Source organism: Streptomyces sp. NPDC059355, assembly GCF_042752335.1.
GTDB lineage: Bacteria > Actinomycetota > Actinomycetes > Streptomycetales > Streptomycetaceae > Streptomyces.
Genome location: NZ_JBHYXN010000002.1, coordinates 177,404 through 286,840 on the forward strand (window position 1 = coordinate 177,404; position 109,437 = coordinate 286,840).

The 109,437-nt window shown below is 72.0% G+C and carries 107 protein-coding genes, 1 tRNA gene and 7 pseudogenes (1 of these 115 running past the window's edge); 64 read left to right on the top strand and 51 right to left on the bottom strand.

Annotation, left to right across the window (positions count from 1 at the left end; translation table 11 throughout):
* The 3 genes and pseudogenes from ACFXGI_RS02890 to ACFXGI_RS02900 form a co-directional block, all read right to left on the bottom strand.
* Nucleotides 1–694: pseudogene (locus ACFXGI_RS02890) on the bottom strand (hypothetical protein) (it extends 391 nt beyond the left edge of the window).
* A gap of 288 nt (nucleotides 695–982) precedes the next feature.
* On the bottom strand, nucleotides 983–1,360 hold the full coding sequence (locus ACFXGI_RS02895; RefSeq protein ID WP_384702302.1) for a hypothetical protein: 378 nt from the start codon (nucleotides 1,358–1,360) through the stop codon (nucleotides 983–985).
* A 37-nt stretch (nucleotides 1,361–1,397) separates the two neighbouring features.
* Entirely contained in the window at nucleotides 1,398–1,769 is a 372-nt protein-coding gene (locus ACFXGI_RS02900) for a phage holin family protein (protein WP_384702690.1), read from the bottom strand.
* 647 nt (nucleotides 1,770–2,416) lie between these two features.
* On the opposite strand from ACFXGI_RS02900, the gene ACFXGI_RS02905 reads away from it, so the two are divergent.
* The 6 genes from ACFXGI_RS02905 (at nucleotide 2,417) to ACFXGI_RS02930 (ending at nucleotide 10,038) form a co-directional block, all read left to right on the top strand.
* Nucleotides 2,417–2,872 (top strand): VOC family protein, encoded by a 456-nt coding sequence (locus ACFXGI_RS02905; protein WP_384702305.1) that lies wholly within the window; start codon nucleotides 2,417–2,419, stop codon nucleotides 2,870–2,872.
* An 806-nt stretch (nucleotides 2,873–3,678) separates the two neighbouring features.
* A complete protein-coding gene (locus ACFXGI_RS02910) occupies nucleotides 3,679–4,116 on the top strand; it encodes a hypothetical protein (RefSeq protein ID WP_384702308.1) in 438 nt (145 codons plus the stop codon).
* Nucleotides 4,113–6,032 carry a GMC oxidoreductase gene (locus ACFXGI_RS02915; RefSeq protein ID WP_384702311.1) on the top strand — a complete coding sequence of 640 codons (1,920 nt, stop codon included), beginning with the start codon at nucleotides 4,113–4,115 and terminating at the stop codon, nucleotides 6,030–6,032. The genes ACFXGI_RS02910 and ACFXGI_RS02915 overlap by 4 nt, the downstream gene beginning before the upstream one ends.
* 5 nt (nucleotides 6,033–6,037) lie before the next feature.
* The gene (locus ACFXGI_RS02920; RefSeq protein WP_384702693.1) at nucleotides 6,038–6,874 is read left to right on the top strand and encodes a hypothetical protein; all 837 of its coding nucleotides are present in this window, start codon (nucleotides 6,038–6,040) and stop codon (nucleotides 6,872–6,874) included.
* A gap of 224 nt (nucleotides 6,875–7,098) precedes the next feature.
* Nucleotides 7,099–9,294, top strand: coding sequence for a SpoIIE family protein phosphatase (locus ACFXGI_RS02925; RefSeq protein WP_384702314.1), 2,196 nt, complete (start codon nucleotides 7,099–7,101; stop codon nucleotides 9,292–9,294).
* A gap of 243 nt (nucleotides 9,295–9,537) precedes the next feature.
* Nucleotides 9,538–10,038 carry a GNAT family N-acetyltransferase gene (locus tag ACFXGI_RS02930; RefSeq protein ID WP_384702317.1) on the top strand — a complete coding sequence of 167 codons (501 nt, stop codon included), beginning with the start codon at nucleotides 9,538–9,540 and terminating at the stop codon, nucleotides 10,036–10,038.
* Between the two features lie 38 nt (nucleotides 10,039–10,076).
* Here the strand turns inward: ACFXGI_RS02930 and ACFXGI_RS02935 are convergent, their stop codons facing one another.
* The gene (locus ACFXGI_RS02935; RefSeq protein WP_384702320.1) at nucleotides 10,077–12,413 is read right to left on the bottom strand and encodes a helix-turn-helix domain-containing protein; all 2,337 of its coding nucleotides are present in this window, start codon (nucleotides 12,411–12,413) and stop codon (nucleotides 10,077–10,079) included.
* Between the two features lie 533 nt (nucleotides 12,414–12,946).
* On the opposite strand from ACFXGI_RS02935, the gene ACFXGI_RS02940 reads away from it, so the two are divergent.
* Nucleotides 12,947–14,416, top strand: coding sequence for a phosphatidylinositol-specific phospholipase C domain-containing protein (locus ACFXGI_RS02940; protein ID WP_384702323.1), 1,470 nt, complete (start codon nucleotides 12,947–12,949; stop codon nucleotides 14,414–14,416).
* Between the two features lie 108 nt (nucleotides 14,417–14,524).
* On the opposite strand, the gene ACFXGI_RS02945 is transcribed toward ACFXGI_RS02940, so the two are convergent.
* Nucleotides 14,525–15,352: an AraC family transcriptional regulator gene (locus tag ACFXGI_RS02945; RefSeq protein ID WP_384702326.1), complete on the bottom strand. Its 828-nt coding sequence runs from the start codon at nucleotides 15,350–15,352 to the stop codon at nucleotides 14,525–14,527.
* Between the two features lie 50 nt (nucleotides 15,353–15,402).
* Here ACFXGI_RS02945 and ACFXGI_RS02950 point away from each other — a divergent pair, with 50 nt between their 5' ends.
* The 4 genes from ACFXGI_RS02950 to ACFXGI_RS02965 all read left to right on the top strand — a co-directional run bounded on the left by ACFXGI_RS02950 (nucleotide 15,403) and on the right by ACFXGI_RS02965 (nucleotide 17,677).
* Entirely contained in the window at nucleotides 15,403–15,876 is a 474-nt protein-coding gene (locus tag ACFXGI_RS02950; protein ID WP_384702329.1) for a DUF2000 family protein, read from the top strand.
* Between the two features lie 249 nt (nucleotides 15,877–16,125).
* Nucleotides 16,126–16,497: an amphi-Trp domain-containing protein gene (locus ACFXGI_RS02955; RefSeq protein WP_384702332.1), complete on the top strand. Its 372-nt coding sequence runs from the start codon at nucleotides 16,126–16,128 to the stop codon at nucleotides 16,495–16,497.
* Nucleotides 16,498–16,778: 281 nt separating this feature from the next.
* Nucleotides 16,779–17,240 carry a MarR family winged helix-turn-helix transcriptional regulator gene (locus ACFXGI_RS02960; RefSeq protein ID WP_384702335.1) on the top strand — a complete coding sequence of 154 codons (462 nt, stop codon included), beginning with the start codon at nucleotides 16,779–16,781 and terminating at the stop codon, nucleotides 17,238–17,240.
* Between the two features lie 11 nt (nucleotides 17,241–17,251).
* On the top strand, nucleotides 17,252–17,677 hold the full coding sequence (locus ACFXGI_RS02965; RefSeq protein ID WP_384702337.1) for a hypothetical protein: 426 nt from the start codon (nucleotides 17,252–17,254) through the stop codon (nucleotides 17,675–17,677).
* A 44-nt stretch (nucleotides 17,678–17,721) separates the two neighbouring features.
* Here ACFXGI_RS02965 and ACFXGI_RS02970 read toward each other — a convergent pair whose 3' ends face one another.
* Nucleotides 17,722–18,336, bottom strand: coding sequence for a hypothetical protein (locus ACFXGI_RS02970; protein ID WP_384702340.1), 615 nt, complete (start codon nucleotides 18,334–18,336; stop codon nucleotides 17,722–17,724).
* Between the two features lie 426 nt (nucleotides 18,337–18,762).
* On the opposite strand from ACFXGI_RS02970, the gene ACFXGI_RS02975 reads away from it, so the two are divergent.
* From ACFXGI_RS02975 to ACFXGI_RS02985, 3 genes are all read left to right on the top strand, one after another.
* Nucleotides 18,763–18,837: transfer RNA gene (locus ACFXGI_RS02975), tRNA-Trp, on the top strand.
* A 78-nt stretch (nucleotides 18,838–18,915) separates the two neighbouring features.
* Nucleotides 18,916–19,371 carry an RpiB/LacA/LacB family sugar-phosphate isomerase gene (locus ACFXGI_RS02980; protein WP_384702342.1) on the top strand — a complete coding sequence of 152 codons (456 nt, stop codon included), beginning with the start codon at nucleotides 18,916–18,918 and terminating at the stop codon, nucleotides 19,369–19,371.
* Nucleotides 19,372–19,578: 207 nt separating this feature from the next.
* Nucleotides 19,579–20,079 carry a 2'-5' RNA ligase family protein gene (locus ACFXGI_RS02985; RefSeq protein ID WP_384702344.1) on the top strand — a complete coding sequence of 167 codons (501 nt, stop codon included), beginning with the start codon at nucleotides 19,579–19,581 and terminating at the stop codon, nucleotides 20,077–20,079.
* Nucleotides 20,080–20,134: 55 nt separating this feature from the next.
* Here the strand turns inward: ACFXGI_RS02985 and ACFXGI_RS02990 are convergent, their stop codons facing one another.
* On the bottom strand, nucleotides 20,135–21,868 hold the full coding sequence (locus tag ACFXGI_RS02990) for a WG repeat-containing protein (protein WP_384702347.1): 1,734 nt from the start codon (nucleotides 21,866–21,868) through the stop codon (nucleotides 20,135–20,137).
* Nucleotides 21,869–22,272: 404 nt separating this feature from the next.
* Here ACFXGI_RS02990 and ACFXGI_RS02995 point away from each other — a divergent pair, with 404 nt between their 5' ends.
* Both ACFXGI_RS02995 and ACFXGI_RS03000 read left to right on the top strand, forming a co-directional pair.
* A complete protein-coding gene (locus tag ACFXGI_RS02995) occupies nucleotides 22,273–22,674 on the top strand; it encodes a hypothetical protein (protein ID WP_384702350.1) in 402 nt (133 codons plus the stop codon).
* 264 nt (nucleotides 22,675–22,938) lie between these two features.
* Nucleotides 22,939–23,388 (top strand): SRPBCC family protein, encoded by a 450-nt coding sequence (locus tag ACFXGI_RS03000; RefSeq protein ID WP_384702353.1) that lies wholly within the window; start codon nucleotides 22,939–22,941, stop codon nucleotides 23,386–23,388.
* A gap of 79 nt (nucleotides 23,389–23,467) precedes the next feature.
* Here ACFXGI_RS03000 and ACFXGI_RS03005 read toward each other — a convergent pair whose 3' ends face one another.
* Together ACFXGI_RS03005 and ACFXGI_RS03010 are read right to left on the bottom strand one after the other, a co-directional pair.
* Nucleotides 23,468–23,698 carry a DUF5133 domain-containing protein gene (locus ACFXGI_RS03005; protein WP_384702356.1) on the bottom strand — a complete coding sequence of 77 codons (231 nt, stop codon included), beginning with the start codon at nucleotides 23,696–23,698 and terminating at the stop codon, nucleotides 23,468–23,470.
* A gap of 251 nt (nucleotides 23,699–23,949) precedes the next feature.
* A pseudogene (locus ACFXGI_RS03010) lies at nucleotides 23,950–24,612 on the bottom strand (PP2C family protein-serine/threonine phosphatase); the annotation flags it as partial.
* Between the two features lie 237 nt (nucleotides 24,613–24,849).
* Between ACFXGI_RS03010 and ACFXGI_RS03015 the strand changes: the two are divergent.
* Nucleotides 24,850–25,218 (top strand): PRC-barrel domain-containing protein, encoded by a 369-nt coding sequence (locus tag ACFXGI_RS03015; RefSeq protein ID WP_384702358.1) that lies wholly within the window; start codon nucleotides 24,850–24,852, stop codon nucleotides 25,216–25,218.
* 74 nt (nucleotides 25,219–25,292) lie between these two features.
* Here ACFXGI_RS03015 and ACFXGI_RS03020 read toward each other — a convergent pair whose 3' ends face one another.
* Nucleotides 25,293–27,347, bottom strand: a complete 2,055-nt coding sequence (locus ACFXGI_RS03020) for a S9 family peptidase (RefSeq protein WP_384702361.1) — start codon at nucleotides 27,345–27,347, stop codon at nucleotides 25,293–25,295.
* A 40-nt stretch (nucleotides 27,348–27,387) separates the two neighbouring features.
* Nucleotides 27,388–29,169, bottom strand: coding sequence for an N-acetylglutaminylglutamine amidotransferase (locus ACFXGI_RS03025; RefSeq protein WP_384702364.1), 1,782 nt, complete (start codon nucleotides 29,167–29,169; stop codon nucleotides 27,388–27,390).
* Nucleotides 29,170–29,664: 495 nt separating this feature from the next.
* On the opposite strand from ACFXGI_RS03025, the gene ACFXGI_RS03030 reads away from it, so the two are divergent.
* Nucleotides 29,665–30,015, top strand: a complete 351-nt coding sequence (locus ACFXGI_RS03030; protein WP_384702367.1) for a PRC-barrel domain-containing protein — start codon at nucleotides 29,665–29,667, stop codon at nucleotides 30,013–30,015.
* 96 nt (nucleotides 30,016–30,111) lie between these two features.
* Here ACFXGI_RS03030 and ACFXGI_RS03035 read toward each other — a convergent pair whose 3' ends face one another.
* Nucleotides 30,112–30,507: an ATP-binding protein gene (locus ACFXGI_RS03035; protein ID WP_384702370.1), complete on the bottom strand. Its 396-nt coding sequence runs from the start codon at nucleotides 30,505–30,507 to the stop codon at nucleotides 30,112–30,114.
* 207 nt (nucleotides 30,508–30,714) lie between these two features.
* Nucleotides 30,715–30,948 (bottom strand): hypothetical protein, encoded by a 234-nt coding sequence (locus ACFXGI_RS03040; RefSeq protein ID WP_384702372.1) that lies wholly within the window; start codon nucleotides 30,946–30,948, stop codon nucleotides 30,715–30,717.
* A gap of 443 nt (nucleotides 30,949–31,391) precedes the next feature.
* On the opposite strand from ACFXGI_RS03040, the gene ACFXGI_RS03045 reads away from it, so the two are divergent.
* From ACFXGI_RS03045 to ACFXGI_RS03065, 5 genes are all read left to right on the top strand, one after another.
* A complete protein-coding gene (locus ACFXGI_RS03045; RefSeq protein WP_384702375.1) occupies nucleotides 31,392–32,045 on the top strand; it encodes a TetR/AcrR family transcriptional regulator in 654 nt (217 codons plus the stop codon).
* 1,030 nt (nucleotides 32,046–33,075) lie between these two features.
* Nucleotides 33,076–33,306, top strand: coding sequence for a DUF6480 family protein (locus ACFXGI_RS03050; protein WP_384702378.1), 231 nt, complete (start codon nucleotides 33,076–33,078; stop codon nucleotides 33,304–33,306).
* A 205-nt stretch (nucleotides 33,307–33,511) separates the two neighbouring features.
* Entirely contained in the window at nucleotides 33,512–34,291 is a 780-nt protein-coding gene (locus tag ACFXGI_RS03055; RefSeq protein ID WP_384702381.1) for a SixA phosphatase family protein, read from the top strand.
* An 8-nt stretch (nucleotides 34,292–34,299) separates the two neighbouring features.
* Complete coding sequence (locus tag ACFXGI_RS03060) at nucleotides 34,300–34,524, top strand: hypothetical protein (RefSeq protein WP_384702384.1); 225 nt, start codon at nucleotides 34,300–34,302, stop codon at nucleotides 34,522–34,524.
* Nucleotides 34,525–34,721: 197 nt separating this feature from the next.
* On the top strand, nucleotides 34,722–35,399 hold the full coding sequence (locus ACFXGI_RS03065; RefSeq protein ID WP_384702387.1) for a DUF4232 domain-containing protein: 678 nt from the start codon (nucleotides 34,722–34,724) through the stop codon (nucleotides 35,397–35,399).
* A gap of 172 nt (nucleotides 35,400–35,571) precedes the next feature.
* On the opposite strand, the gene ACFXGI_RS03070 is transcribed toward ACFXGI_RS03065, so the two are convergent.
* Entirely contained in the window at nucleotides 35,572–35,988 is a 417-nt protein-coding gene (locus ACFXGI_RS03070; RefSeq protein ID WP_384702390.1) for a hypothetical protein, read from the bottom strand.
* A gap of 163 nt (nucleotides 35,989–36,151) precedes the next feature.
* Here ACFXGI_RS03070 and ACFXGI_RS03075 point away from each other — a divergent pair, with 163 nt between their 5' ends.
* On the top strand, nucleotides 36,152–36,430 hold the full coding sequence (locus ACFXGI_RS03075; protein WP_384702392.1) for a GlsB/YeaQ/YmgE family stress response membrane protein: 279 nt from the start codon (nucleotides 36,152–36,154) through the stop codon (nucleotides 36,428–36,430).
* A 469-nt stretch (nucleotides 36,431–36,899) separates the two neighbouring features.
* Nucleotides 36,900–37,073 (top strand): CsbD family protein, encoded by a 174-nt coding sequence (locus tag ACFXGI_RS03080; RefSeq protein ID WP_384702395.1) that lies wholly within the window; start codon nucleotides 36,900–36,902, stop codon nucleotides 37,071–37,073.
* A 148-nt stretch (nucleotides 37,074–37,221) separates the two neighbouring features.
* Here ACFXGI_RS03080 and ACFXGI_RS03085 read toward each other — a convergent pair whose 3' ends face one another.
* Together ACFXGI_RS03085 and ACFXGI_RS03090 are read right to left on the bottom strand one after the other, a co-directional pair.
* The gene (locus tag ACFXGI_RS03085) at nucleotides 37,222–37,635 is read right to left on the bottom strand and encodes an SsgA family sporulation/cell division regulator (protein ID WP_384702696.1); all 414 of its coding nucleotides are present in this window, start codon (nucleotides 37,633–37,635) and stop codon (nucleotides 37,222–37,224) included.
* A gap of 165 nt (nucleotides 37,636–37,800) precedes the next feature.
* A pseudogene (locus tag ACFXGI_RS03090) lies at nucleotides 37,801–39,111 on the bottom strand (phytoene desaturase family protein); the annotation flags it as partial.
* 13 nt (nucleotides 39,112–39,124) lie between these two features.
* Here ACFXGI_RS03090 and ACFXGI_RS03095 point away from each other — a divergent pair.
* From ACFXGI_RS03095 to ACFXGI_RS03105, 3 genes are all read left to right on the top strand, one after another.
* Nucleotides 39,125–39,340 (top strand): hypothetical protein, encoded by a 216-nt coding sequence (locus ACFXGI_RS03095; protein WP_384702398.1) that lies wholly within the window; start codon nucleotides 39,125–39,127, stop codon nucleotides 39,338–39,340.
* A 221-nt stretch (nucleotides 39,341–39,561) separates the two neighbouring features.
* Nucleotides 39,562–39,711 carry a DUF6381 family protein gene (locus tag ACFXGI_RS03100; protein WP_384702401.1) on the top strand — a complete coding sequence of 50 codons (150 nt, stop codon included), beginning with the start codon at nucleotides 39,562–39,564 and terminating at the stop codon, nucleotides 39,709–39,711.
* A 145-nt stretch (nucleotides 39,712–39,856) separates the two neighbouring features.
* Nucleotides 39,857–40,282, top strand: coding sequence for a hypothetical protein (locus ACFXGI_RS03105; RefSeq protein WP_384702403.1), 426 nt, complete (start codon nucleotides 39,857–39,859; stop codon nucleotides 40,280–40,282).
* A 47-nt stretch (nucleotides 40,283–40,329) separates the two neighbouring features.
* On the opposite strand, the gene ACFXGI_RS03110 is transcribed toward ACFXGI_RS03105, so the two are convergent.
* From ACFXGI_RS03110 to ACFXGI_RS03130, 5 genes are all read right to left on the bottom strand, one after another.
* The gene (locus ACFXGI_RS03110) at nucleotides 40,330–41,361 is read right to left on the bottom strand and encodes an iron-containing redox enzyme family protein (protein WP_384702406.1); all 1,032 of its coding nucleotides are present in this window, start codon (nucleotides 41,359–41,361) and stop codon (nucleotides 40,330–40,332) included.
* On the bottom strand, nucleotides 41,358–41,618 hold the full coding sequence (locus ACFXGI_RS03115) for a CDGSH iron-sulfur domain-containing protein (protein WP_384702409.1): 261 nt from the start codon (nucleotides 41,616–41,618) through the stop codon (nucleotides 41,358–41,360). Before ACFXGI_RS03115 ends, ACFXGI_RS03110 begins: the two co-directional genes overlap by 4 nt.
* A complete protein-coding gene (locus ACFXGI_RS03120; protein WP_384702412.1) occupies nucleotides 41,602–42,327 on the bottom strand; it encodes a HemK2/MTQ2 family protein methyltransferase in 726 nt (241 codons plus the stop codon). Before ACFXGI_RS03120 ends, ACFXGI_RS03115 begins: the two co-directional genes overlap by 17 nt.
* Nucleotides 42,324–42,554: a DUF6479 family protein gene (locus ACFXGI_RS03125; protein WP_384702415.1), complete on the bottom strand. Its 231-nt coding sequence runs from the start codon at nucleotides 42,552–42,554 to the stop codon at nucleotides 42,324–42,326. The genes ACFXGI_RS03120 and ACFXGI_RS03125 overlap by 4 nt, the downstream gene beginning before the upstream one ends.
* Before the next feature lie 93 nt (nucleotides 42,555–42,647).
* The gene (locus tag ACFXGI_RS03130) at nucleotides 42,648–42,923 is read right to left on the bottom strand and encodes a hypothetical protein (RefSeq protein WP_384702418.1); all 276 of its coding nucleotides are present in this window, start codon (nucleotides 42,921–42,923) and stop codon (nucleotides 42,648–42,650) included.
* Between ACFXGI_RS03130 and ACFXGI_RS03135 the strand changes: the two genes are divergently transcribed.
* Nucleotides 42,922–43,302, top strand: a complete 381-nt coding sequence (locus ACFXGI_RS03135; RefSeq protein ID WP_384702421.1) for a hypothetical protein — start codon at nucleotides 42,922–42,924, stop codon at nucleotides 43,300–43,302. The genes ACFXGI_RS03130 and ACFXGI_RS03135 overlap by 2 nt on opposite strands.
* A 21-nt stretch (nucleotides 43,303–43,323) precedes the next feature.
* Here the strand turns inward: ACFXGI_RS03135 and ACFXGI_RS03140 are convergent, their stop codons facing one another.
* On the bottom strand, nucleotides 43,324–44,316 hold the full coding sequence (locus ACFXGI_RS03140) for an AraC family transcriptional regulator (protein ID WP_384702424.1): 993 nt from the start codon (nucleotides 44,314–44,316) through the stop codon (nucleotides 43,324–43,326).
* A 177-nt stretch (nucleotides 44,317–44,493) separates the two neighbouring features.
* On the opposite strand from ACFXGI_RS03140, the gene ACFXGI_RS03145 reads away from it, so the two are divergent.
* The 3 genes from ACFXGI_RS03145 (at nucleotide 44,494) to ACFXGI_RS03155 (ending at nucleotide 48,604) form a co-directional block, all read left to right on the top strand.
* Complete coding sequence (locus ACFXGI_RS03145) at nucleotides 44,494–45,237, top strand: SDR family NAD(P)-dependent oxidoreductase (RefSeq protein WP_384702427.1); 744 nt, start codon at nucleotides 44,494–44,496, stop codon at nucleotides 45,235–45,237.
* A 74-nt stretch (nucleotides 45,238–45,311) separates the two neighbouring features.
* On the top strand, nucleotides 45,312–46,829 hold the full coding sequence (locus tag ACFXGI_RS03150) for an FMN-binding glutamate synthase family protein (RefSeq protein WP_384702430.1): 1,518 nt from the start codon (nucleotides 45,312–45,314) through the stop codon (nucleotides 46,827–46,829).
* Between the two features lie 47 nt (nucleotides 46,830–46,876).
* Nucleotides 46,877–48,604, top strand: coding sequence for a thiamine pyrophosphate-dependent enzyme (locus tag ACFXGI_RS03155; RefSeq protein ID WP_384702433.1), 1,728 nt, complete (start codon nucleotides 46,877–46,879; stop codon nucleotides 48,602–48,604).
* Between the two features lie 7 nt (nucleotides 48,605–48,611).
* Here the strand turns inward: ACFXGI_RS03155 and ACFXGI_RS03160 are convergent, their stop codons facing one another.
* From ACFXGI_RS03160 to ACFXGI_RS03175, 4 genes are all read right to left on the bottom strand, one after another.
* Nucleotides 48,612–49,289: an HAD family hydrolase gene (locus tag ACFXGI_RS03160; protein ID WP_384702436.1), complete on the bottom strand. Its 678-nt coding sequence runs from the start codon at nucleotides 49,287–49,289 to the stop codon at nucleotides 48,612–48,614.
* Between the two features lie 17 nt (nucleotides 49,290–49,306).
* A complete protein-coding gene (locus ACFXGI_RS03165) occupies nucleotides 49,307–49,534 on the bottom strand; it encodes a hypothetical protein (protein ID WP_384702439.1) in 228 nt (75 codons plus the stop codon).
* A gap of 81 nt (nucleotides 49,535–49,615) precedes the next feature.
* Nucleotides 49,616–50,104, bottom strand: coding sequence for a flavin reductase family protein (locus ACFXGI_RS03170; protein WP_384702441.1), 489 nt, complete (start codon nucleotides 50,102–50,104; stop codon nucleotides 49,616–49,618).
* A gap of 24 nt (nucleotides 50,105–50,128) precedes the next feature.
* Nucleotides 50,129–51,496, bottom strand: a complete 1,368-nt coding sequence (locus ACFXGI_RS03175; protein ID WP_384702444.1) for a mycothione reductase — start codon at nucleotides 51,494–51,496, stop codon at nucleotides 50,129–50,131.
* 285 nt (nucleotides 51,497–51,781) lie between these two features.
* Between ACFXGI_RS03175 and ACFXGI_RS03180 the strand changes: the two genes are divergently transcribed.
* Nucleotides 51,782–52,609 carry a ribonuclease BN gene (locus ACFXGI_RS03180; RefSeq protein WP_384702699.1) on the top strand — a complete coding sequence of 276 codons (828 nt, stop codon included), beginning with the start codon at nucleotides 51,782–51,784 and terminating at the stop codon, nucleotides 52,607–52,609.
* A 94-nt stretch (nucleotides 52,610–52,703) separates the two neighbouring features.
* On the opposite strand, the gene ACFXGI_RS03185 is transcribed toward ACFXGI_RS03180, so the two are convergent.
* Nucleotides 52,704–53,207 carry a hemerythrin domain-containing protein gene (locus ACFXGI_RS03185; protein ID WP_384702447.1) on the bottom strand — a complete coding sequence of 168 codons (504 nt, stop codon included), beginning with the start codon at nucleotides 53,205–53,207 and terminating at the stop codon, nucleotides 52,704–52,706.
* Nucleotides 53,208–53,376: 169 nt separating this feature from the next.
* Here ACFXGI_RS03185 and ACFXGI_RS03190 point away from each other — a divergent pair, with 169 nt between their 5' ends.
* The 5 genes from ACFXGI_RS03190 to ACFXGI_RS03210 all read left to right on the top strand — a co-directional run bounded on the left by ACFXGI_RS03190 (nucleotide 53,377) and on the right by ACFXGI_RS03210 (nucleotide 57,954).
* Nucleotides 53,377–53,919 (top strand): hypothetical protein, encoded by a 543-nt coding sequence (locus tag ACFXGI_RS03190; RefSeq protein WP_384702450.1) that lies wholly within the window; start codon nucleotides 53,377–53,379, stop codon nucleotides 53,917–53,919.
* Between the two features lies 1 nt (nucleotide 53,920).
* Entirely contained in the window at nucleotides 53,921–54,400 is a 480-nt protein-coding gene (locus ACFXGI_RS03195) for a hypothetical protein (protein WP_384702453.1), read from the top strand.
* Between the two features lie 145 nt (nucleotides 54,401–54,545).
* Nucleotides 54,546–56,969 (top strand): SpoIIE family protein phosphatase, encoded by a 2,424-nt coding sequence (locus ACFXGI_RS03200; RefSeq protein WP_384702456.1) that lies wholly within the window; start codon nucleotides 54,546–54,548, stop codon nucleotides 56,967–56,969.
* Nucleotides 56,970–57,146: 177 nt separating this feature from the next.
* Entirely contained in the window at nucleotides 57,147–57,509 is a 363-nt protein-coding gene (locus ACFXGI_RS03205; RefSeq protein ID WP_384702459.1) for an STAS domain-containing protein, read from the top strand.
* 13 nt (nucleotides 57,510–57,522) lie between these two features.
* Nucleotides 57,523–57,954 carry an ATP-binding protein gene (locus tag ACFXGI_RS03210; protein ID WP_384702462.1) on the top strand — a complete coding sequence of 144 codons (432 nt, stop codon included), beginning with the start codon at nucleotides 57,523–57,525 and terminating at the stop codon, nucleotides 57,952–57,954.
* A gap of 44 nt (nucleotides 57,955–57,998) precedes the next feature.
* Here ACFXGI_RS03210 and ACFXGI_RS03215 read toward each other — a convergent pair whose 3' ends face one another.
* Entirely contained in the window at nucleotides 57,999–58,493 is a 495-nt protein-coding gene (locus ACFXGI_RS03215) for a DUF6328 family protein (protein ID WP_384702465.1), read from the bottom strand.
* 52 nt (nucleotides 58,494–58,545) lie between these two features.
* Nucleotides 58,546–59,391, bottom strand: coding sequence for a class I SAM-dependent methyltransferase (locus ACFXGI_RS03220; protein WP_384702469.1), 846 nt, complete (start codon nucleotides 59,389–59,391; stop codon nucleotides 58,546–58,548).
* Between the two features lie 287 nt (nucleotides 59,392–59,678).
* Between ACFXGI_RS03220 and ACFXGI_RS03225 the strand changes: the two genes are divergently transcribed.
* From ACFXGI_RS03225 to ACFXGI_RS03245, 5 genes and pseudogenes are all read left to right on the top strand, one after another.
* Nucleotides 59,679–60,011 (top strand): hypothetical protein, encoded by a 333-nt coding sequence (locus ACFXGI_RS03225; RefSeq protein WP_384702472.1) that lies wholly within the window; start codon nucleotides 59,679–59,681, stop codon nucleotides 60,009–60,011.
* Between the two features lie 90 nt (nucleotides 60,012–60,101).
* On the top strand, nucleotides 60,102–60,845 hold the full coding sequence (locus ACFXGI_RS03230; RefSeq protein WP_384702475.1) for a TetR/AcrR family transcriptional regulator: 744 nt from the start codon (nucleotides 60,102–60,104) through the stop codon (nucleotides 60,843–60,845).
* A 153-nt stretch (nucleotides 60,846–60,998) separates the two neighbouring features.
* Nucleotides 60,999–61,313 carry a hypothetical protein gene (locus ACFXGI_RS03235; RefSeq protein WP_384702478.1) on the top strand — a complete coding sequence of 105 codons (315 nt, stop codon included), beginning with the start codon at nucleotides 60,999–61,001 and terminating at the stop codon, nucleotides 61,311–61,313.
* 10 nt (nucleotides 61,314–61,323) lie between these two features.
* Nucleotides 61,324–62,396: pseudogene (locus tag ACFXGI_RS03240) on the top strand (M14 family metallopeptidase).
* 79 nt (nucleotides 62,397–62,475) lie between these two features.
* Nucleotides 62,476–63,324, top strand: a complete 849-nt coding sequence (locus ACFXGI_RS03245; RefSeq protein ID WP_384702481.1) for an endonuclease/exonuclease/phosphatase family protein — start codon at nucleotides 62,476–62,478, stop codon at nucleotides 63,322–63,324.
* Nucleotides 63,325–63,331: 7 nt separating this feature from the next.
* Here the strand turns inward: ACFXGI_RS03245 and ACFXGI_RS03250 are convergent, their stop codons facing one another.
* From ACFXGI_RS03250 to ACFXGI_RS03260, 3 genes are read right to left on the bottom strand one after another with little or no spacing between them, the layout of a single operon-like run.
* Nucleotides 63,332–63,859: a hypothetical protein gene (locus ACFXGI_RS03250; protein ID WP_384702484.1), complete on the bottom strand. Its 528-nt coding sequence runs from the start codon at nucleotides 63,857–63,859 to the stop codon at nucleotides 63,332–63,334.
* Nucleotides 63,860–63,881: 22 nt separating this feature from the next.
* Nucleotides 63,882–64,733 (bottom strand): SGNH/GDSL hydrolase family protein, encoded by an 852-nt coding sequence (locus ACFXGI_RS03255; RefSeq protein ID WP_384702487.1) that lies wholly within the window; start codon nucleotides 64,731–64,733, stop codon nucleotides 63,882–63,884.
* A 5-nt stretch (nucleotides 64,734–64,738) separates the two neighbouring features.
* A complete protein-coding gene (locus ACFXGI_RS03260; protein WP_384702490.1) occupies nucleotides 64,739–65,461 on the bottom strand; it encodes a hypothetical protein in 723 nt (240 codons plus the stop codon).
* Nucleotides 65,462–65,530: 69 nt separating this feature from the next.
* On the opposite strand from ACFXGI_RS03260, the gene ACFXGI_RS03265 reads away from it, so the two are divergent.
* Nucleotides 65,531–66,031: a MarR family winged helix-turn-helix transcriptional regulator gene (locus tag ACFXGI_RS03265; RefSeq protein WP_384702493.1), complete on the top strand. Its 501-nt coding sequence runs from the start codon at nucleotides 65,531–65,533 to the stop codon at nucleotides 66,029–66,031.
* 113 nt (nucleotides 66,032–66,144) lie between these two features.
* Here ACFXGI_RS03265 and ACFXGI_RS03270 read toward each other — a convergent pair whose 3' ends face one another.
* Nucleotides 66,145–66,534 (bottom strand): hypothetical protein, encoded by a 390-nt coding sequence (locus tag ACFXGI_RS03270; RefSeq protein WP_384702496.1) that lies wholly within the window; start codon nucleotides 66,532–66,534, stop codon nucleotides 66,145–66,147.
* Nucleotides 66,535–66,639: 105 nt separating this feature from the next.
* The gene (locus ACFXGI_RS03275; RefSeq protein ID WP_384702499.1) at nucleotides 66,640–67,707 is read right to left on the bottom strand and encodes a helix-turn-helix transcriptional regulator; all 1,068 of its coding nucleotides are present in this window, start codon (nucleotides 67,705–67,707) and stop codon (nucleotides 66,640–66,642) included.
* Between the two features lie 81 nt (nucleotides 67,708–67,788).
* Here ACFXGI_RS03275 and ACFXGI_RS03280 point away from each other — a divergent pair, with 81 nt between their 5' ends.
* From ACFXGI_RS03280 to ACFXGI_RS03290, 3 genes and pseudogenes are all read left to right on the top strand, one after another.
* Nucleotides 67,789–68,250, top strand: coding sequence for an HIT family protein (locus ACFXGI_RS03280; RefSeq protein ID WP_384702502.1), 462 nt, complete (start codon nucleotides 67,789–67,791; stop codon nucleotides 68,248–68,250).
* Nucleotides 68,251–68,549: 299 nt separating this feature from the next.
* Nucleotides 68,550–69,167, top strand: coding sequence for a hypothetical protein (locus ACFXGI_RS03285; RefSeq protein WP_384702505.1), 618 nt, complete (start codon nucleotides 68,550–68,552; stop codon nucleotides 69,165–69,167).
* Between the two features lie 321 nt (nucleotides 69,168–69,488).
* A pseudogene (locus ACFXGI_RS03290) lies at nucleotides 69,489–70,757 on the top strand (MFS transporter); the annotation flags it as partial.
* Nucleotides 70,758–70,772: 15 nt separating this feature from the next.
* Here the strand turns inward: ACFXGI_RS03290 and ACFXGI_RS03295 are convergent.
* From ACFXGI_RS03295 to ACFXGI_RS03310, 4 genes and pseudogenes are all read right to left on the bottom strand, one after another.
* Nucleotides 70,773–71,114, bottom strand: a pseudogene (locus tag ACFXGI_RS03295) (alcohol dehydrogenase); the annotation flags it as partial.
* A gap of 774 nt (nucleotides 71,115–71,888) precedes the next feature.
* Nucleotides 71,889–72,839, bottom strand: coding sequence for a DUF1295 domain-containing protein (locus ACFXGI_RS03300; protein WP_384702508.1), 951 nt, complete (start codon nucleotides 72,837–72,839; stop codon nucleotides 71,889–71,891).
* A 37-nt stretch (nucleotides 72,840–72,876) separates the two neighbouring features.
* Nucleotides 72,877–74,238, bottom strand: a complete 1,362-nt coding sequence (locus ACFXGI_RS03305) for a class I SAM-dependent methyltransferase (protein ID WP_384702511.1) — start codon at nucleotides 74,236–74,238, stop codon at nucleotides 72,877–72,879.
* A complete protein-coding gene (locus tag ACFXGI_RS03310; protein ID WP_384702514.1) occupies nucleotides 74,235–74,753 on the bottom strand; it encodes a DUF1365 family protein in 519 nt (172 codons plus the stop codon). Before ACFXGI_RS03310 ends, ACFXGI_RS03305 begins: the two co-directional genes overlap by 4 nt.
* Before the next feature lie 167 nt (nucleotides 74,754–74,920).
* Here ACFXGI_RS03310 and ACFXGI_RS03315 point away from each other — a divergent pair, with 167 nt between their 5' ends.
* The 3 genes from ACFXGI_RS03315 (at nucleotide 74,921) to ACFXGI_RS03325 (ending at nucleotide 76,975) form a co-directional block, all read left to right on the top strand.
* Nucleotides 74,921–75,826 (top strand): oxygenase MpaB family protein, encoded by a 906-nt coding sequence (locus tag ACFXGI_RS03315; protein WP_384702517.1) that lies wholly within the window; start codon nucleotides 74,921–74,923, stop codon nucleotides 75,824–75,826.
* Between the two features lie 118 nt (nucleotides 75,827–75,944).
* Nucleotides 75,945–76,241 (top strand): UBP-type zinc finger domain-containing protein, encoded by a 297-nt coding sequence (locus tag ACFXGI_RS03320; protein WP_384702702.1) that lies wholly within the window; start codon nucleotides 75,945–75,947, stop codon nucleotides 76,239–76,241.
* Between the two features lie 308 nt (nucleotides 76,242–76,549).
* On the top strand, nucleotides 76,550–76,975 hold the full coding sequence (locus ACFXGI_RS03325; RefSeq protein WP_384702519.1) for a DUF427 domain-containing protein: 426 nt from the start codon (nucleotides 76,550–76,552) through the stop codon (nucleotides 76,973–76,975).
* Nucleotides 76,976–77,013: 38 nt separating this feature from the next.
* Here ACFXGI_RS03325 and ACFXGI_RS03330 read toward each other — a convergent pair whose 3' ends face one another.
* Both ACFXGI_RS03330 and ACFXGI_RS03335 read right to left on the bottom strand, forming a co-directional pair.
* A complete protein-coding gene (locus tag ACFXGI_RS03330; RefSeq protein WP_384702522.1) occupies nucleotides 77,014–79,107 on the bottom strand; it encodes an MMPL family transporter in 2,094 nt (697 codons plus the stop codon).
* A 115-nt stretch (nucleotides 79,108–79,222) separates the two neighbouring features.
* On the bottom strand, nucleotides 79,223–80,194 hold the full coding sequence (locus tag ACFXGI_RS03335; RefSeq protein ID WP_384702525.1) for an L-threonylcarbamoyladenylate synthase: 972 nt from the start codon (nucleotides 80,192–80,194) through the stop codon (nucleotides 79,223–79,225).
* A gap of 458 nt (nucleotides 80,195–80,652) precedes the next feature.
* Between ACFXGI_RS03335 and ACFXGI_RS03340 the strand changes: the two genes are divergently transcribed.
* The 4 genes from ACFXGI_RS03340 to ACFXGI_RS03355 all read left to right on the top strand — a co-directional run bounded on the left by ACFXGI_RS03340 (nucleotide 80,653) and on the right by ACFXGI_RS03355 (nucleotide 86,892).
* Nucleotides 80,653–82,182 (top strand): xanthine dehydrogenase small subunit, encoded by a 1,530-nt coding sequence (locus ACFXGI_RS03340; protein ID WP_384702528.1) that lies wholly within the window; start codon nucleotides 80,653–80,655, stop codon nucleotides 82,180–82,182.
* Nucleotides 82,179–84,578 (top strand): xanthine dehydrogenase molybdopterin binding subunit, encoded by a 2,400-nt coding sequence (gene xdhB, locus ACFXGI_RS03345; RefSeq protein WP_384702531.1) that lies wholly within the window; start codon nucleotides 82,179–82,181, stop codon nucleotides 84,576–84,578. The genes ACFXGI_RS03340 and xdhB overlap by 4 nt, the downstream gene beginning before the upstream one ends.
* A gap of 1 nt (nucleotide 84,579) precedes the next feature.
* Complete coding sequence (xdhC, locus tag ACFXGI_RS03350) at nucleotides 84,580–85,389, top strand: xanthine dehydrogenase accessory protein XdhC (protein ID WP_384702705.1); 810 nt, start codon at nucleotides 84,580–84,582, stop codon at nucleotides 85,387–85,389.
* 87 nt (nucleotides 85,390–85,476) lie between these two features.
* On the top strand, nucleotides 85,477–86,892 hold the full coding sequence (locus ACFXGI_RS03355) for an amidase (RefSeq protein ID WP_384702534.1): 1,416 nt from the start codon (nucleotides 85,477–85,479) through the stop codon (nucleotides 86,890–86,892).
* 40 nt (nucleotides 86,893–86,932) lie between these two features.
* On the opposite strand, the gene ACFXGI_RS03360 is transcribed toward ACFXGI_RS03355, so the two are convergent.
* Both ACFXGI_RS03360 and ACFXGI_RS03365 read right to left on the bottom strand, forming a co-directional pair.
* The gene (locus ACFXGI_RS03360) at nucleotides 86,933–87,985 is read right to left on the bottom strand and encodes an aldo/keto reductase (RefSeq protein ID WP_384702708.1); all 1,053 of its coding nucleotides are present in this window, start codon (nucleotides 87,983–87,985) and stop codon (nucleotides 86,933–86,935) included.
* A 211-nt stretch (nucleotides 87,986–88,196) separates the two neighbouring features.
* Nucleotides 88,197–88,937: an alpha/beta hydrolase gene (locus tag ACFXGI_RS03365; RefSeq protein WP_384702537.1), complete on the bottom strand. Its 741-nt coding sequence runs from the start codon at nucleotides 88,935–88,937 to the stop codon at nucleotides 88,197–88,199.
* A gap of 243 nt (nucleotides 88,938–89,180) precedes the next feature.
* Between ACFXGI_RS03365 and ACFXGI_RS03370 the strand changes: the two genes are divergently transcribed.
* On the top strand, nucleotides 89,181–90,065 hold the full coding sequence (locus tag ACFXGI_RS03370; protein ID WP_384702540.1) for an MBL fold metallo-hydrolase: 885 nt from the start codon (nucleotides 89,181–89,183) through the stop codon (nucleotides 90,063–90,065).
* 28 nt (nucleotides 90,066–90,093) lie between these two features.
* On the opposite strand, the gene ACFXGI_RS03375 is transcribed toward ACFXGI_RS03370, so the two are convergent.
* Entirely contained in the window at nucleotides 90,094–93,264 is a 3,171-nt protein-coding gene (locus tag ACFXGI_RS03375) for an amidohydrolase family protein (protein ID WP_384702543.1), read from the bottom strand.
* 197 nt (nucleotides 93,265–93,461) lie between these two features.
* Nucleotides 93,462–95,294, bottom strand: a complete 1,833-nt coding sequence (locus ACFXGI_RS03380; RefSeq protein ID WP_384702546.1) for an IPT/TIG domain-containing protein — start codon at nucleotides 95,292–95,294, stop codon at nucleotides 93,462–93,464.
* Between the two features lie 334 nt (nucleotides 95,295–95,628).
* On the opposite strand from ACFXGI_RS03380, the gene ACFXGI_RS03385 reads away from it, so the two are divergent.
* From ACFXGI_RS03385 to ACFXGI_RS03395, 3 genes are all read left to right on the top strand, one after another.
* A complete protein-coding gene (locus tag ACFXGI_RS03385; RefSeq protein WP_384702548.1) occupies nucleotides 95,629–96,438 on the top strand; it encodes a hypothetical protein in 810 nt (269 codons plus the stop codon).
* A 269-nt stretch (nucleotides 96,439–96,707) separates the two neighbouring features.
* Nucleotides 96,708–97,358: a dihydrofolate reductase family protein gene (locus ACFXGI_RS03390; protein ID WP_384702551.1), complete on the top strand. Its 651-nt coding sequence runs from the start codon at nucleotides 96,708–96,710 to the stop codon at nucleotides 97,356–97,358.
* A 123-nt stretch (nucleotides 97,359–97,481) separates the two neighbouring features.
* The gene (locus ACFXGI_RS03395) at nucleotides 97,482–98,348 is read left to right on the top strand and encodes a GNAT family N-acetyltransferase (protein ID WP_384702554.1); all 867 of its coding nucleotides are present in this window, start codon (nucleotides 97,482–97,484) and stop codon (nucleotides 98,346–98,348) included.
* On the opposite strand, the gene ACFXGI_RS03400 is transcribed toward ACFXGI_RS03395, so the two are convergent.
* The 3 genes from ACFXGI_RS03400 to ACFXGI_RS03410 are packed head-to-tail and all read right to left on the bottom strand — an operon-like array spanning nucleotide 98,264 to nucleotide 100,304.
* Nucleotides 98,264–99,019 (bottom strand): phosphatase PAP2 family protein, encoded by a 756-nt coding sequence (locus ACFXGI_RS03400; RefSeq protein ID WP_384702557.1) that lies wholly within the window; start codon nucleotides 99,017–99,019, stop codon nucleotides 98,264–98,266. The two genes, ACFXGI_RS03395 and ACFXGI_RS03400, sit on opposite strands and share 85 nt — an antisense overlap.
* On the bottom strand, nucleotides 99,016–99,624 hold the full coding sequence (locus ACFXGI_RS03405) for a phosphatase PAP2 family protein (protein ID WP_384702560.1): 609 nt from the start codon (nucleotides 99,622–99,624) through the stop codon (nucleotides 99,016–99,018). Before ACFXGI_RS03405 ends, ACFXGI_RS03400 begins: the two co-directional genes overlap by 4 nt.
* A complete protein-coding gene (locus tag ACFXGI_RS03410; RefSeq protein WP_384702563.1) occupies nucleotides 99,621–100,304 on the bottom strand; it encodes a DedA family protein in 684 nt (227 codons plus the stop codon). The genes ACFXGI_RS03405 and ACFXGI_RS03410 overlap by 4 nt, the downstream gene beginning before the upstream one ends.
* 135 nt (nucleotides 100,305–100,439) lie before the next feature.
* On the opposite strand from ACFXGI_RS03410, the gene ACFXGI_RS03415 reads away from it, so the two are divergent.
* From ACFXGI_RS03415 to ACFXGI_RS03435, 5 genes are all read left to right on the top strand, one after another.
* The gene (locus tag ACFXGI_RS03415) at nucleotides 100,440–100,817 is read left to right on the top strand and encodes a BlaI/MecI/CopY family transcriptional regulator (RefSeq protein ID WP_384702566.1); all 378 of its coding nucleotides are present in this window, start codon (nucleotides 100,440–100,442) and stop codon (nucleotides 100,815–100,817) included.
* The gene (locus tag ACFXGI_RS03420; protein ID WP_384702569.1) at nucleotides 100,814–101,758 is read left to right on the top strand and encodes a M56 family metallopeptidase; all 945 of its coding nucleotides are present in this window, start codon (nucleotides 100,814–100,816) and stop codon (nucleotides 101,756–101,758) included. The genes ACFXGI_RS03415 and ACFXGI_RS03420 overlap by 4 nt, the downstream gene beginning before the upstream one ends.
* Before the next feature lie 298 nt (nucleotides 101,759–102,056).
* A complete protein-coding gene (locus tag ACFXGI_RS03425) occupies nucleotides 102,057–102,437 on the top strand; it encodes a BlaI/MecI/CopY family transcriptional regulator (protein ID WP_384702572.1) in 381 nt (126 codons plus the stop codon).
* Nucleotides 102,434–103,381 carry a M56 family metallopeptidase gene (locus tag ACFXGI_RS03430; protein ID WP_384702575.1) on the top strand — a complete coding sequence of 316 codons (948 nt, stop codon included), beginning with the start codon at nucleotides 102,434–102,436 and terminating at the stop codon, nucleotides 103,379–103,381. Before ACFXGI_RS03425 ends, ACFXGI_RS03430 begins: the two co-directional genes overlap by 4 nt.
* 259 nt (nucleotides 103,382–103,640) lie before the next feature.
* Nucleotides 103,641–104,066, top strand: a complete 426-nt coding sequence (locus tag ACFXGI_RS03435) for a hypothetical protein (RefSeq protein ID WP_384702578.1) — start codon at nucleotides 103,641–103,643, stop codon at nucleotides 104,064–104,066.
* A 14-nt stretch (nucleotides 104,067–104,080) separates the two neighbouring features.
* Here the strand turns inward: ACFXGI_RS03435 and ACFXGI_RS03440 are convergent, their stop codons facing one another.
* The 4 genes and pseudogenes from ACFXGI_RS03440 to ACFXGI_RS03455 form a co-directional block, all read right to left on the bottom strand.
* Nucleotides 104,081–105,490 (bottom strand): ABC transporter ATP-binding protein, encoded by a 1,410-nt coding sequence (locus ACFXGI_RS03440; RefSeq protein ID WP_384702581.1) that lies wholly within the window; start codon nucleotides 105,488–105,490, stop codon nucleotides 104,081–104,083.
* A gap of 109 nt (nucleotides 105,491–105,599) precedes the next feature.
* Nucleotides 105,600–106,445 (bottom strand): ABC transporter permease, encoded by an 846-nt coding sequence (locus ACFXGI_RS03445; RefSeq protein WP_384702584.1) that lies wholly within the window; start codon nucleotides 106,443–106,445, stop codon nucleotides 105,600–105,602.
* Complete coding sequence (locus ACFXGI_RS03450; protein ID WP_384702711.1) at nucleotides 106,442–107,332, bottom strand: ABC transporter permease; 891 nt, start codon at nucleotides 107,330–107,332, stop codon at nucleotides 106,442–106,444. Before ACFXGI_RS03450 ends, ACFXGI_RS03445 begins: the two co-directional genes overlap by 4 nt.
* Before the next feature lie 116 nt (nucleotides 107,333–107,448).
* Nucleotides 107,449–108,444: pseudogene (locus tag ACFXGI_RS03455) on the bottom strand (ABC transporter substrate-binding protein); the annotation flags it as partial.
* On the opposite strand from ACFXGI_RS03455, the gene ACFXGI_RS03460 reads away from it, so the two are divergent.
* The gene (locus ACFXGI_RS03460) at nucleotides 108,437–109,435 is read left to right on the top strand and encodes a TauD/TfdA family dioxygenase (RefSeq protein WP_384702587.1); all 999 of its coding nucleotides are present in this window, start codon (nucleotides 108,437–108,439) and stop codon (nucleotides 109,433–109,435) included. The pseudogene ACFXGI_RS03455 and the gene ACFXGI_RS03460 overlap by 8 nt on opposite strands.
* Nucleotides 109,436–109,437: the final 2 nt, after the last annotated feature.

The following is a 109,437-nucleotide window of genomic DNA, read 5'->3' on the forward strand; positions in this document are numbered from 1 at the left end:
GTCGATGCGGGAGATGCGGGAGATGCGGGCACGGACCTGGTCCGCCAGGGCGAGCGCGCCGTCGTAGAGGACCCTTCCCTCTTCGACCATCTGCCGGCGCCGGCCGTCCAGGGCCGCGTAGATGAGGACCGAGGGGCTGGTGGCACCGAGCAGGTCCTCCCGGCTCTTGAGCACCTCGGGTTTGACCAGGTCGCCCTGGAGGTGAAGGACCGAGCTCTGTTCCAGGCCGGGCCCCGTTTTGTGCACGGAGGTGACACACGCGTCCGTGCCGGCGTCCATGGCCCCGGTCGGCAGGTCGGCAGGTTGGGGTGGAAGGGCAGGTGGGCGCCCCATGCCTCGACGACGATCAGGGGACGGCCCGCTCGTGGCAGATCGCTGCGATGGCTGCGAGGTCGGAGCAGGTGTCGTACGGGGTGGGCGTGGTCACCAGCGCTCCGCGAGCGTCGGGATGCTCGGCGAAGGCCGCCTCGGCCATCAGTGCCTGTGCCGCCTTCACCAGGGCGTGGGAGGACCTCCGGTCGTCCAGCCCTCTGGGCGCCGGCACGTCGGAGCGGAACACCGCTTCACCGAGCACGGCGCGTACGCAGGGGTCAGGACCGCGGCCCTGCTTTGGGCCCGGAGGTGTGAACGGTGTCTGCCCACCGGCGTGGTAGGCGGCCAGTGCCTCGAGTACCGGTGCCTTCGACTGGTTCATGGTCCTCGCCTGGCCGGCGGCAGTCAGCGGAAACAGGCCGCCGGAACGCACGACGGGCTCGTGTGGGTCAGGGCCGCACCGGGCGTGTGGTGGGCCTCGCACTGAAAGCCGAGGCCCGAAAAGGGAGGCGCCGAGCACCGTCGTCGTCCCACGGCAGGTCTGGACGCCGCTGATCCCGGCGACCATGCCTGCCGTGGCGGGGTTCGGCGAGCAGTCATCCCCGGGCCGAGCGGCCCAGTCGGCAGGGACGGCTCCTGTCTGCGTCCTCGCAGGCAGCCTTGAAGGTCTTCATCGGCGACGTCCGCGGCCGCGGCGCACCAGCGCGAGCGCGATGATCACAGCGCCGGTGATCAGGAGCGGAGTGCGGTTCCCGCGTGCGACCGTCGCGGCCTTGCCGGCCTTCTCCAGCAGCGGGTCGGGAGCCTTGCCCGCCGCGTACCGGCCGACGCGGGTCGCGCTGTCCCACACCTGCGCCGCGGCGTGGGCGGTCTTGTCCAGGACGGGGTCGGGGGTCTTGTCCCGCACCAGTTGGGCGGCCTGTCCCGCCTTCTCGCGGATCTGGTCGGCGATCAGGAACGCCTTTTCGGTGGTTTGCTGCTTCATGACGGCGGTCTTCTCCTTGGTTCGGGCCTTGATGTCGGCCTCGGCGGCCAGGGGTTCGTTCACCGGTGCACTGTCTCCTTGACCTCGGCCAGGTCTGCCTTCACCCTGTCCAGGGTCCGTCGGGAATGGGGACGCCGGCCTTTGTGATCCGCTGCTTCCCGGCAAACGCGGTCACCGCGGCCATTGCCGCGATCACGCCGGTGATGGCGAGTGCTGCCGTCCATACCGGCAGGACCAGGGCGAGGGCGGCAACGCACGTGGCCATCAGGGCCTCGGCGGCGAAGAGACCGAGGACGCCCGCCGCGGCGAAGAGAGCGAAGGGACCGTCGCCCGTCCCGTGGCGCGTGCCCTTCTCCGTCGTCTCCGCGTGGGCCGACTGCACCTCCGCACGGACCGGCTTCGCGATCCGCTGAGAAGTACCCGCGACCAAGGCGCTCGCCGAGCCCACCCCCACCTGGCTCTGCCGCTCCATGGTGATCACGGCCGAGGGTCCTGGCCGGGCTGGTACGGGACTGCGTAGCGAGCCGCCATCGCGGATCCTCCTCGTTGAGCTGTGCATGCCGTGGTCACGGCGCGCTTACCCCGCCATCGCCGCAGCACCCGCCCCCACGGACATGAGCTGTGCACGGACCGGCACGGGCCAGACCGACAACGGCATCTCGACGCCGTCAAGCGCGACCGGACGACGTCAGCGGCGAGACGCTCCGAGGGTCTGGTCGACCGGGACGTGATCAACGAGAACTGCTGACCGACGCCCAGCGGACACGCAACCGGCCTCCCGGGTCGGCGGTGGCGCGCTCACCGGCAGGTGATCGACGCGATCGCCTGCGAGTACCCCGCCAGGCACTCCGTGGCTGGTCCGGTCCGAGCACGTCGGGTCGTCGGGGGCGGCCCACAACCGGCTGCGGATTCCGGCGGCCGACGGCATCTGGGAGAGGAGGAGTCCCCCTCCCCGTACACGCCACCCGAGCCCGCCCCCGGGCAACGGACCCGGCGGCGGCAGCCCGGCACGCACCCTCGTCGCCCAGCCACGCGATAGGGCAACCGCCGCAGCGCACGGCCGCGAGGGCCTGTTGCAAGAGCGGATCGTCTGTCAGACCTGCCTGGGATGCTCCGAGCATGGAGATGACAGTGCAGCTGACGATCGACTGCTCCGATCCGCAGAGAATGGTGACTTTCTGGGCCGAAGCCCTGGGCTACGTGCCTGAGCCTCCGCCGGCCGGGCACCCCACGTGGCGTGCTTACTGGGCGGCGGTGGGAGTGCCCGAGGCGGAGTTGCCGACCGGTGCCGGGGATGTTCCGGAGTCGATCATCGATCCCTCGGGACGTGGACCGAGGGTGTGGTTCCAGCAGGTCCCGGAGCCGAAGGCCGCCAAGAACCGGTGGCACTTCGACCTGAAGGTCGGTGGGGGCCGTGACGTCCCGCTGGATGTCCGCACACAGCGGGTCAAGGTTACGGTCGAACGGCTGCTCAGAGCTGGTGCCACCGTGCTGCGGATCAAGGATGAGCCGGACACGGGGTTCTACGCCGCCGCCATGCAGGACCCCGAGGGCAACGAATTCGACATCGTCTGAGGGCCGTTGCGTCACCGCTGGTCACAGCCACTCGTTCACGGCTGCGCCCAGGAGAGTACGCCTCGTCGTACCCCCTCACGCGATCGGGCCGCACGCATGGTCGGCCCGGCCCGATCCGGGGCACGCGAACCTTCTCCTCCGGCTCGAAGCGCGGGGCGGGGACCACGTGAACTGCGGCGCGTACGAAAGGGCCCCGACCTGTCCCGGGGGGGGGTGGGAACAGGTCGGGGCGGCCCCGGCAGGCCGGGGGGGAGGCCGGCCGGGGCGATCAGGGGTGGGGTGCGGGAAGGGTGGTCGCCTCACGGCGGTGGGCACTGCGAGGCTTCAGCCGAACGATCTTCCCCACAGGCAGTTGGTCGGGCCCGGGGACTTCAGCCCTTCCCGCACCCACACACAGTTGAACGGGCAACGATTCACATTTGTTCCCACGCTCACTTATCGGTTCTCGGAGTACCGACCCGAGAGCGGAGGATCCGGCCGGGTGAGGGGCGGACAGCCTTCGGCGCCCGACCCCCGTTGTCGACCTCAGCGCCGTGCCCACCATAGGTGCCCCGCCATCGTGCGGGGGTTCGCCGCGCCGTGGGCGTGGGTCCTGAACGACCCGGCCCGCGGGTGGGCCGCCTCCGTGCACGCCGCAGGGCGGGTCCTCTCATACGGATGGCCGGATCACGCCGACCGTCCCGGCCTGCGCCGACGCCAGGGCATGGGGGGACCTGCGGTGGGGAACGGATCGTGATCGTCCGTTGCGGCGTGGCCGTACTCGTCGGCAACCGACGCTCAGAACCGCGCGCGCAGGGGGGAACGTCATGGTGTCGCACGTCATGGAGAGCATGGACGGGGGCGATGAATTCATCGCGAGGTCCGCGGCTCTGACCGGCTTCAGTGAGGAGGAGCTGCGAGCCACGGGAATGTCGGAGGAATACCGGGCCGTCGTACGGGAACAGGTCGGGGCCGATCGCTACAAGCTCTTCCTCGAAGAGGAACTCCCCGATCAGGCCGATGGGAGTCGTGGGCCGGAAGAGGGCCGAGGAGAGCTCGCCGAAGCCGTCATTCTCCTCTGGTACACGGGGAGTTGGCCAGGATTCGTCGGCACGACACCCTTCACCGTGTCCGCCCGCGCCTACGCAGCGGGGCTCGTCTGGCGCGCCTTCGGCGGGAAGCCGCCGGGCGCGGGGCCCAGCGGCTTCGGCAGCTGGGCCGAGGCTCCCGCTGACGTCGCCGCAGGGGCAGGAGTCGCGCAGTGAGCCCGGGTCGCCCGCAGGATCGCGAGTACGACGTGATCGTCGTCGGCGGCGGCTTCGCAGGGACACTGATGGCGCACCGGCTCGGTGAGCGCGGTCGGCGCGTGCTGGTACTGGAGGCGGGGGTACGGGCGGTCAACGCCGAGCACGGCCATAGGCGCGCGGTGGACACCTACCTCGCCGCCTCGGCCAAAGTACCGGGGTCCCCCTACCCCGCTCATCCGGCCGCGCCCCGGCCCGAGGTCACCGACCTGACCGGCGTGGCCGGCGGGGGGTACCGGTCCGACGGCTATCTGATCCAGCGGGGCGAACTCCCCTACGCCAGCGGGTACGTGCGCGCGAACGGCGGGACCGGCAACGTGTGGACCGGGCTGACCCCGCGGATGCACCCGGAGGACTTCCGTACCGACCTCTTCGGCTACGGCCGCGCCTGGCCGATCGGTTACGCCGATCTGGAGCCGTACTACCGGGCCGCCGAGCGGGAGATCGGCGTCGCGGCCGACGCCGACGAACAGCGCGCCCACGTCGGGCTGCCCCTACCTCACGGCTACGCCTTCCCCATGCGCGCGCTGCCGCCCAGCCACTTGGACCGCCTGATGGCCGGACGGCTGGACGGCCGGCGCGTGAACGACCCGGGCGCCGAGGACCCGGTGGAGCTGCGGGTCGTAGGAACTCCGCATGCCCGCAACGGGGTTCCGAACCCGTCGTACGACGGCGGTGCCGGGTACGTCCCCGTGGGAGCCGAAGGGCGGTCCGACCCGCACAACCGCTGTGTCGGCCATGCCAGTTGCATCCCGGTCTGCCCCTCCCAGGCCAAGTACACACCGCTGAAGACGCAGGCGCGCTGGAGTCCCGCGGTGACGCTCGTGGCCCGGGCGGTCGTGAGCCGGGTGCTCGTGGACGGCACCGGCCGCGCCTCGGGGGTCGAGTACCTCTCGTACCGGGACGGGGACGGGTGCGGGGACGGGGTCACTCGGCACCGCGTTGCCGCGGACGTCGTCGTCCTGGCCGCCCACGCCGTGGAGAACGCCAAGCTGCTGCTGCTCTCGGGGCTCGCGAACCGCAGCGGACAGGTCGGCCGCAACCTGATGGACCACCCCGTGCTGCTCGCCTGGGGACTCATGCCGGAGCAGGTGGGACCGTACCGGGGCCCCGGGTCCACCTCGGGCCTCGAAGGCTTCCGCTTCGGCCGGGCCCGCCGCCGACGGGCGCCGTTCCGCGTCGAGATCGGCAACTGGGGCTGGGTCTGGGCCACCGGAGGCCCGGACGCGGACCTCGCGGCACTTCTGCGGCCTGCCGGCCGGCAAGGGCACGGCCCGCGCGGCGCCGCGCTGCGAGCATCCGTACGGGAACGGATCGGCAGGCAGTTCGCCCTGCAGTTCGAGATGGAGCAGGGTGCGGATCCGGCCAACCGCATCACCCTCGATCCCCGCAACCGCGACGCGCTGGGCCTGCCGCGCCCCGTCGCCACTTACAACCTCTCCGCGCACGTCAGGGACGGCATCGCCGCGGCGAAAGAGGTGTCCGACCAGATCTTCGCGCTGCTGGGCGCGGAGGACCACAGCGACTACGCACCCGGCCCCGGTCAGCCCGGCCATTTCGTCCACCACGGCCGCTCCTACGCCTTCCGCGGGGCGGGGCACGGCGCCGGAACGCACATCATGGGCGACTCACCCACGACCTCGGTCGTCGACGAGTGGCAGCGCTGCTGGGACCACCCGGGTCTCTACGCGATCGGCTGCGGCAGCCTGCCCTCGGTCGCCACTTCCAACCCCACGCTGACGATGGCCGCTCTCGTCCTGCGCAGCGCCGAACGCGTCGAGGGTGAGCTGGCCGCGCGAGACCGTCCCGTTGCCCTGCACCACACCGCACCCGCACCCGCACCCGCCACGACCACGACCACCGGAGACGCCGCGTGAGCCCGATGCCCCTGCCGCCCGTACCGGCCCCGTACCGACTCCCCTTCCACTACGGCGCTCTCCACAACCTCGGCGTGGACTTCCTGGTCGATCCCGCAGCGACCCGGGACGTGCTCGCCAAACACCATCCGGCCCTGAGCGTCGCGGAGTTCGGCGGACGGGCCCTGGTGTCGGTGAACTTCCAGCTGTACTTCGCCCAATACCAGTTCGGCGCGGGGACAACCCAAGAGGTCGAGGTGAACATCGTCGCGTTCCCCGCGGACGCCGCCGACCGCCTGCCCGACCTGTCGTACGAGCAGTACGCCCAGGGCTACGACCAGACCAAACTCCTCGGCATCGCCCGCATCCACGTGCTGTGCGACAACCCGCTCGCCATCGACGCCGGCCGCAAGCTCTACGCCGAGCCCAAGCACCCCGGATGGTTCGAGGCAGCCATGCCGTCCCTCAACGGACCGGCCGGCAACAGCTGGCACGTGACCTGCAAGGCCGCCGGCATCACACCCGAGGGCGACATCGAGCGCCACCCCACCAGCCTCTTCACCCTCACCGCCGACCTCACAGGCCTCACGGGTACCCCCGTGAACAACACCCCCATCACGGGATACGGCACCGACGACACCGGCCGCCCCCTGGCCGGCCCGATGAACGTGTACCAGCCCTACCTCTGGTACGCCCCCTGCGACATCACGGCGGACCGGGCCGGCCTCGCCGTCCTCGATCCCACCGCCGACGTCGGCCGGGACCTGACCCTGCTACTCAACGGCACGGCCCCGACGGGAGCCTGGACCTACCAGTCACCCCCCGTCGCCGCCCACAACCGCCCCTACTACCTGCGGCACTGATCCGGGCATCGAGGGGGACGCAAGCCCTGCTGTGCGGGATGCGTACGGTCGCCGAGGACTGTTTCAGTGATGCCCTGAACGCCTCGAAGCCCCTTGCCCTCCCCACCCCCATGCGTGACATCTGGTGACCGCACGGTCACACACGGCCGGAGGAGGGCGGTCGCGGGCTCGCCGGGGTGGGCCCGAACCGACGCGCGGGCGGCATGTGGGGGGACCATGGACGGGTGCGAAACCTTCCAGGGCGTGACCAGGGGGCCGGGCCGCCCGGGCCCGCCGAGGGCGTCGAGGGGGCCGATCAGCGGGCGCTCGGCGAGGCCCTGGTCCGGGCTTGCGCGGACGCCGGGGCGTCCATCGGCATGCTGTACCTGCCCGACCCCGCCCGGCCCGTCCTGCACCTGGCGATGACCCTCGGCCTGGCCCGTGAGTTCGCGCTGCCCTGGTCCCGGGTCGTCGTGGACGATTCCATCCCGGTGGCCGACGCGGTCCGCGACGGGCGGTTCGTCTGGCTGGGCGGCCAGGAGGAGACCGCCCGGCGCTACCCGCGACTCGGCCTCGTCCTGCCGTACGACTTCGTCCTCGCCGCCGCCCCGCTCGTCCCCGACCCGATGTCCGAGGCGGCGGAGCCCACCGGGGCCGGTCTCGTCCTCCTGTGGCCCGGCTCCCACGCGCCCCACCTGACCGACCGGGAACGCGACGCGGTGGACTCGGTCTGCGGCCGTCTCGCGAACCACCTGCGCAGGGCCGCCGACGCCGGACACCCCGTACATCCGCCGGCGCACCCGGTCATGCTGCGCCCGCTTCCTCCTCCCACACCCGGACCGGTCGAGGCGGCCGCCTCCATGGCCTTCATCCGCCGGCTGCCCGGGGGCAACTGCGCCCTCGATCTGAACGGCACGATCACCTTCATCACCGCCGAGGCGGCCGAGCTGCTGGGCGCACCCGTCTCCCGCCTCCGCGGCGCCCTGCCCTGGGAAGCGCTGCCCTGGATGGACACCCCCGTCATCGAGGACCACTACCGGGCCGCGGCGATCAGCCGGCTGCCGCGCAGCTTCACCGCCGCGCCCCCGAAAGGCCGCCACCTGCGCTTCGACCTCTACCCGGACGACACCGGGATCAGCGTCCGCATCACCCCGGTCGCCGCCGGCGAGCCCGCCGCGCCGTCGGCCCCGCCGACAGCCGTCCCCGCGGAACCCTCACCCAGCCGGGCCACCGCCCTCTATCAGCTCATGCACCTGGCGGCCGCCCTCACGGAGGCCGTCCACGCACGTGACGTCGTCGACCACGCTGCCGACCTGCTCGTCCCCGCGCTCGGCGCCCAGGCCCTGGCCCTTCTGGTGGCCGAGGAGCAGCGCCTGCGCATCGTCGGCTTCCGCGGCTACACGGCCGAGCTCATGGCCCGCTACGACGGCATCCCGCTCGGCATCCACACGGCCAGCACCCATGGCCTGCGCACGGGCGAGCCGCTGTTCTTCGCGGACGCGGGCGCACTCGCGGACGCCTTCCCGGCCGTCGTGATCGGGGACGACATGGCGGCGTGGGCCTTCCTGCCCCTCATCGCGTCAGGCCGGCCCATCGGCACCCTCATCCTGGCCTACGCGCGTCCCCATACGTTCGTCCCCGGTGAACGGGCGATCCTGACCTCCCTCGCCGGACTCATCGCCCAGGCCCTGGACCGCGCCCGCCTCTACGACGCCACCCACCAGCTCGCCCACAGCCTGCAGACCGGCCTGCTGCCGCGCGCCCTGCCGGACGTCCCGCACCTCGAAGTGGCCGCCCGATACCTGCCGGCGGCGCACGGGTTCGACATCGGCGGCGACTTCTACGACCTCATCCGGATCGACGACACCACCGTCGCGGCCGCCGTCGGCGACGTCCAGGGCCACAACGTGAACGCCGCCGCCCTCATGGGCCAGGTCCGCACAGCCGTCCACGCCTCCGCCGGCGAGCGCCCGTCGGAGGTCCTCGCCCGCACCAACCGGCTCCTGACCGACCTCGAACCCGGACTCTTCACCAGCTGCGTGTACGCCCACATCAACCTCTCGACCCGCACCGCCCAGCTGGCCACGGCCGGCCACCCGCCCCCGCTGCTGCGCCACGCCGGCGGCCCGGCAAAGGTGCTCCACCTGCCGCCCGGGCTGCTCCTCGGCATCGACCCGGACGCCTCGTACACGGCCGTCGAGATCCCGTTCGAGCCGGGCAGCCTGCTCACCTTGTACACCGACGGGCTGGTCGAGGTTGCCGGCGAGGACCTGGAGGACGGCATCGCGGCCGTCGCCGCACGCATCACCGCAACCCACGAACGGCACCCGGTGGGCACGCTGGCGGACGACCTCATAGGCCAAGCCCGCGGCGGAGCCCCCCGTACCGACGACATCGCCCTGCTCCTGCTGCGCTTCACCGAGGAGGGGCGTCACGCATGACGGGGCTGCCGTGGAACCGGGTTCACCGTGGCCGGGCGCGCTCCGTCTCGGATCCGGCCGGCCGGGCCGCCTGCGCCGGTCGAGGAGGAGCAGCGCCGGGCGGCGGTTCCCGGCCGGTGGAACCCGACACCGTGTCGGACGCCTTGGCCAGCCGGCCTCCCGAGCTGGACGTGCTGGGGCGTGCACCGGAAGGGGTCCAAGGGACTCGTGCAGCGCCTCTGCGGGTCGTGTGATGCTGGCCTCATGACTGATCAACGCGCGGTCGCCATAGTCCGCTGGCCGGACCAGAGCCCTTCCGCTGAGGGCGGGCTGGCAGGTTTGTTGACGGATTACCACCTGCGGACGGAGGCAGAGAAGGGCGGGGCCGTTGCCGACGTGCACGGGTTGCCTGACCGCTACCGGGCAGAAATCCTGGCCCCGCGGACCGCGTTCGTCGACGATGCCGTGCTGTTGGCCCTGAGCGGGGACACGGTCGTGGGATGCCTGGTGGTGACAGCCCCCGCCGGCGGGCGGTCGGAGGTCAAGAGACTCTGGACCGACCCGGCGTTCCGGAGCCGGGGCATCGCGTCCGGCCTGCTTGGCGCCGCGCTCGCGCATGCCGCGGAAGGCGGCGTGAGTGGTGTGCGGCTGTCGGTGTGGAAATGGCGGACCGGGGCCATCGCCCTGTACGAACGGCTCGGCTTCGTCATCACCGAGTCGTGGGACGAGCGGGATCAGCTGGTCTGCATGGAGCGCGCGGTGTGAGTGGTCGCCCGGAGCATGATGAGCGGCCTTCCCCCCCCTCAGTCGGTTGAGTGACCTGCGGCGTCGAGTGTCCGGTCGAGTTGGTGGAGATGGTCGGCCGCTTCGGATGCGCGGGGGTTGTTCAGCCGGACGAGCGAGTCGTGTGCGGCGGTCAGGGCCGCGTGGGCCTCGTGGTGGCGCGTGAGATGGCGCAGGGCGATGCCGAGGTCGAGGCGGGCCGGTTCGCTCCAGGCGGGCATCTGCGCTGCCTCGAAGTGGGTGAGTGCGTACCTCAGGGGGTGTTCTGCTTCGTCCCATCGGTGGAGGGCGGCGAGGTCGTTTCCCATGTGCTGGCGGGTTACGGCGAGGTAGAGGCCGATCAGCTCCTGGGGCTTTCCGGGGACTCCGGCTTGGCAGATGGCCTCGCTGCGTCGGTGGATGGTCAGTGCTTCCTCGGCGCGGCCGGTCTGGCGCAGGTGCTGGCCGAGGGTGTTGAGGACGGTGAGTTCGGCGAGGCGGCTCTGGGGGCCGGTCTGCCTGCCGAGGTGGTCGGCGGCTTCTTGGAGCCAGGTGATGGATTCGCCGGTTCGTCCGAGCCGGTGGAGCGCGCCGGCGGCGTAGCCCAGGGCCCAGCCGACCTGGAGCTGGTCGCCGCATTCACGCGCCGCGGCCAAGGCGGCCTGTGCGGTGGCCAGGGCGGCGGTGTGGTCGTAGAGACACATGTTGTAGGCCCAGGCGAGGTAGTTGAGGTGGACGGCCTCGTCGTGCTTGCTGCCCAGGGCGCGGGCGGAGTCGACGGCCCACCGGAAGACCTGTCCCCAGGCTTCCCAGTGCGGAGTCCGGTCGGAGAACCAGTGCATCGCCTCGGCGGTATCGATGACCTGTTGGTGCAGGCCGCGGGCTTGGGCGCGGCCCAGGGCGGCGAGCCACTGGGCCCTCTCGGCCTCCAGCCAGACCTGTGCCTGTTCGTGGTCGGCGGGTGCGGTGGCGGGATCGGGGTCGGGGGCGGGGCTGGTGTCGGGGTGGGGTGCGGTGTCGAAGAGCTGCGCTGCGGCGGTCGCGCGGTGCAGTGTCCAGAGGTCGGCCCGGTTCTGGGCGGCGGCCGTGTGCGCAGGCTCGTCCTCTTCGGCGAGTTGTTCGGCGGCGAAGAGGTGGAGGAGGTCGTGGAAGCGGTAGCGGTCGGCGGCGGGGTGGGGCTGGAGCAGTCCGGCGTCGGTGAGGTCCTGTGCGCATTGGGCGGCTTGGCGCAGTGGCAGTCCTGCCAGGAGGGCGGCGCTCTGAGGGCTGAAGTCGGGGCCGGCGGCGAGCGAGGCGCGGCGGAAGACGGTGCGGGTGGGCGGGGGCAGTTGCCGATAGGACAGGGCGAAGGCGGCGCGGACCTGCAGTGAGCCGGCTTGCAGGGTGTCCAGGCGTGTGGTGTTTCGGGCGAGCTGGGTTGCGAGTTTGGTGAGGTGTTCGCCGGGGCGGGCGGCGAGGCGTTGCGCGGCGATGCGGACGGCGAGGGGCAGGTGGCCGCACAGGTCGGCGAGGTCGCGGGCGGCCTGGCTCTCGCGGCTTACCCGTTCGGGGCCGATGACGCGGGCGAGGAGTTCGACGGCTTCCTCGCGGCGCAGCAGCGTGAGTTCGGGGCGGTGGACTGCTTCGAGGCCGGCCAGGGCGTTGCGGCTGGTGACGAGGGTGAGGGTGGGGCTGTGGCCGGGTAGCAGGGGGCGGACTTGGTTCTCGTCGGCGGCGTTGTCCAGGAGGAGGAGGATCCGGCGGTCGCGCAGCAGGGAGCGCAGGAGGCCGCTGCGGTCCTCGGTGGTGGTGGGGATGGCGCTGTCGGCGCTGCCGAGGGCGCGCAGGAGCCGGGCGAGCGCGTCGCGCGGCGGGGTGGGGCGGGGGTCCATGCCGCGCAGGTCGATGGCGTACTGGCCGTGCGGGAAGTGGGGGGCGAGGGTGTGGGCGGCGTGGACGGCGAAGGCGGTCTTGCCCAGGCCGGGCTGTCCGCTGACCACGGCAACGGGCGGGTGAGCGGGGTCGAGGTGTTCGGCCAGAGCCCGGAGCCGGTCCAGGGCAGAGCCGCGCGCAGTGAAGTCGATCAGGTCGCGCGGCAGTTGGAGGGCGTGGTGCGGGACGGACCGCGCCTCTGGCTGGGTGGCGGGCCCGGCTCCGGGGCGGGGTCGGGGGCGGCCGAGGCTGGCGGTGTGTTCCAGTTCGGCGGCGGCCGCATCGTCCAGGTCCAAGGCGGCGGCCAGGGCTTGGACGGTACGGCGCTGCGGCCCCCGGGAGCGTCCGCGCTCCAGGTCCGAAAGGGCCCGCACGCTCAACCCCGCGGCCTGCGCCAGTTCTTCCTGGCTCAGCCCCGCACCCGTTCGCAGAGCATGCAGGCGCGCGGCGAACCCCTCGTTGCTCATGACTCGAATCCCCTGGTCGGCGTGGTCCCCCCGAGCCGGCGGGCTCTACCGGCAGAAGTATGCCAAGACGTTACATCCACTTCTGCTGGTGGAACTTCGTGGTCCGTACCCTGCCCGGGCGGGTTGGCCGGGCACCGGCGGACGGGCCGGAGCCGTTCAAACGCTCCGGCTCCGCGCTCCCCCAACTCGCCGAACTCTCACGTGCGGGAGGGCAGGGACAACCGCGCCGGGGTCTGACTCCCGCAGGTCGTCGCGAGCACCACTGGGGCCACCGGGCGGCCTGCCTCTCGTACGGGTGCCGGGCATGGAACCGGACCATGCAGTTCCACCGGCAGAAGTGGGCCGGGACCCACTTCTGCCGGTGGAACCACATGGTCCGTCCCCGTGTCCGCCGTGTTGGCTCGACGTGACACGGACGGCGGCGGCCGGTCCGCCGGGCATCACGCTGCCCCGGGCCGCCCACACCGCCGTCCGGCAACCGGTGCCCCACGCCCGCTCCGCTTCCGACGACCGTCCTGACCCTGGGGAACGACATGTTTGCAAGAGGCTTCCGCGCGCTGCGAAGGCTGTCCCTACCCGTCCTTACGCTGCTCTTCCTGGCCGCGATGCTGCCCGCCCCGACGACCGCCGTGGCGGCGTCCGGGAGCAAGTACGGGGACGCCCGCCTCGACCAGTGGTCGTCGCTGACCACCCACAACTCCTACGCGATCTCAGGGGCGGTACCCCCGCGGAACCAGTCGCGCAACATCGCCCGGCAGCTCGACGACGGCGTCCGCGGGCTGATGCTCGACACCTACGACATCGCCCACGACCCGGAGGGCAATGTCGACCTGATGCTGTGCCACTCCCAGTTCGCCTGCTTCGAGACGTTCCGCAGCGGGCTCAGCACGGTGGTGGACTTCCTCAAGGCCCACCCGGAGGAAGTAGTCACGATCTTCCTGGAGAACTACGCCAGCCGCGCGTCGCTCACCGAGGCGGTCAGCGACGTGCTGGAGGCCAAGAACGCGAAGAACCTGCTGTTCTCGCCCAACCAGTACGACATCGACAACCGGAACTGGCCGCGGCTGCGCGACATGGTCTCCGACAACCGCCGCCTGGTGGTGTTCCAGGACCGGTGGGGTGACGACGTCCCGGTCAAGTCCGGCGACGGGAGCAAGGAGTACGGGCGCCTCATGTACACCTGGAAGCGCACGGTGGAGACGCTCTACGACTACGACGACAACTGGCCGCACGGGTGCGCGTCGCGCAACAGCAACCCGGTGGGGCAGAACCCCATGCCGGGCACGGCCCTGACGCCGCTGTTCACCATGAACCAGTTCGACTCGAGCGTGGCGAACCCCGAGTTCAAGGCGCCGGGCGACAACGGCTCGGCCCTGAAGAAGCGCATCGACAAGGACTGCCGTCCCGCCGCGGGCCGCAATCCGAACTACGTCGCCGTGAACTTCTACGAGCAGAGCAACAGCGGCAGCGTCACCCCGATGTCCGTGGTCAACGAACTCAACCGCAACGCCCACGTCTTCCCGCCGCACCCGGCGCTGTGGACCGTCACCCCGAACAAGCAGTTCATCGGACAGACCTACGAGACCACCGCGCCGAACCGCTGCATGGTGCGGGGCGACGACTTCCCCGACGGCTCGGGCGGCGTGGTGACGCAGCGGGCCTGTGCGAGCCCGGCGCCCAGCAGCCAGCAGTGGACGGGCACCCTGCCGCCCTACGACAGTCAGAACTACTACTGGATCAAGGCGGGCAACGGCTACTGCCTCACCGTCCCGTGGAACCTCGGCGTGCCCCCCGGCAACGGCATGCAGCTGTTCTGGTGGCCGTGCGAGAGCCGGTGGGCCTCGGACAACCAGCTCTGGGAGGTCATGCCGGCGGAGCAGTACGGTGGGCGGCGCGCCACCTACTTCATCAACCGGTGGACCGGCAAGTGCCTGACCCTGGACCCGGCGACGAACGGCGGCAAGGCCGGCAAGGTCACCCAGGACGTCTGCCCGACCCGCTGACGGAACCCCACACGAGCCCGGCCGATCAGTCGGCCGGGCTCTCGTCGTGACCAGCGGGTCCCGGCCGAGCGGATCCGCGCAGGCGCTGGTCCGTTTCGCCCGGAGCCATCAGCGGCAGGACACCGGAGTGCACGCGTAGCGCCCGGGGGTGGTGCCCACGACGCGCTTGAAGTGCCGGGTGAAGTGGGACTGGTCGTGGAATCCCGCCTCGGCGGCCACCTCGGCCGCCGGGCGGCCATCCAGGAGCAGCCGACGGGCCAGGGCGACTCTGCGCGAGATGAGGTACTGGTGCGGTGCGATACCGAAGGCGGCACTGAACGAGCGAACAAGGTGAGCGGGGTGGGCCTGGACCAGAGTGGCCGCTTCCTGTAGGGAGATGCCCGCGACCACCCGCTCGTCGAGGAGTTCGCGCAGGCTGCCCGCGATGGCGTGGCGGGTGCCTGCGCCGGGCAATGCGGTGTGGGCGACGGGAAGTTCGAGACGCGGCTGGAGCAGGGCGCGCAGCCGTTCGCCGATCAGGGCCAGCCGGCTCTCCGCCTCGAGTTCGTCACCGGGAGAGGTCAGGACCCGGTGAAGCTGCCCGACGCGCCGGCGCAGCACCGAGTCGGCGAGGTCCGGACCGTCCACGGCGGCGCCGATGAAGCGCTCGTCCAGCACCGTCGTGTCGAGGTAGACCACGCGCTTGCGGAACCCGTGTGAGGTGGCGGCGGAGCCGTTGTGCGCGACCTGGGGCGGGAGCAGGCTCACGGTGCCGCCCGGGGTGCCGCGCCGGTGGCGGTCCAGGTCGTAGCGGACGGCACCGTCATCGACGATCAGCAGCGTCCACTCGTCGTGGACGTGCATGGGGTACGCGTGCGCGGTGAAGCGGGCGTGGAAGACCTCGACGACACCCGCGACCCGCGGGCGCCAGGCCGAGACTTCCTGCTGGAGCTGCACGCAAAGAACGTACAAGACCGCGCGAGGCCGCGCCCGGCAGTCTCAGGGCTATGGACGACGAGACGAACAACGAGAACAACGAGCAGGTCGAAGCGGGCGGCGCGGAGGTGCCCGTGCGCTTCGACACCAAGATCGCGGTGCTGCTGCGCGACGATCTGGAGACGTGGCAGCGGCTGAACGTCACCGCGTTCCTCGTCAGCGGGCTCGGAACGGCCCTCCCCGAGGTGGTCGGCGAGCCGTACGAGGACGCCGATGGCACCCCCTACCTGCCGATGTTCCGCCAGCCCGTTCTGGTCTTCGAGGGCGGGAAGGAAGCGGTGACGGCCGCGCACGAACGCGCAGTGCGGCGCGGACTGCCGACCGCGGTGTTCACCTCGGACCTCTTCAGCACGGGCCACGACCGCGCGAACCGGGCAGCAGTGGCGGCCGTGGGCAAGGACCAGCTCGACCTGGTCGGGATCGCAGTCCACGGACCACGCAACTCCGTGGACAAGGTCCTCAAAGGCGCCCGTATGCACAGGTGAGTGGCGCGCTACGGATCACGGCAGTGGCGAGTGACGACGGCGGGTCCCGACAGCGGAGCCGGATCCCGCCGCAGGCTCGGCGTACGGCGTCCTGGCATGAAGCCCAGCCCCACACGCGGGAGCCCTGGGCAAGCCGCCCTGCGGGACGGCCCTGGGGCCCACCGCGCCGCAGGAGCGCGAGGATGTCCGATCCCGCACGTGGCCTCAAAATGGACGTGATGCGCCATCCAATGCGGATTGGAAATGAGCATGACGGACCTCAAGCTTGAACAGAAGCGCTCGCTGTCGCGTTTTGAAGCGGCTGACCTGCTCACGGCACTCGCAGCCATGATGAGAGAGGGCGGGGATGCCGAACTGGAACTCGTCTCCGGCACGCTGAACCTGCGGATCCCCGACGACCTTCGCAGCGAGATCGAGATCGAGGTAGGCGACGGGCAGATCGAGCTGGAGATCGAGTTCAAGTGGCCGACCGCACCGCGGCGGACAACTCCACCTCACGCGGTCGCAAGCACGGAGAAGACCCCGAGGCGCAAGAGCGTGGCCGGCGCCAAACCCGACCGGAACAGCACGGGCACCAGCAGGAGCAAGACCACCAAGCGATCCGCCACGAAAACGCCGTGACCCCGGGCCCATGAGCAACAGTGCTTTGCCGGGCGGGAGCAGGAACGCCGCCACCGGAGAAGCCGCCGAGCATTGACCCGGCCGTCCTGGCCACAGTCCTGGCCCGCGAGCCCGGCGACCGTCCGACGCCCACGGCTCACCCCTGCTCGCCGTGGCCACCCCCGCCGTCCCCCGAGACAGCCACCGCCCAGCCGCCATCACCCTCACGGCCTATCCCCTCACTCGCAGTGAGCATTCACTGTTGTCTTGACAACAATTGTCGCGGCATTCAATCTGGGAGGGTGACAGCTTCCAGCAGCGGCCTGCGTGATCATCTCGGCTACTGGCTCCGTCGCCTCTCCGACGAAGTCCACGGCCGGTTCGAACGAGAGCTCGCCGAGCACGGGGTGACCGTCTCCCAGTGGGCGGTCCTGATCACCGTTCACCGCGGCGACGCGACCACCACCCGGGAAGCGGCCCGGTATCTGGACATCGATGCCGGTGCGGTCTCCCGCCTGGTCGACCGGCTGGCCGCCAAGGGCCTGATGACCCGGGAACCGGACCCCACGTCCCGCCGCACCCTGCGGCTGGCACTCACCGACACCGGCCGCGACCTCGCCCCACGACTGGCCGAGATCGCCGACCGCAACGACGCCCACTTCTTCGCCGGCCTCGACCCGGACCAGCGCCACCAGCTGGAGGAGTGGATCCGCCGCCTGCCGGGTGAAGCCGACCCACAGCCCGTCCCACCGCCAACCTCCTGAAGGGCACCGCCGTGAGCACCGCCCCCTCCCCCGCCACCGCCCGAACGGTCACCAAGACCGTCACCATCGAGCGTCCCGTCGCCGAAGTCTTTGCCTTCCTCGCCGACGCGGCCAACTGGCCCACCTGGGCGATCGTCAACGTCAAGGCGATCGAGCCCACCGACGAGCCGGACTGGTGGTTGATGACCACCCCGCACGGCCCCGCCAAACTCCGCATCCGCAGCAACGCCGAACTCGGCATCCTCGACCACGACTACGTCGAGGAGCAGGCATCCTGGCAGGTTCCCGCCCGCGTCGTGGCCAACGGCACCGGATCCGAGTTCATGATCACCTTCTTCCAGCCGCCGGCCTTCACGGACGCCTTCTTCGACGAGCAGGTCGCTCTGGTCGACACCGAGCTCGCCACCCTCAAGCGCAGCCTGGAAACCGGCGCGTGAGCCTGCCCACGCCCTGCGGCCGGGGCGCCCGCCGCCGGGCCGTCTCAGGCCAGGACGTTCACGGCCCTGGCGACGACGAGTCCCAGGATCATGAGGGAGAGGATGGACTGGAGGGTCATGACGCTCTTGGCCCAGGGGGCGAGTGGCATGACGTCGGTGGGGCTCAGCGCGGTGGAATTGGTGAACCCGAGGTAGAGGTAGTCGATGTAGTGGGGGCGCCAGTGCGCGGCGTTCAGTTCGGGGCTGAGGTGTTGGGGAAACGCGAGCGCCGGAGTGGGGGGCATGTGGTGGGCCCGTGCGGCCGGGCCGCCGCTGTCGAGTTCGAAGTACAGGAGGGAGAAGGCCAGAACCGTCGAGGCCCAGACGCTGCCGCCGGCCAGTAGAAGGGCATTGGCGGAGCTGGTCTCGTGCCCGCCGTGGATGAGATCGTCGATCAGCTGGACGGTCGACCAGATGGCGCTGCCCGCGAGCACGACGACCAGGACGATCGCCACCGAGCGCAAGGCAGTGGAGCGGCGGCTGATCCGACCGGGGTCTCCCGAGATCAGCACCACCAGCAGCAGGGCTTCGGCGAGGGGAACCGCCCATCGGGGTCCAAGACGCAGGTCGTCGGGCAGCAGCAGGGTGAGCACCGCAGAAGCGATGACCGCTGCGGCCATCGGCCAGCGGCTCTCCGTGCGGACAGCAGATCTCGGCCCGGGCTCGCGCGGGCTCGTACGGTCCGTGTCGGACGGGTTCCCTCCGGTCACGGCCGACCACTTCCCGGGCCTGGTGCCGGCTCAGATCGCATGTGCCGTCAAGGTCGTACGGCGTGGGGCGTTGCGGATGGTGCCGGTCGCCCTTGTTGTCGGGTTCATGTGCCGCTCCTCGCAGGTGAAGGCGTACGGGAGGCTGCCCCGACGACCTCGACGACCACGCCTGGGATCCTCGCCCGGAATGACGGGGGCGCCGGACCTCGGATCCACCGTAGACCGAGGTGAATATGGCCCGCCGCCGACACGCTCCGCGTTCACACGCCCGCCGAAGCGGCAGGCCGACAGGCGCGGTGAGAGGGGTCGGGGGCCGCCTAGGATGCCGGGGTGGGCGGAGCCGTAGCGCAGAGGTCGACGCGCGCGGTCTCCAAAATCGCGAGGACACCGGTTCAAATCCGGTCGGCTCCGTCCGCAACCGTCCGAAACGGCCAGGCCGATCCGCGGCTCCCGGCGACCGTCCGTACCACCGCCGGTTAGTCTCGGGGCATGCGGATCTCCGTTTCCTCGGACATGGACGAACCCGTGGCTCGCGCACTCCTGGGGCAACTGCGTGACCGCGGACACGACGTGGTGACGTACGGGGCGCTGAGCCCCGGCGACGATCCGCAGTGGGCAGCCTGCTCGGAGGCGGCGGCCCGCGAGGTCGCCGCCGGGAGCGCCGACCAGGCCGTCGTGTGCTGCTGGACCGGTACGGGCGCCTCGATCGCCGCGAACAAGGTTCCCGGCGTACGCGCGGCCCTGTGCACGGACGCCTACACGGCCGACGGTGCGCGCCGATGGAATGACGCCAACGTGCTCGCGCTCAGCCTGCGGCTGACCTCGGAACCGCTGCTCAAGGAGATCCTCGACGCCTGGTTCGCCGCCGAGGCGAGTGCGGACCCCGAGGACCGGGAGAACGTGGCGCGCGTCGAACGGCTCGACCACACCGGAAGCACATCCTGAATGAAGGCAGTGATGCCGACGGGGCGGGATGGCATCCGCCGACACCGCGGTCCGGTCGTTCACGTCAGCGGGAGTGCCCGAACCCGTGAGCTGCTGACTTCACGGCCCGCGACCCGCCTCGGAGTGCAATGGGCTCGGTGGCGCAGCGAACTGGCCTGCGATGATGACGGCATGCCAGAGCCAGGGACCACTGCCGTCGTCATTGTCTTGCCCGATGCCGCCCCGCTCCTCGATGCGGCGTGGCGTATCGACCCGGCTCTGGTGCGTCGTGGGGTGCCGGCGCACGTCTCGCTCCTCTACCCGTTCGTTCCGGAATCGGCGCTGACGGAGCGGGACGAGACGGCCGTGCATTCCCTGGCGGCGAGTTTCCCGGCAGCTGATCTTGTCTTGGAGGAGGTCGTGACGGCACCCGGGTTCGTCGCCGTCACCGTTCCGGGACTCCAGCCGGTCGTGGATGTGTTCCGTACCCAGTGGCCCGAGTTGCGCCCGTACGGCGGACGCTTCGGGGCACAGCCCGCTGCCCACGTCACGGTCGCCATGGGGGCGGACGACCCGGCAACCGCCGCCCATGTCCGCACTGCGATCGACGGCCTGCTGCCACTGCGCATCCGCGCGGCGGAGGTCCAACTGGTGGTCCTGACGAAGGAAGGCTGGCAGTCGCGGTTCACGGCGCCACTCGGCGTCACAGACGGGCCGGCCGTACCGTGAGCTCGGCTTCGACCCGCGCACCGGCGCCGGCGCGTGATCCCGTCGGTGATGCCGATCAGGTGTCGAGTGCGGCCAGCCAGGTCTGGAGTTCCACGTCCCCGTCGCCCACCAGGCCGAATTCCTGGAGGACCAGGAGCCGGTCTCCGAGCCGCCAGGTGACGGAGCGTTCGCCGTCGCCGTAGCGGAGGAACACTGCCTCGTCCGCCGGCAGTGGAGGGCCGAAGCGGACGGTGAGCCGGGCCCGGAGAATGCCGAAGATCTCCTCGAACCGGTCGGTCGTCCACTCATGGAGGAAGGGGTACTCGGTCAGTGACTCCGCGGTGAGGAAGATGCTCGCGACGACGTGCATCGCACCGTGGCACAGATCCTCCTCGTCCTCGACCGCCTCCTCTCCCTCCTCTCCCTCCTCTCCCTCCATGTCCAGGTGCGACAGGTCGTACGGGTCCACAGCGTCGTCAAAGATCAATGAGTGCGGACGGAACGGTCGTGACGGGCGGCTCAGCAGGCCCTCCGCCACGGCGCCCGTGTCGCCCTTCCAGGTGTCGGTGTGGTCGACGTAGAAGTCGGCTTCGCGGGTGAGGAAGGGCCGTTCGCGGGGGAACGTACCGGGCGCCGCCGCCGTGAGCCAGACGGTCCGGCCCTCCGCGTTCCGCAAGGTCACGGTCGCGCCGTCGGCGGCGGCCTCGACCCGGCACACTTCGCGGCCGTCGCGGTCGACCCGGGCGACCGCGCCGTCGCCCGTGAGGAACGGCGCCAGGCCGGTGGTGTCGTCGAAGCCGAGGATCCAGCCGTCGTCGTCCGTCAGCGGTTCGCGGTACGGCGACGGGCGGAACGAGCCGTCCGTGCGGAGCACGCCCCACCGATCCGGCTCGGAGTCCCGGGCCACGGCCGCGCCGCAAGGCGCGAAGGTATCGGCCCACGACCAGCGCTGCTCGATCGCCGACCGGCCCGCCGAGTCCACGTACCCGCGCAGGTACCCGTCGCCGATCTTCAGCAGGCCGCAACGCAGCACCTTGTCCATCTCGTTGCTGCAGGTGAGGACCAGTTCGCCGCGGGAGTCGACGAAGCCCGCGAACGAGGCGCCGATCCGGCCGCCGATGACGTACGCCAGTCCGTTCTCGTCGAACGGCTCCAGCATGCGGAACGACGGCTCGACGATCCACTCCCCGGCGGTGTCCACCAGACCCCACCGCTCACCGATCCGCACCGGCGCGGCCCCGCCCGCGCCGAACGGCCTGGCCCCGTCGAACCGGGCCGGGACGGCCGGCCGCCCCTCGCGGTCCACGTACCCGCAGCGCCCGGTGTCCGCCAGCCGTACGCCCGCCAGCCCGAACGGCCCGAACGGCCCGGCCGCCTGGTAGCCGCCGATCACGATCCGGCCCGTGGGGTCGGCGTACCCCGCGCCCTCCTCCGTACGGATGGCGGCCAGCCCATGGTGGAAGGGTTGCGCATCGGTGAACCGGGGCGCCACGACGGGCGTTCCGGTGGTGTCGGCGTAGCCCCACAGGCCCTCCGACCGGAACCGGGAGAGCCCGGACCGGTCGAAGGCGCCCGCCCACTCCCACGCGGGCCGGGCGAGCCAGTGCCCCCGTTCGTCCAGGTGTCCCCAGCGGCCCGACGCATCCGCCGCGGGCGCGATCATGCCGCCCTCGCCGCCGGCGCGGGCGTGGAACGGGCCCACGGCAGTGAGGTCCGGCGGGCGGACCAGGTCACCGGTGGCGGTGACGAGCGCCCACCTCGTCCCGAACGGGGCGCGACCCACCACGGGGACGACGTACGGCGGGGTCACGGGCTTCTCCTCGGAGGCCGGTCGTACGGGGTGACGGAGGCAGCGGCTCCGTCCGGCCCCATCATCTGATCAACTCCCGGTCCCGCGCCAACCTGCGCCGTGGCGGCAGCGAAGCTGCCGTACGCCGCCCTGCTGCACCCGTCCCGCACCGGATGCCAGTGGGACCGTCTCCCCCATGACCTGCCACCCGATGGCGCGGTCACATACTGCTCTTCCCCAAGTGGCACGGCTACGGCACCGCCCATACCGTCCACGACCTTTGCGCCGGCAGGCGCGGGAGAAGAGGGGCCGATCAGCCCGACCCCAGCCTGACGGTGCTCGGCACCCTGACTCCGGCTCTCGCCCGATTGCCACCGCTCGCGACCAGCGCGATAGGTCCGGCTTGTCAGCGTATGGGGGGCCTGATGTGCGAGCTGCGGTACCCGGCCATGACGAGCCGGGCGTCCCCGCCGGCGACCGGCAGCCAGAGACCGGCCGCCCGTCCCACCCAGTCCGCCGACTCCCCGACCACCCGCACCGGCCACACCGGTCGCCTCTACCAGCTCCTGCACCTGGAGTACGCCCTGACCGAAACCGTGGCCGGCAGCGAAGTCGTCGAGCCGGTCGCCGGCCTGGACCCCGACGACGCGCGGCTCGACGAGCCGCTGCTCATCCGGTGGATGCCGGCGGCTGTCGGCAGGCAGGAAGCCTCGTATGCGGCCAGCTGCACCGCCCTGAAAGAGTTCCTCACCGGCGTCCGCGTCCACCTCACCGCCAGGCGGGCGGAGCAGCTGGCCTACCCGCGCCTCGTCGCCCTCGCCGGCTGACCCGGGCGGCCCCACCCGGCACGATCGCCGGCAAGGCGCAGCCTCTCGGGCCGACCCTGTACCTGACAACCCGTTCAGCGATTGGCCGCGGCCGCGACCGCTGGGGGCTGCCTGGTCCGGGAAGTGGGCTCGTTCGGGCCATCACCACCCGGCAACCGGGGCAGGGCCGTGGTGAGGGGGCACGGATGCGGTGCCCTTGCGCATGCCGGATGGACACGAACACCGCCCGGTCCCGCATCCCCAGCCGATCGAAGGAGCCAGCTCGTGTCGCACGTCAAAGGGTCCATCGAGGTCAACGTCCCGATCCGCATGGCGTACGACCAGTGGACACAGTTCGAGACCTTCCCGGAGTTCATGGACGGAGTCGAGAGGATCGAGCAGCGCACGAACACGCTCACGCACTGGGTGACGAAGATCGACGGCGTCGAGCGGGAGTTCGACGCCGAGATCACCGAGCAGATCCCGGACATCAAGGTCGCCTGGGTGAGTGTCGGAGGCGAAACCGAGCAGTCGGGCCTGGTCACTTTCCAGCCCATCGACCCCTCCCGCACCCAGGTCACCCTCATGATGGACTTCGACCCCGAGGCGATGGCGGAGAACATCGGCGACAAGTTCGGCTTCGTCGACCGCCAGGTCAAGGGCGACCTGCAGCGCTTCAAGCACTTGATCGAAGAGCGGGGATCGGCCACCGGAGGCCGGCGAGGACAGGTCTGACCCGGATCTCCTGACCCGGCGCCCGCCGCCGCGCGGTCGGGTAGCGGTGCCGAGCACGGGTTCTGGTCCTTCACACCGATCAGCTGCGGGCGAGCACGGAGTCGTCGAGGGCGCCCGTGCCGGGAAGGTGGTGGCGGGCGGCCATCAGGGCGGCGTGCACGTCCGTCGTGCCGGTGGCCACGCACAGGGCCCGCTCGACGGCCTCGATTTCCCTGCGCACCGGCGAGTGGCCTTCCGCGGCGTCGAGTACGGACAGCGCCCAGTAGCGGTCGACGAGGCCGGGCAGGACCGCCGGGTGAGCCATCAGCATGGTGGTTGCCTTTCGCCGGAGAATCGATCAGGTGGACGTCGCCTACCCGGCCGATCGCCGGCCAATCCCGTCGGAGACCGATGTCCGGCCTTGTACCACTCCCCTGCTCGGGTAAGGCCGGTAAGACGGCCTCGCGCGCGCGGGACACCCGCGGCCGATGCGGCCGACCGGCGACCGGCGACCGGCGACCGGCGACCGGCGACGCGAACGGCGGTGGCTGACAAGGCGTCAGCCGGCTGCCCTCAGCCGGCTCATCCCGGCTTCTCGGTTGAGGGGTTGGCGGCGGGCACGCCGAGTGCGAGGAGTGCGGCGTCGTCGTCGAGGCCGTCGCCCAAGTCGTCCAGCAAGCCGGCCAGGGCTTGGATGACGGCGCGCGGGGGTTCGCCGGCGTGGCCGGCGGCGAAATCGCGCAGGGCCTCGTCCCCGTACAGGAGGGTGCGGTCCTGACCGATACGGGCTTCGGTGAGGCCGTCGGTCAGGAAGTCGGCTGTGCCGCCGGCCCGCAGGACCAGGGCCGGCGGGTGGCCGCCCGCGGCGAGGCGGACGGCCACCCGACCGGTGGCGGGGTCGGGCTCAAGGAAGCCGAAAACGGCCGTGCAGCAGCGCGGATCGCCTCCGGTGTACCGCTCGTGGAGTACCCGGTTGAGGGTGGTGAGCGCGGAAACGGGATCGGGGTCGTGCAGCGCGGCGGCACGCAGGGTGTAGCGGGTGAGTGAGGTGACGGCAGCCGCTTGGGGGCCCTTGCCGCACACATCGCCGAGGAAGAAGCCGAAGCGCCGGGCATCGATGGGGAAGAGGTCGTAGAAGTCGCCGCCGAGCCGGTCGGGGGATGCGGTGCGGTAGTGGGCGGCCGCCTCCATTCCGGGCACCGGCGGCAGGGTGGCGGGCAACAGCGACGCCTGGAGTACGTCCAGATGCAGGAGCCGGGTGCGGCCGACGCACGGCTGAGACGGCAGGTGCACAGGCTGGACACCACCGAGACGCAGCAGAGCCGAAGCGTTTGTTTCCAGGTGCGTGAAGCCGTCAAGGCGGGGCAGGCGAAGCCCAGGCGGAACGCAGGACACCCGCCGAGCACGACGTACGGAACAAGGAGGCTCGGCGGAGGAGCATTTCCCCCGCCGTCCGCCGTTGACCGGAGGAGTTGTTTTCGCGTGACCGAGAATGTGTGGAGTTACCAGCCGACCGCGGGCCACCTGGCCGGTACGGACCTGACCGGCTACAAGGTAGAGGCGGCCGACGGAAGCATCGGCAAGGTCGACAAGCACTCCGACGAGGTCGGTGACGCCTACCTGGTCGTCGACACCGGCGTATGGATCTTCGGCAAGGAGGTCCTGCTGCCGGCGAGGACGGTCACCACGATCGACCCGGAGGAGCGGAAGATCTTCGTCGACCGCACCAAGGAACAGATCAAGAACGCCCCCGAGTTCCACCGCGACAAGCACCTCGGCGACACCGGATACCGGGAAGAGCTGGGCACGTACTACGGCACCGGCGCCCCCTTCGGCGGCCGCCCCTTCTGATCCGCTCCGCGCACGATGACCCGGTCCCGGCACCCCGTGAGGGTGCCGGGACCGGGTCATCGGGGTGGACCTGGTCACGGGGCCGGTCTGAGATGCCGTTCCAGCCAGTCCGCGGCAGCCCGCCGGTAGAGGCGCCGGTTGTCCGCGCGCAGGAATTCGTGGCCCTCGTTGCGCAACGTCAACTGCCGCGCCGGCACACCCCGGTCGCGTGCCGCGCGGACGAACTGCTCCGACTCCGTCGGCGGCACGTTCGTGTCGTGCTCCCCGTGGACGGCCAGCACCGGGGCGCGCAGCTGATCGATGCGGCTCATCGGGGACAGGGCTCGGAGCAGTTCCCGATCGCGTTCGGGATGCCCGTACTTGGCGGCCGCCGACTGCGCGATCCACGGCTCCGTACCGGCGAAGAAGGTGGCGAAGTCCGACATCCCGCAGACCGCGACCCCGGCCCGGAAGACGTCGGGGTGCCACACGAGGGAGGCCATGGTGAGGTAGCCGCCGTACGAGCGGCCCATCACCCCGAGCCTCAAGGGGTCGGCGTACCCGAGCGAAACCACGTGTGCGGCGCAGTCGGCGACGTCGTCGATCGCCGCGAACCGGCCGGAGCCGAGGTCTGCGTCCACGAAGGACCGGCCCCAGCCGGACGAGCCGCGGACGTCGGGGGCGAACACGTCCAGTCCCCTGCCGAGGAGTTCGTGGTAGAGCGGATTGAACACCGGCCGCTCCTGTTCCTCCGGTCCGCCGTGGAGATGGATCACACAGGGGGCCGGCCGACCCGGGTCCTGCCCGGGCGCACGGTAGTACCAGCCCCCGAGTACGAGCCCGTCCCGGGCCTCGCAGCGCAGGGGTACCGGTCGTACGGGGGGCCGCCCGGGCGGGACCGCGTCCTCGTCCCGCGCGGACCAGCCGGTGCGCGCCGGGACGAGGGCCTCGTCCAGTTCCCAGATACCGGGCCTGCGACGGGATCCCGACAGGGCCGCGAACAGTCCTCCGCGCTCCACGGGCGCGATGCGGGTCACCACCTCGTGGGGCAGGACCGGATGGTGTCGCGGCCCGATGTCGCCGTCCGTACGGCCCGGGGCGAGCCCCACGCTTTCCAACTCGGTCGCGCCGTGGGCGTTCCAGGCGAGGGCGGCCCACCGGCCGTGGTCGGGCACGCTCAGCAGGTCGAGGGCGGACTCCTCCCGTTGCGCGGCGACGGACAGGCCACCGGACCTGCCGTCCTCGTCCAGCCACACCCTCAGCAGGGCGGCGAACTCCCGTTCCGCGTCGCTGCGCAGCCACAGCGTCCGCGCGTCGGCGGAGAACCGGCCGATCCAGGGGTCCCCGTCGGCGACGTGCAGCGCGAAGGTGGCACGGCCCGAGGCGGTGTCGAGTACGAGGGCCTCCCGTCGGCCGCGCGGACCGCGGCGGACGAGCGCGAAACGGCCGTCCGCACTCATGTCGCACACGCGCAAGGACGCGGCTCCCTCCTCGCTGAACAGCAGCAGGGGCCCGGCGGCTCCGTCCGGGTCGACCAGATAGGCCGCCAGCCCTCCGCTCCGGGCCGGTCCGAGGTCCGCGACCGGCGCACCGCTCGCCGGGGGGCGTGCGACCGTGACGGCAAGGGCGGTGCCGTCGCGCGTCCAGCACCCGAGGTGGGCCGCACTTCCCGGCTCCGCGCCCGCGAGCACCTGACGTCCGGTTCCGTCCGGGCGCACCACCAGAACCCGGGTGTGCTCGCCGCCCCCCGGCGCCGAGGTGTAGGCGATCCAACGCCCGTCCGGCGACCAGGAAACCTCGGTCACCGGGTCGGGATCGCCGTCCAGCACGTGCACCTCCACCCCGCGGGCGGGCCCGCTCCACAGCTGGGGGACCCCGGCCCGGTCGCAGATGAACGCCACGTGCTCGCCCGTCGGATCGGCCGACGGGTACCAGCATCCGTGGGCGGCCAGGAGGGTCGGCGGGTCGACGCCGCGATGGCCGGGCATCCGGACCGGGAGCGGCGCGGGGGTCGGTGCCGGGGTCGGTGCCGATGCCGGTGCCCGGTCCGGTGCCGGGTCCGCCGAAGGCCCTCCGGCGACGGGGGGACCGGCTGCCCCGCGGGGCGTTTCGTGCGCGGGCGTCAGGGGTTTCGTGTGCTCCAGGGGCATGGGCCGCCTCTCCCGGGCTTCCGCTTCAAGCGTCGACCGCTCATGTGATTCCGTGCGTCTGCAGCCAGATCTCCAACGACGCGACCTGCCACAGGGTGTTGGCCCCGCGTTTGGTGCGATGGCTGTTGGGTGCCTCGAGCAGCTCGTGTACCAGGCTCCGGTCGAAGATGCCGCGTCGGCGTGCTTCCGGGGCCGTGAGGGCGCTGCGTACGCGCGCGAGCACGGGTTCGGCCATGTGCCGGACCGCCGGGACGGGGAAGTAGCCCTTCGGGCGGTCGACCACTTCAGGGGGCAGGATCTTGCGTCCGATGTCCTTGAGCACGGCCTTGCCACCCTGCGCGAGCTTGAACTGCGGAGGGCAGGCCGCGGCCAGCTCGACGAGCTCGTGGTCCAGGAAGGGCACCCTCGCCTCCAGTCCCCAGGCCATCGTCATGTTGTCGACCCGCTTGACCGGGTCGTCCGGCATGAGCGCGTGGACGTCCATGCGCAGGGTCGCGTCGAGCGCGGTCAGGGCCCCCGGCACGGCCATGTGCGTGCGGACGAACTCCGTCGAGACGTCGTGGCCGGCGGTGAAGTCGGGGTGCAGCATGGCGGTGAGATCGGCGTGCGTCCGGTCGAAGTACGCGTCCGCGTACGCCCCGTCGGCATCCGGCCGGGCCGCCGAGGCGATCTGCGGGTACCAGTGGTAGCCGGCGAACACCTCGTCCGCGCCCTGGCCGCAGAGCACGACCTTGACCTCCTTGGAGACCTGTTCCGCCAACATGTGGAACGCCACGGCGTCATGGCTGACCATCGGCTCGCTCATGGCGCCGATCGCGGCTTCCAGGGCCGACGGCAACCGGTCGGACGGAATCATGAACTGGTGGTGGTCCGTCGAGAAACCTCGCGCGATCAGGTCCGAGTACCGGAACTCGTCGCCGTCCTCCCCGTTCTCCGCCTCGAACCCCATCGCGAAGGTCGCGAGGCCCTCCTGCCCCTCCTCGGCGAGCAACGCCACGATCAGGCTGGAGTCCAGCCCGCCCGACAGGAGCACGCCCACGGGGACGTCCGCGACCGTGCGCCGCCGCACCGCCGTGCGCAGCGCGTCGTGCACCGCTTCCTGCCAGATCGCCGGGTCCTCGCCGAGCTCGGAGTGCCGGGTGTACGACGGCTGCCAGTAGCGGTGGTCACGGTACGCACCGTCCGGCTCCACGACGCGGACGGTGGCGGGCGGAAGCTTCCGTACGCCGGCCAGTACGGTGCGGGGCGCCGGGACCGTACCGTGCCAGCTCAGGTAGTGGTGCAGCGCCGCCGGGTCGAGGGACGTGTCGACGCCTCCGCCCGCCAGCAGGGCGGGCAGGGAGGAAGCGAAGCGCAGCCGGTCGCTGTCCTGCGTGACGTAGAGCGGCTTGATCCCCAACCGGTCGCGGCCCAGCACGACACGGCCGGTGTGGTGCTCGACCACGGCGAAAGCGAACATGCCGATGAGGGACTCGACGCACTCCCGGCCCCACTCGGCGTACGCCTTGAGGACCACCTCGGTGTCGGAACGGGAGAAGAAGCGGTGACCGAGCCCTTGCAGGCGGTCACGCAGCTCGCGGTAGTTGTAGATGCAACCGTTGAAGACCGCGGTGAGTCCGAGCTGTGCGTCGGTCATGGGCTGGGCGCCGCGCTCGGAAAGATCGATGATCTTCAAGCGCCGATGCCCCAGCGCAACCGCGCCCTGCGACCACGCCCCTCTGCCGTCCGGCCCCCGCGGCTCCAATGTGTCGGTCATGCGTTCGATCGCGGCGAGGTCCGGACGTCTGCCGTCGAAACGCACCTCCCCGCTCAAGCCGCACACGGGGCACCCCCCGCTTGCACGGCACCTCGGGGGCGCCACCCCCTTGGGGCCTCACTCACCGGGGAGCACCTGGTCACGTACGCCATCGCTGCACTCCTGTGCCCCTTCGGCCGACGATGGGCAGGCCGGCGCGAACGGGCGATCGACATATCAGGCCCCTTCCCACCCGAGGGCCTCTTAAGCGGTCACTCTTCCGCACCGCCCCAGGGACCGCACCGTGGGGCGCGACTCCGGAAGTCCGGCATCCGCCCCGGAGGGTAGCCGTGTGCCTACCGTCCGCCCCTCGCTGCGGGCGTGGGCCGCGTCCGGCGACCGACACACGGCGAGCCCCATGGTCCCTGCCCCCGGTCGGCCCGGGCGCGGCATCCGCAGGGCCCGTTGGGGTGACAGCCCCGTGGCGCCCGAGGTAGCACCTGTCACACGGCTGCCCTAGCGGGCAGGGATGACGTGCTCATTTCCCGTCCGGTCCGTCCCAGCAGAGAAGTGGAGCATCCTGTGAGTGCAGCCATGTGGAGCTACAACCCCGAGTCGAACTACACGCCGGGCACCCGCCTCATCGGATTCAAGGTCGAAGCCAGCGACGGCCATATCGGCAAGGTCGACGAGCACACCGAGGACGTCGACGCCTCGTACGTCGTCGTGGACACCGGACCGTGGATCTTCGGCAAGCACGTCCTGATCCCCGCCGGCACCATCGTCCGCGTCGACGTGAACGACGAGAAGATCCACGTCAACCTCACCAAGGACCAGATCAAGGACTCCCCCGCATACGACAGGGACGAGCACCGCGGCGATGCCGATTACCGCGGCCGGCTCGGCCAGTACTACGGCAGCGACCACAGCTGACCCCGGCCGCCGACGGCTCGCGGCCACCCGGGCGAGCTCCGCCCGGCCCACGGCCTGCCGTAATCCGTACGAGCCGGCCGCGCTGCGCCGCCAGTCCTACCAAGGGGCTCGGGCGCATATGGCCTTGCCGCCCTCGGGGGTGGGGTCGATGTGCACGTCGGTGGTGAGGTGATTGATCAGCTGCCATCCCCAGCCGCCGGTGCCGTCCAGGTGGGGCCGGCGCGGCTTGGGTCGGTCCGGGCTGGTGTCGGTGACGCAGATGTCGATGTGATCACCGTTGAGTTCCAGGTGGAGGGAGGCGGCCCCCCGGGTGTGGCGGATGGCGTTGGCCACGAGCTCGTCGACGACCAGGAGCACGGCATCGCGGTTCCCGGGCTCCGTGGGTGGCCGTATGCGCGCGGCGTGGTGGAGGAAGGCACGGGTGGCATCGCGCGCTGACGCCGTGGGCTGCCCGCTGCGGGGCAGGGACCCATCAAGTACGGGTGCGTCCATGCATCCTCCCTCCGCCAGGCTCGTACAGCGCGCCTGCCCGATTCGGAGAGGAGAAACCCGACGAACGCCCTGTGTCTGCGCCGCTGCCGCCTGAGCGGGCCTCCCGCCCCGCCACCTCCGCAGCCGCCGACGCTGCCCCCGACAGGGCGAGCGGGGTACCGCTGTGCGCGACCACGAACAGCAGCTCTTCTTCCACGCCCACGCTCCTCAATGCGTCCGGCGGGTGAGGCGTGCGCGGCGGGCGACGGCGAGGTCGAGCACATCGTCGATGGCGGTCCGGGACGGGCTGTCGAGGTCGTCGGCCAGACGGCGCAGGATGGCGGCGGCGGTGGCGCGCGGGAGGTTCGAGCGGACGTCGGCGGGGCCTTGGTTCGGAAGAGTGACGATCAGGCGGTGAGTGTCGAGGGAAGCGAAGGTGATGACGTCGGGTGTGCGGGTCACGGGTCGGGTCTCCTGTCCGGGATCGAGGAACTGCTCTTGTGCGCGGGGGCATGCGGCGACGTCGGACAGCCGCGTACGAACGCCGGTAGGTCCTCGGACGGCTCCCACGGTCGGCGGACTGTGGTCGTGTCACGAATGGTGGCGCGCTCCCGTTTGCGCAGGACGGGCTCGTCGCGAAGCAGCAGCGGCCCGCCGGGCACGACATGTGCAACGGCCGGTGGCTCCGGACGGTCACGGCGTACGGACCTGTGCGAGCGGCCGGTTCAGGATGTGTGCCCCCGTTGGGACTGCGGCGGGCCGGCACGGGTGGCCTGCCTTCTCCTGGGTTGGGGGCGTCCGGCGCGCAGCCGGACAAGAATCCCCATCAACGCAACTCCAAGTTGCGATACGCTGGAGCCTCACACCTGGCACACGATCGCCCACTAACGCAACTGGGGGTTGCAATGGAGTTGGGTTCCTCCGGACCCGGCCGCCCGGTCGGGCGCGGCCGCAAGGCACAGGCGGCGGTGCGCGCCGCCACCCTCGCCGAGTTGGTGGACCGGGGGTTCGCCGAGCTGACCATCGAGGGCGTGGCTCAGCGGGCAGGGGTGCACAAGACGACGGTCTACCGGCGCTGGAAGGACCGCGAGAGCCTGGTCGTCGACGCGCTCTCCGAGCACCTCGCCACCGACATCCCCATTCCGGACACCGGCGCCATCGAGACCGACCTCCAAGCGCTCGCGCGAGCGCTCGTGGAGAGCATGACGGGCCCGGTGGGCCGGGCGGTGCAGACCGCGCTGTTCTCCGATGCCGGCCGGCTGCCGGAGGTAGCCGAGGGGCGGCGGCGGGTCCTCGCCGACCGGTTCCGGCGAGCCGAGCCCGTGGTCGTCCGTGCCATCGAGCGGGGTGAACTCCCGGCAGGGACGGATCACGTCGCGCTGTTCGAAACCATGGCCGCTCCGATCTACTTCCGGTTGCTGGTCGGCGCCGGTCCGGTCGGGGTGGAGACCGCTGACCAAGCCGTGCGGATCACGCTCGCGGCTGCCCGCGCGGGTGCGCTGGCACAGGGCTCCGCCGTAGGCATCAAGGCGACCGAAGCGGACTCCGGTAGGGAATGAAGGGGCCCGCAGGACGGTGAAGCAGGCGTTCGCCGCCCTGGTGAGGGTCGTTGCCCACCGGCTTCCCGGGCACGGATTCCATACGTCCCGTGTGGTTTCGGCCGGAAGACCGGCCCGGATCGGCCCGGGCGGATGTCCGTGACCGGCAGGCCGTGCTCGGCGCGCAGACGTTCGGCGACCAACGAGCGGTGGCATGAATCCGGATCGCGCTCGACGCAGAAGAGGGCGGTCTCCGAGCCGCCCGGAAGCTCGGGCGCCGACGCGACGCGAGTTCGCCCGAGAGCGGTCGGGATCCCGAACGCCGCGGCGCCGGCGGAGGGCGAGCAGCAGCCCCAGGCCGCCGCGGGCGAGCTCCTCGACGAAGGCTCCGGCCGTGAAGCCGTAGACGCCGATCGTCGCGATGCGCCTCATCACAGCCCCCCTCCGCCCGCTGTGTGGGAGCGAAGGCGGGTTCGCCGCCGGTGACACGAGGCGTGGGCGGTCTGTGGGCGGGCCGCGGCCGGGCCTCCTCGACGCTCCCTCATCGGCCCCGCCGGTCCTGTTGCACGGATGACATCGACCCCCACCGACGACTTCCCGCGCTCTTCCACGCACGGCAGGCGTGGCGCCGGCTGATGGCGGCCTCATGCATGCCGGCGGCTGCCCCTGGGAGCCCGCAGTTCCGGTTCCGCGGCCGGTGCGTGTGTCGGCGATGCTCTCGCCGCCGCCCGTCCCTTCGGCCTGGTCGGTGGCTGTAGCCGGTTCCCCGGCGACGCAACGCGTCCTGTCTTCAGCGGGTGCCCGGTGAGCCGGTTGCCACACTGGGAGGCGGGACGAGCGCGATGCGGAGCACCGCGGGCCCAGGGGGTTTGGATCCGGCGGCAGTCGTGGTGGGGCGACGCGCGAGCAAGCGGCTGTGACCTGCGCACTGTCACCCGTGCGCCCAGGCGCCGGCCACACCGCGGGCTACGTGGCGTGACGCCGCGGCCCGCTTCCGGTGACCCGCTCGCCCGGCGGGCATGGGGGACCCGATCCCGGGGAGACGCCCTGCATGGACACCAACACGCCTGACCCCCGTTCCCGCGCCGCCCCCGGCCTCCAGGGCCGATTGCCGGTGCCGCCGGGTGAGACACCGGCCGCTGAATCCGGCACCGGCCCCGCCACCGGGCCGTACCGCCCGATCGTGCGCGGCTGGGGCAAGGGACCCCTCACGCTCATCATCGCGCTCGCGGTGATCGTCGCCATGTTCTTCCTGGCGTACGGCATTGTGGTTGCCCTCTGAGAGCAATCAGTGCTCGCACGATGGGGCGCGGACTTCGCCATGCCCTCCGCGCTCGCAGATCCGCCGCCGGGATGCCGTTGACCAGGCCGCGGCGGACCGGATCCGCGTCGGCGGCCGGGCCTGCGGGGTCAGCGTTCAACCCCACGCGACGACGTAGCCGTATCCGAGCGAGCCGAGCCGGAGCAAGGACGATTTCGACCGGGAGTTGACCGACCGGGGGCGCCATGACGCCGCGCAGGCCGGCCGCCGACTCGCGCAATCCGGCGTCGGGAGTGGCCTGGCCTTGTGTTCTCCGGCGCTGCGTACCCGTCGGACGTGGCAGTTGATGCTGCCGGAGCTGTCGGCGCCCCCGACGACCGTCTACGAGGACAAGCTCTACCGTGCCGATAGCGAAGGCCTGCTCTCTGTCGCGGCGGGGACCTCCTCCGGGCTGACCGGTCTCGTCGTGGTGGGGCACAAGCCGGGTGTTCGAGAGCTGGTGATGTGCGGCAACGGTCCGGAGCAGCCTGTGCAGCGGCTGATCGGGGAGCTGCGCGCCTGGACGCCTTCTGGCGCCCGGCGACGACTGAGTACCGCTTCTCTGCACGGACGGCATGGTCGAGCGCCGGGACGAGAACATCGCAGACGGCATCGATGCCCTGTGCAAGGTCCTGATGGGACGACACCTGCCTGGTCGCGCCGGGCGTCGGCTGACACCCGGGGCGCACGACGAACCGGCGTCGCGGCGGGTGGGCGAGGCGCCGCACGCTTCGTGGTCGCGGCTGTCGCCGCGGCGCGCTGCGCCAGTAGGCCCGACGGGAACCGTCGAAGGAGGCGGCGCGGTCCTGCTGCATCGAGGCTCGCTCGTTCGCATGGCCTGCCAGCGGGTCGGAACGACTCCAGCGGACCGATTCGTCATGGTGGGACACGGACGGGGCGCCCAATCCCTCATGACACGTTGACGAGTGAACCGGCACGGGCATTCGAACACATCACTGCGCGGTAAGGATGGAAATGGACAAGAAGAAGCCGGAAGATCCGAACGACCCGGACATGCCATCCGACGAGGAGATGATGAAACTGATCAATGAAATCCTCGACAGCGTCCCACCCGAGCAAGCCGAGGACTGCCTTCTCGCCATCGCCGATGGAAGACCGGCTCCCCACAGCGTTCCGGTTGAACTGACCCCCGCCCAGGCGAGCAACCTTCTTCTCTTTCTCCACCGAGGCGGCGGCTGACTCCCCCCGATCGACGGGGCACACATCACCTGCGAAGCCGTATCCGACCGCTTGCCCGCCGAGCGGGCCGGTACGTCATGGTTGCGTCACCGGATCGCCACAGCGCTGTGCCCACGGGAACTCCTGCGGGGCGCTTCGCCGTGTCTGTCGGCGAGCGGGCCGACGCGGCACCGGTCGCAATCCTCGGGAGGTTCCCCATGCAGTACACAGAAGGTGTCCGACGGACCGCGTCCGCGCTGGTAGTCGTAGCCGCAGCTGCCGCCCTGATGACGGGCTGCACGCCGTCCGGCGAGGCCGGCGCGTCCGGCGAGCCTTCGCAGTCCGTCCAGTCGCCGGCCCCCGGGGCCGTCGCGGGCGGCAGCAGTTCCGGCGGCACGGGGCAGGCGAAGCCCGCCGTCTCGGTCTCCCCCACCGCGTCCGGTGGTAAGGCAAAGCCCTGCACGATCGACGACGTTAAGGTCATGGAGGCCCGACAGGCTGCCGTCCGACCGCCTGGCACGGGAACCGGCGCTGCGATCGTCGCCGTCGCCAACGCCTCGAAGAGCACCTGCACGTTGCAGGGATTCCCCACCGTCGCGGGTGCGGGCAACGGATCCCCGGACAAGAACGTACCGCTCGCCACGACCCACAGCGGCTCGGCGGCCGCGGTGTCCCTGGCGCCGGGTGCCCGCGCCTGGACCAAGCTCACCTTCGTCAACGTGCAGGGCGAGGCCGACGGATACTGCGAGTCCGGCGCGAAGCCCGCCTCGTTCCCCACGCTCGTCGTCGGGGTCCCGGGCGCGGGCGCGCACCAGACCGCCCTGGACGACGGAATCCTCGCCCTGTGCGACAACAAGGCCACGGTCACGGCCTATTCGGCGACGAAGCCCTCGTGATGTGAATGTTCTTCCGGGCGATGTGGACGTGGCGGTCCGCCGTGCGGCCCGACCGCCCATCCGCCGAGGGTTCGCCCTCGGCTCGGGATGAGGGGCTTCGGCGGCGATCGGCCGCTTGCAGCAGGAACCGAAGGAGCTTTGGGTCGGCGAGGGCTTCTCGCGCGGTGGCGGCTCAGATCTCCTTGGTGGCGTTCAAGCGGGCGACGTCCGCTGCGTACGCGGCGGTGCGGAGCATCGAGGTTCCCGACACGTACAGGCCGGTGCCAAGGACGGCGAAGGGGAGGGAGAGCAGGAGGCCTGCGGTTATGGGTCCCCAGTCACGCTCGGCATCGCAGCGCTCCCCCGTGTCCGCGGCGTAGGACACGGCGGATCTCCCGTTCTGGTGGAGGGCGCGGGACTCGCACTCGACGGACTTGAGGTGCGCGCCCTCGTCCACGCTGAAGGGGAAGACGAGCAGGTAGCCCAGCCAGAGCCAGATGAGCGCGGCTACGGCCATCAACCCCCGGCCCCAGCCCTGTTGCCGCAGGCCTCGCACCCGGAACTCTCTGTCGTACACCTGCGCCAATGAGTTCATGGGAGTGACGTTCATGGGAGTGAACCTAGCGCAGGCCGGCCATGCGGCATCACCAGCCCGTTGGAGGGCGCCTGGCCATGCTGTGCGAGGTCCGCGAGCAGCTCGCCGGTTTGAAATCGCAAGCAGCGCGCAGAAGCGATCCGACACTGACCTCGCAGGACAAGGCAGGAGACGCGACATGGGCATCATCGCTTGGATTCTCATCGGACTGCTGGCCGGCCTCATAGCCAAGACGCTCATGCCGGGCAAGGACCCGGGCGGAATCATCATCACCACGCTCATCGGCATCGCCGGAGGCCTGCTCGGCGGCTGGCTCGGCAAGGTCGTCTTCGGCGTCGACTCCATCGACGGCTTCTTCGACCTCTCCACCTGGATCGCCGCCGTCATCGGCTCCGTCATCCTCCTGGCCCTCTACCGCCTCGTCACCGGAAACCGGCGTTCCCACCGGCACGCCTGACCTCAGCAGCAGGCAGCAGGCAGCAGGCAGCAGGCAGCAGGCAGCACAGGTCTTCCGTGAACGGCGCCCCCTCACAGCGAGGAGGCGCCGTTCGAGTGCACGGCGCTCTTTCGTCGCATGCGGCGGCTCCAGGGTGCCTCGGCACATCGTCGGGCCGCTCGAGCAGGGCTTCGTAGTCCTCTTGATCACCCATCGCGAAGGGGCTCATGCAAGGGGGCCCGGCCGCGTGGTGGCGGGGGGTTGCCACCACGCGGCTCGGGCCCGCTGGGGTCCCGCGCCGCTCACCGCCGCGGGTCCCAAGACCACGCTTGTGGCCACCCTCCCCCGTCCTAAACGGAGGACGCCCACTTTTCTCGGAGCGGGGGCGGCAGTCCGCGCGGCATGGTCGAGCCGGGCGCGTTTGCCCTCAGCGATCCGGGACAGACGCGCTGAGCAAGCAGTTCCCCGCACCCCCAGGGAGTGATCAGCTGTGTCGAAGGACGAGAAGGGCCGGGCCAAGACCGAGCAGGCCAAGGGCAAGCTCAAGGAAACGGCCGGCCGCCTGGTGGGCAACGAGCGGCTGGCTGCCGAGGGCCGCGGCGAAGCGGCGAAGGGCGATGCCCGTCAGGCCAAGGAAAAGATGAAGGACATGTTCAAGCGGTGAGACCCGACCGCACCACAGAGCAGTGCCTCGGTCCCGAACCCGTCCGGGGTTCGGGACCGAGGCATGTTCGGAGCCCGTGCATCCGCCATCCGGCAGCGCGCCCGCCTGGTGAGCGCGCACCGGGCGGGCGCCGTCATCGCCCTGCGCGTCAGCGTGCCAGCAACTCCGCGAGGAGCTTGTCGACGTCGAGGAACTCCTCCCCCGCGCCGGTGACGGCGTACGTCCGGTGGAGGAAGTCCGTGAGCGCGCGAGCCTCCACGAAGAGGACGGCGTCTCCTTGCCTCTCTCCGGCGAGGCCCCTCAAAGCCACGCGGAGCTCCTCGACTCCGGCCGCCGCCCTGTGGGGACAGAAGGTGACGTCTCCTTCGCCCACCGTGCGGTGGAATCCATCGGCGAGCATCTGCCGGTCGAAGTGCCAACGGGCCAGGACCGTGGGCCCGTTGAGGAACTCAGCCTGGACGGCGTACGGGTCCGCTGCGTCGTACGAGAACCGGGCAAGGAGCGGCAGGCGGCCCCACTCCGCGTCCAGATGGACAGTGATCAGAGCGGATGTGAAAGACATCGACGGGCCTCCAGAATGGGCTGCAGCACGGTTGCACTCGTCTGCCCCGCCTCGCCCTTGGCACACGCCCCGTCGATCACTCCGCAGGCGCCGGGGCGGCGGAGACGCGGGAGACCGCCCGCCCGGACCAGCAGCGGGCCGATTGAGGTGGCAGGTGACTCGGATGCGTTGGGCGCGGTGGAGCAGGGGTGGAGTCCGTGGCGTCGTCGGAGGACTCCAGGAAGACGATGCGCCGGGTGCTCCGTGTACGCCGCCGCCGGGGTGGGCGGCCGCGGAGGCGAGGTAGAGGCCCTAGACGGGAGTGTCGGGCCGGCCGGTGTCGGGGGTGGGGCGGAAGACCGCCTGCTGGTGGAGGGCGGTGGTGCCGTTGTTGATGGCGCCGTTGTGGAGGTTCTCGTCCATGGCCTGGAGCGTGGTGGGGGCCAGGATGCGGCGGGCGAGGATCCGGGTGCGGAAGCCCGGTGCGAACCGTTCCGCCTGGGCTTCGATCCGGTCGGCCATGGCTTCCTGTTCGCGCGCGTGCCAGCGGCCGGTGATGCCGTCGGGGCCGGCGTCGGAAGTGACGTGCTGCGGGATGTGGGTGTAGGCCCACGCCGATTCGGTACCGGCGGGTGAGCGGCTCGGGTCCGCCGTGGTCATCTGGCCGAAGAGGGCGAACGGCTCGTCGGGCACCTGATTCATGGCGATCTGCGAGGCGAACCGGGTCAGGCCGTCGACGCCGTCGGCGACGTGGACGGTGCCGACGCCTGCGGCCCGGAGCCGGCCACGGCGCCGGGCCGGCCACGGCCCAGTCGACCTTGAAGGTCGCGAAGTCCCGCTGGGGGCGTTCCAGGCCCCGTAGGAGGCGGGAGGGGAGGTGTTCCTCGCCGACGAGGTCCCGGTACAGGGTCGGGGCGGAGGTATCGGCGAGTACGGCCCGACGTGCGGCGATCGTCTCCCCGACCGCCGTGCCGCCGCGTACGACGACGGAGGCGACGCGTTCCCCGCAGCGCAAGACGCCTCCTCGCCTGCGGAAACGGCTCACCAGTGCCGCGGTCAGGGCGCCGGACCCTCCGACGGGAACCGGAAAGCCGTGGCTCTGGCCGAGCATCGACATCAGCCAGCCGAAGCCGCCGCTTCCTGCGGCTTCCGGGGACAGGTCCGCGTGCAGGGCATTGCCGGCACGAGGTCGGGCCCGACCCGGCTCCACACCTCGTACATGTCCCGCCAGGTATCACCGTCGGACGGGGCGTGGCTCCACCGCAGGCCCTCGGCGGCGAGGTCGAGGCGGGCGAGCACCGGGGAGGCGGCGGCCAGCGGGTAGAAGGCGCTGAAGAGGTCCGAGACGTAGTCGGGGTGGACGCCTCTGTCGCTGCGTACCGCGCCTCCGGGCTCGGGCTGCGCCTCCAGGACCTCCACGCTCCAGCCGGCGTCCGCCAGCACGTTCGCGGCCACCAGCCCGTTCGGGCCCGCGCCGATCACCACCGCGTCAGGCATGGCGGGCCCCTGCGTGACGCTGCTCCACGAGCCCGGCCAAGCGGGCCGGCATCCCTCGGTGGCGCAGCTGCAGTACGGCTTCCACAGCGGGGTTGTGCAGGGTTCCGCCCAGGCCGCGCAGGGGGTGCTCGTCACAGACGACCAGGGTGTCCTCGCCCCACGGCCGGGTTCCCGGTGGCGTACGGTCGTCACCCCTTCGGTCGACCAGGGGCCCGGCCGGACGGTGTAGCGCAGCCGGGATCCGACCTCGGGCCACAGCTGATCGAGCGGCGTCGACTCGCAGGGTCCCACCACCCATACCCCGTACAGGGTCGGATCGGCGAGCACCGCCCACACTTCGTGCGGGGGCCGATGGACGAGCTGGTTTCGGACGGCCGTGGAAGAAGTCCTTCCGCCGGGACGGACCATCGTCCCACCGTTCACGCAGGTGGTCGCGCCGACCGCGGAGGGATGAGCACCCCGGCCGACGGGCTGCGGTGGCGCGCCACCGATCCGGCAGGGCGGCAGCGGCTGAAGGACAAGGCCATGCGCATCCGGGAGAAGACGGAACAGGAGAACGGCAGGGGCGGCAGTGGCAGCGGAACCATGGACCCCATGTAGACGGCCCGGAAAGCGCCCGGCGGCGGGCTGTGCCTGTTCGGTCCGGACGGCCCCGGGCTGCTGTCTTGGCTTGACGGGTCACGGCCGGGGTAGGCGCCAGCCGTGTTCGGAGGATTGTCCGGGCGCGGAGCCAAGGAGCAATTCCATGATTCTCATCCTCGGACTCATCATTCTGATCGCCGCCATCGTCGTCGGCTTGGCCGGAGTATTCGGGAATACCGGTTCGGGGCACGATCTCGGCGTCGGCGGCGATTTCTCGATATTCGGCTACCACGCAACCGGTTCGACGGGATCCCTCTTTCTGACCGGGATCATCGTGGGAGCCGTGGCCCTCTTGGGTCTGGCTCTCGTCATGGTGGGCGCCCGCCGTTCGGCCCGTCGCTCGGCGCAGGCACGACGGGAACCGGCCACATCACGCCGTGAAGCCACCGCCGCGGAACGCGAGCGCGACGAGCCTGCCACGCAACCTGACGACTCCCGTGACGACGTCCGTGCCGGGACCGCCGCTCCAGTCGCGGACGCCCCGCGCGGTCGAGGCCGCTGGTTCGGCCACCGAGCCGCGCCTCGCTGACAGCTGACAGCTGACAGCGGCCGGTCCCGTGAGAAGCGCCCTGGGCCCTACGGCCGCGGCAAGGGCGACAGCAATGCGCTGCGGCCCTGGTCCCAGGCCTGGCCGATGTGGGTCGCGAGGCGGTCCTCCAGCAGGAGGGTGGCCGCGCACCCGAAGGCGACGTCCGACTCGAGGTCCGGCTCGTCGGCCAGCAGGCCCGCGATGACCTCGTGGCGTACGACCTGCTCGTGGACGGCGTCGGCCTCCACGTGCTCGGCGTAGAAGTGCTCGGCGGCGGGTCCCGCCCCGCAGCGCCGCACGGCCTTGGCCATGCGCCTGGACCCGGGCGACGAGGTGACCTCGACGCACGCGAAGTGCCCGACGAGAGCGCCGCGCAGGGCTCGGTGGAGCCCGAAGAGGGACATCAGGTTCACGGTCGCGAGCAGGGGCGCCGGAGCGCGGTCCAGGTAGCGGCCGTATCCCGGATCGAGATCCAGGTCGGCCATGAGGTCCGCGAAGAGCCTCGCGTGGATGCGGTCGGCACGGCCGGCACCGAACTCGTCGTACTCGATGGCCGCCATCGCGGCCTTCGCCCGTCCGGTGAGCCGGGGGACCACCCAGAGGTGCGGGTCGGCCTCCTTGAGGTGGTAGAGCGAGCGCAGGGCCGCGTACTCCCGCAACTGCCACAACTCGCCCTCGGTTTCCAGGCGGTGGCTCAGGCTGCCCGAGAGGTCGACGGGCTCGACGAGCAACGGGGCGAAGGCCTCCTCGACCGATCGGGGGGCATGGGACAGCTCGGTGCGCAGGGCGTGGAGGAAGCGGGTCTCCAGGGCCTGGCGCAGCCGCAGCAGATCCGGGTCCCACTCTCGCTCGTCGTCCACGCCGTCGAAGCCGCGGTAGTGCAGTTCGTACAGGAGGTACAGCGCGAGTTGGAGGTCCTCGCCCCACGGGTCCGCCTTCAGCACGGACCCGGTGGCGTGCACCGGCGGGGCCCCCGACCGCAGGGCTTCCGCCACGGCACAGGACAGCTCGCCCTGCCCCGCGACGAGGCGGGGGCGGCTGTCGGTGGGCGCCGTCGTGTCCGGGCTGGGAGGTGTCATCTCGGGATCCTGTCCTCGGGCGGCGGGTCCGGTCGCTCGCGGCGGCGGTGGCTGGTGTCACACCAGGGAGGGGTACGGCTGCGACGGCAGGTGCACACCGCGACCGTGAAGCGGTCCGAGCGGGCGACCGTCCCGTCGTCCAGGACGATCTCGACCGGACCCTCGACCAGGACCGGGCCCTCCCGATCCACGGAAACCCGGCGGGCAGGCGCCGCTGCTGAGACCCCGCAGGGGTCGTTGTCATCGGGACTCGGCACGGATGATCACCAACTCTTCCCATTCCTCGGCTTCCGTCGTCAGACCCTGCTGCTCCAGCCAGGCGCGTCGCGAACGCAGTACGGGGCCCCAGGGCACGGAAGCCTTCGCCGTGACCCTGGCGGCCAGCCCCGACCCGGTCAGGCGGTCGAGCGTCTCCTCGGCCCCGCACATCCCCGAATGCACCATGAGCAGGACACCGCCGGGACGCAGCAGGGCCGGCGCGCCGGCGCAGATCCGGTCGATGACCCCGCGCCCGTCCGGACCTGCGTCCCAGGCCCGCGTCGGCCCGTACGACGGGAGCCGGTCCCCGGGGGCGGGGACGTACGGCGGATTCGTGATGACCAGGTCGAAGCGGCACCCCGCGGTGCGTTCCGCGAAGTCGCCGTGCAGGACGCGCAAGGGCAGTCGTCGGCGCAGCGAGTTCAGCCGCGTCGTGACCACCGCGGGCCAGGACACGTCGACCGCCGTGACGCGGGCTCCCCTGCCGGCAGCGTGCAGAGCCAGCGCACCGGTGCCCGTACCGATCTCCAGCGCGTCCGTCCGCGGCCCCATCTCCTCCTGGGCGAGCGCTTCGGCGAGGAGAAGGGTGTCCGCCTGCGGCCGGTACACACCCGGGAGGGTCACCAGGCCGACGGGCAGCGGGGGCAAGGACGCAGCCGCGCTCCGCGGCGCGTCTCGTACCTCCCGCAACGCGGCGGGCCGGCTCATGTGCGGGGCTCCTGGCCACCGGGGCTGGCGTCCGGCGTCTGCCACGAATCCTCGCGCCCCCGCGCCACGGGATTCTGCTCGGCCGGCCGGGCAGGCAGCCGGCGCCGCGCGCTGCGCCGGCTGCCGTACCAGAACGCGCCGATCAAAAGGACGACCACCACCACGCCCGCGAATACGAGAAAAAACGCTCCCTGGCCTTCGGCCGCAAGAATCTCGGTAGGAATCATGGGTGGCGCCTACCCGCAATCGGCGGGCTTACGGGGCATTCCCCTCCCGGCATTCCGACGGCGAACGGACGGCCGTGGTCGGAACCTGTCAGGTCACCGCTCCATGCGGCGGCGGTCCTGGTCGCTCCACGCGCGGGTCTCACGGGGCTGGACATACGGCTGGGCGGGTACGTGGCCTCCGACGAGGTCGGTGACGCCTGCCTGATCGTCGACACCGGTGTACGGATCTTCGGCACGGAAGTTCTCCTGCCGGCCGGGCCCCGTGAGGGTGCCGAGACCGGCGTCACCTTCGTATTCCGGCTCTTGGCGGGCAAGGGTCTTCGCCATGCGGCTTTCGCGGGCACCGAGCTTGATCGACAGTTGGGGCATGTCCTCCCCAACGGTCGCCGGGTCCACCGAGGACGGGCCCGGCGACGACTGCGCACGTGTACGGCGCCTGCTCGCCCGTGCCGGTTTCGAGACGGTGCCGCAGGACGGCAACGGCCTGCGCGTCTGGGCGGCGCCGGAGGGGGTCATGATCGGATGGGCCGCCCGCGCGGTGTTGCGGCCGACCATCCAGGTCCACGGCCACGAAGAGGACCTCTCCCGGTTCACGGCCCTGCCGGGCCTGCACACCGCCCTGCGGACGGCTCTCGCGGTGACCCTGCGGGACGGAGGCCTCGACGTGGTGGTCCGCGGCGACCATCTCCTCGCGGTACGCCCCCAGGACGCCACGGACGCCGGGCCGGCCCCGGACCGCACCGCGTAGACCCCGGCGCACCCGGCCCGGCTATCGGGCGCGGCCGCTCTCCCCCAGAGTGCGCTTCGGCGAGTGCCCGTACGCCGCGCGGTACGCGGCGGCGAAGCGGCCCAGGTGGTGGAATCCCCACCGATGGGCGATCGCCGCCACGCCGGCCCCGCTCGCCGCGTCCCCCGCCACCAGGTCGGCGTGCGCGAGGTCCAGCCGTACACGGCGCAGGTAGGCGGTCGGCGTCGTACCGAAATGCCGGCGAAAGGCGTACTGGAGCGCTCTCGGGGTGACGCCGGCGGCCGCGGCCATCTCCACCGGGCCGATCTCCGCATCCGGCGCGGACTCGATGAAGGCCACGGCTCGCCGGACGGTCTCCGGAGTCGCGTCGCGGGTGTCGGCGAGCACGGGTGCGGGATGCGCGGTGTTCGGGAAGGTGGTCAGCACATGGGCGGCGATCATCCGGGCGGCGGCGTCGACCACGAGCGGTTCGCAGGCCGCGGGGCCGGCCAGGACCCCCGATTCCAGGTAGTCCACGGCCTTCTTCCACTGCTCCGCCAGAGCCGGGGAGACGGGGGTGAACCGGATGAACCGCATCGGCGGCGCGGGCCGGCCGGGCAGGCGGCCCGCGGCGTCTTCGACGAGTCGGCGGGGCAGCGACAGCGCGCGCAGCTCGGCCCCGTCGACGCGGCCGGTGTACGGCAGGTCGGGCTGTGAGATCGCGAGGACGTCGCCCGGTCCCGCCGCGAAGGCGTCGTCGGCACATTCCCGGTGCATCCGGCCCCTGACCACGTGGGTGATGGCCACGGCGCCGAGGGGATCGCTGGCGTAGGCGTACTCGGTGGCCAGTGCGAGGGTGCTCAGCGTGACCGGACCCGCGAGGGTACGGGAGTAGCTGAAAGTGCCGTTGGGCGCAGGCGACTTCATCCGCAGGCTCGTGCCGTAGGCAGACCTCATCCAGTCGCGGGCGGCCTCCAGGTCCGTGGTCCGGAAGCTCGTACGGCCCGGCGAATCCGCCGGGGAATCCTGTGGCATCGCGACACCCTCCCCCTCCGGAAGACGGCGCGGCGAGGGGCGCTGCCAGGCCCGGCCTTCCACAATACGGTGCCGTGGGCATGTGGCTCCGCGCGGTCCGGCCCGTGCCGGGATGCGGACCGGACCTCAGCACCACGTCGCACGTCGTGACACCTTCCACCTCTACGAGGAGACCTCGTGCACCGGACGAACAGCCGGATTTTCGTGACGGGTTCCGCCGACGGCCTGGGACGGGACGCAGCGCACTCCCTGCTGTCCGCGGGACACGAGGTGGTGGTGCACGCCCGGAACCCGGAGCGCGCGGCCGACCTCGCCCCGCTGCTGGAACGCGGAGCGGGCATCGTGGTGGGCGACTTCACGGACCGCGACGCCGTTCGGCGGATCGCCGAGGAGCTGAACGACGCCAAGCCGCTCGACGCGGTCATCCACAACGCGGGCGTGTGGAGCGGCCCGGAGGTCATGCCGGTCAACATCATCGCGCCGTACCTGCTGACGGCCCTGCTGCGCGCACCCCGCCGCCTGGTGTACCTGAGCAGCGGCTCCCATTTCGACGGACACCCCCACCCCTCGCTCTCCGGCATCGACTGGCGGGGCGAGCAGCCCGGCTCGTACGCGGACAGCAAGCTGTTCGTCACGGCGCTCGCGGCCGCCGTGGCCCGCCTGCGCCCGGGCGTGCTGAGCAACGCCGTCGATCCGGGCTGGGTACCGACGAGGATGGGAGGGCCCCACGCGCCGGACGATCTCGAACTGGGCCACCGGACGCAGGAGTGGCTGGCGACGAGCGGCGAGCCCCCGGCCCTGACGAGCGGCGGGTACTGGTACCACCGCCGGCTGCAGCCGCCGCACCGAGCCGTCCACGACAGAGCGTTCCAGGACCGCCTGCTGCAGGCACTGGCCCGGGAAACGGGCGCCGCGATCTGACCTCGGCCGGCCCCGGTCCGCGCTGCGGCCAGCCGCGGGCGGTTGGCGGGGAGACTTCGGGACACAAGCGCGACGTGCTGAAGATACTTCTCGCGGCCCTGGCCGTCCCCGTGGTCCTGCTCGCACTCGTGGCCGTACGCGACCTCGTGCAGCGCCGGCACTCGATCCTGCGGAACTACCCGCTGCTCGGGCACCTCCGTTTCGCCCTGGAGTCCCTGCGGCCGGAGATCCAGCAGTACTTCATCGAGCGGAACTTCGACGGGCGCCCCTTCGACCGAGACACCCGGAGCATCGTGTACGAGCGGGCCAAGGGGACCGACGCCGAGGAGCCGTTCGGCACCGAGCTCGACCTGTACCGGCCGGGCAGCGAGTACCTCACCCCGTCGATGGCGCCGCGGGCGGTGCGGACGGATCCGCCCCGGGTACGGATCGGCGGACCCGACTGCACCCGCCCGTACGACATGGCGCTGCTCAACGTGTCGGCGATGAGCTTCGGCTCGCTGTCGGCCAATGCCGTGCTCGCCCTCAACGCCGGCGCCCGGTCGGGCGGCTTCGCCCACGACACCGGCGAGGGCGGGCTGTCGGAGTACCACCTGCGCCCGGGCGGGGACCTCGTCTGGGAGATCGGCACCGGCTACTTCGGCTGCCGGACCGAGGAAGGGGGCTTCGACGAGCGGCAGTTCGCCGAGAAAGCCGCGCACGAACAGGTCAAGTGCGTGTCGCTGAAGATCAGTCAGGGCGCCAAGCCGGGTATCGGCGGTGTCCTGCCGGGAGCCAAGGTCAACGCCGAGATCGCGAAGGTCCGCGGTGTCCCTCAGGGCAGGACGGTCGTGTCGCCGCCCTTCCACCGCGTCTACTCCACGCCGCGCGAGCTGGTGCGCTTCCTGGCCCGGATGCGCGGACTCGCCGACGGCAAACCCGTCGGCTTCAAGCTCTGCGTCGGCTCGCGCCGGGAGTTCCTCGCCGTGTGCAAGGCCATGCTGGAGGAGGACACCGCGCCGGACTTCATCATCGTCGACGGCGCGGAGGGCGGAACGGGCGCCGCGCCGCTCGAATTCGCCGACCACGTCGGCCTGCCGCTCGGCGAGGGGCTGATGACCGTGCACAACGCCCTCGTGGGAGCCGGTCTGCGCGAGCGGATCCGGATCGGGGCCAGCGGCAAGGTCGCCACCGGAAGCGACCTCGTCAAACGCCTCCTCCAGGGAGCCGACTACACCAATGCCGCCCGCGCCATGATGTTCGCGGTCGGCTGCATCCAGGCCCAGCGCTGCCACACCAACACCTGCCCCGTGGGCGTCGCCACCCAGGACGAGCGGCGCGCCCGTGCCCTCGACGTCGGCGACAAGGCGCAACGCGTGCGGCGCTTCCAGGAGGCCACGGTCAAGAGCGCCCTGCAGATCATGGCGGCGATGGGGGTCGACGAGCCGTCCGGGCTGCGCCCGCACCAGCTGGTCCAGCGGGTGGATCCGCATACCGTCCGCTCCTACGCCGAACTCCACGAGTGGCTCACACCGGGACAGCTGCTCGCATCAGCGCCCGAGGGCTGGGCATCCGACTGGCGGGCGGCCCACCCGGACCGCTTCACCCACTGACCCGCCGGCCCCCGCCGCGGGGCCGCACCGGACGGAAGGGCACTCCCATGGCGCGTACCGTCGCCCGCGTGATCGTCGACGCACTCGAGGAACTGGGCGTCCGGCACGTCTTCGGCGTCGTCGGGGACGCCCTGAACCCTCTGACCGACGCCATCCGCACCACCGACGGCCTGGACTGGATCGGCTGCCGGCACGAGGAGGCCGCGGCCTTCGCGGCCTCGGCGCAGTCGCAGCTCTCCGACACCCTCGGGGTGTGCATGGGCACGGTCGGGCCGGGGTCCGTGCACCTCCTCAACGGGCTCTACGACGCGGCCAAGAGCCGTACGCCGGTCCTGGCGATCTGCGGACAGGTCCCTCTCGCCGAGGTCGGCAGCGACTACTTCCAGGAAGTCGACAACGACCTGCTCTTCCGCGACGTGGCCGTCTACCGCGCCACGGTCTCCTCCCCCGACCAGATGCCGCGGATGCTCGAATCGGCCGTGCGCGCCGCCCTCACCCAGGGCGGCGTGGCCGTCCTGACCGTCCCCGGCGACCTGGGCGACCGGGAGCTGAGCGAGGACCGCCCCACGCGTTTCGCCCTCGCCGCGCCCCGCACGCGCCCCGACGACCCGGCCCTCGCCGAGGCCGCCGAGCTGCTGAACTCCGCCTCCCGCGTCACGCTGCTCGTCGGCCGCGGGGCGCGGGGGGCCCGTGCCGAGGTGCTCCGGGCCGCGGAACTGCTCGCCGCGCCCATGGTGATCACGCTCAAGGCGAAGGAGGGATTCGAGGGCGACAACCCCTTCCAGGTGGGGCAGACCGGCCTGATCGGGAATCCCGCCGCGGCGCACGCGCTCGACAGCGGCGACGCGCTCCTCATGCTGGGCACCGACTTCCCCTACCGCGACTGGTACCCGACGGGCTGCAAGGTGGTGCAGGTGGACACCCGTGCGGAACACCTGGGCCGCCGGGTCCCGGTGGACGTGGGTCTCGCGGGCGATGTCGGGGCCACCCTGCGCGCCCTGCTGCCGCTGCTGGAGGAGGCTCCCGACCGTACGCACCTGGACGGCGCCCGGGACCGGTTCGTACGCTGGGAGGAGGGGCAGCAGCGGCTGGCCGACCCGGGCCACGAGCACCGCTGTACCGGCAAACTGCGGGCCGCCCTGGACAACCGGGACCACGAGATCCGCCCGGAGGCCCTGGCCGCCGCGGTGGACCGCTATGCCGACGAGGACGCCGTCTTCACCTCCGACACCGGCATGGCCACCGTCTGGCTGTCCCGCTTCGTCAGCATGCGGGGAAGCAGGCGGCTCGTCGGCTCGTACAATCTCGGCTCGATGGCGAACGCCATGCCTCAGGCGCTCGGGGCCCAGCTCTGGGCGCCCGGCCGGCAGGTCGTCGCCTTCTGCGGGGACGGCGGGCTGAGCATGCTGCTCGGCGACCTGATGACGATCAGGACGTACGGGCTCCCGGTGAAGCTCGTCGTCTTCGACAACCGACGGCTGGGCATGGTCAAACTGGAGCAGGAGCAGGCAGGACTGCCCGAGTTCGGTACGCAGCTCGACAACCCGGATTTCGCCGCGGTCGCCACGGCCCTCGGCCTGACGGGCATCCGCGTCACCGATCCGGCCGATCTCCACGACGGTGTGCGCCGGGCTTTCGAGACCCCGGGGCCTGTCCTGCTGGACGTACTGACCAACCCCGAGGAAGTGGCCGTGCCGGGCAAGCCGACCGTGGCCCAGGGGTGGGGTTTCGCCATCGCCAAGGTCAAGGAGATCCTGCCGAGCCGCGAGGACTGACTGCTCCTCAGGGGACGGGGCCCGCCGTGTCGGCGAAGGGGCTGTCGGCGAGGTGGGCGAGGAGGTCTGCGGGATGCCGGTACACGGCCCGTGCCCCGGCCCCTTCGAGGTCGGCACGTGGGATACCGCCGCACAGGAGCCCCACGCAGGTGACGCCGGCGCGACTGCCCGCCCGCATGTCCCAGACCGTGTCGCCGACGAAGACGGAGTCGCGCGCGGCTGCGCCGACGAGGTCGAGGGCGTGGTCGACCGGGTCGGGTGCGGGCTTGCCCCGCTCCACGTCGTCGGCGCTGGCCGTCGCGGTGATGGCGTCGTCGGCGCCGACGGCCCGCCGCAGGGCGTCGAGTTCGGCCTGCTGGGCGGAGGTGACGAGCACCACGCGCCAGCCGCGCCGGTCCAGCTCGCGCAGCAGGTCGGCCGCCGCGTCCAGCGGCGGCAGCCGGTCGAAGTACGTGCCGTAGAGGGTGTCGTGCGCGCTGGTCAGCGTGTCGTCCTGGTCCGTGTCGCGGTCCTCGCCCAGCAGGTGCGCGAGGAGGTCCTCGCCGGGCAGGCCGATCGCGCGGTGGATGTCGTGCATGGCGACGTCGTGTCCGCCTTGCCGCAGCGCCTCCCACCAGCATGTGACGTGCAGGTGGTTGGTGTCGGCGAGGGTTCCGTCGACGTCGAACAGCGCGGCCCGGTTCATGAGCGCCTCCCGACGGTTCAGTGGCCGAGCTCGCGCTCGAGCTCGGCCTTGTCCATGGAGCAGCGGCCGTGCAGGTTGCGGTGCCGGGTCGAGCCGCCGGGCGCCCGGCGGAACTGGTCGTGCGCCCGGGCCACCGCCGTGTCCCGGTCGGCGTCCCAGGACACCGGGAGTCCGCCCACGCACGGCTTGCCGGAGCCTCCGTACGCGCCGAACGCGGTCCTCATCGTGTACCCGATGTGCACCATGCCCGGCGCCTTACCGCTTCAGCCCCGCCGAAACGTGCGTGCGGGCGAAACGTGCGTGCCCGTCCGGGCGACGCGGTGGCCTCAGGCCGGGTGACCGGGCTCCATATGCCGCAGCTCCCGGTACCGGAGCAGCGGGGGCGGCGGGCCCTCGTTCCGCGGGCACACTGCCACGGGTACCAGGAGGAAGCCCACGTGGTCGCCGCCCTCGATACGCCCTTCGATCCGGCCGGTGAACCACGTGGAGAGCTGCTCCAGGACCGGGCTGTCCGCTTCTCCCGGACGCCATGCGACCCGCGCGAACTTGTCCACCCGGTCGCCCGTCTCCCCTCCGAAGAGCTCCGCCAGTACCCGGTCATCCCGGTGGAGCAGGTGGACGGTGAGGTACTCGGCCTCGCGCGCGACGCGATAGGTGTGGTTGGCGATCGACAGCCAGACGACGAACCTCGGCGGGTCGATGGAACACTGCGAGGCGAATCCCACGAGGCAGCCCGCCCGCTCGCCGCCGGATGCGGAAGTGACCACGTACATCGGGCCGTCAAGCACGTCGGTGAAGGGGTCGAGCTCCGTCACGGCGCCTCCTGGGCGGGGGTGCGCTCACAGGTCGAGGTCGAGGAGGGCGTTCTCCACGACCTCGGTGAGTGCGGGATGGATCCAGTACGGGGAGTTGGCGAGGGTGTTCGCGTCGATGCCGAGCGTCATCGCCAGGACGAGGGGCTGGATGAGGGTGGGGGCCTGCGCACCCATCAGGTGGGCGCCGAGGAGGCGTCCGGTGCCGGGCTCGGCGAGCACCTTGCAGAAGCCGGTGGTGTCCTCCATCGCCCAGCCGTAGGCGATGTCGCCGTAGTCGGCCATGCCCACGCGGTAGTCCAGCCCTTTGTCACGGCAGTCCTGCTCGGTGGCGCCGACCGAGGCGATCTCGGGCCGGGTGAAGACCGCCGCCGGCACGAGTTCGTGGTCGCACGCGATCAGGTCCTCCGGGTGGCGGAGGTTGTGCGCGACGACCTCCGCCTCGCGATTGGCCACGTGCTTGAGGGGCACCGGCGAGCAGACGTCCCCGAGGGCGAAGACGCCTTCCGCGCTGGTCCGCTGATGGCGGTCGACGCGTACGCGGCCGTCGTCGTGGGTGGTGATGCCGGCCGCATCCAGGTTCAGCCGGTCGCCGTTCGGGACCCGGCCCACCGCGACGAGCAGCATGTCCGCGTCGACCGTCGTTCCGTCGTCCAGGGTCAGCAGCAGCGCGCCCGGCCGTCCGCCGAGCGCCGTGACCTCCCGGCCGAGCCGGAGGTCGTAGCGGGAGCGGACCAGTTCCGTGAACCGTTCCGCGACCGTCTCGTCCTGCGGGCCGAGCAGGCGCTGTTCCTTCTCCACGATCGTGACGGAGCTCCCCGCCTCGGCGAACACCTCGGCCAGCTCTGCCGCGATGTAGCCCCCGCCGAGGACCGCCAGGCGCCGCGGCGGGGCATCGATCCGCATGACGGTGTCGGACGTCTCGTACGGCAGGCCCGCCTCCGCGACGGGCGCAGGGACCAGGGGCCGACCGCCCACCGCGACGACGATCCGCCCGGCGCTGATGTCGACGGGCCCGTCCGGCCGGTCGATCCGGAGGGTCCTGGGCCCGGTGAACCGGGCGCTGCCCTCGTACACGGTGATCGCGTCCTCTTGCTCGCGGTCCCTTCGACCGCTGTCGCGTTCGGCGTCGAGCCGGCCGAAGACCCGGTCGCGCGCCGCGCGCCAGCGCACCGTTCTCAGCTCGGCGTCCACGTCGTGGGCTCCGGCGTCCCGGACCGTTCGGGCGACGTGCGCGGTGTAGGCGAGCATCTTGCTCGGGATGCATCCGGCGTTCAGGCAGGTTCCGCCGAACCAGCGCTCCTCGACGATGGCCACGTCCAGACCGGCGAACGAGTCGTCGACGACGGCGTTCCCGGATCCCGCACCGATGACGACAAGATCGTGATGGCGCATCCGGCCACCCTACGAGGACCTGCGCCGACCCGGCGCCCCGGCGCGCTGGCCCCCGCACACGCGGCGTCGAGGGCCGTACGCACCAGGTCGCCGACCACGTCTCCCGGCATGCCGATCCGTGAGCGGCTCGGGCGCGCAGCCGCAGGGGCCGCCCCGCGCGCATGCCGCCCGGGCGGGGCGCAGGGCCCGGGTACCGTGGGAACCAGCAGCAGCTGGAGCGGCCATGCCCGTGACATCGACCTCGCGTTCCCCGTCCCGGTCGCCGCACCCGCCGACGGGACCGCCATGACCGGCTCCCGCGGGCCGGCCCGGTGGCCGGCATTCGGACGGGTGCTCAGCACGATCCGCCGTACGCGGGCCGGCAGACGCTGGGGGCGTGTCCGGGACGTGGAACTGTGGCAGCGCTCGCTGGGGTTCGCCGCGCTCGGGTTCCTGACACTGGTACCGCTGCTGATCGTCGTGTCCGCGGCGAACACCGCCGGAGGACAGGGGTTCGCGCAGTGGCTGGGGGACGGGCTCGGAGTGTCGCCGGCCGCCAGGGCGGAGATCGACCGTCTCTTCGCCCTCCCCGGCGAGGCATGGCGTACCACCACGGCGTTCGGCCTGGCCCTGCTCGCCGTGTTCGGTCTGTCGTTCGGCACGGTGCTGCAGAGCGGCTACGAAAGGGTCTGGGACCTGCCTCCGTCGCGCTGGTGGGCCCGCTGGCGGCACGTACTGTGGCTCGGGGTGCTCGTCGCCGTCCTCTACCTGTCGGCGATCTCGTCACCGTGGCGCGAGTCCCCCGCCCGGGGGTTCGTCACGGTGGCGATCGGCACCCTGTTCTTCTGGTGGTCCCAGCGGCTGCTGCTCGGCGGCCGGGTCGGGTGGCTCGCCCTCCTGCCCGGGGCGGTGGCCACCATGGTCGGACTGCTCGGGCTGCGGGTCTTCTCCCGGCTCGTCTTCTCACCGCTGATCGCGTCCAGCGCCGTCACGTACGGCCCGTTCGGGACCGTCCTCGTCATCCAGACCTGGCTCGTCGGCGTCGGCGTCGTCGTCTTCGGCGGTGCACTCGTCGGCCGCCTCTTCCACGACGAACTGGCGCGCCGCGCTCAACCGCCGGCCCCCGGCCACTGACGCGACCGGGTTGCCCCGGTGCCGCCACTGCGCCGTCGCCGTCCGAGGCGTCATCGCCGGGCTGCCCCGCCCGGGCCCGTCGCCGCCGCCTTCGTCACCCCCGTACGACTGCTCGCACGTTTCCGATGCTGCCGCAGTCGGCCGCGAGCTGCCGCTCCCGCTCCCGCAGGAACGCGGTCCCGAGCTCGGCCCTCCGCTCGTCGGGCACGTTCTCCCTGGCGTCGTTGAGGATCGTCCGCTCCTCCTCGTCGAGGTGGTGGGAGACCGCCTTGGCCAGGGCCTCCAGGCGCTCGTCCCACTCGTCGGAACCCACCTCGGACACCTCGAGCAGCGCCAAAAGGGCCTCATTGCCCTCGGCGTGCTCCTCGGAGCCGTGTTCGACCTCCTCGTTGTCCACGTCCTTGAACCTCTTGAGCGCGCCGTACACCTCGGCCTCCTCGGCCTCGCCGTGCGCGATGAGGAGCGCGGAGAACTTCGAGAGGGCACCGGCCCGGTCCGCCTCCACGCTGCGCATCCGGCGGAAGAGGTCCTCCATCGTGCGGTGGTCCTTGAGGATCACGGCGACGACGTCCTGATTCTGCTGCTTCTCCGCGGCCATGCCACGTACCTCCTGCTCCCGATCTTCCTTCGCTTCAGGTGGCGCCTGCTCGATGGCGGTGAGTTCAAACCCGCTGCCGGGGTCGGCACCACCCGTACGGGTTTCCGCAGCGCCCACCGGGGCAGCCGCGTGACGAGGAACGAAGAGCCCCCGGAACGGAGGCCTGAAGATGTCAACCAATTCACTGATAGCCGTCATCGTCGTGGCAGTGGTCGTCGTACTCGCGCTCGCGGCGCTGCTGCGGATGCTGGCCCGCCGGCGCCACCTGCATGAACAGTTCGGCCCGGAGTACGACCGGACCGTCGCGGAGCAGGGCGACAAGCGCTCCGCCGAGCGCGATCTGCGTGCCCGGGAGGAGCGGCACGACCAGCTCGACATCAAGCAGTTGTCGCCCGAGCGCCAGCGTCAGTACGCAGACGAGTGGACGCGCGTGCAACAGCAGTTCGTGGACCGGCCGGAAGGCTCCGTGGCAGGCGCCGACGATCTCCTGACCCGGCTGATGGGTGAGCGCGGCTATCCCACCGACGGGTACGACGGCCAGCTGCGGGACCTGTCGGTGGAGCACGGACGCACGCTCGAGGAATACCGGGCCGCCCACGCCGTCAAGGTGCGCAGCGGCGCGGGAGAGGCCACGACAGAGGAGCTGCGCGGGGCGATGGTGCACTACCGCGCCCTGTTCGAAGAGCTGCTCGCCGACCAGAGGAGCCGATGACATGCCTGATCACGAGGAGCAGACGGGGCGGGCGTCCGAGCCCGTCCTGACGACGGAAGACCTCGCACGTCCGGCGCCGTCCCGCGACCGGGACGCGGCCGTCTATCCCGGCGAGGCCACCGGCGGCCGGAACGACGACGCGACGCGGGCGGTTGCGGACGGGCCTGCCGGGGACCGGGAGCAGGAGCCGGGCCGCGGATCCGGGAGCGAAGAGGAGCCGCTGCTGGGCGCCGCCGAGGCGGAGCGGTACCGCACCACGTGGAGCGAGATCCAGGGCCGGTTCGTCGACGACCCCCAGGAGGCGGTCCGCTCGGCGGACGCCCTGGTGGCGGAGGTCATGCAGAGCTTCGCGGGCACCCTCTCCGAGCACCGGAGCCGGCTGGAGAAGCAGTGGGACAGCGGGGAGCAGGTGCCCACCGAGGACCTGCGTCAGGCACTGCGGGCCTACCGTTCGCTGGTCAACCGGCTGCTGGACACCTGAGCCGCGGATCCGCGAGCGTTCGTGCCCCGCCGGGCCGCTGCCCGGCGGGGCAGCTTCGTACGTGCGTCTCATGCCCTGCCCGGCCAGCCCGTCCGCACCGCGCCGGTGGGCGCCGTGTCGGGGACGGCCGTGCCATGCTCAAGGGGTGAAGGGCGATGCCGTGGGCGAGGGCGCCGCACCCGAGGTGCTGGCGCTCGCCAAGGTGGTGGCCAGGCTGCGTTCCGAAATCGTGGCCCTGGAAGGCGTCGCCGCGACCACGGCCGTCGTCGAGCGGGCGAAGGGCGTCCTGATGGCCCAGGCCGACGTATCCGCCGACACGGCCTACGAGATGCTCCTCGGCCGTGCCGGTGAGCGGGGCCGCACCCTGCTGGAGGAATGCTGGATCCTCCTGGGGCGGATGCAGTCGCGCCCGCTGCCCGGCCGTGTGCCCGCCGGCCCGCCCCCCGCCGGCACCGTCTCGGACAAGGAGCCTGACACCCCGGTCCCCGGCGCCGGACGGCATCTCGCGGGCGGCGCCGCGCTGCGCCCGTTCCTGGCCCGGCTCGCCGACGGCCTGACGACGGCTCGCGGCGGGGACGACGTCGCGGAGCTGCTGCGGACCGTACTCGGCGGGGACGCCGGTGTGGATGCCGTGATGATCTACTCGCTGACCTCCGCCGGGAGCCTGGAGCTGACCGGCTGCGCCGGCATCGGCGAGGAGCTGGCCGAGCAGTGGCGCCACGTACCTCCGCTCAGCGGCGTCGCCGCCCACGAGGCCATCGCCGGGGGCCGCGCCCTGTGGCTGGAGGACCCGGCCGAGGACGCCCGCCGGTACCTGCTCATCGCGGAGCCGCCGGACCGGTGGCCCTCGCGCGCCTGGCTCCCCGTACCCTCCGACGGTCCCCCGACGGCTGCCATCGGCTTCCTGCGGACGCAGCCGGGGCCTTTCGCGGCCGGCACCCGGGCGTTGCTGCGGCGGGCGGCCCGATTGTGCGCGGGCCCGCTGGGGCTGGCGGAGCGCCCCCGCGACGCCGGTGCCGAGGGGTCTTCGGACGGCGTCGACGTGACGTCCGTCCAGCGGATGCTGGACGCGCTGGCCGGGCCCGCGATCCTCCTCACCCCGCTGCGCTCGAAGGCCGGCGAGGTGGAGGACTACCGCATCGACGCGGCGGCGCCCGAGTCGGTGGACGTGGCCGGGCGGCGCGGCAAAGAGCTCGTGGGCCGCCGGATCCTGGAGACGTACCCGACCGTGGTGGGCACCGCCCTGTGGGAGGGCTATCTGGAGGCCCTCACCACGGGGGCCGGGTTCGAGGGGGAACCGTTCACCTATGAAGAGGTGGTCGCCGGCATCCCGCGCCAGTCCGTCTACTCGGTCCGGGCATCCAGGCTGGGAGACCGCCTGGTCGTGTCGTGGATCCGCCACGACACCGGCGAGCGCGAGGCGCGCCGGCTCGCCGACATGCAGCGGCTGGGCACCCTCGGCTGGGCCGACTGGAACCTGGCGACAGGAATCATCAGCTGGTCCGATCAGATGTACACCATCTTCGGCCGCGATCCCGGGGAGGGGCCGATGACGCTGGAGGAGCTCCCGCGGCACCTCCTGCCCGACGATCTTCCGGTGGTGGCCGCAGCGGTGGAACGGCTGCTGGTCGACGGGGAGGCCGTCGACCAGCCGTTCCGGATCGCCACCGGGCACAGCGTGCGACACCTGCGGTTCGTGGCCGAGGCCCAGACGGACGCCGATGGTGCCCCGGTCGAGGTGCACGGCTTCTTCCAGGACCTCAGCGCGCAGCGCGGGGCCGAACTCGCGCTGCTCGAGAGCGAACGCGCCGTCCTCCTCCAGCGCGGCATGCTCCAGGCCGAACGGGCACTCGGCGCACGCCTCCAGGAGACCCTGCTGCCGGTTCCCGAGCAGTCCATGGAGCTGGCCGGTCTGTGCATCGACGTCGCCTACGTTCCGGCGGACCGGGGGATCAACGTCAGCGGTGACTGGTACAGCGCCATCGAACTGCCGGATGCCAGCGCCCTCTTCGTCGTCGGGGACGTGGCCGGCCACGGTCTGCCCGCCGTCGGCACCATGGCCCAGCTGCGATTCACCGCGAAGGGCATGACGATCACCGGCTCCCCTCTGCCCGACGTCCTGCGCCGGCTCAACTCCCTCCTGCTCCATACCGCGTCGGACCCGTCCGGCAGCACCACCGCGACCATGGTCATGGCCCGGTACCGGCCCTGGGACCGGCGTCTGACCTGGGTCCGGGCAGGCCACCTGCCCCCGCTGCTGGTCCGCGGCGACCGGGCGGACTTCCTCGAACAGCCGTCGGGCACCCTCCTCGGCGCCACCTTCGACGCCACCTACGGGCAGGCCGTCATCGACCTGTTGCCGGGCGACCGCCTGCTGCTCTACACCGACGGACTCGTGGAGGAACCGGGCGAGGGCCTGGACATCGGGCTCGACCGGCTCGCCGCCTCCACCCTGCGGCTCCTCAAGGAGGGGTACGGGGAAACCCTCGCCCGTACGCTCGCCGCGATGCGCCCGGGCAACCGCGACGACATCTGCGTCCTGGACATCCACGTGCCGGACGACCCGTGATCCGCCGTACCGGGCGGGGTCCGCGCCACGCCCTCGCCCGCATGTCCGCTCCCCCGGGCACTCGCTTGGGCGGCGAGCGACCGGGTAGACGCAGTACGCCCCGAGGACTCGGACGGGAGAAGCCATGACAACCTCAGCGGTTCATCTGACCGGGCACGGCGAGGGAGTGTGTGCGTGATGCGCACGACGAGCGGAAAGCGTTTCACCGTCGAGGCGAAGTCCCTCCCGGAGGCCACGGTTCTGGTCGCGGCGGGGGAACTCGACCACGACACCGCCGAGCCTCTGAGGCAGGCGCTGGACGCCGCCCAGCGGGACGGGGGCAGACTGCTGGTCGATCTGAGCCGCCTGGATTTCTGCGACTCCACGGGGTTGAACCTCTTGTTGACCTGCCGGCTCGCGGTCCAGGAGACGGGCGGCAGCCTCGAACTGATCGGCCTGCACCCTCCGGTCGCACGCATGTTCCACATCACGGGCGCGGAACGGCTCTTCCCGGTCCACACCGACCTGGAAGCCGCACTGGCACATCCCCGGCGCGCGTAGAGGAGGAGCGCACATGGACACGGGCCGGTCACCGGAGATGACCCGACGCCTCGCGCTCGACAGCGCTGCGAACGCGGTCACCCGCGCCCGCGACTTCACGCGTCAGGCCCTCGCCGAGTGGCGCTGGCCACCGGGCCCTGTGGGCGGTACGTCCAGGTCGGAGCTGACCGAAGACGCCCTCCTCCTGGTCTCCGAAGTCATTGCCAACGCCTGCCTGCACGCCGGCGGGCCGACGTCCCTCGTACTGCGCTGCACCGCCGTCCGGCTGCGGATCGAGGTGACGGACCGGAGCCCCGCCCCACCACGGACCAGGCGCCGTGCCGACCCGTCCCGACCCGGAGGGCACGGACTGCTCATCGTGGAGCGGCTGGGCCGTGACTGGGGATGGATTCCCGCGGTCGCGGGCCCGGGCAAGTGCGTGTGGGTGGAGATCGCCCCCCGCTGAGCCCCGCGCCCGGCTGTCAGTCCTCGGCTGTCGGTTCTCGGCTGTCAGTTCTCGGCCGTATAGCGGATCCGCGCCCACAGCGGCAGCGCGAACCAGCACAGCAGGTACCAGGCCAGTACGCCACCCACGAGCCACGGCACGCGGGCGTTGTGCGTCGCGACCCGCAGCACGAGCAACAGGGCCGCGGTACAGGTGGCCAGCAGCAGGATCAGGCCCGTGAAGGTCAGGCGCGCGGCCCATGTGACCGCCTCGGGCTTGATCCGGCGACCCGAGACGATGCGGTGGAAGGCGACCGGCCCGATGAGCGCGCCCGTCGCGAGCGCGCCCAGCACCACGGTCACGATGTAGATCGTCTTGTCGGTCTGCGACAGGCCGTGGAACACGGGGGTGAAAGCGACGGTGAGCAGGAATCCGAAGAGGATCTGGACCCCGGTCTGCGCGACCCGGATCTCCTGGATGAGCTCTTGCCACTGCCGGTCCGCACGCTCCTCCGCGGTCTCGTCCCGTCCGGCCCCGCCGGCCCCGCTGACACCCGGCATGACGCCTCCCTGGAACGCGCCGCCCCTTGACGCCTACCCCTGAGCCGCCCCCTCATGTGTCCGGAACGCGAGGGGCCTCATCGGGCGCGGCGCCGCTCCGGCGCGCGGTGAACAGGAGGTACTCCCACTCCATCGCCCCGTCCTGGAGCGCGCCGCCCGCCAGCTCGTCGAGGGCCCGGTCCAGGGCGGCGGTCTTCTCGGGAGCGTCGGCGATGTTCCGGTAGACCGCGATCGTCGGGCCGTAGGCGGCCTTGAAGAATGCGCGGAAGTGCGCGGGCTTCGCGAAGCGGTCCACGCGGACCGTCCGCCGTCGCGCCTGCGCCCCGTGGATACGGTCACCGAGGAGAGCGCGGACGTGCTCTTCCTGCCCCCACAGGGGCGGCGGAGGCGCGTACGCCTTCATGGCGGTGAACATCTGCCCGATGAACCCCTCCGGGGTCCAGCTGATCAGCCCTACGGTGCCGCCCGGCCGGCAGACCCGCAGCAGTTCGTCGGCGGTGTCCTGGTGGTGCGGGGCGAACATGACCCCGACACAGGACATGACCGTGTCGAATTCTCCGTCGGCGAAGGGCAACGCCTCGGCGTCGGCCACCTGCCAGCGCAGCTCGGCGCCGCGCGCCGCCGCGTCCCGTCGCCCCACGTCGAGCAGCTCGGGCGTGAGGTCGGAGGCGATCACGTCGCCGCCGGCCAGCGCGGCCGGGATGGCGGCGTTCCCCGACCCCGCGGCGATGTCGAGCACCCGGTCGCCGTGCTTCACCCCGCAAGCCTCGACCAGGACGGGCCCGAGGGCCCCGACGACCTCCTTGGCGACCGCCGGGTAGTCGCCGAGCGCCCACATCGTCCGGTGCTTCGCTTTGAGCGCGCGGTCAGCGTCGCGCGCGTCTGCCGTATCGGTCATGCCGTCCGCCTCCTTCGCCTGGTGCCGAACCCCGTGCCGAACCTCGCACCGAACCCCGTGCCCGATCCTCACCTGCTTCGAGCATAGGAACCCGCGCGGACCGCGGCCCGGCGACAGCTCCCGGTCGCCCCGAGGGATGGGCGGAGTGACGATGGGAGGGCGGACCTCGCTCGCGGTCGCAGCCCCGATCTCCGGCGAGGGGACGGCTTGCGCTCGCGGAGCGCGGCCAGGGGCGCTCCCCGTCGGGCGTGCGGACGCGGACCTGTTCCCACGCGTAAGGAAAGCCCATGAACCGGCGCATACGCCTGCTCGTCATCGGTCCACTCGCGGCGGCCTCTCTCGTCGCTGCCCCTGCCGCCCTCGCGGCGGTCCCCCGGTCCTCTCCCTCCGCGGTCCCGGCCGCGACGTGTTCCGTCTCCGGCGTGCTCGACAACGGCAAGGTGCATCTCTCCGGCGGCGGCTTCACCCCGGGCCCGGCGTACGTGTACGGGTCGGCCGGCTTCGGCGGAACCGTGGAGATCGCGCAGAACGGCGGCTTCCAGATCATGAACGTGCCGCCGGCCCAGTACAGCGTCCGACAGGGCGGCGAACTCACCCAGTGCAGCGGCTTCACCAGCTGACTTATCTAAAATATGGCCTTTTGGTGCAATAGTGGATTAAATTTACTAAGTATCCTTACATCCGTGGGGACCGCATCCTTAGGTCGGGACATGGACGAGCCGGACACCCCCGAGCGGCGCGCGCGGCTGAGTCGGCCGCGGGTGCTGGCCGCGGCCGTCGCGCTCGTGGACCGGGAGGGACTCGCGGCGCTGACCATGCGGCGGCTCGCCACCGACCTGGGTGTCGAGCCCATGGCCATCTACCGGTATACGCCCGGCAAGGAGGCCCTGCTGGACGGCCTGGTCGAGGCCTTCTTCGCCGAGGTCAACGACCGGCTGCGCACCACGGCCGACGCCTGCGCGGGACCTTCGTGCGAACCCGTCGGCATTCTCCCCTGGCGCGCCGAACTGCGCCGGATCGCCTGCGCCTTCGCCGCCGCCGTACACGCCCACCGCGAGATCCTGCCCGTCGTGGCCACCCGCCCCCTCGCCGTGCCGGTGGCCCGGCGACCGACGCCGGCCCTCCAGCTGACCGAGCACATCCTCGCCGTTCTCGTGCGGGCGGGCTTCGACGACGCCACCGCGCTCACGATCTACCGTGCCTTCGTGGCCTGGAACCTCGGCTGGCTGCTCGTGGACAAGCGCCCAGTGGTCGACGATCCGGACGAGCCGGACCTCTTGCTGCGACTGGGCCTGCACCGGCTTCCCGCCGCCGAGTACCCCCGCCTGCGCGCGCTGGTCCCGCAGTTCGCCGATTACAACGAGGAGCAAGAGCTGATCGCCGGTCTCGACAGTCTCCTGAACCGGATGCCCGAGCCGCCTCTTGACTCGTTCTACGGCGGAAGCGCACGCTGAGGATACGACGTACATATCGGGCGTAAGCATACGCAGTACAGCTGTACGCGTACGCGCTGTCCGCCCACTCGTCCCCATTGCCGTGAGCGCGCCGCCCCAGGCCGGGTCGGCCCCGCCGATCCGATGCCCGACGGCGCCCGAGAGGGGCCCGTCATGCCCACCGGATACACCATCCTCCGCGTCCGCGTCACAGCCAAGGACGCCGACACCCTGCGCGCCCTACTGCGCGATTCACGTCCCGACGTCGGCGGCCGCATCGGCCAGAACCCGGACGGCAGCCTCAGCTTCGACGCCTACGTCTCCCCCGAGCAGGCCGAAGACCTGGCCCGCGAGGGCGTCTCGGTCGAGACGGTCGAGGACGCCACCGCCACCGGGCGCGCCCGCCAGGCCGAGGTGGGCGAAGGAGACCGGTTCGCCTCGGAGGACGCGGTTCCGCAAGGTCTCGCCCTCAAGGTGCAGGACATCTAGGAGGGGCGCCATGCCTTACCTGAACATCAACGAAGTCGAATCCGGCGTGACCAGCCTGGCCGCCGCGTTCCCGAAGGCCGAACTCATCCGACTGCCCGAGCCGACCTTCGAGGGCCGCACCTGCCACGCCCTGCGCATCGGCACCCGCCGATTGGAACCGAAGCCCGCCGTCGTCCTGATCGGAGGCGCGCACGCCCGCGAGTGGGGCAGCAGCGAGATCCTGGTCAACCTCGCGGCCGACCTGTTGCACGCACACGCCGGCGGTACGGGCCTGGCGTACGGCGGTACGAGCTTCGCCTCCGCCCAGGTACGCACGATCATGGAGGAGCTCGACGTCGTCGTCTTCCCGCTCGTCAACCCGGACGGACGGCACTACAGCCAGACCGTCGACCCCATGTGGCGGCGCAACCGCAATCCGGCCCGGTCCGGCGGCAATCCGGCGGCCATCGGCGTCGACCCAACCGCAACTACGACCACCTCTTCGACTACCGGACGGCCTTCCACCCGCTCGCCGCCGTGCGGGTCTCGGACGACCCGGCCGACCCCGACCAGGTCTACCAGGGCCCTGAGCCCTTCTCGGAGGTGGAGACCCGCAACGTGCGGTGGCTGCTGGACCGGTTCATCCGGACCCGCTGGTTCGTGGACGTCCACAGCTACACCCAGAAGATGCTCTACGTATGGGGCGACGACCAGAACCAGTCCGTCGACCCGGCCAAGAACTTCCGCAACCCCCTCTTCGACGGCAAGCGCGGACTGAAGGACGGACTGCTCTACGCCGAGTTCGTCGACGAGGGCGACGCCGATGACTCCGCGGTGCTCGCCGAGCGGTTCTGCGAGGCCCTGAAGGGCGTACGCGGCACGGAGTACACCCCTGAGCCCGCCTTCGACCTGTACCCGACGTGCGGAACCAGCGACGACTACACCTACGCCCGCCACATCCTCTCGGGCCAGGAGGAGGAGAAGATCCTCGCCTTCACGATCGAGTGGGGAACCGCCTTCCACCCGCCGTGGACGGAGATGAAGAAGATCGTCCTCGATGTCGACGCCGGCCTCGTGCAGTTCTGCCTGACCGCTGCCGCCTAGGACGCCCGAGTCAAGCCTTGAGAATTTCGACGAGACCCCACCGGACGAACTCCCGCAACTGGAGGACCGCATCGAGCTGATGAAGCCGCAGATCAGGCGGTTGCGTGCCGACATCGCCTGTTTCCAGGAAGTCCACGGGCAAGAGCGCCCTGGCCAGCCGCGTGCGCTGCTGGCCCTCAAGGAACTCCTCGTGGGGACCAACCTCGACGGGGCCGAGCTGGTGAGCACGAAACCCGCGAACGACGCGGTCTACGACCTCCGCAACCTGGTCATCGCCACCCATCTGCCGGCTCACCGCGATGCCCCCGACCCGCAGCCGATCCCGATCGGGATCGAACGTCCCATCCTGCACGCCCAGGTCGACACCGATCACGCGGCACCCGGGCGCCTGCTGCACGTCATCACCATGCACCTGAAGTCCAAGATCCCAAGCGATATCCCCGGTCAGGTGCTCGACCCCAAGAAGGGCATCTGGCGCAGCGCCGACGCCTGGGCCGAAGGCAGCTTCCCGTCCTCCATGAAGCGCATGAGCCAGGCCGTGGAAGTGCGGCGCCTGGTCGACCTCATCCTCCACGACGACCCCGACGCGCAGATCATCGTCACCGGCGACTTCAACGCCGAACCGGACGAAGTCCCGGTCCTGGCGATCTGCGGCAACGTCGAGGACACCAGCAACGGTGAGCTCGCCCCGAAGGTGCTGGTCCCCATCGAACGCACCATCCCGAGCGATGCCCGCTACACCCTCTTCCACCACGGCCGAGGCCAGATGCTCGACCACATGCTCGTCACACGCAACCTCCTCGCCCACTACCGCGGCTCGGAGATCCACAACGAACTGCTCCACGACGACTCGCCGGCCTTCGCCACCGACGAGAAGTTCCCCGAATCCGACCATGCCCCGGTCGTCGCCACCTTCGAGTTCGACTGAGACATGGTCAGTGCCCGGCGGCCTTGACCAGGGCCACCGCCGTCCCGATGGCCGCGTCGATCACCCCGCCCAGCAGGGACACGATCAGCCCGCCGCCCATCCGTACCCCGCCGAACCAGCCCCAGGTGAACAGCGAGGCCACGTTCACCCAGGCCGCGGTGAGCAGCGCGGTGTGCAGCGACATGGCCCCGAGCCCCGCGAGCAGGATCAGGAACAGCGGCCCGGCGGCCGAGAGCAGGAGCGGGCTGGCGACGTACAGCATCTCCAGCAGCTCCCGTCCGCCGATGCCCCGCCGGTGCACCACGCGGTGGGCCTGGCCGTCGGCGACGAGGGAGGCCAGCCACAGGCCGAGCGCCGTCACGGCGACCGACAGGGCGACGTCTCCCGGCTGCGCGTGCGCCGAGTACGCCCACCCCACCACGACCGCGATCATGGTGATGGTGGCGTACAGGCGTTCCTTCAGCCGTGCCGCGGACAGCCGGACGTGGTCCGGGTCCTCCCCGTCGAGGGCGGGCACGGCGGCCGTGGGATCCATGCGGCCACGGTAGGGCGCCCGGTCACGGCCGTGGCCCTGCCGGGCCGGGGAGGTCCTCCGGCCGGACCAGCCCCGGGCCCAGCGCGTCGAGCACGGCCGCCGCGACGCGCTGTTGACCGGCAGGGGTGAGGTGGACGCCGTCCTCCTCCACGTGGCCGTGTGCGGCGGTTCGGGTGTCGATGGTGACCTCGGGCTCCGCGAGCAGGAGTTCCGCGAGGGCGTCGAGGTCCGCCCCGGCCCATCCGAGTCCGGCCCGCCTGAAGTGCACGTACTGCTCGACCCGCCGGGGATCGACACCGGTCGGGGTGAGCCAGATCCACCGGGCTCCGGCCCGACGCACCGTCAGGTCGCGCAGGGCCCGCAGGGCGCGGCGGGTCTCGGCGGCGGCGACCAGCGGGACCCCGTCCAGCCGTTGGACGTCGTTCGCCCCCAGCATGCACAGCACCCAGTCGGGCCGCTGGAACGCGAGCAGCGGGACGTTCGCCAGGGCCTGGGTCGTCGTACTGCCGGACACGGCCAGGTTGGTGCAGCGGACGCCTTCCGGGAGCAGGTGCCGCAGGATCTCGAACCAGGAGAGCCGGTCGGCGGTGGTGCTCTCCCCGACGGCCACGACGTGCTCGCCCGGCCGGAACGGCAGCCCGGCCAGGCGGGCGGCGGCCCCCGGCTCGGCCGCGAGCGCGGCGGCGGCCGCCCGGTTGCGCTCCTCGAACCGGTCCAGGCGCGTCCGGTAGCCGGCCCGGTCGAGCCCGAACAGGGCGGCGAGCGCGGCATCGTCGGGGGCGGGGCCGAGGTGTCGCAGGACCCTCTCGGGCTGGTGGAAGCGGAGCATGCGCTCCGCCGGGTCCTGGGCGGGGGTGGTGGTGGGGCTCGTCATGGCGGTCAGACCTCCGTACGGACACGGCGGCGCGGCAGCAGGAACCCGGCCGCGATCAGCCACAGCAGGCCGGCGAACCGGGCGACCGGCAACAGCAGGGCGGCGCCGTCGGCCAGCAGGACCAGCGTGGACAGTTCGGCGACCGCGGCGATGGCCAGGCCCGCCACGGCGAGGGCGCGGGGAAGCAGGCCGGCGAGCAGCCCCGGTACGGCGATCCCGGCGACCAACAGCCCCAGCAGGACGACGTGGGCGGGCCCGCCGAGCCCGAAGGCCAGGTACTGCAGCGCCCGTACGGATTCGGGGTGATCGGCCACCTCGGGCCGGGACAGCACCCAGGTGACCAGTCCGGAGCAGGCGAGGAAGGCCGAGGCGAGGACGCCCCCGGCGAGGGCGATGGTGGCACCGGGGGCTCGTACGCCGAGCTTGTGCAGCCGTGCCGAGACGGTCGCGGCGTAGATCGCGAGCGGCACCGAGGCCGCGAACTGCAGGGCCCCGGAGACGCGGACCGCACCGGTGTGGTCGCGGAAGTAGGAGGTCACCGTGTCGGTGGAGCCGAAGGGCGAGGGGAAGGGGTCCCCGCCCGCGAGCAGGGTGCCGAGCACGAGCCCCGCGAGGAAGAGGGCGGTGAAGACCACGGCCAGGATGCCGGGCGGCGGCCCGGCCTGCGGGTCGCGGCGGCTGCGTGCCTCCGGGTCGGTGGCGGTGGCGTGGGCGGCGTTGGCAGTCACGGCAGAATCCGTTCTCTCAAGTCAATCGTTCACCGAGGAGAATCATTTCGCGTGGCTTACGATAGGCCTGTGAACAGCTCTCGGCAACCGCATACGACCGACCCCGCCCCGGCCACCGGGCCGCGCGGAGCCGCGTTCCTCCTTGCCCAGATCGGCGCGCACGCCGCCGGGTTGTTCGCCGAACGCATCGGCCACCTGGGACTGACCCCTGCGGACGTCGGGCTGCTGCGCATGGTCGCCGGGCAGCCGGGGCGCAGCCAGCGGGCCCTCGCCGAGGACCTGGGCGTCGTACCGAGCCGTGTCGTCGCGCTCATCGACGCCCTGGAGGGCAAGGACCTCGTCGAACGTCGGCGCAGCGCCGAGGACCGCCGCAACTACGAACTCCACCTCACGGCGGAGGGGAAGCGCGCCCTCGGCGCGGTCTCCCGAGCGGCCGCAGCCCACGAGGACGCCCTGCTCGCAGCCCTCGACCCGGAGCAGCGCACTCAACTCCGCGGACTCCTGGAGCGCGTCGCCGCCGAACAGGAACTGACTCCCGGAGTCCACCCCGGCTACCGGAACCGCGGCTGAAGTCCGGCCGTGCGGGGAGGTCGGCGGCGGGTGGCCGTCGTCACCGCGCGGGCGAACAGGTCGCGCTCGCCCGCGCGGTGACGGCTCCTTCGGTTCGCCCGGGAGGGCCGGGATCAGGCGAAGTACTGGAGGCTGACCCTGAGAACGATGTCCTGCGGCCAGCCCGAGTCCACGCGGATCCGTACCAGCTCCCCGTCGAGCGGCACCACGTTGTGCACCGTCATGACCGCTCCTCCCATGAACGGCTTGTCGGTGGGCGGGTACACCTCTGCGACGCTCGCGCACACGTTGGTGTAGGCCGCCACGCCGGGCGCCTCCAGCAACCGTTCGAAGACACCGTGGCCGCGAAGGGTGTAGGAGTAGCCGATCTGCTGGAAATCCGCCCGCGCCTCGCCCTGACCGCCGCCCCCACTGGGCGGGATGGCCCTGTCGGACGCGGTGTTCCCGTTGCCGCCGCCGGCCGTGCTCCCGGTCGCGGGCTCACGGAGATTGGTGTGCGTCATGTCCGTCTCCCTTCGATGGACCCCCCTTCTCCCTTCCCATGGTGGACCGGCCCGGTGCCGCCGCGACCCCCTGAAATGGGGGATGGACAGGATCGGGTCGGCCGGTCAGCGGGTCAGCGCGGCGATGAGTTCGTCGCGGCCGTCGGCGCCCGTCTTGCGGAACAGGGCCTTGAGATGGTCGTTGACCGTGTACGGAGACAGGTCGAGGCGCCGGGCGATCTGTTTGACGGCTGCGCCGGCGCGCAGTTCGCACAGGGTGGCGCGCTCGCGAGGGGTGATCCCGTACCAGGCGCAGAACGACGGCATCACGAGGTCTCCGGCCGCCCCCTGGAGAACCAGGGCGACATCACCGGTGGCGTCCGTGTCGAGCGGCTGCCCTTGAAGGGTCATCCACCGCCCGCAGACGACGGGAGGGGCGCACACCAGTGGCGCCCAGGCACCCGCATCGTGTGCGCGGGAGCGTGCGGCGAGGGAGAGCGCGACGAGGAACGCGCCGGGGACCCACTCCGGGAAGACGTGCCCGCCCGGCGAGGACAGGCGGTCCAGCCAGTCCCGCGCCTGGGGGCTGACCGCCCTGATCGAGTGGTCGGGTCCCACCGTCACCACCCCGGCGGGAAGCGCGGGGGCCACGGGAAGGAGGGGGCCCTCGGTCACGTAACGGCGCAGGGCGGCCACGAGCGCCGGTCCGAGCCTGGCCGCCCGCTGGAGGTCGTCCGGGCCGAACGGGCAGGCTCCGGCACAGCGCAGCAGCCCGAGCGCACCCCACACCCCGTGCCGGTCCCGGAGGAGGAGCCGCAGCTCGGAGCCCGCCCCGTTCGCCGTGAGGATCTCGCGCACCCGCGAGTCCGAGGGACCGTCGCCCGGCGGCCCCACGACGGTGGCCGGGGTGGCCAGACCGGCCAGGGCGGCGGGGCGGTAGGGGTCGCCGCCCCGGTAGCGGTGCATGACGAGGTCGGTGACGAGTGAGGGGGCGTATTCGTGCCAGAAACTGAAGCTCCCGAGGCCGAGCCCCGTCGCCGGATCGGTGGCCACCAGGCTGAGCCCGTCGTGGGGCAGCAGCGGGGCGAGCACCCGGGAGATCCCGTCCCCCCGCCCGCCGAGGCCCGCGTCCTGGCCGGCGGCGGCGTACAGGTCACGCGCCAGCCGCCCCGCGTCGAAGAACGTGAGCGCCACAAGCTCCCATTATCCCGGCGGAGCCGGCTCCGCGCACGGGTGTGCGGAGCCGGCTCCGCCGACAGTTCTACGATCTGGTTCATGCCGACTCCCGAGTGCTACGCATGCAGCAAGGAAGCAGCGATCGACGAACTTCCACCCCGCGAGTGCGTGGCACATGACCGGCACTGGCGGGTGGCCCACGCCTTCAACACCGCGCTGCCCGGCTGGCTGGTGCTGCTGCCCCGGCGCCACGTTGCCGCCGTTCACGACCTCACCGATGCCGAGGCAGCCGCCCTGGGGATGTGGCAGGTCAGGCTTTCCCGGGCTCTCCGGAGCACGACTGGTTGCGCCAAGACGTACGTCGTCCAATTCGCCGAAGCCGAAGGCTTCGCGCACGTGCACTTCCACATCGTTCCGCGCATGGCAGATCTGCAACCGGAGCATCGAGGGCCGGGCGTCTTCGGGCTGCTTCGGCGGCCCGAGCAGGAGCACGTGTCGGCTGACCAGGCAGACCAAGTGGCCCAGTCCGTCCGAGCGCAGCTCCAGGGGCCCCGCATGTGAACCGTGCCGCCGACACCGTCATCCCCCTGCTCCCGGGCACAAAGGCCTTGCCCCTGCCCCCGACTCGGCTTTCCCTGTCAGCCGACGCCTGACGAAATCGAACGGCAGGTTCGCGCTGCCCGGAGGGCGCTGGTCCCCTTTGGTTGTGTTTGCCATTTTTTCAGTCAGTGGCGGCGGATTTCGGTCGTTGTGATCGAAGAACCGGCCGCGCGAGGCAGGGGCACCCCACCCTGGAACGGAGTCCCGTCCCGACCAGGGCGGGACATCGCGATCGAGACGCACAGGGGGAAGGGGAAGTCATGGGGGTACGTACACGGCTGCGCGCGGGCGGCGTCGTGGTGGGGGCCGCGGTGCTGGCGGTCGGGGTGGCATCGGGTCCGGCGTCAGCTGCCGACGAGTGGCGGCCGCGGCCGGGAAGCCTGTACATCTCCGACCTGCCGAAGACCGAGTCGTGGCGCGCCAACCCGGTGGCACGGGGTTGGGGCCACGAGTACGTCTGCCCGGCGGGCTGGCCGGCGGAGCCGGCTGCGGTGAACGTCTGGAACCGGGACTTCACCACTGCGGAGACCGCGTTCGCCCAGCAGAAGGTGGCGGTGTTCGCCACGGAGGCCGAAGCCATCGCGTTCGCGGCCAAGGCCCGGCAGGACTACCTCGACTGCGCGAACGCCCCGCAGCCGCCGGGTGTCACCGCGACCTACCACGACCACGGCGTGGTCGCCGTCGAGGAAGGCGCCACCCTCCAGGGGATGTACACCTTCAACTCCAACAGCCCCGAGCGCCCCGACTTCAACTACCTGTGGGGTGTGGGCCGCGACGGCGACACGGTCACGCTGGTCCTGTGGCAGAGCTACTGGGGCGAGCCGCCCGTGGCCGCGTGGAAGAGCACCTTGCGGACCGCGGTGAACAAGCTGTACTGAGCGCGATCAGGGCGGCGAGGCCGGCGTCGGCTCTCGTACCGGGGCTGCGGGCCTCCCGCGGGCCGGCTCGCCGCCCCACGCCGTTGCCCTCAGCCGATGCCGCACTGCGACGGAGTTCCACCCCGGACGGGGCACAACCTGACCGATGTCGAGATCATCGGCATCGACGGCGATGCGTGGGACGTACGTTCAACTGGTTCACGCCCACTACCGCCATCAGATGGTCGACAGGTGCTTCGGCCTCGAGTCCCCGCCCAGCTCCCCGTGTCCACCGGGCCGGCGGAAGCAACCCGTCCGCTCACACAACTGGGGGCTCCCCGAATGAACACCTCACCGCACAGACAGATCAGCCGACAGCACCGCACGACGCTGCGCTGGATCGTCGCCATCACCACCGTCGCGCTCGTCTTCGACGGCTATGACCTGGTCGTCTACGGGACCATGGTGCCCAACTTCCTGCGCGACCCGAGCCAGATCGGCCACCTCTCCGTCGCACAGGCCGGCGCGCTCGGCTCCTATGCGCTCATGGGCGTCATGGTCGGCGCGCTGACCGCCGGAGCGATCGGCGACCACATAGGACGGCGCCGCATCATGATCGCGGGGATCATCTGGTTCTCCGTCGCCATGGGGCTGAGCGCATTCGCCACGAGCATCACCGCGTTCGGCGTCCTGCGCTTCTTCACCGGCGTCGGGGTGGGCGCCCTGGTGGCCACCGCCGCCGCGATCGTCGCAGAGTTCGCACCGCCCCACCGCCGCAACGTCTACAACGCGATCGTCTACAGCGGCGTCCCCGCCGGCGGTGTCCTCGCCGCGGTCATGGCCCTCCTCACCTCCGGTGCGGACAGCTGGCGCACGCTGTTCCTCTTCGGTGCGGCCCCCCTCGTGGTCCTCCTGCCGGCCACGCTGCTGCGCCTGCCCGAGTCTCCCAAGTGGCTGCTGGCGCGCGGGCACACCGAGCGGGCCCACCTGCTCTCCGAGCGCACCGGAGTCACCCTGGGCGAATCGCCCCGGGCAGCCGACGACAAGAAGGTCGGCTTCGCAGCTTTGGCGAGCCGCCGATACGCCCTGCCCACGGTGCTGCTCGGCCTGATGAGCTGCTCCGGTCTTCTGCTCACCTACGCCCTGAACACGTGGCTGCCCGAGATCATGGGGCAGAGCGGTTTCGGCAAGTCCTACGCGCTGGTCTTCCTGCTCGCCCTGAACGGCGGGGCGATCATCGGTGGGGTACTCGCCTCCCGTGCCGCCGACCGGACGGGCCCGCAGCGCGTGATCACGTCGACGTTCGCGCTGGCCGCCGTCTCCTTGATGCTTCTCACCCTGGGACTGCCGCTCGGTGTTCTGCTGGCTCTGGTCGCGGTGGCCGGAATCGGCACGATCGGCACCCAGGTCCTGGTGTACGGCTTCGTCGCGAACTACTACGACACACGGGCCCGCGCTGCCGGAGTGGCCTGGTGTGCCGGTTTCGGCAGGCTCGGCGGCATCGGTGGGCCGCTCGTCGGCGGAGCCCTCATGAGCGCCGGGATCTCGCCGCACCACGCGTTCTACGCCTTCGCCGGCGTCGCCGTCCTCGGCGCGCTGGTGAACCTCTTCGTACCGCGACAGGGGTCAGAGGGTGGAGATGTCGATGACAAAGCGGTAGCGGATGTCGCCGGCGAGGACCCGCTCGTAGGCGTCGTTGATCTCGTCCGCCCGGATCAGCTCGATCTGGGCCGCCACTCCGTGCCGGGCGCAGAAGTCCGGCATCTCCTGGGTCTCGGCGATCCCGCCGATGCCGGAGCTGCTCATGCCGCGGCGCAGGCCGGTCAAGGACTGCAGCTCGATCCCCACCGACTCCTCCGGCAGGCCGAGATCGACCATGCTCCCGTCCGTACGCAGCAGTGAGAAGTAGGCACCGAAGTCGAGCGGTGCGGAGACGGTGTCGATGACTACGTCGTGCTCACCGGCGAGACGGCGTTCGACGGTCGTGCGCTCCAGCGGTGCCTTCGCGGCGGGTGCGGCGTAGGCGGCGACAGCGGTCACGGGAGTACGTCCCCTTCTCCGGGTTCGGCGCGTTCGGCGTATTGCGGGAGGGCCGCGAGGGGGAGGGCGGAGAGGGACCGGACCGGTCCGTGGTCCGCACGCCCTTCCCAGGGTCACCGCGCCCGTGGCTTCCTGCCCGTCGGGAACGGGCACAGCCCGTACAGGCTCCACGGCCACCCCGCTCGGGCCACTCAGGCGGGTTTGTTGCTGTTCAGGTGCATTGGGGCGGAGCGGCGTCGGGGAAGAATCCCCCGACGCGTCCCGTCTGGAAAGGGCGGGTAACCAGCCGGAAGGGCGGAACCCACCAGCCATGCTCATCAGCCGCACGTACGCCACACTCGTCGTCGTCGTCGCCACCGCGGCGGCCATCGCCTGCGCCGGCAGCGCACAGGCAGCAGCGGCGGGCGGTGCCGCCCCGTCGGCCTGCCGCCCTGCCAACCACCTCGCGAAGATCCGCCCGGACCAGTCCGGTTCGGGGCACCTCCACTTCCGTGTCACGCTGACCGCACCGAAGGGGTACGCGTCGTGCCGTCTGGCGGGTTCCCCGATCGACGTGGGTTTCACCCGCCTCGGCGTGCCGCTCGGCGTCAAGGCCGGCCGGTACGGTGACCAGACCACATCGGTGACGTTCGGACCGGGACACCCCGTCCACTTCGACATCCAAGCCCCGACCGAGGCCACCGCATTCCGGCCGACCAGGCGTCATTCACACTCAGGGCCCCCGGCGGCGAGATCCCGGGCACCTCCGTTGCCCAGGGCGCCCTCCGGATCGCGGCCGGCACGGTCATCGGCCCCGTCCGGTCCGGAGCCTGACCTTGGCGGGTTCACTGGCTGACTCCCGTGCCGCAGGACGGCGTGGCGGGGCGGGAGGGGGAGGAAGCCGCTGGTGCGTGCGGTGTATACGGCGTATCCGGGGCGGTCTGCCATGTGCTTCTCCAGGAGGCGCTTGCCGCTGCCGACGGTGAGCAGCAGGGTCATGAGGACCGGGGAGACGAGGACGGCGAGGGCCGGTTGCCAGGCGGTGCAGGCGAGCAGGTACACGCCCCACCAGACGAGGCTGTCGCCGAAGTAGTTGGGGTGGCGGGTCCAGGCCCACAGGCCCCGGTCCATGATCCGGCCCCGGTTGGCCGGATCCGCCTTGAAGCGTGCCAGCTGGTGGTCGCCCACGGCCTCGAACCCGAGCCCGAGCGCCCACACGGCGATCCCGCAGAAGGCGAGGAGGCCGAGGGGTTCGAAGCTGTAGGAGGCGGCCTGGACCGGCAGGGAGATCAGCCAGACGAGGGCGGCCTGGCCGAGGTAGACGGTGCGCAGCGCGTACCGGGTCCGGTTGCCGGGGGCTTTGTCGAGGAGAGCCGTGTAGCGCGGGTCCTCGCCGTGGCCGCGGGAGCGTCGTGCGATGTGTGCCGAGAGCCGCAGCCCCCACACGACGGTCGCCGCGGCGACGAGCAGGCGCCGGCCGTCGTCGCCGTGTCCGGCGGAGAGCAGCCAGGTGACGGCGGCGACGGCGCTGAAGGCGATGCCCCAGGCGATGTCGACGATGCGGTGCAGACCACGGCGTAGCGCGACGGCGAAGGTGGCGAGCAGCACCGCCCCCGCCGCGGCCGCGGTGACGGCGAGGTTCACGGCGAGGGCACCCCAGTCGGTGGCGTTCACTCCGCGCTCACCAGGGCGTACCGGTCGGCGGGAGGCTTCATCGGCGGGTCTTTTCGGTGAGGAGGAGCTGGCGTACGTCGAGGTAGCGGGAGCGGAATCCGGCTTCCGAGTAGGCGAGGTAGAACTCCCACATGCGCTGGAAAACGGTGTCGAACCCGAGGGTGGTGACGAGGCGGCGGTTGGCGGTGAACCGCTCGCGCCACAGGCGGAGGGTCTCCGCGTAGTGCTCGCCGTATCCGTGGTCGGCGACGGAACCCAGACCGGTGGCGGCGGCGTGCTCGGCGATGGCGCGGCGGGAGGGGATCAGACCGCCGGGGAAGACGTACTTGCCGATCCAGGTGTGGGTGGCGGCCGTGTGGAGCATCCGGCGGTGGCCCATGGTGATCGTCTGGAGGGCGATCCTGCCGCCGGGGGCGAGCGAGCGCCGCAGCGCCGCGAAGTAGGAGGGCCAGAATTCGGCGCCGACCGCCTCGATCATCTCGACGCTGATCACGGCGTCGTGGCGGCCTTCGGCGTCGCGGTAGTCGCGCAGCTGGATCTCCACCCGGTCGGCGAGACCGGCCGCGGCGATGCGTTCGCCGGCGAGGGCGGCCTGTTCGGCGGAAAGGGTCAGGGTCGTGACCCGGGAACCGCGGGCGGCGGCCCGCAGGGCGAGCTCGCCCCAGCCGGTGCCGATCTCCAGCAGTCGTGTGCCGTCGCCGACCCCGGCGAGGTCCAGGAGCCGGTCGATCTTGCGGTGCTGGGCCTCCGCCAGGGACTCGGACCGGACGGGGAAGCCGGCGAAGACCGCGGAGGAGTAGGTCAGGGTGGGGTCGAGGAACGCGGAGAACAGCTCGTTGGACAGGTCGTAGTGGCGCTGGATGTTGACGCGGGCTCCGGCACGGGTGTTGCGGTCGGCGACGGGGCGGGCGGACACCCACAGGCCGCGGAGCCGGCGCAGCGGGGCGGGCACCAGCTCGTCCACGTGCCCGGCGAGAACGGTCAGTACACCGGCCAGGTCCTCGCCGTCCCATTCACCGGCCATGTACGACTCCCCGAAGCCGATCAGGCCGTCGCGGCCGATACGCCGGTGGAAGGCGTCCGGGTCGTGGAGGGTCAGCTGCGGGCCGGCGGTGGCCGTCGGGGAGGATCCCGTGGTGGGCGCGGTCAGCGACAGCCGGTCCAGGGCCCGGCCCACCAGGTGTCCGGCCACGGCGGTCCGGGCGGGCCCGGTGGACGGCAGTCGGGCCACGTCCGGCCATCGCGCCGCGTCGACGTCGGTACGGCGGATGGCGGGCGCGGCGGAACCGCTGGGGTCGGCCGGCGGTGGCTGCCTCGACGCCTGTGGCTGTGGGGGGACCGCGCCGCGGCGGCCGGACTGCCGGGCGCGGGCGTGGGACGTGGTGGCGGGCTGGGTCACGAGGGCATGCCTTCCTGCGGGGCGGACGGGGGGCGGGGGTGTACGGCCAGGCCGCGCAGGAGCAGGCGGACGCCGTGGCGGCGGATGCCGGCCCGGACGGCGACGGTCGGCCACGGCCTGCGGGCGGCGGCGGGCACGGTGGCGGGCCGGACCTCCGCGACGACGTACACCGGGGCACCGCAAGCGTTGTGGCACCCGTACACGCTGAGCGGGTTGAAGACGAACCCGAACACCCGGGCGTGCGCCGGCATCACCACGCGTCCGCCGCCCAGGTCGACGCCGCGGGCGGCGAGGAAGGCGTCGAGTGCGGCGCGTATGGAGCCCGCGCCGCCGGTGAAGTGGTCGGGGGCGTCGAACCGGGCGAGCGGACGCACCGGCCGGGGCAGCACCGGCATCCGGTCGAGGTCCACGCACCACAGGTGGGTGCGGCGCCGGAAGGAGTGGAGCAGCGGTGCGACGCGGGCGTGCCCGATCACGCACTCGTACAGTGCCCCGGTTCCTTCGGTACGTCTCACCACGACGCTCCCGCCCTCCGACGCGCCGCGGGTGCGGCGCTGTCCACCTGTACTTCGGAGCGGAACGTCGATCGGATGCGTCAGGGAGCGACGGAAATCCGGGCGGGCGTGCAGGTGCCCGTTGCGGTCCGGCCCCCGAAATGCACCGCAGGCGGGATGATGGGCCCATGCTCTGGTTGCCTCCTCCGCTCACCGAGCTCCGGACCCGGGCAGGAGAGGAGCTCTTGCGCCGCGTCGCAGGCCCTTCGGCGCAGCACAAGCGCGCTCGTATCCATGGCGCTCCCGGACCGCGCTGGTTCGGGACGCACAGTCCGATCCGGCTCGTGCATGCGGACGCGTCGATGTACGTCGGCGGGCTCGCCGCGCTGCTGCTGCAGTCGCTGCACCCCGAGGCCATGGCGGCCGTGTGGGCACACTCCGGGTTCAGGGGAGATCCCTGGGGCCGGCTCCAGCGCACCAGCACCTTCCTGGCCGTCACCACGTTCGGGACGGACCAGGACGCCGTTCAGGCAGTGCTCCGGGTGCGCAGCGTCCACGAGCGGATCAGCGGAGTCACCTTGGAGGGAGTGCCCTACCGCGCTTCCGATCCACACCTGCTGGCCTGGGTCCACGCCGCCGAGGCGGAGTGCTTCCTGAGGGCCTACCAGCGCTACGGACGTCAGCCCCTGGACCGGGCCGGACAGGACGCCTACGTACGCGACATGGCGCTGGTCGCCGGTCGGCTGGGTGCCGAGAAACCGCCCGAGACCCGCGCGGAGCTGTCCGCCCGGCTGGCCCGGTACCGCGGAGAGCTCAGGTCCACCGCGGAGTCACGCGAGACGACCCGGTACCTGCTGTCGCGTCCTCCGCTGCCGTGGGCCGTACGGATTCCGTACGCCTTCCTGGCCGCCGCGGCCGTGGATCTGCTGCCCCGATGGGCGCGAGCACAGCTGTCCCTTCCCCTCACCCCGCGGTTCCTGCTGCCTCTGGCCGTACCCGGAGGCCGTACGGTGATCGCCGGGATCCGGTGGGCCACGCCGCCCCTGCCCCCGTCCGCGCCGCCGTCCCCGCCCCCGTCCGCGGACCGCGCCTGAAAGGCCCTGCCATGACCGTCGCCCGACCCCGACCCCGACCCCGACCCGAAGGAGCCCCGTGATGGCACGTGCCGGCCGCGATGTCGAGGGCTTGCCGGGGCAGGTCCCCGCCTGGGCGGTGTCGCCTGACGGAGGGCGCCCCGACGGGCGTGCCTGTTCCCACCTGGCGGCGCTGCCCGACTCACCGCAGACCCCGGACGAGGTGTGCGGGTCGTGCCGTGCCGGCGGATCGTCCTGGGTCCGGCTCCGGTGGTGCACCACGTGCGGGCACGTCGGATGCTGCGACAGCTCCCGGGGGCGACACGCCTACGCCCACCACGTTCGGACCGGGCACCCCGTGGTCCTGTCTCTGGCCCCTGACGAGTCGTGGGCCTGGTGCTTCGTCGACGAGGTCTTCCTCGTCCGGGTGCCCTAGGTCGTGTCGTCAAAGTCCCGTCTGGCCGGCGGGGCCTGGCACGCACGCTCGCCGCGTTGTCGTCGGTCACCGACGCTCCGCGTCGATTCCCTCCTCCGCCTTGCGATCGCACGCACCAAGCCCCGCCGGCCCCGCCCTCTCGGGCGGCCGACGCCACTTTGACGACACTCCCTAGGGGGTGTCCCCCCGCATCCGACACCGCCACAATCACGGAAGGACGGATGGAGGTGCCTGCGATGAGTGATGCCTCGCGCCCGCACGGACCGGTACCGGCGGAATCCGTCTGGGACTATCCTCGACCGCCCCGCGTGGAACCCGATGCCCGGCGCGTGGTGGTCCGGCACCGGGGAGTGACGCTCGCCGACTCCCGGGCGTGCCGACGCGTCCTGGAGACGAGCCATCCTCCCGTCTTCTACGTGCCGCGCGAGGACGTGCGCTGCGACCTGTTGTCACCCTCGCAGGGGGCGACCTTCTGCGAGTGGAAGGGCACGGCCTCGTACTGGACGCTGGTCGTGGACGGGCACACCGTGCGCGACGTGGCCTGGAGCTACGAGGATCCCGCGCGGGAATACCGGAGCATTGCCCACCACTTCGCCTTCTACCCGGGTCTGGTCGACCTCTGCCTGGTTGACGGGGAGCCCGTCCGGGCTCAGCCCGGTGATTTCTACGGTGGCTGGATCACCGGCGAAATCCTGGGGCCGTTCAAAGGCGGTCGGGGCTCCTCCGGCTGGTGAGGTGGGGTGCCGAGCGGCCGGTCGCGGGCAGATGCCGATCAGGTCGTGTCGGTGCGGGCCAGTGTGCCGGGCCACCAGGCGCGGGGGCCGATGTCGATGACCAGGGCCGGCACGAGCAGGGACCGTACGACGAGGGTGTCCAGCAGGACGCCGAAGGCGACGATGAAGGCGATCTGGACGAGGAAGGCCAGGGGGATCACCATCAGCGCGGCGAAGGTCGCCGCGAGCACCACGCCGGCGGAGGTGATCACGCCTCCCGTGGTGACCAGTCCGCGCAGCACGCCCTCCCGGGTGCCGTGGGTGAGGGATTCCTCGCGTACGCGTGACATGAGGAAGATGTTGTAGTCGACTCCGAGGGCGACCAGGAACACGAACCCGTACAGGGGTACGGAGGCGTCCGTGCCGCTGAAGCCCAGCAGGTGCTCGAAGACCAGCGCGGACACCCCCAGAGTCGCCAGGAAGTTGAGGGCGACCGTCACCACCAGGAGGACCGGCACGACCACGGAACGCAGCAGCGCCACCAGGATCAGCAGGATGATGCCGAGGATGATCGGCACGATCACGGTGCGGTCGCGGGCCGCGGTCTGCTGGGTGTCGAACTGCTGGGCCGTGTACCCGCCGACGAGCGCTTCGGCGCCCGGGACCGCGTGCACCCGCTCCCGCAGCCGCTGGACCGTATCCTTCGCCGCATCGCTGTCGGCCGCCGCATCGAGCGTGGCGTCCAGGCGTGTCCTTCCGTCGACGACGAGCGGCTCGCCGACACCCGGCCGGGCACCCGACGTGGTGGCGGTGACCGAGGCCACCCCGTCCGTTCCCTCGGCCGCCGCCCGTACCTCCGCCGCCCGGCCGGCATCGGTGATGATGACGGCCGGGTTGCCGGAGCCGCCGGGGAAGTGCCGGGCCAGGGTCTGCTGTGCGCCGACCGAAGGAGCGTCGTTGACGAAGATCTCGTCGAGCGGGACGCCCTTGGACGACAGGCCGGGCGAGAATGCGGCCAGGACCAGGAGCAGCAGGGCCGAGGAGGCCCAGACGCGCCGCGGTGACCGGTCGATCAGACCGGCGATACGGCGCCAGACCGCGTGGGCGTCGGCGGCGGCGTCGGGGGCGTCGGCGGGTTTGAGGGTGGCGGGCCAGTAGGCGGCCCCGCCGAGCAGGACCAGCGCGGCCGGCAGGAAGGTCAGGGCGCTCAGTGCCGCGCAGGCGATGCCGATCGCGCCGACCGGCCCGAGGGCCCGGTTGTTGGTCAGGTCGCCGGCGAGCAGCGCGAGGAGGCCGAGGGCCACGGTGGCCGCGCTGGCGGTGACGGCACCGGCCGACCGGCGTACGGCGGCCAGGGCGGCTCCCGCCCGGTCCCCCTGGGCGGCGAGTTCCTCACGGAAGCGGGCCGCGAGGAGCAGGGCGTAGTCGGTCGCGGCGCCGATCACCAGGATCGACAGGATTCCCTGGACCTGGCCGTCCACGCGGACCACGCCCCTGCCAGCCAGCGCGTAGACCACCGCGCAGGCGAGACCGAGGGCGAGGACGGCACTGAAGATGATCACCAGGGGCAGCAGGACACTGCGGTAGACGAGCACCAGGATCAGCAGGACCGCCCCGAGCGCGACCCCGAGCAGCAGGCCGTCGATACCGCCGAACGCGTCGAGGAGATCAGCCTGGGCGGCGGCGGGGCCGGCGATCTGCAACGTGGTGCCCGGCACCTGCCCGGCCGTCCGCCGTACCTCGTCGAGTACGGCAGGGAGTCCCTTCCCGAGATCGGGTGCGAGGGGTACGACGGCCTGGACGGCAAGGCCGTCTTCAGAGAGGAACGCCGGGGAGGGCGTCGCGGTGATCCCGGGCCGCCCGGCGAGGGCCGCTGCCGACCGGGTGGCGGCCTCTTGCTGCGCACCGGTCACCTTTTCCCCGTCTGCAGTCCATACGAGGACGGCCGGGACGGAGGCCGAGGCCTCGAACGGCTTGCGGGCATCGACCACCCTCGTCGACTCGGCGCTGCGCGGCAGGAAGGCCGCCTGGTCGTTCGTGGCCACCTCGCCCAGCCGGCCGGCGTACGGACCGAGGGTCGCGCCCACTCCGAACCAGACGAGCAGAAGCAGGAGCGGCACGGCCCAATAGGCCCAGCGCGGCGTCTTCTTCAATGCGGACCCCAAAAGTCAGGTACGGCTGCGGCCGCACACCCGTACTTCCGGCCGACGCCCCCATCCGGTTGCAGTCGACGCCGTTCTGCCTGACCGCGGTGGCCGCGTCAGCGGGTCACGGCCGGGGCCCTGCGGCGCGGCGGAGCCTGTTCGCCACCGCCAGTCCGAGCCCCTCCTCCGCCGGCAGCGAGGCGACGATGAGGTCGCACCCCCGCTGGTCGAGCTCGCGCAGGAAGCCGTACAGGCCGCGCGCGTACGCGGCCACAAAACCGGGAACGTCGACCACGGCATGCGCCTTCACCGGGACCCCTGCGCAGGAGGCAGGCAGAAAGACTCCCACCCGGTGCCCCAGCTCCTGCGCGCGCTCCGCTTCGCCGACGACCTCCTCGGGCTCCACGAGGACCACGCGCGCACGCGGCGCGTAATGGGACGGATGCTGACCCGGCACCCGGACGCGGCTGCTCGAGGGAACGGCGAGCGCGTACCCCAGCACGGCTTCGAGGTCCTCGCGCACCACCCCGCCGGGCCGCAGGATCGTCGGGATCCCGCCGGTGACGTCGACGATGGTGGACTCGACACCGACCTCGCAGGGGCCGCCGTCCAGTACGCAGCCGACGGCATCACCGAGCTCCGCACGCACGTCGTCCGCGGTGGTGGGACTGACCTGGCCGAAGCGATTGGCGGACGGGGCCGTGATGCCGCCGCCGAAGGCCGCCAGCAGTGCGAGGGCCACGGGGTGGTCGGGCACGCGCACGGCCACCGTCTCCAGGCCGCCGGTCGCCTCCAGCGGCACCCGGCGACCGCGCCGCAGCACCAGCGTCAGCGGCCCCGGCCAGAAGTGTTCGGCCAGCAGCCTCGCCGCCCGGGGCACGTCCGCGACCCAGTCGTCCAGCTGCTCGGCGCCACCGATGTGGACGATCAGCGGATGGGAGGGCGGACGCCCCTTCACCTGGAAGATCTGCGAAACGGCGGCGGGGTCCTCGGCGTTGGCGCCCAAACCGTAGACGGTCTCGGTCGGGATGGCCACCAGGCCGCCGGCGCGCAGCACACCGGCCGCTTCCTCGATGTCACTCGTTCGTGCCTTCACCTTCGCATCCTCCCACTGTGCCGATCGCCCCCACTTCGTGGTCTCTGCGCACAACGAGAACACCACGGCCGAGGGCACCGGCAAGCCGACATCGAACCAGCCCAGCGTCTTCGCGTGGCGGCTTGACCGAGGGACCTGCGGCGACGTAACTTCGGGCGCACCGACTCGTGAGCTGATGGAAAGGGGCGAAATCGGATGTCGACCATCTCCGCACTGCTTCGCCTCGCCCACCAGGTCGCCTGGGCTCCGGGCCGTGTCGCACACGGCTGCTAGCAGCCCCTTTCCCGGCGTGCCCGATCGCGGCCCCGGCACCTTGCACTTTCTGTCACCGCCTCGGCACCTGCTTGCGTGCCGACGCGCGCACTCCGGGTTTCCGGGGCTGCGCCACCGAAACAAAAGGCTCCTGAAATGGCGACTAGGACAACCGGTTCCTCCGCGCACCGAAATGAGGGCGTGTCATGGTAGCGGCGCGGATCACGGTCAACGGGAAAGAAGCACCGATCGCACCCGTGAAGCCCCACACCACGGTGCTGGACTTTCTGCGCGAGCGCGGCCTCACCGGCACCAAGGAAGGGTGCGCCGAGGGTGAATGCGGCGCCTGCTCGGTCCTGGTGGCGCGTCCCGGGGTGGACAAGCCCACCGACTGGGTGGCGGTCAACGCCTGCCTCGTCCCGGTCGCGGCGCTCGACGGTCAGGAGGTCATCACCTCCGAGGGGCTCGCCACGGCCGGCCAGCCCGGAACGCCGTCCACCCTGCACCCGGTGCAGGAGGAGATGGCCGTCCGCGGAGGATCCCAATGCGGTTACTGCACACCGGGATTCATCTGCAGCATGGCCGCCGAGTACTACCGACCCGACCGCTGCGCGGCCTCGGCCTCGGCCTCGGGCTCGGGCTCGGGCTCGGGCTCGGCCGACGGCGGTGACCCCGAGCACGGGCCCAACGGCTTCGACCTGCATGCACTGAGCGGAAACCTGTGCCGATGCACGGGCTACCGCCCGATCCGCGATGCCGCGTTCGCCGTCGGTTCGCCCACCGAGGACGACCCCCTGGCCCAGCGCCGTGAGCGACCCGCGCCCGAACCGGTAGCCACCGAATACACCCAGGACGACAGCGCGTTCCTGCGGCCGGGCAACCTGGCCGAGGCCCTGCGGCAGCTGCGCGAGCGTCCCGACGCCGTGGTGCTCGCCGGAAGCACCGACTGGGGCGTGGAGGTGAACATCCGCTCCCGCAGGGCGAGCTGCGTGGTCGCCATCGACCGGCTGCCCGAATTGCGGGAGCTGCACGTCGCATCCGACCACATCGAGATCGGGGCGGCGAAGACCCTCACCGAGATCGAACGTCGCCTCGACGGCAGTGTCCCGCTGCTTGCGGGCCTGTTCCCGCAGTTCGCGTCCCGGCTCATCCGCAACAGCGCCACCCTCGGCGGCAACCTCGGTACCGGCTCCCCCATCGGTGACAGCGCGCCGGTGCTGCTCGCGCTGGAGGCGTCAGTGGTACTCGCCGGCGCGGACGGAGAGCGCGAGGTCCCGCTCTGCGACTACTTCACCGGATACCGGCAGAGCGTGCGCCGTCCCGGCGAGCTGATCCGCGCGGTGCGCATCCCCCTGCCGCTGTCGCCGGTCGCGGCCTTCCACAAGATCGCCAAGCGGCGCTTCGACGACATCTCCAGCGTGGCGGTCGCCTTCGCGCTCGACATCGAGGACGGGACCGTCCGCAAGGCACGCATCGGCCTGGGCGGAGTATCCGCCACCCCGATCCGCGCCTACGCCACCGAGGCGGCCCTGGAAGGCAGACCGTGGGCGGCGCGGACCGCCCTGGCCGCGGCCCGGGTGCTCCAGGCCGAGGGCACACCGATGGACGACCACCGCGCCAGCGCCGAGTACCGCTCCGCGATGCTCCGCCAGAGCCTGTTGAAGCTGCACGCACAGACCACCGAGCAGAACGCCGCACCGACCACCGAGCAGAGCACCGAGGCCGTGCCGTCATGAGCCACTTGTCCCAGCGTCCCGAAAAGCCCGTCGTCGGTGTTCCGATGCCGCACGAGAGCGCCGGCCAGCACGTCACCGGCTCGGCGCTCTACACCGACGACCTGGTCCACCGCACCAAGGACGTGCTGCACGCGTACCCGGTCCAGGTCATGAAGGCCCACGGCAGGATCATCGCGCTGCGCACCGAGTCCGCCCTCGCCGTGCCCGGTGTGGTGCGCGTACTCACCGGTGCCGACGTGCCCGGTGTCAACGATGCCGGAATGAAGCACGACGAACCGCTGTTCCCCGACGAGGTCATGTTCCACGGCCACGCGGTCGCCTGGGTGCTCGGCGAGACCCTGGAGGCGGCCCGGCTCGGTGCGGCGGCCGTCGAGGTGGAGCTCGACGAACAGCCTTCCCTGATCACGCTGCAGGAGGCGATCGCGGCCGACAGTTTCCACGGCGCCCGGCCCGTGATGCTGGCCGGTGACGTCGACGCCGGCTTCGCCGACTCCGCGCACGTGTTCACCGGCGCGTTCCAGTTCTCCGATCAGGAGCACTTCTACCTGGAGACGCACGCGGCGCTGGCCCTCGTCGACGAGGCCGAGCAGATCTTCGTGCAGAGCAGCACCCAGCACCCTTCGGAGACGCAGGAGATCGTCGCGCACGTGCTCGGCCTGCACAGCCACGAGGTGACCGTCCAGTGCCTGCGGATGGGCGGCGGTTTCGGCGGCAAGGAGATGCAGCCGCACGGATTCGCGGCGGTCGCCGCGCTCGGTGCGAAGCTGACCGGCCGACCGGTCCGGGTGCGGCTCAACCGGACCCAGGACCTGACCATGTCCGGCAAGCGGCACGGGTTCCACGCGACGTGGAAGATCGGCTTCGACGCCGAGGGCCGTATCCAGGCCCTGGACGCCACCTTGACCGCGGACGGCGGCTGGAGCCTGGACCTGTCCGAGCCGGTGGTGGCCCGCGCGCTGTGCCACATCGACAACACCTACTGGATTCCCAACGCGCGCGTCGCCGGCCGCATCGCCAAGACCAACAAGGTCTCCAACACCGCCTTCCGCGGGTTCGGCGGACCGCAGGGCATGTTGGTGATCGAGGACATCATGGGCCGGTGCGCGCCGCTGCTCGGCCTCGATCCGATGGAGTTGCGGGAGCGCAACTTCTACCGGCGGGGCCAGTTCACACCGTACGGACAGCAGGTCGGCCAGCCCGAACGGATCTCCGCCGTCTGGCAGCAGGTCAAAGACGACGGCCGTCTCGCCGACCGGCGGCGCGAGATCGAGGCCTTCAACGCCGCACACCCGAACACCAAGCGGGCCCTCGCGCTCACCGGCGTCAAGTTCGGCATCTCGTTCAACCTCACCGCCTTCAACCAGGGCGGCGCACTGGTGCTGATCTACAAGGACGGCTCGGTCCTGATCAACCACGGCGGCACCGAGATGGGCCAGGGCCTGCACACCAAGATGCTGCAGGTGGCCGCGACCACCCTCGGCATCCCGCTGCACAAGGTGCGCCTGGCCCCGACGCGCACCGACAAGGTGCCCAACACCTCCGCCACCGCCGCCAGTGCCGGGGCGGACCTCAACGGGGCGGCGGTGAAGAACGCCTGCGAGCAGTTGCGCGAGCGGCTGCTGCAGGTGGCCGGGACCCAGCTGGGCGCGAACGCCTCGGACGTACGCATCGTCGAGGGGGTCGCGCGCGTCCTCGGCAACGAGACGGAGCTGGCCTGGGACGACCTGGTGCGCGCCGCGTACTTCCAGCGGGTCCAGCTGTCCGCGGCCGGTTTCTACCGGACCGAGGGCCTGCACTGGGACGCGAAGGCGTTCAGGGGCTCGCCGTTCAAGTACTTCTCCCACGGCGCCGCCGCGACCGAGGTGGAGGTGGACGGCTTCACCGGCGCGTACCGCATCCGGCGGGTGGACATCGTGCACGATGTCGGCGACAGCCTCTCCCCGATGATCGACATCGGTCAGGTCGAGGGCGGCTTCGTCCAGGGCGCGGGCTGGCTCACCCTCGAGGACATGCGCTGGGACAGCGGTGACGGGCCGGGCCGCGGCCGGCTGCTGACCCAGGCCGCGAGCACCTACAAACTGCCGAGCTTCTCGGAGATGCCCGAGGAGTTCAACGTCAGGCTGCTGCAGAACGCCACCGAGGAGGGCGCCGTCTACGGGTCCAAGGCGGTGGGTGAGCCTCCCTTGATGCTGGCGTTCTCGGTGCGGGAAGCCCTGCGGCAGGCCGCCGCGGCCTTCGGGCCCGCCGGGGTCAGCGTGGAACTCGACTCACCCGCCACACCGGAGGCGGTGTACTGGGCGATCGAAGCGGCCCGCGGTGGCGACGTACGGTGCGGCGGCCCCGCCCGCGACGGCGGCGAAGTCCCCGACGACACCGGCGCTTTGAGCCATGCCTGACATGAGCTGGGTGGCCGCGGTCGCGCGGTTGCGAGCCCGCCGGGAGCCCGGCGCGCTCGTGACCGTCGCGACCGTGCGCGGCCACGCGCCCCGCAGGGCCGGTGCCAAACTCGTCGTGGGACGGACCGGGACCTGGGGTTCGATCGGCGGCGGCAACATCGAGGCCGTCGCCATCGACCGGGCCCGCGAGGTGATCGCGGAGCCCGATCCACAACCCGAGTTGATGGATTTCGCCCTCAACGACAAGGTCACCGGCCCCCACGGCGTGCAGTGCTGCGGCGGAACCGTCAGCGTGCTGCTCGAACCGCTCCCGGTGGTCCCGGCGGTGGCGATCTTCGGCGTCGGGCACGTCGGCTGGGAGCTGGCACGCATCCTGGCCCGCCACGACCTCGATCTGCACCTGATCGACACCCGCCCCGAGCAGCTCGCCGACGAACGGCTCGGTGTACTCGCCGACGCGGTGGCGCAGATCCACGTGCACCACACACCGCTGCTTCCGGAGGAAGTGCTCGCGAAGCTGGCACCCGGGACCCACGTCCTGATCATGACCCACGACCACGCCGAGGACGCCGCCCTGTGCGACGCCGCCCTGCGCACCGACGAACTCGGCTCGATCGGATTGATCGGCTCGGCCGCCAAAGCGGCGCGGTTCCGGCACCGCCTGACCACCGAGGGCGGCCACGAGGCCGCCGCCATCGACCGGATCAAGACCCCGATCGGAATGACCGAGATCACCGGCAAGGAACCCGCCGCGATCGCCGTGAGCGTCGCGGCAGACCTGCTCCTGACCTTCGAACGCGACAAGCGGTGAATGGTGCGGCCGCGAAACCCTCGCGTGTTACCCAACGGTAAGGAATGATGGCGGCGACCATCCACGAAACCGGGGGCCGAGACAGCGGTGACGAGTTTCGACGAACAAACCATCGTGCACGCCTTCTCGGACGACGCCCTGGGAGAGCACGACGCCGTCGGTCTCGCCGCGGCGATCCGGCGGGGCGAGGTTTCCGCCGCCGAAGCCGCCCGGGACGCCGTGGAGCGGGTACGGGCGGTCGAGGCGCGGCTCGGCGCGGTCCAGGCACACGTCGACAGCCCGGCGCCCGCTGCCGTCACGGGCGGCGCCTTCGCCGGTGTGCCGACCTTCGTCAAGGACAACACCGACTACCTCAGCCTGCCCACAGGGCACGGCAGCGCGGCCTTCCGCCCGAGCGCGGCGCGGCGGCACGCGCCGTTCACCCGACAGTTCCTGAGCAGCGGCGTCACGGTACTGGGCAAAACCCGGCTGCCCGAGTTCGGATTCAGCCCGACCACCGAGTACGAGGGCGCCGAACCGGTTCGCAACCCGTGGCACACCGGGTACTCGGCGGGCGGTTCGTCGGGCGGCAGCGCGGCCCTCGTCGCGGCCGGGGCGGTGCCGATCGCACACGCCAACGACGGCGGTGGCTCGATCCGGATACCGGCCGCCTGCTGCGGACTGGTCGGCCTCAAGCCGACCCGCGGCCGGGTCGTCGCGAATGCCCAGAGCCGTCAACTGCCCCTCGACCTGATCTGCGACGCCATCGTGAGCCGTTCCGTACGGGACGCCGCCGCGTTCCTCGCCGCCGCCGAGAAGTACCGGCGGAGCCCCGGGCTGCCGCCCCTGGGCCTGGTCGAAGGCCCTTCGGGGCAGCGGCTGCGCATCGGGCTCCTGCTGGACTCGCCGAACGGGGTCCGCTCCGACCCCGCGACGCGCGCGGCGGTCACACAGACCGTGACCACTCTCGAACGGCTCGGCCACAGCGTGGAGCCCGTGGAGCTGGCCATCGATCCGAGTTTCACCGACGACTTCCTCGCGTACTGGGGGATGCTGTCCTTCCTCCTCGGCGTCACCGGCCGGACCCTCGGCTCGGACTTCGACCGGCGCCGCATGGACGGCCTCAGCCGGGGGCTGCGCGAGGAGTACGTCCGGAACTGGCGGCGCACCCCCGGAGTGCTGCGGAGGCTGAAGCGCACGAGGGAGGCGTACGCGGCCTCGTTCCGCGGGCTCGACCTCATGCTGTCGCCCGTACTCGCCCACACCACGCCGCCGATCGGCCACCTCAGCCCGGCCGTTGACTACCCGACCCTGATCGAACGGATCCTCGCGTACGTGGCGTTCACACCGGTCGACAACGTGGTCGGCACGCCCTCGATCTCGGTGCCGTCGGCGAGCGCCACAGAGGGCGGACTGCCCATCGGCGTCATGTTCTCCGGCCGCCCGGGCGGTGAGCGGAACCTTCTGGAGGTCGCGTTCCAGCTGGAGGCCGACCGCCCGTTCCGGCGGATCCAGGACCTCTGACACCGCCGCGTGGGCGGTGACGGCCGGCCCCCGCTACTGACTACTGACCCGCCGCGCGGTCCCCCGGTGCCCGGCGCCGCTGCGCGGTGTCGGCCAGAGCCGGCGGGCGCCACGCGCCGTCCGGGTGGTAGAGGTTCGTCCCCGGCGGCACGATCTCGTCGATCCGGTCGAGCGCCTCGTCGCCGAGGACCAGTCCGGCGCCCTTGACCAGCGAGTTCAGCTGGTCCATGGTCCGCGGACCGATGATCACCGAGGTGACCGCGGGATGTGCGACCGGGAAGGCGACCGCCAGCTCGGGCAGGGTGCAGCCGATCCCGTCGGCGAGCTCGACGAGCTGTTCCACGGCCTCCAGCTTCGCGACATTGCCGGGGATCGCCGGGTCGAAGCGAGCGGGGGTCAGCGCCGCCCTCCCCGCGCTCAGGTCGATGGGCCCGCCGAGCCGGTACTTGCCGCTCAGGAAGCCGGAGGCGAGCGGGCTCCAGGTCAGTACGCCCATCCCGTAGCGCCGGGCAGCCGGCAGCACGCCGGCCTCCACCCCGCGCGCGAGGATCGAGTACGGAGGCTGCTCCGTACGGAACCGCGGCAGGGCCCGCCGCTCGGCGACGTGATGCGCCTCGACGATCTCCTCGGCGGGAAAGGTGGAGCAGCCGAAGGCGCGGATCTTGCCCGCCCGCACCAGGTCGCCGAGGACCGAGAGGGTCTCCTCGACATCCGTCGAGTGGTCGGGCCGGTGCACCTGGTAGAGGTCGATCCGATCGGTGTCCAACCGCCGCAGACTGTCCTCGACGGCCTGCACGATCCACCTCCGCGAGTTCCCGCTGCGGTTGCGCCCCTCCCCCATCCGGAAGTGGACCTTGGTGGCGAGCACGACATCGTCGCGCCGCCCCTTGAGCGCCTTGCCTACGATCTCCTCGGACTCCCCGGCGGAGTACATGTCGGCGGTGTCGACGAAGTTGATGCCCTGATCGAGTGCGGCGTGGATGATCCGCACGCACTCCTCGTGATCGGGGTTCCCCACCGCTCCGAACATCATCGTGCCGAGGCAGTGCGCGCTGACTTCTATGCCGGTCCCACCGAGAGTGCGGTATCTCATGGTCATGGGCCAGCACTCTAGGAGTTGGAGTGCGCTCCAGCGCAAGCGCTCCGTGCCGGGACGCGGCACGGGCCCCTGCCGGGAGTTCGGCAGGGGCCCCACGGTGCGGAGAGCTTCGGCGCGAGTGCTTCGGCGCGTCGGGACCTGTTCTCGATGAGCGGCACCCCGGCCGACGCGACCTACCGTCTGCCGTCGGTGTGAGCGCCCGGCCTCACTTCAGATGCCGGGTGAAGAACTGGGCCGCGGCCTCCCCCGCGAACTGCGGGACGCCGGTGTGCCCGCCCATGTTGGCGTGCAGCGTCTTCTCCTGCGAGCCGAAGGCATCGAAGAGGTCCAGTGCCGCCTGCCGCTCGTTGCCTTCGTCGTCCCACTGCAGCAGGACGTGCAGCGGAATGGTGACCTGGCGGGCCTCCTCGAACATGGCGCGAGGGACGAAACTCCCGGCGAACAGAACGGCGGCCGAGATCCGCGGCTCGACCACCGCCAGCCGGGTCCCGATGGAGATCACTCCGCCCGAGTAGCCGACCGGGCCGCCGATCTCGGGCAGCGTGAGGAGGGCGTCCAGGGCGGCCTGCCATTCCGGGACCGCCCTTTCGACGAGCGGGAGGACGAGGGCGTCGACGATCTCGTCGCCGACCGGCTCGCCGGCCTCCATGGCCCGGCGCAGGTCCGCGCGGGCCTGCTCGGCGGCGGCCCAACGGGGCCGGTCACCGCTCCCGGGGAGCTCGATGGTGGCCGCGGCGAAGCCATCCGCCGCCGCGTGCCGGGCCCGGCCCGCCAGCCGGGAGTACATCTTCTGCAGTCCGAGCGGGGGGTGGCCGAGCAGGATCAGCGGCGCCGGTGCGGATGCGGATGCCGATCCGGGCGTCCACAGGATGCCCGGGATCTCGCCGAGGGTGAATTCGCGCTCGAGGACACCGTCGTCGAGGCGTTGTTCAGAGGTGAAATGCATGGTCGTGCCTTTCGGGAGTGCTGTTGAACGGCGCTCCCGGACGACCTATCGCCCGACCGTGACCCCGGAGGAGAGCACCCACGTGAATACGTTCACGGGTACCACCTCCTCGTTCTCTCGCACGGCCTCCGGAAGATTAGCAATGCTCGCCGTGCCCGGCCAACGGGTTTTTACGAGGGCGCCCGAGGCGGACCTGTCCGACGGCTCGCTCCCCCGCGCGACGCCAAGGGGTAGGTTGGACGCGTGATCGACTTTCTGCGGGGTGCCCCGGTCTCAGGCAGTCTCGACGTCGGCTGGCACGCGGGCTGGCCCTCCCCGAAACACGACCCGGCCCCGGAGATCCAGGTCCACGCCTACTCCGAACACACGGTGCTCCTGCGCCAGAACAAATCCGTGCACTACGAAGCCCCGTTCCTCTTCCTGCTCTTCGGCAACGACCGCGCGCTGCTCCTCGACACCGGCGCGTCCGCCGACCCTGCCCACTTCCCCCTGCGGGAAACGGTCGACCGGCTCGTCACCGACTGGCTGGAACACCATCCGAGGCCCGCGTACCCGCTGCTGATCGCCCACACCCACGGACACGGCGACCACACCGCGGCGGACCCTCAGTTCACGGACCGGCCCCTGACCACCGTCGTGGGACCCGGACTGGACGAGGTCACAGCGGCGTTCGGCCTCACCGACTGGCCGCACCGCACCGGCGTACTGGACCTGGGCGGCCGCATCCTCGACCTGATCCCCGGCCCCGGCCACCAGCGGGCCGCAGTCGTCTTCCACGACCGCCACACCGGTCTCCTGCTGACCGGCGACTCCCTCTACCCGGGGCGGCTCTACATCGAGGACCGGACCGCCTACTCGGCCACCGTCGACCGGCTGCTGGGCTTCTGCGCCACCCATCCCGTCGGCCATGTCCTCGGCTGCCACATCGAGATGACCACCACGGCGGGCGAGGACTACCCCCGCGGCACCACGTACCAGCCCGACGAGCCGCCGCTCCAGCTCACCACGGGCAGCCTGCACACCCTGCGCAGAGCCCTCGACGAGACGGCGGACCAACACGGCACCCACCCCTACGGGGAGTTCGTCCTCGTGTACCAGGACTCACCGGGCATCACCGAATCCCGGTGAAGGACGCCGAGAGCCGAGAGAACTCGGATCAGTGGCCGCCGGTGGGGCAGCAGCCGTCGCGGATCATCTGGTCCAGGACCGCGCGCCAGTCCTCGGCGGGCGTGGCGGTCCGGGTGCCGGGGCGGGTGAAGGCACCCTCCAGGGCGGCGCGTTCCCGGACGGATCCGCCGCGCAGCGTGGCCCGTACGCGGACCAGGTCCACGAAGTCGGTGAACGGGTCGCCATCGACGACGGTGAGGTCGGCGATGCGGCCCGGCTCGACCGTGCCGAGGTGCTCCGCGACGCCGAAGACCCGCGCGGGGGTGCGGGTCACGGTGGTCAGGGCCTCGGCCGGCGTCATCCCGTACCGGTGCAGGGCGCGCAGGGCGAGGTGCAGGTGGAGGCCGACTGGGGTGAGCGGCGCATCGGTACCCAGCGCGACACGGCCGCCGCCCGCCACGATCTGCCGGTAGACGCCGACCTCGCGTTCCAGGACCGCGCTCTGCTCCGCGCTCGGCGGCTGCCCGGCAGCGGTGCGGACGGCCGTCACGTCCCAGGGCGGCATCAGGGCGGTGACCCGCGGGTCGTCGGCGAGCGCCGGATCGGCCCCCAGCAGTGGCAGGGCCGTGAACGGCGTGGCGATGAGGTCGAAGCCGCCGCGCGTGTAGACCTCCACGGTGTCCTGGTACGTGTGCCCGGCCGGGGTCGCGCCGTGCCCGTACTCGGCGCGCTCGGTCGCCACCAGATGGGTGGTCAGGTCCTGACCCGACAGGACGCCCTGGGAGCACAGGTGCGAGCCGGCGCGGACGCCGAGCCGCTCGTGCGCGAAGCGCGCGGCGTCCTCCATCCACGCGTACGGGGCGCGGACGTACGTCTTGACGAAGTCCCAGTCCAGGGCCTCGGCCCGGGCCAGGGAGCGGGCGAACCCGGCCCGGGTGCGGTGGGCGCGCCCCACCGTGTAGGCGACGCGGGGGCCGTCGAGCAGCTCGCCGCCCGCCAGCATGCGGGGTGCGGCGAGCCGGCCGGCGCGGATGTCCTCGCGCATCCGCGCCTGTTCGTAGGCGGAGCCGCCGAGGGAGACCGCGGTGGTGACCCCGTAGGCGAGGTGCAGCGCGCCCTGCCGGGCCCCGTAGGTGTACGGGTACGGGTGGACGTGGGAGTCCCACAGGCCCGGCAGGACGGTGCAGTCGGAGGCGTCGACGGTGCGCGCGGCCCGGCGGCCGGGCCGGTGCGGCTCGACGGCGGTGATCCGGCCGCCCCGGATGAGGATGTCGGCGTCCCGGCGGGGCGGGGAGCCGGTGGCGTCCCAGAGCAGTCCGGCGCGCACGACGGTGTCGACGGGTGTAGGGCGGCGGTGACCGAGGGCGACGGGCACCGTACGCGGCGCCCCGGCGGGCGCGCCGGTGGCGTCCAGGGAGAGCAGCCGCAGGCGGGCGTTGGACTGGTAGAGCAGGCGGCGCGAGTCGCCGGACCAGGACGGGTGGTCGGCGGGCTCGTCGGCGAGCTGCCGGGCCGGGCCGTCGGGAGCGCCGTCGGGGGTGACCGGGAGCAGCCACAGGGCGGATTCCGCGACGCAGGCGAGGAACCGGCCGTCGGGCGACCAGGCGGGGCCGGAGGCGTACCTGTCGGCCAGCGAGGTGTGCGGGGCGAGGGCGTGGAGGCGGGCGGCGCCGGTCGCGGCGTCGACGATCCGGATCAGGTTGTGGCCTTCGCGGAAGCGGCGGCTGAGCCGGTTGCGGTCGCACAGGGCGAGGTGGCGCCCGTCGGGCGCCCAGCTGGGCGGTCCCGGCAGCCCGCCGCCGCCGAGGGGTGCGGCCAGCATTGTCTCGGTGCCGGTCGCGAGGTCGCGGACGAGGAGCCGTCCGGCGAGGTCGAGGGCGGCGAGCCGGGTGCCGTCGGGCGAGAGCGCGCCGTAGACGCGGCCCTCCGGGGAGAGGACGCTCTCACGGCCGTCGGCGAGTTCGCGCCGGCGTACGGTGTTCAGCCCGTCTCGGTCGTCGGTGTAGAGCAGGGCCCGGCCGTCCGCGGTCCACACCGGTCCCTGGAGGTAGGCGGTGGCCGGGGCCTGGACGACACGCCGGGGTGCTCCCCCGGCCACGGGGGTCACCCAGAGCGCGTTCAGTGCGGCGAAGGCCACGCTGCGGCCGTCCGGAGACAGGCTGGGCAGGTGGACGCCGCGGACCGGGCGGCGGTGCTCGGCCTCCAGGACGTACTCCTTGGCCTCGTAGCGGGCGCGGGGCACTTCGAGGGTGGCGTCGAGGGCGATCTCGCGGCCGACGGCGTCGCGGTGGGGCCGGATCACCCGGAACCGGCCGTCGAGGGTGATCAGGAGCCGGTCGTCGTCGATCCAGCGCGGGGGTGCGGGCGCCAGGTCCCCGTCGAGGGCGACCGGGCGCCCGTCGGCGTACAGGTGCAGGATCTCCGCCTTGCGGGGCCCTGGGGTGGCGGACAGCCACGCGGTGCGCCCGGCCGGGGAGAGCGCCGGGCAGCGCAGGCTGCCGTCGGCGGCGGTGTGCTCGGTCCGTACGGGCCCCTCGCCCGTGGCGGACACGGAGGCGAGCATCCGGGCGGTCAGGGTCTCCCCCTCGGGCGTGCCCCGTACGAACAGCACGCGCGAGCCGTCCGCCGACCAGACGGGGTCGAAGTCCTCCCAGTCGCCGTCCTGGCCGGGTCCGGTCTGGCCGGGAAGGCCGGTGAGGCGGCGCGGGGCCGCACCCGCCAGGCCGACGGTCCAGATCCGGTACGGGCTGCCGGCCACCGGGTCGCCTCCGCGTTCGGCGCAGAAGGCGAGGGTGCGGCCGTCGGGCGACCAGGCGGGGGCGCGGTGGTCGAAGGGGCCGTCGGTGAGCCGACGCAGACCGGAGCCGTCGGCGTCCATCACCCAGAGGTGGAAGGTCCCGCCGCGGTACGCGCTCATGGCCACCCGGCGGCCGTCCGGCGAGAGCACCGGCCTGCCGGGCTCCAGGTCGGGCGGCGTGAGCGCGGTGGCGGCCCCGCCGTCGGCGGGCAGCGACCACAGAACGCCCTGCACCTCGGCGACGACCCGGTCCCCGACGGCGGTGGCGGCGCCGTTGGTGGCACAGGTGAAGCGCAGGGCAACGGTCCGCGCGGCCGCTTCGCTCGCCGGGGGTGTGGCCGCCACCGCCTGGCGCGGGCCGAGGAGCGCCGTCAGCGCCCCGGCCGAGGCCGCCTGGAGAACCGCTCTGCGCGCAACCCGCATCCCGACCACTCACCCGTCCCGTCCAAGACCGCCATGACCGCCCGTCAGCCACCTGAACGAGCGGGGCCCCGCATCGGAAACGGCGGCGCCGGCGGCCGGGTCGGGCACAGGAAGCCGGACCCTGTGGTGCGGCCCCCTTCGGCGGGGGCGGGGCGGGGTCCGTACCCGGAAGGTGGGACCCCGCCCCGCAGGCCGCGTCAGGGGCAGGTGGCCAGGAGGACGGAGACGACCGTGCAGGTGGCGGTCGCGCTGTCGTTGAGCGGGTTGGGGTCTGCCGGGGCGGACACCGTGCGGGTGGCGGTGACCGAGACGCGGCCCAGCGAGAGCAGGCCCAGCGGCACCCGGAAGGTCTTGGCCGAGGCGGCGCCGGCGGCGATGGTTCCGTAGGCGCAGGTCACGGTGGAGCCCATGGCGGTGCATCCCGGCGCGAGGGAGGTGGCCGAGGAGCCCGGCGGCAGGGTGGCGGTGAGGGTCGCCGAAGTGAGCGTGCCAGGGCCGGTGTTGTGGGCGGTCAAGGTGTAGGTGAGGTACGGGACGAGGAGGCTCAGGCCCGGCTGCGCGACCAGGTCCACGTCGATGTCGGCGGGCGGGAGCTGGTAGGTGAAGCGGCCCGCGGGGGACGCGGCACTGGCGCCGCCGGGGGTGGTGACCTGCACGTCGACGGGGCCGGCGGCGTGCGCGGGCGCGGTGGCGGTGCAGGCGGTGGCGGTGCAGGACAGGGCGCCGGCCGGATTCCCGGGGCCGAAGGTGAGCGCGGTGGCCCCGCCGAGGCCGGTGCCGTGAACGGTGACGACGGTTCCGCCGTCCGTGGTGCCCGAGGTGGGGCTGATCGAGGTCACCACCGGGACGGGGAGGTAGGTGTAGCGGGTGGCCGCGGATGCGGCACTGGTGCCGCCGGGCGTGGTGGCCCGGACGTCGACCGTGCCGGTGCCGGCCGGGGCCGTGGCGGTGCAGGAGGTCGGGGTGCAGGTGACGCCGGTGGCGGGGTTGCCCGGACCGAAGGTGAGGACGGCGCCGCCCAGGTTGGTCCCGGTGACCGTGACCGGCGTACCGCCCGCGGCGAGGCCGGTGTCCGGGCTGACGCCGGTGACCGTGGGCGCGTCCGGGAGGAAGGCGAAGACGATCCGGCCGTCACCGGCGTTGGCCCCCTGGGTCAGGGTGACCGGCGAACCGGGAACGGTGCCGGAGACCAGGCTGGATCCGCCGCCCCCGCCGCCGCCCCCGCCGCCGGTGGTCCCGTACCGGCCGCCGGCTCCGCCCCGGCCGCCGCCGCCGTATCCGGCGCCGCCGCGCCCGCCGGCGCCCGTCGGGTTGAAGACGCCCTGTCCGGCGGAGCCGCCGGGGCCGTTCGGGTAGGAGCCGGGAGAACCGTTCGCGCCCTCGTTGTCCGTGCCCGGCCCTCCGGTGCCCGCCGCCCCGCCGGCGGTGGCGGTGCCCGGGCCGCCGCCCGTACCTCCCTGCGCGTCCGGTACGAGGCCGTTGCCGTCGGCTCCCGCGCTGCCGCTGTCCCCGCCGACGCCTCCCCGGTAGGACGGGGAGCCGATGCCCGGGCCGCCCGCCCCGCCGCCCGAACCCGCTGTCAGCAGGGGGGCGTTGGAGTCGGTGGTCACCGCGACGAGGGCGCCGCCCGAACCGGGCGCGCCGAACTGCGGGTTCGCCGCGGCGTTGGCGCCGCGGCGGCCGACGGTGACATTGAACGTCTGCCCGGGGGTCGTGGGGAGCGTCGCCACCAGGTGCGCGCCCTTGCCGCCGGGTGTGCCGTCGTAGGCGTTGCCACCTCCGGCGCCGTCGAGGGTCACCACGGCGCCGGAGGCTCCCTCGGGCACCGTGAGGCTTCCGGAACCGCCCGCCGTGCAGGTGATCGTGGTGATGCCGTCCGCGACGACCGGGGCGGCGCACACCCCTTCGGCCTCCGCCGGCACCGCCAGGGCCGTCAGGCCGCCCGCGGCGAGCGCGGACGACGCGGCCAGGACCAGCAGCCGGTCACGCCACCGGGATCCCGGTCTGTGGAGTACCGCTTTCGATGACATCGACGTCTCCCCCTCTCAGTTCCGCCCGGCGGCGGCCGGAGGCGAAGTCTCCTGGGAAGCCGCTGCCGGGCGCTCCGGCACGACGAACCGGAGCGCCGTGCCCGATGGCGCCGCCACGTTCGCCGGTATCGCCGGGCCGCTCGTGGGAGCGGGGGCCCGGCGATACCGGCGGAAGCATCGCAGCGGGCACCGCGCGGCGAGGGGGAAATGCGGAATCGCACCCTTTCCAGCGCCGGGCGGGATAGGGGACGGAGCCGCGTAGGCGGAAGCGTGCTCGTGAGGGGGCATGGGGGCCGCGTGGGGATTGGTGTCGTGGGGTGGGGATCATGGACGCATGCCCGAAGAGACGAATCTGCTGTCCGGCCTGTGGCCGCTCGTGTCGTCCGATGCGACCGACTGGCTGCTGGAACTGTGCGGCGATGGTGTCACCGGGTTCATGCCGCCTGCGATGCCCGACTCGGCCTGGGTGCTCAACGCCATGTACGAGCACGAGCGGGGTGCGGCCGGGGTGTCGTACCACGAGTACCGCCAGGCGCGTCTGGCGGACGGGAGCGTCCGGCCCCACGTCTTCGCGGGTGTCGACCTCGAGGTGGGCATCGCCACGGGAGGCGGCCTGGGCCGCGCCGAGCACCCCGGCCCCGGCTGGCGGCGGCTGCGCTGGTCGGAGCTCGCCCGGCGCACCGGCGATCCCGTCGTGCCCGACGGGCTGCTGCCCTCCCGCCGCTGTTTCCCCTCGGCCAAGAAGGAGGGCAGCCGGCCGCTCGGCATCGTCCCGCCCACCGAGGGGAGCCTGGACCGCGCTACCTGGAACAGGCTGATCACCGTCCTCACAGAACACAGCGCCGCCGGCCGGGACACCCCCTGCCTGGCCTACTACAACCCGCTGATGCTCGCGACCACCGACTTCGACAACCTCCACGTGCAGGCCGGCCGCCTCGGCGACGCGGGGATCCTCTACGACAATCCCGCAGCCGGGTTCAGCCCCTCCAACCTCTGGGCGCGGGATCGCTCATGGGTCCTGTGCACCGACTACGACCTCTGGGCCACCAAGGTCGCCGGCCCCCCGGCCCTCATCGAAGCGCTGCTGAACGACCGCGAGATCGAAGCCGTACGACTGTCCACGGTCGTGACCCGGTCGCCTTGAGGTTCCATCGCGGTATCTGCGTCATCGCAGCCCGGCCGGGAGCGAGGTCCGCCTGCCAGAGCGGCGGTCCCGGCCCGGGGCACGCCGTCGGACGGATCAGCCCGGCGGGGTGCCCTTGTCTCTGAGAGGCTCTCCATCAGTGCAGTCGTCCCCTCACCGCACCAGCCTGCAAGCCAGGCGGTTCGGTCCCTGACCGGTCACGGACGCAGCGATGAGTTCTTCCGGCCCGGAGAGTCTCACCAACGTCGTCCACAGCACAGGAGGAACACGTGGCTCAGCTGCTGAGAGTTCAGAACTTCAACGTCTCGAGCGACGGGATCGGCGCGGGTGCCGATGAGGACCAGAGCCTGGAGAGTCCGTTCGGTCTCCCCGGTGCCGAGAGGCTGTTCGGATGGGCGGGCGCCACGGCGAGCTGGCCCATGCGCACCGACCCCGGAGGGAACCGGGGCCTCGACGACCACTTCACGCGGGACTGGGCGCGCAACATCGGCGCCGAGATCATGGGCCGCAACAAGTTCGGACCCCAGCGTGGGCCGTGGCACGACGACGAGTGGCGCGGCTGGTGGGGGGACGAGCCCCCGTTCCGCACCCCGGTGTTCGTGATGACTCACCACGGGCGTCCGTCCTTCACGCTCTCCGACACCACGTTCCACTTCGTCGACGGCGACCCTGCCGCAGTCCTCGAGCAGGCGCTGGAGGCGGCCCAGGGCAAGGACGTCCGCCTCGGCGGCGGGGTGAACACCATCCGGCAGTTCCTTGACGCCGACCTCGTCGACACGATGCATGTGGCCGTCTCGCCGGTGACCTTCGGCTCCGGAGTACGGCTCTGGGAGTCACCCGATGAGCTGCTCGACCGGTTCCACCTGGAGGTCGTGCCCAGCCCGAGCGGCGTGACACACCACTTGTTCTGGCGTAAGTGACCGAGCCTCGGGGCCGGCCCCGGTCTGCTGTTCCGAGCTCCGGGGCCGCCTTGGGGTGAGCCGTCGAGTGGCCGGACGCAATGCGGTGGCAGTGGTTGGAGAGCTGCTGCTTGGATGCTCGGCATGACGTCTGTGGATCTTGATGATCGTCGTGAGCTGCTGGACCGACTCGAGCGGTACTACGACGCGGTTCCCCGCTCCGGTGCCCGGGCCGAAGACTTCGGGCCGCTGACCCTGTTCGTACGAGAGGGGCAGGGCTGGCCCTTCTACGCACGTCCGACCCCGGGATGGTCCGGAGCGGTGAGCGCCGCCGATGTGGCCCGGGTACGCGCCAGACAGCAGCAGCTGGGCATCCCGGAGAGCTTCGAGTGGGTCGCCGAGACCGCGCCCGCGTTGAGGGCCGCGGTCGAGGAGACGGGGCTCACGGTGCATGAGCACCCCTTGATGGTGCTCGACCCGGACGCATCGGCCCCCGCCGTGCCCGAGTTGGCCGACGGCGTGGTGGTCCGGACCGCCGGGCCGGACGATCCCGTGCTGCCGAGCGCGCTGGCCGTCCCCCACCTGGCGTTCGCCGAGCCCGGCACCCGTGTCGGTGCAGCCGGCCCGGTGGAACTGGGCGAGGTGGTGCGGGGCCATGCGGGTGACGGGTCGGTGGAACGCACGGCGGCACGGATCCTGGCCGGCTTGACGTGCGTTGCCGCCGCGGTGCAGGACGGCAGGGCGTTGTGCGCCGGTCAGCACCAGCCGGTCGGCGCGGTCAGCGAGATCGTCGGGGTGGGCACCTTGCCGGCGGCGCGCCGCCGCGGGCTCGGGCACGCGGTCACCGCGGTGCTGGTGGCCGACGCACGATCGCGAGGCATCGAGACCGTCTTCCTGTCCGCGGGCGACGGCGACGTTGCCCGGGTCTATGCCCGCCTCGGCTTCCGCACCGTGGCCACCGCACTGATCGCCGAGCCCGCCGACCCCGCCGATTGGCGACTCGCGGACTGACCGGTACCCGCGACGCACCCCCGTCCGAGCCAGGCGTCCACGGTCATGGCCGCGGCGAGCCAGGTGAGCGCGTAGAGCCAGCCGCCGAGGACATCGGTGGGCCAGTGCACGCCGAGGTAGACGCGGGTCAGGCCGACCGTGACGGCCCAGCAGGCGAACAGGGCCCAGCAGAGCCGCGCGGTGGCGGGCGAGGCCGCCGCGCGCCATACCGCCCAGGCCAGCAGCCCGGCCACGAGCGCCGAGGTCGCGGTGTGGCCGGAGGGGAAGGAGAACCCGGACGCGTGCGTCACCCGGTCGGCGACGGGCGGACGCGGCCGGGCCACGCCGTACAGGACGGCGTAGCGCAGGCCCTGGGCCAGCAGCAGGAATCCGAGCGCACCCGCGGCCGTCAGCAGTCGGCCCCAGGTACCCCGGCCCCATCCGGCGATGAGTCCGGCGGTCACGGCGCACAGGTACGGGACGGGCCCGGTCCCGGTCGCGGTGACGCCGCGCGCGAGGGCGACCGCGCCGGCGGGACGGTGCCGTACCGACCAGCGGTGCACGCTCTCGTCGAGTGGGTACGGGCTGCCGTGGCGGGCCGCGACGAGCGCGGTCAGTACGGCGAACAGGGCGGCGCACAGCGCTGCGGCCAGGCCCCGGCGGATCGCTCGCGATGCGACGGGGGCACTCACCGGGGGACGACCAGGGGTCGCAGCGGCGTACTGCCCAGCCGCAGTACGAGGGGGGTCGCGCGGCGAGCGGCACGGGTCAGCAGCCAGGCGATGACCGCCCCGACGGCCAGGCCGAGTACGACGTCATGGGGGTAGTGGGCACCCACCCAGACCCGGGAGAAGGCCATCAGCAGCGCGGCCGGCACCGCGATCGCCGCGAGCCGGCGGTCGGTGACCCAGAGGGCCGCGGCGGCCGCGGCGGCGATGGCGGCGTGGTTGCTGGGGAAGGACCAGTCGCCGAGCGGCGGGCAGGCCTCCAGCGTGACCGTGTGCAGGGTCTGGCAGGGTCGCTGCTCCCGGAAGACCGATTTGATGCCGGTGTCGGCGAGGAAGGCGACGACCACGACGAGGGGCGCCGCCAGGGCCGTGGCGGTCCTGGCCGGATCGGCGGCCGCCCGGGCGCGCCACCAGCCGGCCACCATCAGCACGGCGAAGAGCGCGAGGCCGTACGTCGACCATGCGGTGACCAGGCCGTCGAGCCAGCCGGGGGCCTGCTGGGCGAGGCCGGTGAGCCGGGTGTACAGGTTTCCGTCGACGGCGGGGCCGTCCAGGGCGAGCAGGCTCAATGCGAGCCTCCGTTCGAAGTGCGGCTGCCCCGCCGGCGGATGAATTCCACTGCGAGCGGGGCGAGGGAGATGAGGACGACGAGGGCGACGATCGGCAGGAGGTAGCGGTCGACATTGGGTACCGAGGAGCCGAGCGCGTAGCCGGCCAGCACCAGTCCCAGCGTCCACACGAGCCCGCCGATCACCTGCCACGGCGTGAAGACGCGGGCCGGAACGTTCAGGGCCCCGGCCATCGGGTTCAGGACGGTGCGCACGATCGGCACGAAGCGGGCCAGGACGATGGCCTTGGCGTGTCCGTACCGGTCGAGGAGTTCCTCGGCCTTCGCGGCGCCCTCGTGGAGTTTGCGGCTGCGGCTGCGGGCCAGCAGGGTGCGTCCGCCGCGCCGTCCGAGGAGGTAGCCGGTCTGGGCCCCGAGCAGGGCTCCGGCCACGGCCGCGCACAGCACCTGCGGGAGCGAGAGGTGGACCGGTCCGTGGTTGCCCGGCACGCAGAGCAGACCTGCGGTGAAGAGGAGCGAGTCGCCGGGCAGGAAGAAGCCGACGAGGAGGCCGGTCTCGGCGAACAGCACGACGGCGACGCCGAGGGCGCCGAAGGCCGACAGGAGGGAACCGGCGTCCAGCAGATTGACGGCCTGCGGGCTGAGCGCCTGCGACGCCGCGGCGAGATCGGGCCAGGTCATGACGGACAGCTCCCATAGGGTGAGAGGTGCAGGGTCCAGGACGACGCCCTGCCGACTGGCGACTACAGTGTCGTAGACGGTCTACAGCACTGTAGACGATCGATGCACGGAATCGATGCATGGAGGAGTGCACCCATGGGCGACAGGAACGCGGAGCGACGCCTTGCCGGCGAGCTCGAAGCCGGCGTGCTGGCGGCGCTCTGGGCCGCGGACGGCCCGCTGTCCCCCGGGCAGGTCCAGGAGATATTGGGCGGGTCCCTCGCCCGCACGACCGTGACGACGATCCTGTCCCGCCTGTACGAGAAGGGCACCGTGACCCGGCAGCGGTCCGGCCGCGGGTACGTCTACGTACCGGCCGAAGACGCCTCCGGCCTCACCGCCCGGCGCATGCACGCCGAGCTCGCGAAGGACGAGGACCGCGAAGCCGTGCTGAGCCGCTTCGTCTCCCAGCTGAGCAGCGAGGACGAGCGCCTGCTGCGTGCCCTGCTCGACGGGGAAGGAGACGCGCCGTGATCCACACCATCTGGCTCCTCCCTCTCCTCGTGCCGTTCCTCGTCGCACCGGCGGGCGGGCGGCTGGCCTCGAAACTGCCGCCCCGGCAGGCCATGTGGCTGCTGACGGCGACCGCGGCCGGTCTCGCCGCCGCGAGCACCTGCGCGCTGGTCCTGCTGATCGTCCCCGGCGCCACCCACCTCCACGTCGTCGCCGCGCTGGGCCACCTGCTCACCCCGCTGAACAGCGGATCACCCGATGCCGTCATCGCGATCGCCGTCGCTGCCGGGGCCCTGCTCGCCTGGTGCACAGCCCGGCTGGTGCGCGGTGCACGTCGTCTCCGGACCCAGCTCCGCCACTCCGGGAAGCTCGCCGCCGAGGCGGACGGCGAGCTCGTCGTCCTGCCGGACGAGCACCCCGACGCCTACGCCCTGCCCGGAAGCCCGGGCCGTATCGTCGTCACGACCGGCATGCTCCGCGCACTCTCGGCGCCCGAGCGCGAGGTCCTGATCGCCCACGAGCGCGCCCACCTGCGGGAGTGCCACCACCTCTTCACCGCCGTGGTCGACCTGGCCGGCCTGTGCCACCCCGCGCTGCGGACCCTGCGCGAGCCGCTCGCGTACGCGCTGGAACGCAGCGCCGACGAGGCCGCGGCCCGCGCCGTGGGCAGCCGGCCCCTGACCGCCCGGGCCATCGGCCGGGCCGCCCTCGCGACCCGCGCCTCGTCTGCGGCCGGCCGTACGCGTCCCGGCTTGGCCCTCTCGGCGACCGCCGGGCCCGTTCCCCGCCGCGTCGCCGCCCTCCTCGGCCACGGCACCGAGACCCGGTCGACCCGGCCCCTCGCCCGGCGCGCCGCGGTCCTGGCACTGCTGGCCTGCCTGGCCCTCTCCGCCGGTGCGTCCCTCCAGGCAGCCGACGACCTGCACGACGGCATCGAAGTCGCCCAGGGCGAGGCCCGTTGACACGCGGCGCCGGAAGGGAAGAGGGCTCCGACGAGACGCGGCCTCGGATCTGATCCGGCGGCCGCCATTGCCATCCCGCACGCGCGCGCGTCCTGCGCCGCGGCAGTCACGCGGATCGACGAAGGCCGACTCGGGCCGGCTTCCGAGCCTGAGCGCGCGCAGACTTCCGCGTTCCCTACGCGCATCCGCAAGGGCCGAGCCGGGCCCGGTCCGCGACCCGTAGAGTTAGATAAGGCAAACCTATATTCTTCAACGTCCGGCCGTGATGGTCCGTGACAGGAGCGGGAGCGGTAGCGGGATGGTGGAGGACGGTCGGGAAGCGCGGCGCCCGCATGGTGAGCTCGTCGCGGACGTGCTCGCGATCTTGTGGGGGGCCACCGGGCCGTTGACGCCGCAGCAGATCAACACCGCGCTCGGGCGGGACCTTGCCAGGACGACGGTCACGACGATCCTGTCCCGCCTGCACGAGAAGGGGACGCTGGTGCGATCCCGCGCGGGGCGGGGCTTCGCCTACGCAGCGGCGGATGACGCAGCCGGACTGGCGGCCGGTCGCATGCGGCGGGAGCTGGAGCGGGAGCCGCAGCGCGACTTGGTGCTGAAGCGATTCGTGTCCTCACTGTCCGGGGACGACGAGGAGGCACTGCGGCGTCTGCTCCTGGAATCCGAGGACGGCGCATGACCCTGGCGCTGGCCATGGTGGCACTGGCGCTCGTACTGCCGTGGGGTGCGGCAGCCGCCGCGCGGCGGCTGGCCTCGCTCCTGCCGCCGCGGGAGGCCTGCGCGACCCTGACCGGGGCCGCCGCGCTGCTGGCGGGCGGCACCCTGGCGGCGCTGATCGCCCTGTTCCACGTTCCGTTCCTCGCCGCCCTCGAACAGGTCCCGCTCCCCCGCGCGGCGACCGCGTGGCCCGCGACGGTTCCGGTCGCCGCCGCCGCCGGAGCGGCGCTGGCCGTGCAGGCCGCCCTGGTGGCCCGCCGCTGGCGCGAACACCGGTCGGTGCTCGCGCGCGCCTGGTCCGCGACGGGCGACTCCGTACCCGACGGTGACCTGCTGGTGGTGCCGGGCCCCGACCCGCAGGCCTTCGCCCTGCCGGGGTGGCGGGGGCGCGGCGGACGGATCGTGGTGACGACGGGCATGCTCCGGGCGCTCGGCCCGGCGGAGCGCGAGGTGCTGTTCGGCCATGAGCGGGCCCATCTCGCGGGCCGCCACCACCTGCTGTCCGTCACCGCCCACCTCGCCGGCGCGGTGCACCCGGCGCTGCGGTCCCTGCGTCCGGCCCTGGAGTTCCACCTGGAACGGTGGGCGGACGAGGCGGCGGCATCCGCTGTCGGCAACCGGCGGCTGGCGGCGACCGCGATCGCCCGCGCGGCACTGGCCGCCGCGTCCGGCAAGCAGCCGCACAAGGACCACGGCCCCTTGCTGTCGGTGGGTACCGGGCCGGTTCCCCAACGGGTCGAAGCACTGCTGCGGCCGGTGCCGGGCCGGCCGCAGGCACGCGCGACGCAGATGGCCGCAGCAGGCCTCGCGGCGGCAGTGTCCGGGTCGGCCGTACTGGGCCTGGTCTTGGCGTACGGGCTGCACGAGTACGTGGAGCTGACCGCCCGCGCCCTGCTGCGCCGCTGAGATCCTGAGCGTCGACTTTGATGTAGACCAATCACCGTAGGTATAAGTATGGTTAGCCTAGGTTTAGTTCACGTCCCCTTCCCGTCCCGGGGTGCGGTGTGAGTCCGGGGCCACTGGTGCACCGTGACGGCGTATCGCAGCGTTCAGCAGGTAACGGCGTTCTGCGGCGGGCCGCTTCGGAGGTGACGTCCCCACCTCGGTGATTGGATGCGACGTGTACGACAGGGGGAACGGGTCGTCGAATCCCTCCGAGCAGACCGTGGAACTCCTGGTGGTGGCCGCCAAGGCCGTGGAAACGCTGGTGGCCGAGCGTACGGGTGCGCGAGCGTTGAGCCCCCTCCACCAGTCGACCCTCAAGACGCTGTCGGATCTCGGGCCACACGCCCGCGACGATCTCGCCGCCCGGTTGGAGACGCCGCCGGCTGAGGTCTCTCAGGTGATCGATGAACTCCTGGGACAGGGCCTGGTCCGGGCGATGGTCGTCAACGTGGGAGGGCGGCACGAGGTGGTCACGCTCACCGCGGCCGGTGCTGCCGCCCGCGCGGCCACACTGGGTGACATGAAGGGCGTACAGGACGTGCTCCTGGCATCCATCACCAAGGGTGAGCGCGCCCAGCTGCACTATCTGCTGCGGCGTGTGTGCACGACGGCCGCCCGTGCCGGACACGGGCGAAGCAGGGTCTGAGGCCCGGTTCCTGCTCAGATGGCGGGCAGCAGCTCATGCGTGGGGCCGTGGGCGACGAGGCGCCCTTCGCCCAGCAGGTACACGGTGTCGGTGTAGGCGCTCACCAGGTGGAGTTCGTGTGAGACGAGTACGAGTGTCATCCCCTGCTCCGCGTTCAGGCCGGCCAGAAGTTCCATGACGGACGTCGCCGTGTCGGGGTCGAGGGCCGAGGTGATCTCGTCGCACAGCAGGATGTCCGGTCCGGTGGCCAGAGCACGGGCGATGGAGACGCGCTGGCGCTGGCCGCCGGAGAGCTCGGCCGGGTATCGGTCCGTGAAGTCGACGGGCAGGTCCACCTGCTGGAGGAGTTCGGCGATCCGGGCCGAGCGGGCGCCGGAGCCGAGTTTCGTATGCAGGCGCAGGGGCCGGTCGAGCTGGGCTCCGACCCTGCGGGAGGGGTTGAGCGCGTCGAGGGGGTTCTGCGGGACGAGTTGGATGCGGCGCTGGTGTGCGCTCGGGCGTTTCCCCGCGGTGGGCGCGAGGGGTATCCCGTCGAGGGTGAGGTCGGCGGTGTCCGCGCGCTGGAGCCCGGCCAGCACTCTCAGAAGCGTGGTCTTGCCGGAGCCGGAGGGGCCGACGACGGCCGTGCGGCTGCCGGGGGCGGCCGTGAAGTCGACGGCGGTGAGGGCTTGGTGCGCCTTCCCGTGGAACGAGACATGGACAGCGTGTGCGGCAATACCCCCGCCACCCTCGGCGGCGGCGACCGCCTCGTCGTTGTCCGCGGTGGGCTCGCGTTCGACTTCATGGACTGCCGACAGGCGTGGCGGTGCGGCGGGTGCGGTGAGATGGACGGTGTGATCGGCACAGGCCTCGACGAGTTCGGGGTCGTGGCAAGCCATGACGATGGCCAGGTCGTGGCGGGCGGCGAGGTGGCGCAGCAGGTCGGCTATCTCGTCGCGCAGGGCCGCGTCGAGGCCGGCCGTGGGTTCGTCCAGGAGGAGGATGTCAGGTTTCCGGGCCAGAGCACGGGCGAGCGCGACGCGGCGCTGCTGGCCACCGGACAGGGCTGTCGGCCGCCGGTCGGGAAGCCCGTCGTCGATGGGCAGACGGACTTCGCGCAGCAGTTCCATGACGGCCGACCGTTCGGGGCGGCAGCCGGCGGTTTCCGCGACGAGGTCGCGGACCTTCATCCGGGGGTTGAGCGCAGAGCCGGGGTCCTGCCCCACGTAGGCCAGGCTGGTACGGCGGAGCCGGGCCAGCTCTTCGGGGGCCAGGGCGGCCAGGTCGTGGCCGAGGACGCTCAGCACGCCGCCGGTGACGGCCGCACCATCGGGAAGGTGGCCGATGAGGGCGCGCAGGAGAGTGGTCTTCCCGGAGCCGGATGCACCGGTCAGCGCGGTGATACGACCTGCCTCGATGATCAGGGAGGCGGGCCGCAGGAGCACCGGGCCACCGGGCCACCGGGGAAGCGGATTTCGAGACCGGTGGCGGTGGCCAGAGGCGTGGGGGTGTCCGAGGAAGCGGTCGGCGTGACGGCCGATTGTGCGGGGGTGTTCACGGGGTGGTGACCGCCTTGCGTGCGGAGCGGGGCGCGAGGGAGGCGCAGGCGAGGTTGACGCTGATGGCGAGGGCCGCGATGGCCAGGCTGGGGGCGATCACGGCCCAGGGGTTGAGGAGGATGCCCGGGGCGTTCTCGCGAATCATCAACGCCCAGTCCGCTGCCGGTGGTTGGGGGCCGATCTGGAGGAAGGCGGCCATGGAGATGACGTAGACGGCTTCGACGAAGCGCAGGCCGAACAGCGCGGCGACGGTGGAGCGCAGGTTGGGCAGGATCTCGCGCAGCGCGATGTAACGCAGGCTCTCCCCGCGGGCCAGAGCCGCTTCCACGTATCCGGCACCGGCCAGCGGAGACGCGGCCGCGGCGACGATGCGGACCGCATACGGGATGCCGAGGACGATGGCTGCGCCTATGACGGCCCATCGTCCGCCGCCGGGCCAGGCGAGGGCGATCAGCATGATGCCGAGGACCGGCGGGAGCAGGATCGCCACGTCGGCGCTGCGCTCCACGGCGCGGCCGAGGACGGGGTGCAGGACGGCGAAGCAGCCGGCGACGACCCCGGCCAGGGTCACGAGTACGGAGACGAGAGCGGCGCTGCCGATCAACACCGTGCCGCCGTGCAGCAGCCGGGACAGGACGTCGCGCCCGAGCTGGTCGCCGCCGAGCGGACCGCCGTCACCGGCGGTGGCGTACGGGGCGCACACGGGGGCGTCGAGAGAGTGGGCGGCGAGCAGGGGCCCGGCCGCCGCGAGAGCGATCAGCACCACCGCGGGGACCAGGGTGGGCCACGAGCGGCGGGTTCCGGTTCGGGCAGGGACGCCCGTGGGGATGCCGGCGGTCATGGGTGGACTCCGAGGGTGCGGGCGCGTATGAGGTCGGCTGCGAGCAGGACGAGGCTGATGACGGCGCCGGCGCAGACGACGACTCCGGCGATGAGCGGGGTGTCGCGGCCGGCGACGGCCGCGGCCAGGACGCTGCCGATGCCGGGGTAGTTGAAGAGGGTCTCCACGACCACGGCCCCGCCGAGGAGCATGCCGGTGGAGGTGGCGATGCCGGTGGCGATCGCGGGCACGGCGCCGGGCAGGGCGTGGCGCAGGACGATCCGGTGGACGGGGAGACCGTCGAGGTAGGCGGCTTCCACATGGGGCGTACGGGCCTGGTCGGCCAGGGCGCCGCGCACGATACGGGTGTTCCACCCGGTCTGCGGGATGACCAGCGCCAGCACCGGCATGACCAGCATCGTCCAGTCGGCGGGTGAGCCGTCCGCGCCGGTGAGGGTCACGGCGGGCAGCCAGCCGGTCCACAGCGACAGCACCAGGAGCAGGCCGACGGCGACCACGAACTCGGGGACGGCGAACGCGGCTGTGGAGGCGTGTCCGATGAGGCGGTCGGCGAGGCCGCCGGGGCGGGAGGCGGACCAGCAGCCGAGCGCGAGGGAGGCGGCCACGGTCAGGACGAAGGCGGTCGCGCCCAGGACGAGGGTGTTGGGGAAGGGGTCGGAGAGGAGGTCGGTGACTTTCTGCCCGCGGGCCGAGGTGCCGAGGTCACCGGTGGGAAGGGCCGTCATCCAGTCCCAGAACCGCTCCCACACGGGCCGGTCCAGGCCCAGCAGGTGCCGCCGCGCCTCGACGTCGGCCGCGCTGTCACCCCGCTCGGAGCTCGCACTCGCCGCGTCCCCCGGCAGCAGTTCCACGGCCGCGAAGACCAGGCCGAGCAGGACGGCCAGCATCAGCACACGACGCCCGAGAGCGGCGAGCACACGAGCCGCCGCGGCCAGGCCGCGGCGCGGCGCGGCGGCCGTCCCCGCGGTTGCGGGAACGACCGCCTCGCCTTCGGCCTTGCGGCTCAACCCAGCCACACGTTCTCGAGCTGGACCCGGCCGTAACCGGCGAGCTTGGGAAGGTTCTTCACCTTGGCGGCGGCGAGATCGATGCCGTCGGCCATACCCCACAGCAGGTAGCCGGACTTGTCGAACTCGATCTTCTGGAGCTCCTTGAGGGCCGCGGCGCGCTGTGCCTCGTCGGCGGTGCCGATGACCTTGCGGTAGGCGGTGTCGAAGTCCGCGTCCGCCCAGCCGGCCTCGTTCTGCCCGGCCTCGCTGACCATGGTCTTGGAGGCGAAGAAGACGACGGAGTCGTTGGTGCCCCAGTACGTGGTGTAGAAGTCCCCCGCCTTCCAGGTCTTGTCCCAGAACGCGCCCGATTCCTGCTTGACCACGTTGATCTTGATCCCGGCCTCGCGGGCCTGGTTCGCGAACAGGGTGGCGGACTCGGCGAGCCCCGAAATGTCCTCTGTGGTCACGAGGTCGTAGGTCTTGGAGAGGTCGAAGTTCGCCTCGGCCAGCAGCTTCTTGGCCTTCTCCAGGTCCCGCTTGCGCTGCGGGATGTCGGTGGCCAGGTTGGGGTCGCCGGTGCCCATGATGTCGTTGGCCACCGTGCCGTAGCCGGACAGGACCTGCTTGACCATGGCGTCACGGTCGACGACCAGGCGCATGGCCTCACGGACCCGGACATCGGCGAACGGGCTGCCTGCCGCAGTGCGCATGATGATCGGCATTGCCATGTCGTCGGGGCGGCGCAGGACCTGGATGTCCTTGCGCGTTTCCGCGGTACGGGCGGCGACCGCGCCGACGTTGGAGGCGACGTCGATCTGCCCGGCCAGCAGGGCATTGGCCATGGCCTGCGGGGTCTCGAACATGGTCACCTCGATGGCGTCGAGGTTCACCGTACCGCCGTACCACTTGTCGTTCTTGACCAGTCGGGCGTTGCCGCCCCGGTACCAGTCCAGCTTGAACGGACCGGTACCCGGAGCCTTCTCCAGCGCGTTGTCGGCGGTGTCCTTACCCACCGCCGCTTCCGCCCCGGTACGCCTGCTCAACGCCGACCACGTCACAGAGCTCACCTCCCTCGCGGCCGAACTGCTCGATATTCACAGCTCCGCCACCAGCCCCGCCCTGCTCGCCGACCTCGCCCACGCCTGCCGACGCCTGAGTCGGGGGCTGCGTGACGCCCTGCGTCCGGTGGACACCGCCGACGGCCTGTTCGTGCTGCGCGGACTGCACATCGACAACACCGAACTCGGCCCCACCCCCGGCCACTGGTCCACCGTCGGCGAGGCCGGCGCCCTCTGGGACGTCGTCCTGCTCCTGGTCTCCACCCTCATGGGCACGCCCATCGCCTGGGACGGCCAGCAGGACGGCCGCTTCGTCCACAACATCGTCCCCTCCCCCGGCCACGAGACCGTGCAGACGGGCGCGTCCAGCAGCGTGCTGCTCACCCCGCACACCGAGGACGCTTTCCACCCGGGCCGTGCACACCTGTTGCTGCTGTGCTGCATGCGCAACCACGACAGCATCGCCACCACCGCGGCCAGCATCCGCCTCACGAAGCTCTCGGACGACGACGTCTCGGAGCTGACCCGGCCCGTCGTACCGATCCTCCCCGACGACGCCTACGAGGAGGCCCAGCAGTTCGGCGGCAGGCCCGCTCCGGTACCTACCCTCTTCGCCGGCGAGGACGGGCTGACCTTGCGCTTCGACCCGGCGTACACCCCGCTGGACGAGGCCGACTCCGGCTACCGGGCCGCGTACGGGCGTCTCGAAGACGAACTCGCCCGTGTCTCCGTCGCGGTGAGCCTGGAGCCCGGCGACGTACTGGTCGTCGACAACGACATGGTCGTGCACGGCCGGGTGCCTTTCACCGCCCGCTACGACGGCACCGACCGCTGGCTCAAGCGCGCCTCCGTCCGCGTACCCGGCCGCCGCACCCGCCCCGAGGCCGAGACCGCCGAGCACGGCTACGGGCAGGCCGCCCTCGAAGCCTGGGCCTCCTGACC

What these genes read in the sequence shown, in the direction of transcription:
- ACFXGI_RS02900 (WP_384702690.1), bottom strand. Translation starts at nt 1,769, where the DNA reads ATGGAGCGGCAGAGCCAGGTGGGGGTGGGCTCGGCGAGCGCCTTGGTC.
- ACFXGI_RS02905 (WP_384702305.1), top strand. Translation starts at nt 2,417, where the DNA reads ATGGAGATGACAGTGCAGCTGACGATCGACTGCTCCGATCCGCAGAGA.
- ACFXGI_RS02910 (WP_384702308.1), top strand. Translation starts at nt 3,679, where the DNA reads ATGGTGTCGCACGTCATGGAGAGCATGGACGGGGGCGATGAATTCATC.
- ACFXGI_RS02920 (WP_384702693.1), top strand. Translation starts at nt 6,038, where the DNA reads ATGCCCCTGCCGCCCGTACCGGCCCCGTACCGACTCCCCTTCCACTAC.
- ACFXGI_RS02930 (WP_384702317.1), top strand. Translation starts at nt 9,538, where the DNA reads ATGACTGATCAACGCGCGGTCGCCATAGTCCGCTGGCCGGACCAGAGC.
- ACFXGI_RS02935 (WP_384702320.1), bottom strand. Translation starts at nt 12,413, where the DNA reads ATGAGCAACGAGGGGTTCGCCGCGCGCCTGCATGCTCTGCGAACGGGT.
- ACFXGI_RS02940 (WP_384702323.1), top strand. Translation starts at nt 12,947, where the DNA reads ATGTTTGCAAGAGGCTTCCGCGCGCTGCGAAGGCTGTCCCTACCCGTC.
- ACFXGI_RS02950 (WP_384702329.1), top strand. Translation starts at nt 15,403, where the DNA reads ATGGACGACGAGACGAACAACGAGAACAACGAGCAGGTCGAAGCGGGC.
- ACFXGI_RS02955 (WP_384702332.1), top strand. Translation starts at nt 16,126, where the DNA reads ATGACGGACCTCAAGCTTGAACAGAAGCGCTCGCTGTCGCGTTTTGAA.
- ACFXGI_RS02970 (WP_384702340.1), bottom strand. Translation starts at nt 18,336, where the DNA reads ATGGCCGCAGCGGTCATCGCTTCTGCGGTGCTCACCCTGCTGCTGCCC.
- ACFXGI_RS02980 (WP_384702342.1), top strand. Translation starts at nt 18,916, where the DNA reads ATGCGGATCTCCGTTTCCTCGGACATGGACGAACCCGTGGCTCGCGCA.
- ACFXGI_RS02995 (WP_384702350.1), top strand. Translation starts at nt 22,273, where the DNA reads ATGTGCGAGCTGCGGTACCCGGCCATGACGAGCCGGGCGTCCCCGCCG.
- ACFXGI_RS03005 (WP_384702356.1), bottom strand. Translation starts at nt 23,698, where the DNA reads ATGCTGATGGCTCACCCGGCGGTCCTGCCCGGCCTCGTCGACCGCTAC.
- ACFXGI_RS03020 (WP_384702361.1), bottom strand. Translation starts at nt 27,347, where the DNA reads ATGCCCCTGGAGCACACGAAACCCCTGACGCCCGCGCACGAAACGCCC.
- ACFXGI_RS03035 (WP_384702370.1), bottom strand. Translation starts at nt 30,507, where the DNA reads ATGGACGCACCCGTACTTGATGGGTCCCTGCCCCGCAGCGGGCAGCCC.
- ACFXGI_RS03045 (WP_384702375.1), top strand. Translation starts at nt 31,392, where the DNA reads ATGGAGTTGGGTTCCTCCGGACCCGGCCGCCCGGTCGGGCGCGGCCGC.
- ACFXGI_RS03050 (WP_384702378.1), top strand. Translation starts at nt 33,076, where the DNA reads ATGGACACCAACACGCCTGACCCCCGTTCCCGCGCCGCCCCCGGCCTC.
- ACFXGI_RS03060 (WP_384702384.1), top strand. Translation starts at nt 34,300, where the DNA reads ATGGACAAGAAGAAGCCGGAAGATCCGAACGACCCGGACATGCCATCC.
- ACFXGI_RS03065 (WP_384702387.1), top strand. Translation starts at nt 34,722, where the DNA reads ATGCAGTACACAGAAGGTGTCCGACGGACCGCGTCCGCGCTGGTAGTC.
- ACFXGI_RS03070 (WP_384702390.1), bottom strand. Translation starts at nt 35,988, where the DNA reads ATGAACGTCACTCCCATGAACTCATTGGCGCAGGTGTACGACAGAGAG.
- ACFXGI_RS03075 (WP_384702392.1), top strand. Translation starts at nt 36,152, where the DNA reads ATGGGCATCATCGCTTGGATTCTCATCGGACTGCTGGCCGGCCTCATA.
- ACFXGI_RS03085 (WP_384702696.1), bottom strand. Translation starts at nt 37,635, where the DNA reads ATGTCTTTCACATCCGCTCTGATCACTGTCCATCTGGACGCGGAGTGG.
- ACFXGI_RS03100 (WP_384702401.1), top strand. Translation starts at nt 39,562, where the DNA reads ATGAGCACCCCGGCCGACGGGCTGCGGTGGCGCGCCACCGATCCGGCA.
- ACFXGI_RS03105 (WP_384702403.1), top strand. Translation starts at nt 39,857, where the DNA reads ATGATTCTCATCCTCGGACTCATCATTCTGATCGCCGCCATCGTCGTC.
- ACFXGI_RS03110 (WP_384702406.1), bottom strand. Translation starts at nt 41,361, where the DNA reads ATGACACCTCCCAGCCCGGACACGACGGCGCCCACCGACAGCCGCCCC.
- ACFXGI_RS03120 (WP_384702412.1), bottom strand. Translation starts at nt 42,327, where the DNA reads ATGAGCCGGCCCGCCGCGTTGCGGGAGGTACGAGACGCGCCGCGGAGC.
- ACFXGI_RS03125 (WP_384702415.1), bottom strand. Translation starts at nt 42,554, where the DNA reads ATGATTCCTACCGAGATTCTTGCGGCCGAAGGCCAGGGAGCGTTTTTT.
- ACFXGI_RS03135 (WP_384702421.1), top strand. Translation starts at nt 42,922, where the DNA reads ATGTCCTCCCCAACGGTCGCCGGGTCCACCGAGGACGGGCCCGGCGAC.
- ACFXGI_RS03130 (WP_384702418.1), bottom strand. Translation starts at nt 42,923, where the DNA reads ATGCCCCAACTGTCGATCAAGCTCGGTGCCCGCGAAAGCCGCATGGCG.
- ACFXGI_RS03140 (WP_384702424.1), bottom strand. Translation starts at nt 44,316, where the DNA reads ATGCCACAGGATTCCCCGGCGGATTCGCCGGGCCGTACGAGCTTCCGG.
- ACFXGI_RS03155 (WP_384702433.1), top strand. Translation starts at nt 46,877, where the DNA reads ATGGCGCGTACCGTCGCCCGCGTGATCGTCGACGCACTCGAGGAACTG.
- ACFXGI_RS03160 (WP_384702436.1), bottom strand. Translation starts at nt 49,289, where the DNA reads ATGAACCGGGCCGCGCTGTTCGACGTCGACGGAACCCTCGCCGACACC.
- ACFXGI_RS03165 (WP_384702439.1), bottom strand. Translation starts at nt 49,534, where the DNA reads ATGGTGCACATCGGGTACACGATGAGGACCGCGTTCGGCGCGTACGGA.
- ACFXGI_RS03175 (WP_384702444.1), bottom strand. Translation starts at nt 51,496, where the DNA reads ATGCGCCATCACGATCTTGTCGTCATCGGTGCGGGATCCGGGAACGCC.
- ACFXGI_RS03180 (WP_384702699.1), top strand. Translation starts at nt 51,782, where the DNA reads ATGACCGGCTCCCGCGGGCCGGCCCGGTGGCCGGCATTCGGACGGGTG.
- ACFXGI_RS03185 (WP_384702447.1), bottom strand. Translation starts at nt 53,207, where the DNA reads ATGGCCGCGGAGAAGCAGCAGAATCAGGACGTCGTCGCCGTGATCCTC.
- ACFXGI_RS03190 (WP_384702450.1), top strand. Translation starts at nt 53,377, where the DNA reads ATGTCAACCAATTCACTGATAGCCGTCATCGTCGTGGCAGTGGTCGTC.
- ACFXGI_RS03195 (WP_384702453.1), top strand. Translation starts at nt 53,921, where the DNA reads ATGCCTGATCACGAGGAGCAGACGGGGCGGGCGTCCGAGCCCGTCCTG.
- ACFXGI_RS03205 (WP_384702459.1), top strand. Translation starts at nt 57,147, where the DNA reads ATGCGCACGACGAGCGGAAAGCGTTTCACCGTCGAGGCGAAGTCCCTC.
- ACFXGI_RS03210 (WP_384702462.1), top strand. Translation starts at nt 57,523, where the DNA reads ATGGACACGGGCCGGTCACCGGAGATGACCCGACGCCTCGCGCTCGAC.
- ACFXGI_RS03215 (WP_384702465.1), bottom strand. Translation starts at nt 58,493, where the DNA reads ATGCCGGGTGTCAGCGGGGCCGGCGGGGCCGGACGGGACGAGACCGCG.
- ACFXGI_RS03220 (WP_384702469.1), bottom strand. Translation starts at nt 59,391, where the DNA reads ATGACCGATACGGCAGACGCGCGCGACGCTGACCGCGCGCTCAAAGCG.
- ACFXGI_RS03225 (WP_384702472.1), top strand. Translation starts at nt 59,679, where the DNA reads ATGAACCGGCGCATACGCCTGCTCGTCATCGGTCCACTCGCGGCGGCC.
- ACFXGI_RS03230 (WP_384702475.1), top strand. Translation starts at nt 60,102, where the DNA reads ATGGACGAGCCGGACACCCCCGAGCGGCGCGCGCGGCTGAGTCGGCCG.
- ACFXGI_RS03235 (WP_384702478.1), top strand. Translation starts at nt 60,999, where the DNA reads ATGCCCACCGGATACACCATCCTCCGCGTCCGCGTCACAGCCAAGGAC.
- ACFXGI_RS03245 (WP_384702481.1), top strand. Translation starts at nt 62,476, where the DNA reads ATGAAGCCGCAGATCAGGCGGTTGCGTGCCGACATCGCCTGTTTCCAG.
- ACFXGI_RS03250 (WP_384702484.1), bottom strand. Translation starts at nt 63,859, where the DNA reads ATGGATCCCACGGCCGCCGTGCCCGCCCTCGACGGGGAGGACCCGGAC.
- ACFXGI_RS03255 (WP_384702487.1), bottom strand. Translation starts at nt 64,733, where the DNA reads ATGACGAGCCCCACCACCACCCCCGCCCAGGACCCGGCGGAGCGCATG.
- ACFXGI_RS03270 (WP_384702496.1), bottom strand. Translation starts at nt 66,534, where the DNA reads ATGACGCACACCAATCTCCGTGAGCCCGCGACCGGGAGCACGGCCGGC.
- ACFXGI_RS03280 (WP_384702502.1), top strand. Translation starts at nt 67,789, where the DNA reads ATGCCGACTCCCGAGTGCTACGCATGCAGCAAGGAAGCAGCGATCGAC.
- ACFXGI_RS03285 (WP_384702505.1), top strand. Translation starts at nt 68,550, where the DNA reads ATGGGGGTACGTACACGGCTGCGCGCGGGCGGCGTCGTGGTGGGGGCC.
- ACFXGI_RS03315 (WP_384702517.1), top strand. Translation starts at nt 74,921, where the DNA reads ATGCTCTGGTTGCCTCCTCCGCTCACCGAGCTCCGGACCCGGGCAGGA.
- ACFXGI_RS03340 (WP_384702528.1), top strand. Translation starts at nt 80,653, where the DNA reads ATGGTAGCGGCGCGGATCACGGTCAACGGGAAAGAAGCACCGATCGCA.
- xdhB (WP_384702531.1), top strand. Translation starts at nt 82,179, where the DNA reads ATGAGCCACTTGTCCCAGCGTCCCGAAAAGCCCGTCGTCGGTGTTCCG.
- xdhC (WP_384702705.1), top strand. Translation starts at nt 84,580, where the DNA reads ATGAGCTGGGTGGCCGCGGTCGCGCGGTTGCGAGCCCGCCGGGAGCCC.
- ACFXGI_RS03360 (WP_384702708.1), bottom strand. Translation starts at nt 87,985, where the DNA reads ATGAGATACCGCACTCTCGGTGGGACCGGCATAGAAGTCAGCGCGCAC.
- ACFXGI_RS03365 (WP_384702537.1), bottom strand. Translation starts at nt 88,937, where the DNA reads ATGCATTTCACCTCTGAACAACGCCTCGACGACGGTGTCCTCGAGCGC.
- ACFXGI_RS03375 (WP_384702543.1), bottom strand. Translation starts at nt 93,264, where the DNA reads ATGCGGGTTGCGCGCAGAGCGGTTCTCCAGGCGGCCTCGGCCGGGGCG.
- ACFXGI_RS03380 (WP_384702546.1), bottom strand. Translation starts at nt 95,294, where the DNA reads ATGTCATCGAAAGCGGTACTCCACAGACCGGGATCCCGGTGGCGTGAC.
- ACFXGI_RS03385 (WP_384702548.1), top strand. Translation starts at nt 95,629, where the DNA reads ATGCCCGAAGAGACGAATCTGCTGTCCGGCCTGTGGCCGCTCGTGTCG.
- ACFXGI_RS03395 (WP_384702554.1), top strand. Translation starts at nt 97,482, where the DNA reads ATGACGTCTGTGGATCTTGATGATCGTCGTGAGCTGCTGGACCGACTC.
- ACFXGI_RS03410 (WP_384702563.1), bottom strand. Translation starts at nt 100,304, where the DNA reads ATGACCTGGCCCGATCTCGCCGCGGCGTCGCAGGCGCTCAGCCCGCAG.
- ACFXGI_RS03415 (WP_384702566.1), top strand. Translation starts at nt 100,440, where the DNA reads ATGGGCGACAGGAACGCGGAGCGACGCCTTGCCGGCGAGCTCGAAGCC.
- ACFXGI_RS03425 (WP_384702572.1), top strand. Translation starts at nt 102,057, where the DNA reads ATGGTGGAGGACGGTCGGGAAGCGCGGCGCCCGCATGGTGAGCTCGTC.
- ACFXGI_RS03430 (WP_384702575.1), top strand. Translation starts at nt 102,434, where the DNA reads ATGACCCTGGCGCTGGCCATGGTGGCACTGGCGCTCGTACTGCCGTGG.
- ACFXGI_RS03445 (WP_384702584.1), bottom strand. Translation starts at nt 106,445, where the DNA reads ATGACCGCCGGCATCCCCACGGGCGTCCCTGCCCGAACCGGAACCCGC.
- ACFXGI_RS03450 (WP_384702711.1), bottom strand. Translation starts at nt 107,332, where the DNA reads ATGCTGGCCGTCCTGCTCGGCCTGGTCTTCGCGGCCGTGGAACTGCTG.